Here is a 114,370-nt window from a genome sequence, read left to right on the forward strand (position 1 = left end):
GTTGTCGTGCGGTAAACGGTGCCACAACTGATAACGACTGACGCGATCACCGGTCAGCAGCAACACCACCACAAAGCCGATAAAGGTGTAAAAGCCGCTGTCCAGGTCAATCGCCGCCAGCCCGGATATTTTAATCAACGACACCAATGCTCCCAGCAGGAACACATCGGCCATCATCCATACCCGTAACTGCACCACCGTGCGAATAAAATAGAGCGTCACCGGCCCCAGCGCGCCCGGCAGCAACAATCGGCTAAAAATCCACAACACCGCGAGCAAATACAGCACCGGTATCACCCACACCGTGAACAACACCAGAATGGCGAGCAGGCGTTCGTGAAAATGCAGCAGTTCGGTGCTGGTGTCCAGCAATGTCATGGTTTGTGATACGCCGTTGGCTGAATAGCCGACAAACGGCAACAGCAGACTGACCAGCGCCAGGATCAGCGCCGTTAATGCCAGTGCTAAGGTAGTGGTTTCATCAACCGCTTTGCCACCGCCAAGACCATGACCACAACGGGGACAGGTATAAGGTTCGGCGGATGTTACCGGAACATCCGCCACGCGGTCACAGTCAGGACAGACGACCCGGTTATGCGTTGCTGCTCTTAGCGTCGCCATCTTTTTCCGGCGATATCATCGCAATAATCACCCAGCCCGGCATCGGTTTAAGCTCGCGCGAGGTACTGAAAATATGCACTTTCTTCTGATCATCCAGCGCAAACATCGGTACCGCCCGAGCGCCATACTGCTGCTGGTAATCCTCAAAGCTGAAGTTTTCGGTAATCGGTGTCGACTTCATCTTCGCGCCCTGAAAGTGCAGGCTCGCCAGTTTCGAATAGGTCACACTTTCACCGAACAGGTCGAGGGTATTTTTATAAGCCTCGGACAACTGGTGACTGGCACGAAAATCCGATTCGCCGCTGTTCAGGCCATGCACTTTATGGCCGCCGAACCAGTCCTGATAGTACACCGACACCAGTGGGTTCAGCTGTTTGTAAGGTGACATCACCAACAACTGTCCGATACCGGTCAAATCGATGTTATTCGAAGCGTGCTCAGAGGCCGGGTTACCAAAATACACCGGCAGGTTATCCATCCGTGCCATGCGGATGTTCTCCCAGTTGGTGTCAGCCAGGCGCACCGGAATGTCATGTTCCTGCAAACTTTTGGCCACCGCCCGCGCCATTTGGTTGGCTCCGAAGATCAAAAAGCCCCGTGCCGGTGGTTCAATCAGTCCGAGTAACCGCGCCAGCGGTTTGGCGGTAAGGCTCTGCAGCACCACCGTGGTCATGATCACCAGGAACACCAGCGGTACAATCGACTCGGCGCCATCCCAGCCTGACTGTTCCATTTTTAACGCAAACAGTGCCGACACAGCGGCCGCAACAATACCGCGCGGGGCAATCCACGACAGCAGCACCTTATCCTTAAAGCGCAACTCCGTGCCTATCGCCGACAGCCACACCGCCAACGGCCGCACCGCAAACAGAATAATCGCCAGTAACACCACCGCCGGCAGACCCAGCGCGTCGAACTGGGCAAAATCCAGTCGTGCCGCAAGGATAATAAACAGTGCCGAAATCAACAGTACGCTGAGGGTTTCCTTAAACTCAAGGATCTCATCCAGGTTTAGGTTTTTGGTATTGGCCATCGCCATCCCCATCACCGTAACCGTCAGCAGCCCCGATTCGTGCTGAATCGCATTCGACAGCGCAAACACACCCAGTACGATGGTCAGCGTGGCCACGTTCTGCAGATAATGCGGGAACCAACCGCGACCCAGCGCCAGCCCCAGTAATTTGGCCGCCACCCAGCCAAAGAAAAAGCCAATGCCGATGGTTTTGGCAAACGCCTGCATGGCGTGTAAAAACGCCACATCCTGGCTGGCAATGATAAACTCATACACCAATACCGCTAACAGCGCGCCGACAGGATCAATAATAATGCCTTCCCAGCGCAGGATATTGGCCAGTTTATTGATCGGCCGGATAGACCGTATCATCGGCTGAATCACCGTTGGCCCGGTCACCACCACCAGCGCCCCAAATAAGGCCGACAATTCCCATTCCCAGCCCATTAAAAAGTGCGTGGCAACGCCAATCGCAACCCAGGTCACCACCATACCGACACTGACCAGGTTGGTTACCATGCGGCCATGGCCACGAATTTCGTCAAACTTAAGCGTTAAGCTGCCTTCAAACAGGATCACCGCAACCGCCAGCGACACCAGCGGAAACAACAGTTGATCAAACAACTGGTCCGGGTTCAGCCAGCCCAACGTCGGGCCAATAATAAGGCCACACACCAATAGCGGTAAGATTGCCGGCGTCTTTAAACGCCACGCGAGCCACTGACACGAAATCGACAGCACCCCAATTAAGGCCAGCAGGGACAATTCAGACATACACGCTCCATGTAAAGCTCTTGACTTTCGTCAAAACACAAATGAGAATAGCTATCATTAAGTTGATAATGTGATAGCCTACTCGAACTATCAAATTCTATACGCTAATTATCAGTAAGAGGTTTCTCTATGGCAATAAAATTCAATAAGTTAACCACAGTACTGGCGCTGGCAAGCGTTGTCACGAGTTTATTGCCGGTCGCTGCCAGTGCCGCAGAGGTTAATGTTTACTCATCGCGCAAAGAAGCATTGATTAAACCATTACTCGATCAGTTTAGTGAAAAAACCGGTATTGAGGTCAATTTATTGACCGGTAATTCCGATGCGCTGTTGGCGCGTTTAAAGTCAGAGGGTGAATACACCGCCGCCGATTTGTTCCTGACCGTTGACGCCGGCGCCCTGCACCGTGCCGTATCCGCTGATGTCTTCCAGACCGTATCGTCGGCAAAAATTAACGCCATTGTACCTGAACATTTTCGTTCCAGTGACGACCATTGGGTCGGCCTGAGCCTGCGTGCTCGCCCGATCTTTTATTCGCCGGAGCGAGTCGATCCGGCCGAACTCAACGATTATCTGTCGTTGGCCGACGAAAAATGGAACGACCGCATCTGCATCCGTTCATCGAACAACCTTTATAATCAGTCACTGGTTGCTGCTCTGATTGAACACCACGGCGCGGAAAACGTCGAAGACTGGGCCGAAGGTCTGGTCAATAACTTTGCCCGTCAGCCGGTCGGCGGTGACCGTGACCAAATCAAAGGTGTAGCATTTGGCGTCTGCGATATCGCCGTAGCAAACACTTACTATTTTGGTCATATGCTGAACTCTGACGACGCCGAAGAAAAAGCCGCCGCCGAAAAGGTGAAGATTTTCTGGCCGGCACAGCAAAGCAACGGTACCCACGTAAACGTTTCTGGTATCGGCATCACCAAGCACGCGAAAAACATCGACGAAGCCAAGCAGTTGATCGAGTTTTTACTCTCAGAATCGTCACAAAAATGGTATGCTGAAGCCAACTATGAGTACCCCGTCCGGGAGGGTGTTGCCTGGAGCGAGACTCTGCAACAATGGGGTGACTTCAAGCAAGACGATATTTCCATGGACATACTGGGCGAGAACAACGCCGAAGCTGTGCGCTTAATGAACCGCGCCGGCTGGAGATAAGTCCTTAGAAATTGCACGTTCAAGGAGAATTGCGAATGACCCGCGGCCCGTTATTGTTGTTCGGCGTTGCGGCATTGATAGGGCTACCACTGATTGTGGTCGCCCTATCTTTGTTAAATCCCCAATGGGATATCCTCGCCCATCTGTGGCAAACGGTTATCCCCGAATACGTCAGCCATTCACTGATCCTATTGGTTTCGGTGGGCATTGGCGTGACCGTTTTAGGTGTCAGCACCGCCTGGTGCGTATCGCAATTCGACTTTCCCGGCTGGCGTTGGGTCAGTTGGGGGCTGTTGCTGCCGCTGGCCATGCCAGCCTACATTACCGCCTACACCTACACTGGCTTGCTGGACTACGCCGGCCCGGTGCAACAAGCACTGCGCTCGGTGTTTGACTGGCAGTTAGGCGAGTACTGGTTTCCCAACATTCGCAGCCTGCCCGGCGCCATCTTCGTGCTCTGTGTGGTGCTCTACCCCTACGTCTATTTGATCACCCGTGCGGCTTTTATGCAGCAGTCCACCGCCGCCTTTGAAAGCGCCCGAACCCTCGGTGCCGGCCCCTGGAAAAGCTTTTGGCGGGTGGCCATGCCCCTGGCGCGGCCGGCCATCGCCACCGGCGTCACCCTGGCGCTGATGGAAACCCTCGCCGACTACGGCACCATGGAATACTTTGGCGTCACCGTATTTACCACCGGCATATTCAGAACCTGGTACGGCATCGGTGACACCCAGGGTGCGCTGCAGTTGGCGGCTATTTTGTTGCTGTTTGTGGTGGCGCTGATCCTGGTTGAACGCTATTCCCGCCGCCGGGCGAAATTCTATCAACGCCGCAGCGACGGCGACTCGATGCGCAAACCGCTGCGCGGACGCCACGCCGTGATGGCCTCGGTGGTGTGCTGGTTGCCAATTGTCTTAGGCTTTATCATCCCTGCCATCGAGCTGGTCATCTGGTCTATTGAACGCGCCGAAGTCTGGACTCAGCCAAGCTTCTGGCAACTGACCTTTAATACCCTCTGGCTGGGGCTGATGGCCGCGGCTATTACCGTATTACTGGCGCTGTGGCTGGCTTACGGCCGCCGTCGCCACCCGACCCGGCCACTGCGCGCGGCGGTCAGTCTGGCCGGACTGGGTTATGCCATCCCCGGCATCGTGATTGCCGTTGGCCTGCTGTCACCGCTGACCTGGATGGATCACCGCATCATCGATTTCAGCCGCTGGGCCTTTGATGTCAATCCAGGACTGCTGCTGTCGGGCACCGTGGTGGCGCTGCTGTTCGCCTACAGCGTGCGTTTTTTATCAGTATCGTTGCAGACCGTCAGCTCGGGGCTGGAACAAATCACCCCGCAGATGGACGACACCGCCCGTACGCTGGGGGCGTCGCCGCGACGTATTTTATGGCGGGTACACCTGCCGCTGCTGCGCAGTTCGATTCTGGCGGCGCTGATCCTGGTGCTGGTGGACGTCATGAAAGAGCTGCCGGCGACGCTGGTGCTGCGGCCGTTCGACTTTAATACGCTGGCCGTAAGGGCGTTCGAAATGGCGTCCGACGAGCGTCTTGCCGACGCCGGACCGCCGGCACTGATGATCGTTGCCGTGGGCTTAATTCCGGTGATGATGTTATCGCGGGCGTTAAAAACCCAAAGCATAAAAACGGGAGAGTAAATGAGCGCGTTATTAAACCTGAACAATGTCTCCATCGAATTAGCCGGCCACCGCATTGTCGACCAGCTGAGCATTGCGCTGGAGCCCGGTGATATTGGCTGTCTGATGGGGCCGTCGGGCTGTGGTAAAACCACTGTACTGCGCGCCATCGCCGGTTTTAATCCGGTCAGTGCCGGCGAAATCTCACTGCACGGTGATGTGGTTTCGTCGCCGTCGTTGTCGTTACCGACCGAGCAGCGCAAAGTCGGCATGATGTTTCAGGATTTCTCATTGTTTCCGCATTTAAACGTCGCCGACAACATCCGTTTTGGTATCGAACACCTGAGCACCAGCGCGCAAGACGCCCGCATCAAGGAGTTGTTGCAGCGCATCGATTTAAGCGGTTATCAAAAACGCTACCCGCACGAATTATCCGGTGGCCAGCAACAGCGCGTGGCATTGGCCCGGGCACTGGCACCTAAACCGCAGTTGATGCTGCTGGACGAGCCTTTCTCCAGTCTTGATGCCGAATTACGCGAATTGCTGGCACAGGATGTCCGGCAGTTACTGAAAGAAGAAGGCATCACCGCATTGCTGGTGACTCACGATCAGCAGGAAGCCTTTGCCATGGCCGACAAGGCCGGTGTCATGTACGCTGGGCAGTTATTGCAGTGGAACACGCCGTACGAGCTCTATCACGAGCCGGAACATCAACTGGTGGCGGATTTTATCGGCCGTGGTGTGTTGTTGCAGGGGCAGATCCGCGAGCACCGCTTGCACTGTGCCTTCGGCGTGATTGACCATGAAATTCTGTGTGATCAGGGTGACCATGACGTGACGTTCTTGGTGCGCCCGGACGATGTGCTGATCACCGATAAAAAGGACAGCAAATTAACCGCGATCGTGACCGGCCGCGGTTTCCGTGGTTCGCACTATCTGTACACGCTGGAGTTGCCGGACACTTCGCAGGTGCTGGCCGTAGGGCCATCGCATCAGGCGCTTAAAAACGGTACTCAGGTCGGCATCGACGTCGATTTCGACCACCTGGTGGTGTTCGACTCCGACCTTTGCGAATTACCCGATTAAACACCACCCGAACCGTAGCTTGCGCCTTCGGCGCAAGTCCAACGCCGGTATTGTGTCGCGCATTACCAGAACCAGACGTAGCTTGCGCCTTTGGCGCAAGTCCAACGCCGATATTATGTCGCGCCAAAGGCGCGACCTACGGACCTTCGGCGCAAGTCCAACGCCGATATTGTGTCGCGCCAAAGGCGCGACCTACGGATCTTTGGCGCAAGTCCATCGCCGATGTTGTGTCGCGCCAGAGGCGCGACCTACGGACCTTCGGCGCAAGTCCAACGCCGGTATTGTGTCGCGCCAGAGGCGCGACCTACGTGCGTTTGCGATTACCAGAACCGGAGGCGGCGCAGCAGCAGGAATTCAATCACCGCGATGATGATCAAGGCGTAGGTGAAAATTTCGAACGCATCTTCATTTTCCACCCCCGGCATGCCACCGATGTTGATACCGAACACACCGGTCAGAAAACTCAAGGGTAAGAACACCCCCGCAATCACCGACAACCAGTAGGTATTGCGGTTCATCTTCTCCGCTACCGCCTGTTGCAGCAGTTCCCGTTGCATCCATAATTGTTCCAGCATCAAATCAATCTGCTCGAGCAAACGCTGGGTGGTATCCCGTTCATTCAGCAGCCACTGGTGCATCTCATTGTCCATCACCCGCTCACTTTCGGTGGTGAACTTATCCAGAGCCGCCAACTGTGGCCGTACAAAGCGGTTCAGCCGCAACAAACGTCGGTGCAGACGACTCAGTTCCTGTTGCTGACCAGCGGTGTTGTCATAGCCTTCCGCTTCCATGTCCTCAATCTTGATTTCAACCGCATCAATCACATCTTCGATGCGTAAATTCAGTTGCTCAACCAGGTGCACCAAAAAGTCATTTAAACTCTCCGGGCCATCCTGCTTTTCCAGACTGTGACGAATATGGGTAATGGCCTTAAACGGCCGCTTACGGAAGGTATAAACCACGCCTTTGTAGGACAGAATACGCAGACTCAGCATATCCTCCGGCGCCGCCCCCTCATTCAGGTTAACGCCCCGCAACAACAGCACAAAACCTTCTTTCAGGCGCTGAAAGCGTGGCCGGGTGTCCTCTTCGGTCATAGCGTCAATCAACGGCTCGGGGATTTCCGCCTGCCGTAACCAATCCTGCAGCCCTTCGGTATCGCGCTGCAGGTGGTACCAGCAACCCACCTGCGGTTTATGGGTTAAATCCTCAACCCGAACCGGCGGCTGCTGGTTAAAGTCCCAGGCATCAATAATAAAGGACATTATTTCATGCTCTGTAGGTAAATCTCCTCGCCCAGCTTGTCCATCAGGCCGAGCTGAATTTTCAACCAGTAAGCATGATCTTCTTCGGTATCACGCAAAATGCCAATCAGCATGTCGCGGGTTACGTAATCGCGCACTTCTTCGCAGTACTGGATAACTTCACGCAGCGTCCGCGCGTTGTTGTATTCCAGTTGCAGGTCGTTCTCCAGCATTTCGCGAACGTCTGAGCCAATGGTGTGCGGCTCGCGGTTGCTCATGTTGGGCTTGCCCTCTAAGAACAAAATGCGGCGGATCAGTAAATCGGCATGGCCACGTTCGTCGTCAATTTCATGGTTGATGCGCTCGTACAGCTTCATCAGACCCATGTCTTCGTACTGACGCGAATGCGAGGTGTACTGGTCAATGGAAGTCAGTTCGAAAGCCAGCAAACGGTTCAACTGCTCAACAACGTTATTATCAGCCTTCATACTACTCCCCTTTTTCTACTTGAGATTGTAAATACAGTTCGTTACCCAGACGCGACATCAGATCGATTTGCGTTTCTAACCAGTCCAGATGCTCTTCCTGACTGTCGAGAATGTGGTTCAGCATATCGCGGCTGACGTAATCCTGATGCTCTTCGCACACTTTTACCGCGTCGCGGATCGCATTAACGTCCTGAAACTGTACCTTGTGATCCAGCTCGATCATTTCGCGCGGATCTTCACCGATAAACAGCTTGCCTAGCTCTTGCAGGTTTGGCATGCCTTCCAGAAACAGAATCCGTTCAATGACCTCATCCGCATGCTTCATCTCGTTGATGGACGCTTTGTAGATCACTTTATTGAGATTTTCGAAGCCCCAGTTACGGTACATGCGGGCATGCAGGAAGTACTGGTTTATGGCGGTCAATTTGAGGGTCAGCACCTTATTCAGCTGCTGTATAACTTTTGCATCACCTTTCATAGAGTGTGCACTCCTTAAGTCATTCCATGGAAGAAATTAACTTAAGTGTAGCACACCGTTTGAGGATGTTTAGCGGGAAAAGCCAAGTCGGTTTGGGGTTTTTCTGTGCGTTCGCTCAATGCGTCGTTGAGCACATCTTTGGCGCACTGTTTACAACATCCGCACTGCGACGCCACACCGTACTGCTGACGCAGGTCACGCATGTTGTCGACGTCACCACAGGCGACGGCTTTTTTGATGGTTTTGTCGGTCACGCCTTTGCACAAACAAACATACATTCGCATTCACCTCTCTACGTTAAAAGCTAGAATAGCGTAAATGCGAATAGTTTGCAATAGTGCTTGGAAAAGCTATAGGTCGTGCCTTTGCCACGACCCGTTGCTGACCTTGCGCCAACGGCGCAAGCTACAGTGCCGGGGCGAAGCCCGTCGATACGAGGTAAATACAGTAAGCCACGTACATCGCCAGGAACGAAATACCGTGAATACGATTAATCCGGCCAATGCGATTGATGCGCAGTGAGAACAACAACAGCAACAGCGTCAGCGCCGCCATCGCCACCCAATCCCGGTACAGCACCAGCGGTTCCAGAGACACCGGATGAATAGCACCGGCGATACCCACTACCGCCAGCGTATTAAACATATTCGAGCCAATCACATTACCCAGCGCCAAATCGTGCTCGTTCTTGCGCACCGCCGCGATCGCCGACGCCAGCTCAGGTAACGACGTACCTATCGCCACCACCGTCAAACCAATCACCAAATCGCTCACACCCAGCGCCTGCGAAATATTCACCGCGCCCCAAACCAGCGCGCGCGAACTCAGCACCAATAGCACCAAACCGATAATCAGCCAAATGATGGCCGGCTTCATCGCCATCGGATGCGAATCGATTTCCTGAGTAAAATCAGCCGCCAGCGTATCTTCCTTGCCCTTAGCCCCCAGGTACACCGACCAGCCCATATAAACCGCAAAAATCGCCAGCAATAACCAGGCTTCCAGTTCACTGATGTTAAAGTCCCACAGCAATACCGCGCTGAACAGCGTGATCAAAATCAGCACCGGCATTTCGCGTTTGATCACCCCGGACTGCACCGTAATGGGCGCCAGCACCGCCGTCAGACCCAACACCAGCGCGATGTTAGTGATGTTAGAACCATAGGCATTACCGAGCGCCAGCGCAGGGCTGCCGTCCAATGACGCCAGTGCCGACACCACCATTTCCGGCGCCGAGGTACCAAACCCAATGATCACCATACCGATGATCAGCGGCGGCATCCCCAAATGACGAGCAACGGCGGCCGAACCATCAACAAAACGATCCGCACTCCAAACCAGTACCGCTAACCCAACGATAACTGCGACAATCGATAACGCCATTAATAACCCTTTGAATTCCGTTTAGTTAAAGGCGCATTTTACCCTGTTCCTGTTATCGATGGCTAGCCTTGCTTTGTTGCTCAATGCTCTGCTGAATGGCCGCAATGCTGTTGGGGTCATCGATGGTCGACGGAATCGCAACGTCCTCGCGCAGCAACAACTGCCGGATCAACCGGCGCAAAATCTTGCCGGAACGGGTTTTCGGCAGTTTCGGCACCACATACAGCGTTTTCAAACAGGCAATAGCACCGATTTTATCGCGAATGGTCTGTACCAGGTCGCTTTGCAGTTGCCCGGGGTCGATATCCGCTTCGTTCTTCAGGATCACCAGCCCAATCGGCAGCTCGCCCTTCAAGTCGTCCGGGGTACCGACCACCGCGCATTCCGCCACCTCCGGATGGGCCGCCAGAATTTCTTCCATTTCGCCGGTCGACAGGCGGTGCCCGGCGACATTAATGACGTCATCGGTGCGTCCCATAATAAACACATAGCCGTCCTTATCGATGTAACCACCGTCGCCGCTGCAATAATAGCCGGGGAAGGCTTTCAAATAGCTGTCGCGCAAGCGTTGCTCATCGCCCCAGACCGTTGGCAGGCAGCCCGGCGGCAGCGGCAAGCGCACACAAATCGACCCCTCTTCTCCGGCGGGCAATGGCTTACCGGCGGTATCCAGCACGGCAATTTCATAACCCGGCACCGGCAGACTCGATGAGCCCGGTTTAACCGGCGTTGCGCCCACCCCAACCGGATTGGCGCACATCGGCCAGCCCGATTCAGTCTGCCACCAATGGTCATACACCGGTCGCCCGGTAACCTCGGTGGTCCACTCGTAAGTAGCAGGGTCCAACCGCTCGCCGGCCATGTAAATGCGCTGCAACGAGCCGATATCGTATCGTTTCAGATAGTCCGCTTTCGGGTCTTCCTTTTTAATCGCACGGAATGCCGTTGGGGCTGAGAACACCGCGGTCACCTTGTGCTGCTCGATAACCCGCCAGAACGCACCGGCGTCGGGCGTATTCACCGGCTTGCCTTCATAAAGAATGCTGGTGCAGCCAAAAATCAGCGGCCCGTACACAATATAAGAATGGCCCACAACCCAGCCGACGTCGGAAGCAGTGAAAAAGACCTCGCCCGGCTGCAGACCGTAAACATAATTCATGGAGAAGTTGAGTGCCACCGCATAACCGCCGTGATCCCGCACCACACCTTTCGGTCGCCCGGTGGTGCCGGAGGTATACAGAATATAAAGCGGATGGGTCGATGCCACCGGCACCGCCGCGACAGGCTCAGCGTGCTGCATCAACTGCTGCCAGTCGTGGTCGCGGCCACTTTGCAATGTCGCGGTTTCCTGCTCACGCTGAAACACAATCACGTTCTGCGGTGGCTTTTCCGCCTCTTTTAAGGCTTTATCAACGATCGGTTTGTACGCCAGGGTTTTCTTACCCTCGATACCACAAGACGCGGTCAGCAACAGCGCCGGTTCCGCGTCGTCGATACGGATCGCCAGCTCGTGCGCGGCAAAACCGCCAAACACCACCGAGTGGATCGCACCAACCCGCGCACAAGCCAGCATCGCAATCGCCGCCTGCGGAATCATCGGCATATAAATGATCACCCGATCGCCCTTGCCGACCCCCATCGACTGAATAACCCCGGCAAACTTCGCCACCTCATCCAGCAATTCACGATAGCTGTAGGTTTGCACATTACCGGTAACCGGCGAATCATAAATCAATGCGGTCTGCTCGCCACGGCCGGCCTCAACCTGAGCATCCAGCGCCAGATAACTGACGTTCAGCTCACCGTCGGGGAACCAATCCGCCATGCCGTTTTTCTTTAACGTCGCCCCGACCGTTGGTTGCTTAAACCACGCCAGCCGCTGCGCCTGCTCCAGCCAAAAGCCTTCCGGATCCTGCTGCGCCTCCGCATAAATTTCATGATAAGCCTGCATACACCAACCTCAACTCTTTGTTAACAACTTGATAACAGCATAGGCGCCGGCAAATAAATTGGAATTCGACCTTGGTCGCAGGTTTGGGCGGGTGCAGAATTACCGGGCGATCGGAATTCGCCCGGTGTAAACCGCCGCACGGCGGATGCTGGGGATGGGCGCGATGCGAAATAGGTCGCCGTTGCGGCCGGTTAAGGTGCGTCGTACCCCAACCTCACGGGCGATCTCTGCGTGTTTTTGCAGGTGTGCTGCCTCGCCGTGGGTTGGTATCACCATCGCCGGCTGCAGCCAACTGTACATTTGCTTCAATTCTTCCTGATTTGGATGCCCCGAAGCGTGGATCGGCAGCTCGGTATCGTCTTTCTGAATCACCGCAATGCCGCGGCCATGAAACTTTTGCACCAGCGCCTGCACATAGGCTTCGTTACCCGGAATCACCATCGCACTCAGAATAACGGTATCGCCTTTATCCAGTGCCAATTGCGGGTGGCTGTCGTTCGCCAGCCGGCTGAGTGCCGCGCGCGGTTCACCCTGACAACCGGTTGCCACCACCATCACTTCTTCAGGCGGCAGATAACCCACGTCGCGGTGAGTGATCAGCTCTAACTCTTCCGGCCATAACCCAAAAGCCCGGGCTGTGGCTACATGCCGCTCCAGCGAGCGACCAAATACCGCCAGCCGGCGGCGGGTGCGCTGTGCCACACGCGCCAGCGTCACTAACCGTGCGATGTTACTGCTGAAACAGCCAACCACCACGCGCCCGGCGGCTTTTTGAGTTGCCGCCAGCAGGCCGTCAAAACACTCGGCTTCCGACACCGACCAACCCGGCTTGAGGGCATTGGTGGAATCGCCGACCAGCGCGTCGATAGGCTGTTCAGCCAGTCGTTGCAGCGCCCGCGCATCAATGGGCGCGCCAATCACCGGGTCACGATCGATTTTCCAGTCGCCGGTGTGCACAACCCGGGCTGCCGGCGTTTCAATCAATAAGCCGTATGGGTCGGGCAAAGAATGCGTCAGGCGTATCCAGGTGACCGCAAATTCACCAATGGTCAATTGCTCACCATCGCGGGCTTCGATGATGCGAACCTTATCGGCAAAATGCGTGTAACCAAGTTTGCGACGCAACACCGCGGCGGTGTAGGGCGTGGTGTAAATCGGGCATTTTAGTCGAGGCCAGAGGTCTTCCACCGCCCCGATGTGGTCTTCGTGCGCGTGGGTGATGATCAAACCCGCCAGTAAGTCGAGGTTATCAGTGATAAATTTCGGGTCCGGCGCCACCACTTCATGGTTAACCGCCCCCTCAACCCCCGGCGTCAGCGGTTCATCAAACGACAGTCCGCAATCCACCATCAACCACTGCCCGGCATGCCCATACAGGTTCATGTTCATACCGATTTCACCGGTACCGCCAAGCGGCAAAAACCAAAAATCACTGCTGCCCGGTAACATAAGTCGCGCCTAACATCGTCGAGTAAGGTGTTGAGTTTACAACAATAAAGAAGCGTTTTTTAGCAAAGACTGATAAAAATGCCCACGTCTCAGCGGGCATTTTTACGGTGCACACCGCAAGTGATCAGTGAAGAGCAACCAGCCCTTCTCGGAGTGGCGCGGGCACATCTTCGAGCAACACAACGGAAATGCCGTTTGCTGATTCGTCGTTGTTTGCGTTTTGACCAGCCAATTGACCATTGACGTTTTCAGGCGACAAATTGTACATCGCTCCGGTCAATGGATCGATCACCAGCCAGCCTAACAACCCACCAAAAACAAAGTTGCCGGCAAGGTACCAACCGTTGGGGCTGGAAGTTACCGTAATGGTTTGTGAGGAATACCCTGCTTTTTGAATTTGAACACTGTAGGTTTTGCCACCAAAATAACTGCCGTCACTTTTTTGTAGCGTAACCGTGGTTGGCGTTCTTCCCGAAAATACCGTGTTGCCCCGTTCATCAATGATAGTTACGTCCGCTTTTTCCGGGGTGCTGGAAATCGGAATCAACTGATTTCTATCACCAACTATCGTCGCGCAGCCAGCCAGTATCAACGCCGACGTTACGATCACCGCTTTTATCGATTTCATGATTTGATTCCTGTTTTATTATTTTTATTGGAAAGGAATCAAGGATGCGTGACGGGGGGAGAGTCAACCAAACCAACATGCTGGTGTGTGTTTCATCCTTGAAAAGACTTTCCGCTCATATCTCAATGACATGAACAACGAAATATTAACAAGCTGTCTTAACAATAACAATCAAAATGTATAACCGCGGTTCCCCGCGTATCAGACCGGATCGCCAGAGTTGTCATTGTCCGGTCAGGTATTTCCAGCGTTCAGGGTACTTGCCCTGTTTGATGTAAGATCGCAGCGTTGAATAAGGCCAATCCCAGGCGGTTGCGGTATAGCCATGTTTGACCGGGTTGTAGAGGCAGTATTTTACGCAACGTTCGTAATCCTGTTGGTCGGTAATGCGGTGGTCGTAAAACCGCAGATGCCAGAGCCTTCCCCGTTTCGCCCGCCGACGCCATTTGTAGCGGTTATTGAGGGTGTAGTTTTTATAAGAGAATTGCGAAAAGTCGCGCGTCATATGGCTTTTAAAACAACCAATAAAACGCCCCAGTTCAACGTGATGAGTGCGGATCACAAAATGCATATGATCCGGCATCACCACCCACGCATGATTTTCAAACGGATATTTCCCCTTAGCCAACGCCACCGCCCGCCGCAAAGACGCCAACATCTCCGGCTCAATCAACACCTTCTGCCACTCAAACGTATTCATGGTGATAAAATACAGACCGGCCGGATAATATTTTCGCAGTTTCCAAATCGTCATCCCGCCATTAAAGACCAACCCCACACCCCCCGCCGCCAAAAATAACCCAAAATCCCCGACGACATCGGCACATTGTTGGGGGGTTTGGGCGCGGCATTTTTATGGATCGAGGGCGCATGCGGCCGGCGATCGATGCGGCCCCCGGAGGCGGGAATGCCCTCCGCCCCGATCGGCACGCGAGGCTCCGCCTCGCTAAGCCGATGGCTACCTACGATTTGCAAAAGATTTGGGGATATTTTCGGTGCCATGTTTTGAATTCGTGCGAAGGACGTATTCAATGCGAAATCCCGGCAATGCCACAAAACCCATTCATATCGTGGGTACCCATCGGCTTAGCGGCGCAGCCGCGTGCCGATCGGGGCCAAAAATATTCCCGCCTCCGCAAGCCGCATCGATCGGGGCCAAAAAAATTCCCGCCTCCAAACGCCCCATGGATCGCCCGCCGCATGCGACCGCGGGAATTTTTCAATATCGGGAATGAATTCGGGCGTGGATTATTTCGATATCGGGGGCGGATTTGGGCGCGGATTTTATCGATATCGGGGGCAGATTCGGGCGCGGGAATTGATTGATATCGGGGATGAATTCGGGCGCGGGAATTGATTGATATCGAGGGCGCATGCGGCCGGCGATCGATGCGGCCCCCGCAGGCGGGAATGCCCTCCGCCCCGATCGGCACGCGAGGCTCCGCCTCGCTAAGCCGATGGCTACCTACGATCTGGGGGCGATTTTCGGGGGCGATGGGACCGCGGATTATTTCAATATCGGGGGCGAATGCGGGCGCGGATTTTATCGATATCGGGGGCGCATGCGGCCGGCGATCGGATGCGGCCCCCGGAGGCGGGAATGCCCTCCGCCCCGATCGGCACGCGAGGCTCCGCCTCGCTAAGCCGATGGCTACCCACGATTTGAGGGCGATTTTCGGCAGGCGATAGGACCGCGGATTTTTTCAATATCGGGGGCGGATTTGGGCGCGGATTTTATCGATATCGGGGGCGGATTTGCGCGCGGGATTTTTTCAATATCGGGGATGAAATCGGCCGCGGGAATTGATTAATATCGGGGGCGAATGCGGCCGGCGATCGATGCGGCCCCCGCAGACGGGAATGCCCTCCGCCCCGATCGGCACGCGAGGCTCCGCCTCGCTAAGCCGATGGCTACCTACGATTTGCAAAAGATTTGGGGATATTTTCGGTGCCATGTTTTGAATTCGTGCAAGGGCGTTTTCAATGCGGGGGGCCGGCAATGCCACAAAACCCATTCATATCGTGGGTAGCCATCGGCTTAGCGGCGCAGCCGCGTGCCGATCGGGGCCGAAAGAATTCCCGCCTCCGCAAGCCGCATCGATCGGGGCCGAAAACATTCCCGCCTCCAAAGGCCGCATCATCCGCCCGCCGAATGCGACCGCGATCCATAAAAATCCCACCGAATTCATGCGAAGGGCGTATTCAATGCGAAATCCCGGCAATGCCACAAAACCCATTCATATCGTGGGTACCCATCGGCTTAGCGGCGCAGCCGCGTGCCGATCGGGGCCGAAAGAATTCCCGCCTCCAAAAGCCGCATCATCCGCCCGCCGCATGCGACCGCGGGATTTTTTCAATATCGGGGATGAATTCGGCCGCGGGAATTGATTGATATCGAGGGCGAATTGTAACCCACCACCTATTATGAAACAGAAACCACTGTGAAAATGAAACCGGGAGAATGTGAAATCATGCGGGAACAAATGAGTGGGATTCCAATAGTGGCGCGGATTACAGAGTAATCGTAGCTAACGAGCGCGAGTTCTAATGGTAAATAAATCAAAAGCCAATTTATTTACCGGCGGGCGGCGCTGGTGAAAATCTAGCTAAGCCTTATTTTATGAGGGTTAAAAGGCCATTTAACGGTTATGTTGCATTCTTTTTGGAGCCTGAAAAGGCCGTTTTTCAGAATAGCAGTAAATAAACTTCACAGGCCGCGTCAGTATTGAGTTATTCAGTAAATAAATGACGTTAATTTATTTCATAAGTGGAAGTTATTAGCTGTAAGAGTCGATCCGAACCACCCTTCCTAAAACGCTCACCTTTTTAGCATCATCATCACTCAATACTTCGTTCGAGTAATGCTCGCTGTCAGTCATTATAACTAGGCCGCGGATTCTTTGTTCTACTCTGCGGATAACTATCTTATCCTGGAAGCTCAGTGCATATAGTCCGCTGCCACTCAATGCCGCGCGGTCATCAATAATAGCTATCTCGCCCTGGTTAATTGTCGGTGCCATTGCATCGTCGCTCGGAAATACCGCTTTGAGGTGTTCGGGGTTCAGTTTTTTATTAGCAACCCAGCTACGCCGTACCGGGTGAAACTCATATAAATTAAGATCCGAACCGAAACTATGAAATGCAGACTCGTCTTTAGGATTAATTACCGGCAACAAATAGAACGATTTAAAAGGTCTGGTTAGTTCGTGAATAAAAGTATAGAAGGCCGCATTGTTCTGCACTTCCATTTGTTCATAGAGCTCTTGAATTTCATCTACTCTAGATTGAGAGATATTCTGCTCAGTTAAGTTTGCAAAAATTAGGCTGAACGCCTCAACAATATCCCTACTTTCGATTTTTGATTCTTCAGTTCTTTTGTATATATCTTTGGTCTTCGAATTAAGAAGCATCTCACCATTACCAGTAAGTATCCAAAGAGGGCTAATTCCATAGTCAGCCAACGCCTTTAGTATTATTGCTGAAGGAGTACTCTCGCCTCGCTCGTTAGATTGATAACCTCTCAAAGACATATCTGCTGTTTTGGCTAATTCAGTTTGGCTCATCTTTAAGTGATTTCTTGCTTTTTTTAGCCGTTCTCCAAAACCAAGCTCCTTCAGCACGCTCACATTATGCATTATTTTTCTCTCATTAATTCAATATCTTAACCAAGATATAAGCAAAATATATCTTTACTTGTTGACGATAAGCGATTTTTAGCTCATTCTTTTAGTATGTTTAACCAAACAAGCCGAAAAAAAACCAGGGTGGCACCTGGTCCTGCTTCTGACATGCACCCTGCCGACATCAAGTGTGCATTGGAAAAAGCAGGCTGGTCATTACGCCAGTTAGCGTTAAAAAACGAGCTGTCCGCTGCGTCGGTTGCCGTTGCCCTAAAAAAGCGCTGGCCTCGTGTGGAGAGCATTATAGCAGAAGCCCTTGGGATAAAGCCTTGGGAAATCTGGCCCTCTCGTTACGACAGCAATCACAAGCCAATCAAAAAACATCGAGGCTGGCCAACGTCGAAATCGTTCAAACCGAAGCATAGTACAGAAGCTTCAGATAAGCGACAAGGAGACTCCCAATGAGCTCGTTTAAAACCATCTCTGTGACGGTGGATGAGCTTGTTGAAATTACCGGCTTGTCGAAACCGTCTTTGTCCAAAAAGAAAAAAGCCGAGAACTGGCTTACGGACACAAAAACTGTTCGGCGTGGTGATGTTGGTCGTGCCGCCCAGCTATACCTTATTGAGTCATTCCCCGAGGACTTAAAAGCCAAGGTTTATGATCACTTTGAGCGTAAGGCTGTCGAATCGAAACTGGAGTCGGTGCAAGAGGCTCAGGAATATACTGAAACACAAATCTTGAGAGCGCGGGCGCGTTACGCATACGTCCAGGCGTACCGAAAAGCGAACCTCGAAGACCAACGCAAAAGAGGAAACCAGAAAGATTTAAGTCTACGCCGATTCTGTAATGCTTTTGAGAGCGGTCAAATTGAAGTCGAACCTGAGTATTTGCCTGAAGCTCTTGAGGATAAAGGTATCAAGCTCGGTTTAAGTCCTGCGACGCTGTGTCGTTGGTTAAAAGCTGTTGAAAAAGACGGAATCGACGGGCTTTTAAATAAGCCACGCGCATTACAGAAAACCAAGATAGAAAAGCAACCTGAATTGGTAGAAGCCTTGCAAGCTATGTGGGGTGATCTGTCCCACCTTTTTGAAAAAAGAAACTTTACCAAAGTTAGAGAGCTTGTAGTGGCTTTTAAGGAAGGCCGAAACCTTGATTTTTCAGTTCCCTCAGTCAGTTCATTCCGTCGCTGGTATTACGGTCTTTCGGAAGAAGATTTACAGAAAATGACTTTCGTCACTAACCCGACAAAGTTCACCAGTAAATATGAAATTCAGATAGGTGTTCACTATGCCGGCAACGCCCCAAACAGCATCTGGGAGTTTGATGGGACACCAGCAGACGTAATGTGTGTTGATGGCCGCTACAAAATAACAGCGGGCATCGACACCTACACTCGCCGCGTTCGATTGTTGCTGGTACCGAGCCAAACAACCGATGCCAACCTGGCGCTGCTTCGCCGAATGATTATGGACTTCGGACTGCCGTCTGACGACAGCGTCATGGTCACCGACAACGGCAGAGACTACATATCTCACAAGTTTCAGGAAGTGCTGGAGCGCCTTGGTGTTAAACGAGTTCAAACCCGCCCCTATTCAGGCAAAGAAAAGCCGTTCATCGAGCGATTCTTTGGCTCTATGGCTCGCGGATTTATAGCGACGATGCCCGGCTTTATCGGACACAATGTGGCGGATCGTAAACGCATTGAGGAAAAGCGTACTTTCGCCCATAAAAGAGCTGTTCGTCGAGGCAAGGACGTTCTCGCTGCTGACATTGCTGAGTTTGGCGCTACGATGACAGCCCAAGAAATTCAACAGATACTTGATGAATATTTAACCGAATACTACGAGAAAAAACCTCACGCCGGGCTGGGCGACAAGACGCCCGAGCAAGTCTATATCGAGTCACGCTACCAACCTCGTGTCGTCAATTACGAGACCTTGGCTATTGCCACTAATCCAATTGGTCAACCAACGGTAAGAAACGGTTTTGTTCAACTGAACAAGGTGAGATACGTAGCGCCCGAGCTTCACGACCTCGTTGGCAAACGAATCGAAGTCTACCAGCACCCGGACGATCCTGAAGTGTTTGTCGGGAAGGACATTTCTAACGGCATCGCCAACGGCCAGGTGTTCCCTTTAACTGACATTACATCAACCACCCAAGAGCAGCGCGCCGTGTTGCGAAGCAGCAAAAAACGCAAAGAGAAAGAGCTCATGGCCTTTCGTAGGAACATCATCAAAAAAGGCAAAGAGCTGGGCCTTAAAGATGCGCCAAACCTGCTTATCGCCGCAGCAAAAAGAAGAAATGCAGCTGTAGCACCATTCAAACAACGTCCAATTGAAATCGATAAGCCTGAATTTGAGGGCTTTGAGAAAGCAATGAAGTACGGCAGCTCTGACGCTATCGCAGACACAGTCGAGGCTAAAAGCATCAGCGAAATGATTGCCGAGCAGCAGCGCGAGAAAGAGGAATTGAGGACTCAGGAAGCGCCTATCCGCGAGCGTCGCCAGAAAATCATCCGTACCGAGGCGGATCTGATCCAAATGCTCATTTACAAAGAGCTGGAGGAAGGTTTAACCGAAGAAGAGCAAATGAAAGTTGAGGATTACATGATGAGTGACGTTGGCGAAATGCAGGTTAAAGCATGGCGTCAAGTCGCAACCTACGAGCACGCTAAACGAGCCAAAAACGGTTAGCGCGCTCGTAAATTACCACCCCAAAAGAGGACTTAAATTATGAAACATAAAGTGGTTACAGTCAAAAACGTTAACAAATCAATGAATCTGTTACGTAACTTACAGAGTCGGTCATCAATTATCCCTGGTCTGGGATTGATTCACGGGCCCTCTGGCTTCGGTAAAACCACTACCGTTGTCTGGATGTTCAACCAAACCCGCAGCGTGTACGTGCGCTGCTACGCCACCGACACACCCAGCTCATTCTTAGGGCGTGTGTTGCAGGAAATGGGTGAGGTGCCACGTCCACCGCTTTCCAACATGGTAGGGCAAGTTATTGAGCGCATGGTTATGGACCACTGCTCGCTGTTTATTGATGAGGCCGACCACATCGTCAATAACACCCGAATCATGGAAACCATTCGCGACATTTACGACAGCGCCGAAGAGCCAATTGTACTGATTGGCATGGAGCAAATTGCCCGTCGCATCAGCCACCGCAAGCAAATGTTTAACCGCATATCTGAGTGGGTCGAGTTTCAACCGGCTGACCTGGACGACATGGAAATGCTGGTTAAAGAGCTGTTCGAAATCAACCTGGACATCAAAGAGGACATGCTCAGCTACATCTGTAACGAGAGCGGCGGCGAAATGCGTCAAATACTCGTTGCCCTGGAGAAGATTGAGCGTTTTGCCATGGCAAACAAGCTCGACACCGTGGACCGCCGCAGCTGGGGTAAAGAGCCGTTGTTCCTGTTGCAACGCCGTTAACAGCAACCGTGCGCTAAAAATAATAAGGATAATCCAATGGATCATAAAAAACTGTCAGTAACAGCAGAGTGTCAGTTAGCCGTTATGCGCGAGCTCGGCCAGTTCACCCGCTACGATGTGATGCGCAAGCTCGATGTGTCTCGCACTCATGCGCAAACCATGGTTAACCGTCTTCGCCGCAAGGGCTATGTCGAAGAAGTGGGCTTTACTGAAGGCCGGTTAAAAAAGCGTTTAAAGGTCTTTCAAGTGACCAGCAAACCCATCGACCTTGCCCTGCCGGCGCGGCAGAAAATCTGGAACACCCTGCGTATTTGCCGGGCTTTCACCAAGCCCGAAGTGTGCGCCGCGGCTGATGTCAGCATGGCGCTGGTTTCACGCTACGTGAACGAGCTTATTCGCTGGGGTTACGTGCGCAAAGTCAACAATGGCCGTCCTGGCGAAGTGGCTGGTTATGCCCGCTATCGTCTGCTACGCAATACGGGCCCTGACTACCCTCGCGTTGCCCCGCAAACCTGCTCTGACCCTAATACCGGTGAGGTACGCAAAGTGGAGGCTGAATCATGCAATGGATAGACGTGTTAAAGCGCGAAGTCAGCAAACAAGGCCTGGGCGCTGTGGCTGAAATGATGGAGACCAGCCGTGCGGCAGTCTCCCAGCTGGTGAACGGCAAATACCCCGGCAACCTTGAACGGATGAAAGCGCGCGTTGAAGGCGTGTTCTTTAACCGTACCGTGGAATGCCCCGTCGCCGGTGAAATACCGGCACAGCAATGCTTCAGCAATCAGCGCAAGAAGCCTGGTAGCAATCCGATGAATCTACGTTTCTTCAAAGCCTGTCGCAGCGGCTGCCCGCACAGCCAGCAAAAGCAACAGTTCGGCGGTGAGGTTATTCCCACGCTGTACGTCAGCACTGACGAACCACAGGAATACAACCCGCATCGCACGTTGCATCTGTTAAAGACCCAGGCAACCAGCCAGGAAGGCAGCAGCAAAGACGCGCAACTAACTTACATTCAGCTGCTTGAGAGCGAAGTACACAACCTCGCAGCACGCCTAAAAACAGCAAACAAAGGTGATTGATATGACCAAACAACAACAAAACTGGGCCGTCGCAATTCAGGCAGTGGAAAAGCTTCAGGCGCTCAACATTACCGTTTGCAATGTGTGTATCTCGGCCAGCAAGCCGGTGATCACCATTGAACCACCCAAGGGCGTGCGCTTTGCGCAGCGCCCTGCCGAAGTCTCAATCCGCCGTGGCGGCGGTGAGCTTGTAAGAATCCGTACCGGAATGTTCGAAGGCTGCGCTGTGCGCTGGCTGAACGAACGCATCATTGACCAAGTGCACTAGGGGAATACCAATGCAACAAGAGCAGTATAAAAAAGACGCCAAAGGCCGTCTGATTCCGATTGACCAGATCCACGAGTTGGACATTTTAAAAGACGACTTTGTGAACGAAATGGTCACCAAAGCCAAAGAGAAAAACGGCGATTTAAAAGCCTTTAAAAAGGCGTTATTCGACGACTTTGGAACCTTCATGGAAATGATAGCCGAGCGCTACCAAACCACAGTGGGCGGCAAAAAAGGCAACGTGACCATCTATTCATTTGATGGTCGTTACAAGCTGTCAGTTGCTGTCCAGGACCGCATCACCCTGGGCCCTGAATTACAGGTGGCGGAAAAACTCATTAAAGAGTGCGTCCGCGACTGGTCACAGGATGCCCGCTCCGAGCTTAAAACCTTGGTTGAACGTGTATTCGAGACCGACAAAGAAGGCAACATCAACACCCGCGAAGTGCTGGCACTGCGTCGTTATGAAATTGAGGACGAGCGCTGGCAAAAAGCCATGGACGCTATTTCTGACGCCATCAACGTGGTCGGCAGCAAAGAGTACATGCGCTTTTACGAGCGTGACAGCGCGGGTGATTACAAGCCTATTTCCGTCGATTTTACCAAGGTATAGCGAAACGCCCGTTCGCGGGCGTCTGTCAGGCGTGGCGGCCTGGCACTGATGAGCAGCTAATACGAAACACAAACAACGAGGCAGAACAATGAAACTCGATTTTTTAAAGACCTTGCAGGAGGTGCAACCCTGCGGCCTACGGGCAGTTATCGAGCCACTGGATGAAAGCTATCCGGTGATGGCGTATTCCGACTGGAAAGAGCTGGCAGCGCAACTGGTTGATGCTTGCTTTGTTAAGCGCCTGGGTAACGGCCAGTACACGGTTACGCCAGCAGGCAAAGAAGCTATTGCCCAGGGCGAAGAGTTCCTTGAGCAGGCGCTTGGCAGCGAGCAAGAGCCCGAAGACCCGGAGTCCAATGACATCCTGGCGGGAACAGTGCAAGCGGGAACAGTGCAAGCGGAGTCAGCATCATCGAAGCCTGCACCGGAGCACCCGTGGCGTAAGCCATTATTGGCCAGCAACCCCATCACAGAGGAAGTTCAGCGTAAAGAGCGAGAGCAAAAGCAGGCTGATTCGGCCAACGATTCCAGCATGAAATTTTACGCCTGGACGACCAAAGCTGATTTGGAAAAGGTTGGCACGGATGAACTGCTAAGCCGTCACCAGGTGCTTAAAGAGCACCTGAACGAAATCAAGGAAGTGGTTAACCGCCGTGTGACCACCTCGTTTTATGGTCCGGTAAAGCAGGAGAGTCTTTCATGAGAATTGCTGAAAAGGAGTTCCAGTCTAATTTTGGTGAGCGCCTGAAGTTGTTTAGAAAAAGCATGAAGCTGACGCAGGCTGAAATGGCAGAAAAAGTCGGTATGTCGCTTAAAGGGTACCAGGGCAATGAGCGAGGAGTTGCGTCCCCTTCCGCGATGCTAGTCGATTCGTGCGTAGACCTTGGCGTAAACAGTAATTGGCTTCTAACTGGCAAGGGCGACATGTTGCTAAAAGATGCTGGGGTAGAAAAACATCAGGGACCACGGAAAGCAGAGGCAGTCATGTCTGACCGTCAAAAATTCGTACCTAAAGATGATAACGGCATTGGCGCTCGCCTCTTCACAGCGCGTAATCATCTCAATTACACGCAAGGCGAAATCGCTGAACGGCTGGGAATGTCAACCAAAGGCTATCAACACAATGAAAAGTCATATTCGATCCCCAACGCGCTAACTTTGGTGTTTTTCGTACAAAGAGGGTTTTCAGCACGGTGGTTACTCACTGGCCAAGGCGAAATGCTTGCTAGTAGTGAGTCGAATGAGCTTTTAGCAGAGCCAAGCCCACTGGAAGCCCAGGTCAACGATAACAAAGAGAAAATAAAAACCCTTTGGGAGTGCGCCCGGGATATGAACATTGCCATTGACTGCTTGCGGAAGATGCACGAGCGCACTCGCCAGCCACTCATTAAGCGCGTGTGGGATTGGGTGTTCGGCAACAACATAAAAGCCTAAGCGAAACGCCCTACGGGGCGTCTGGCTGGCGTGGTTGCCAGTCACTGATGAGCAGCCGAGGTGAATAATGAATAGCAAGGCAAAACTGATACAGCTGATCCACGTGGCCAAGCGTGAATTGCGTCTCGATGACGAGACCTATCGCGCTGCATTGCAGGGTGTTTGCCAAAAAACATCCTGTAAAGACATGACTCTGGCCGAGCTGCAAAAGGTGCTCAATCACTTTGAAGACAAGGGGTTTAAAAAGCGCGCTAAAAAAAGCAAAAAGCGTCAATCGCCGTCATCCAGCAAGCCGGTTAAGTGGCCTGAAATTAGGGTCATTCGCGCTATCTGGATACAAGCGGCCAACGACAAACTGTTAAAAGACGGCTCGGAAGAAGCCCTGGATAAATGGGTGTTTCGCATGACCGGCGTTCGTCACGTTGGCTGGCTGAGCTACGACCGCGCCTTTAAAGTGCTTGAGTCATTAAAAAAATGGCATAAGCGTTTGATGATCAATTGGTTAGACACCAAATTCGGGTATAGTTATGCGCTCTTGGACAAGGACGAGCTATTGCCGTACTCACAGGTGACCGAGGTCTTTGAGGCGTGTCGTAAGGCTCACAAGGAGCGTAAAAATGCAGAATGAAATGTTCGAAGACGATAAAAACCTTGATGAATTGTTGAGCAAAGCGGAAGATATAGAGCTTGATTCAACAGCATGGCCGCACGCATTGGCCGAGCTGGTCAGTATTTTTAAAGACGAAATGACAAGCTCTGCTAAGCTGGATGAGAGCAAGGCGCTTAAGTTAGCAAAACGTCTGGTCGCACGTCAGGCGCACCACATGGGCGGTCGTCAGTACTACTTGCCGCGTGATGAGCGACTGAAAAAAGCCTTGCGCGATGTAGACATTTGGCAACGCTACAATGGCCGCAACATTGACGTTCTGCAACGTGAGTACGGCTTGACCAGTCAGCAGATATACGCGATTTTGCGCGAGCAACGGCAGTTAGAGCGCGACCGCCGTCAACATAAACTATTTGGGTAGGGAGACCTATGAGTGATAAATCAAAGTACTTAACTAAAGAAAACGTTTACATTACTGCGTTTCTTTTCGCCGTAGTCGCTCTAGTAATTCTGTTCGTATCATCAATACCAGAAGACCCAAAGGCAAAAGAAGTCAGAATGGTCAAAGATGGTGCATTCAGCGAGTGTCGTGGGCTGGTTATCGATGACACTAGAAAAGCCGGTCGAAAAGTCTGGAACTCGGATTTTTCAACAATGAAGGTGCACAAACTAGAAGAGCATAGATTCATTGTTTGGGGAAAATATCTAGCAACCAGAAGTAATGGTTCAGATGGACGACATTGGTACTATCTTTGCGACTTGAACCATAATCCTAGGTATAGCAAAGACGATCCGGGCGCATATGAGATCATTTATGGTTTCATTAACGGCCCATTCAACCCAATGCCTGAATACAAAAACAGCCCTTTCAAAAAGTAGCAAAACGCTTTAATCCCCACGTTTGACCAATAGCCGCCACTATGGCGGCTATGAACAAAAAAACACTTTTCTCAGACCAAGACGCCGAGCTCCAGAAAACCTTTGAACTGGGGCTGGCCTTTGTATTTGAGGTTGAAGGCATTGAGTCCGACGACCCCGACGACAAGGGTGGCTTAACGCGTTTCGGCATCGCGCAAAACTACAACCCGGACGTGGACGTGGCCCGTATCACTCGCGACCAGGCCGAACTGCGCTACCTGACCAATTACTTCTATCCGGCCAGCTGCGAGGATTTACCGCGCCCTATCGCCATAGCGGTGTTTGATGCGTCGGTTAATCATGGCTCGATAACCGCCGTTAAGCTGCTCCAGTCAGCACTGCGTGTCAAAGCCGATGGACTCATTGGTCCGGTAACTATTGCCGCGATTGAGTCACGCAACCAGCAGCAATTGCTCATTGATTTTCTGTCGCATCGCGCGCTGAGGTATCACGAAATTGCCGCAGAAACGCCGTCGCAAACCAAGTTTATACGCGGCTGGATGCGCCGCTTATTCAAGCTTCAGCAATACCTTAATAACCTTTCAAAAGGGGTTCGGCAATGAATGGGCGCAAGATCCAATTGCCTGCCCCGACCTTTCCGACTACGGGGTTTCATGGCTTTAAGAAACGCTTTGTGGAGGGCTGGAACGAGCGCTTGATTGCTGAGTTTAACCATCGTTTAAACGGCACTGAAATCATCTTTAAAAATCCGTTTGGGCCGGTTCACTTAGCCGGAAGCTATGAAGCCGGCTGGTTCGCTGTGAGCGACATTGATATTGACCAAATGATGGTCATGAATGAGCGCACCGTCAGTAATGATGACGCTGGCCGCCGCCTGTTTAACCAAACCCGCCAACGTTTGTTTGGCAAACGCTATGGAGCATCTCATGTGGGATAAAGTAAAAGAGTTTATCGGCGGTGCGGCTCCGGTCGTTGGCTCACTGTTAGGTGGACCGGCGGGCGGTGCGACCGGCTCATTAATCGCCAGTTGGCTGGGTGTAGAAGACAGCCCGGAAAAGGTCTTAGAGAAGCTACAGACTGACCCGAAAGCCATGGTTGAGCTGAAGCGAATGGAAAGCGAAGAGCGCAAACAGTTGCGTGAGCTGGAGCACCAGGCGGCGATGGCCAAGTTAAAGGACCGGCAGCACCAACACGAGCAACAACAAGAAACCATTCGAAGCGGTGACAACGCCGAAGATGAGTACGTGCGCCGCACTCGCCCGAAGATTGCACGGCGGGCGTTTTACTTCGGCTTTGCCTATATCGCGTTGTTTGAGTTGCTGGCGGTGTTCGATAAAGGCGACGGTGCCAGCTGGGAAATTGCCGGCATGTTCTTAGCTCCGACGCTGGCTTATATGGGCTTCCGCACGCTCGATGGCTTCGGTAACAAATTTAAGTTTTTGGGTAAGAAGAATGGATCAGTTTGACCGCGCCCAGAAGCTGGAGCAAATGCATCGCGACAAGGCCATCAAGGCCGCGAAAAGACGACCGTCCGAGCAACCGATGTTTGTCGAGGGCATTCAGGTCTGCATTGATTGCCTGGACGACATTGACCCAGCGCGCCTTAAGCATATTCCCGATGCGGTGCGCTGTATAAGTTGCCAACAGGATTACGAACGGAGGAAGGGGCAGTGATGCAGTGGTTAGTGGACTTTGCGCCTTACATTATCGCGGCGCTTCAGATATTGGCGTTTCTGGGGTTCTTGGTGCTGTCCAAGCATTTCGCCTCACGTACTGCCCAGGAGAAAAACGAACACGAGCTGCAAAAGGTTAACTTGCGCCTGACTCGCGTAGAAGACGCGGTAGAGAAAGCGCCGAGCCATGGCGAAATCAGGCAGCTGGAGCGACAGCTCGGGCAAGTTAGTTCGGATATTAAGCGGTTGGAGCCGTCCATAAAACAGCTTAGCAACCACGTCGATATGCTGTTCGAAAAGGAGCTTAACAAGAAATGAGTTTGCGCCAAATTCGGGCGGAGAGCTTCCGCCTATCGATCTTAATTGCGTTGGTCAATGAGCCCAGTTACCGGATGAATGATAGCGAAATTCGCACGGTGTGTGCGCACTTTGGTAACTCGATGAGTAGCGACGAATGTCGGGGCAATCTGCACTGGCTGGAGACTCAGGGGCTGGTCACGTTGGACTCTCATACCGGCTACACCATTGCCAAGTTGACAACCCAGGGGCAGGACGTGGCCGAGGGCATCATTACATGGCCGGGCGTAAAACGCCGGAGAGCCTGACATGAGTAAAAAAACACGCGGCAAACCCAGCAAAGTGGATCAGTTACCGGGGCAAATTAAAGAGCGCCTGGACAAACTGTTGCGCGACGGCCGGCTGACTCAGGCGGACATTCTTGAGCAGGTCAATCAGGCCATTGATGCGTCAGGCCTGCCGGATGAGCTCAAGCTGTCTCGCTCGGGCTTAAACCGCTACGCCACCTCGATGGAGACTGTGGGTCAACGCATTCGAGAAGCGCGCGCCGTTTCTGACCAGTGGATAGCCAAGCTCGGTACCGAGCCCTCCGGCGAAGTGTCACAACTGCTTATTGAGATGGTGCGAACGCTCGCCTTTGACCAGGTGTTGAAGATGAGCGACAGCGGTGAAGCGGTCGAACCGAAGATGTTAAAAGACCTTTCACACGCCATTGAACGGCTGGAAAAAGCCGCCGTTGAGTCAACTAAGCGCGAGCTTGAATTGCGCAAACGCATGGCTGAAGACGTTGAGAATGACTTGCGCGGTGTGGATGGCATGTCGGAAGAGCTGGAAGACCGAATTCGCGGCATTCTGCTGGGCCGGGAATAACCATGACAGGATATAGCGATGGCTAAAATGAAGGTGCGGCCAACGGCACCACCGCGCAAGATAGACTTGCGCGAAGAGTGCCAACTGGCCGGGGTGGATGCCCATGACAGCGACTTGCGACTTTCACCGGCCAAACAGCCGGTGTTACTGCCTTATCAGGCGCGCTGGATGGAAGATGACGCCAACATTAAGATTGCCGAAAAGTCGCGCCGGACAGGTATCACCTGGGCGGAGGCCAGCGATAACGTATTAACCGCGTCAAAGCCTAAGCACCGCGGCGGCGGCAATGCCTTCTATGTCGGCTCAAAAAAGGAAATGGCGCTGGAGTACATTGCCGCCTGTTCGTTGTTTGCCAAAGCTTACAACCAGCTCGCTCAAGCCGATGTGTATGAGCAGCCATTCTGGGATGAAGGCAAACAGGAAGAAATACTCAGTTATATGATCCGCTTCCCGAACAGCGGATTTAAGATCCAGGCACTCAGTTCGCGTCCCTCGAACCTTCGTGGTTTGCAGGGTGATGTGATCATTGATGAAGCCGCATTCCATGAGTCCCTGGACGAGCTGTTAAAAGCGGCCATGGCGTTAACTATGTGGGGCAACCGCATCCGCATCATATCGACCCATAACGGCGTTGATAACCTGTTTAACCAGTACATTAACGATGCCCGGGCGGGCAAAAAGGACTATTCGGTCCACACCATTACCCTGGATGATGCTATTGAGGAAGGGCTTTATAAACGCATCTGCTTTGTGACCGGCCAGGAATGGTCTTTAGAGAAGCAACAAAAGTGGCGCGATGACCTCTATAAGAACGCCCCGGATGAAGCCTCGGCCAATGAAGAGTATGGCTGCGTGCCCAAGCAGTCAGGCGGTCACTACATTAAGCGGGTACTGATAGAAAACGCCATGGTGCGCGACCGCTCCATCCCGATTGTGACGCTACAAGCCCCGAAAGACTTTGAGTTGCGCACCGAGGAAGCTCGCAATCTCTTTATTGATATGTGGTGCGAAACACACCTGCTGCCGCTGCTGGAGCAATTAAACCCACTAAACCAGCACGTCTTTGGTGAGGACTTTGCCCGTCGCGGCGATATGTCGGTATTTTTGCCGCTGGAAATAAAGCCGGACTTGTCCAAACGCACTCCGTTTGTTGTGGAGCTATCCAAGCTGACCTATGACGGCCAGCGCCAGATCATGTTTTACATTTTAGAGCGCCTGCCCCGCCTGCGCGCCATGGCGTTTGATGCAACCGGTAACGGCGGTTATCTGGCCGAGGCGGCGGCGCTGAAGTACGGCGTCGAAATGGTGGACCAGGTCATGCTAAACGACAACTGGTACCGCGAGTGGATGCCGAAGCTAAAAGCCTCATTTGAAGACGGCATGTATGAGTTGCCGCGTCATCAGAACGTCCTGGATGACTTTGCCAAGGTTCAGGTTAAAAACGGCGTTCCCAAAATTGATAAAGGCAGCGACAAACAGTCTGACGGCACTCAGCGCCACGGTGACTTTGCGGTTGCCTTGGCGATGGCCGAGCGCGCCAGTTGGATGGACGGCTCGCCGATTGAGTTCGAGGCGCTGCCGGCGAAACGCAGTGAGTGGGATGATGACGATGATGTCGATGTTTACGAGCCGTTCGACGGTGCATGGTAGGAGAGCCTTATGAAACCAAGAGTAAAAGTTTATAACGGCGATAAGATTGATTTAACCGCTCTTCAAGAGGCGCAAACAGAGCGCTCTGAAGTTGCGCACTTATTGCAGCACTTTAGCAACCACCCATCACGTGGACTGACCCCGACCAAGCTGGCCGCCATACTAAATGACGCCGAGCTGGGTAATATCGTGGCCCAGTGCGAATTGGCTGAAGACATGGAAGAAAAAGACGCCCACATCTTTAGTGAGCTGCAAAAACGTAAGCGCGCCATGCTGGGCGTAGACTGGACCATTGAACCACCCAAGGACGCCAGCAAAGCCGAAAAACGTGACGCCGAGATGATCACCGAATGGCTTGAAGACGGCGACTTCCTCGATGACCTGATCCTGAATATGGGTGATGCTATCACCAAAGGCTTCAGCGCCACTGAAATGAAGTGGCAATACGAGCAGAAGCTATGGACACCCGAACTTGAGTGGCGTGACCCAGCCTGGTTTAAAACCCATACGCTCTATCGCAATGAGCTGCGACTGCGTGATCACACGCCGGAAGGTGCGGCACTCGAACCGCTCAACTGGATAGTGCACCGCCACCAGGCTAAAAGCGGTTACGTTGCCCGTACCGGTCTGGTGCGTGTACTGGCCTGGCCGTTCCTGTTTAAGAACTACTCCGTGCGTGACTTGGCCGAGTTTCTTGAGATTTACGGTCTGCCGCTGCGCCTGGGCAAATACCCGACCGGAGCCACCCGCGATGAAAAAAGCACCCTGCTGCGGGCGGTGATGTCGATTGGCCATAATGCCGGCGGCATCATTCCCAAAGGCATGGAAATCGAATTTAAAGACGCGGCCAAAGGCTCATCCGATCCATACAAAACCATGATCACCTGGGCGGAGCAATCGCAGTCCAAAGCAATCCTTGGTGGTACACTGACCTCGCAGGCCGACGGCAAGACCTCGACCAATGCGCTCGGCAACGTGCACAACGAAGTGCGCCAGGAGCTGCGTGACTCGGATGTTAAGCAAATTGGCCGCACACTGACCTCACAGCTCATCATGCCGTTTTATATGCTGAACGGCACCAGCTTTACCAGTGAGCATCGCCGCCTGCGCTTTAAGTTCGACACCAAAGACGCCGAGGATTTAAAAAGCTTCAGCGAGTCGGTACCGAAACTGGTGGGCATGGGGATGCGTATTTCTAAGCAGTGGGCGCATGAGAAAACCAACATTCCCGAAGCCAAAGACGATGACGACTTGCTGGTTGTCTCCAATAGCAAATCATTGGTACCACCGGCAGAGCCCGAGCCAAAAGCCGCGAATCGGCGCATTGTATCATTGCGTCGTGAGAGCGATATTGACGATGACGCGACCGATGATTTTATCAGCCAGCTGCAACAGCGCATGGCTCCCATGCTGGAGAATATGACCGACGAAGTGCGTCAGCTCGTTGAGCAGGCCGAGTCCCTGGAAGAGCTTCAGGACGCACTGGCGGAGCTTGATATTGACAGCGAGCAAATGGGCAACCTGATAGCACAGTCAATGCTGGCCGCAGAGCTGGCCGGTCGCTCGGATGTGGAGGACGGTGAGTAATGCCGAGCGCTCAGTACGGCTCCCTGCCGTTTGAAGAGGCGATAAAGTACTTCCGGCAAAAGCTCAACGTGCCAACGGAGCGCTGGGCCGATGTCTGGGCTAAAGCGCACGACCGTGCCTTTATGGTCGCCGGCGCAATGAAAGATGATTTGCTCAATGACTTTCGCATGGCCGTGGATGATGCCATTGCAAACGGCCGGTCAATTAGCTGGTTTAAACGTGAGTTCAAAAGCATTGTGGCACGTCATGGCTGGTCGCATACCGGCAACGCGAACTGGCGCTCCCGGGTTATCTATGAGACCAACGTCCGGCAGAGTTACAACGCGGGCCGCTACGCTCAGTTGCAGCGCTTCCCTTTCTGGGAGTATCGCCACGGTGATTCCATTGTTCCGCGCCCGTTGCATTTGTCCTGGGACCGTTTGGTATTGCCAAAAGACGATCCCTGGTGGGCGAAGCACTTCCCGACCAACGGCTATGGTTGCAAGTGCAAAGTTTATGGCCGCTCTGAAAACGAAATGCAGCGCCGTGGCCTGACACCAGGCAACGCCCCCAATGACGGCACGTATGAGTGGACCGACACGGTCACGGGTGAGGTCTTTGAGATGCCGCGCGGCATTGACCCGGGCTTTGACTACGCGCCCGGCTCAGGTGTTGAAACCCGCTCATTGGCACAGGTGGCCGAGCGCAAAGCCAAAATCTATGAGCCGCCCGAGCGGGTGGTACCGGATTTATTTTCGACCGCCAGAGGCGTCACCAACGATACCTTTAACGCGATATGGCAGCGCGCTCCGGATGAGCTGAAACCCTCGGTTGATACGCTCAGCCGGTTTATGGCCGTGCACCCGACCAAGACACTCTTTATTAAGCAGACCGAAATTGGCACCAACAATAAAGCCTCGCGCAACATCCAGGAGGACGTGGCCGCTTATCTTGGCCTCGATGCCCGCGACCGCCAGTGGACGTATGGGCGCGCAACCCGTGCTGCTGGTTATACAGCAGTGCCCTGGGACTTCACTGTCGTAAAGGTGAAAGCCGATACGCGCTTCTCTAACGTCGATTTAACGCGCATTCAAACCGAGTTAAAAACGCTTTTGGACGAGCGGCGCGACGGCAAGCTCGAATGGTCAATGTCTCGCCGTTTGCGGCAGAAAGGCTATAATGATGAAGGCGTGTTAATTACCTGGCTGCATGAGCTTGGTCATCAAATTCACTTTTGGGGCGGCCAGGCTAACTGGAATCCGCGCATTCGTGGCACAGTCATTACTCGTTACGGCGGCACCAATGCTGAAGAGTTCTTTGCCGAGCACTTTGTGATGTGGTTTTTTGCCCGCGACGAGCTGCGCCGATGGTCGGTCGATTTGGCCGACTGGATAGAAGAGCAGATAGACAGTGCCATGACATCAACGCAAAAAGGAAACTGGAAACGATGAGTAAAGGTGTCGTAGAGACCGCACAAGAGATCGTTAATCAATCGCCGACCATTGAGAACGCGCGGCGGTTAAACCGGCTCATTCGTGCGGCCAAAGGTGAAGAGAAAGACTTTATTTATGACTTGGTCGAGTCGTTTCTGATGCAGGTGGAAGAGCCCGGCCAGCGCGACGCACTGCTCAAGGAGATAGACTAATGGCCGGTGCACGCGTTGTTGTCGATGGCAGTACCGCCATTATTAAACAGGCGCTTGATGCGCTGCGCAAGCAAGGGACCGACTTAACCGAGCCCAATGCCGAGATTGGCGAGTACCTGATTGAGTCGCACCAGGATCGTTTTGACCGTGCCGAATCGCCGGACGGTGATGCCTGGGCCCCGCTGTCTGATGATTACAAGAAACGTTCAAAGCGTCCCAGCGACATACTCATAGAAGACGGCACGTTAAAAGGGACACTCAACTACAACGCTTCCAAAGAGCAACTGCTGTTCGGTACGCCGATGGAATACGGTGCGGCCCACCACTTTGGTTACGAGAAACGAAATTTACCCGCCCGCCCCTGGCTCGGATTATCCGATGAGGATGAAAACGTCGTTATCGCGATTTTTCGGGCGCACCTCTCAGAAGCATTTTAAGCGCCTTAAATGATTTATCCGCTACGATGGTTCAAAGTCACCCCTGAAAATGCCGTGGCGGAAAATTTAAACGGGTTTTAAACGGGGTCATGGTGTTTTGCGCGGGTGTGATTTTCCACCCGCGCGTAATAACCCACAACTTTTGATTGAAAACTGACCCGTTGTTCAGGATAGTAATAGCGCCTGGTCAACCCCCGACCACCACAGCTACCCTCTCAAAAAGTAGCAAAACACTTTAATCCCAACCTCACCCCGAGTGTCGCCAATATGGGCGGCATGAAAACGAAAAAGCACCCAAACCCAATTGTCGCTCTGACGACCCGCCGCCCGGACAGTGATGTGTCTGGCATGGCCGTTATGAGCACCATCATTACGCTCGCCGGTTCCGGCAAGCGTCGCGTCCAGTTGTTGCCTGACGGTGAGTTCCGCGCTAAAGACGGCCGTCCGTTCGATGCCCCGCACTGGGTAATGAACCAGGACGTGGCCGACCGTTTGATTAGCAAGGTTTCTGCCCGCGCTAACGATCTGCATTTTGACTACGAGCACCAGACCCTGAACTCCGAAGCCAACGGCAAAGAAGCGCCGGCGGCGGGCTGGTTCCGTGAGCTCGAATACGTGCCTGGTGAAGGACTGTTCGCGCTGGAGCCGCGCTGGACAGCCAAAGCCAAAGCTTACATCGATAACGAAGAATACCGCTATGTGTCGGCTGTGTTCGCCTACGACAAAGAGACCGGCGAAGTCACCGACCTGTATCACGCTGCGCTGACCAACGACCCCGGTTTAGACGGCATGAAGTCGCTGGCGGCCATGAAGCACTTTACCCCTACGCCCGAGTCCTCGGGCATTCAACCACAACAGGAAGATAGTCCGATGAACGAAGCACTGAAACTGCTGCTGACGACGTTAGGCATCGACTTTGAGGATAAAGACCTCGAAGACAAAGCCGCCTGTAAAAAGCTCGCCGACAAGGCTGATGAGGCAATTGCTGCATTGAAGGCAAAAGCCGAGGCCTCGGATGAGCTGACGACAGAAGTCGCAGCACTGAAACAACAGCAGGCCGATCCGGCCAAGTACGTTCCGATTGAAGTGGCTAACGAGTTGCGCACGCAAATCGCTGCCCTCAAAAGCGGCGGTGATGAAGCAGCGATTGCTGCTTTGATTGACACGGCGCGCTCGGAAGGTCGTTTACTGGCCTCGGAAGAAGCCTGGGCGAAACAGCTGGCTGAAAAGCACGGCGTTGAAGCGCTCAAATCGAACCTTGAATCACGCCCGTCGGTTGCGGCGCTTACGCGTGACAACAAGGACAAGGCATCCGGCAAAGACGATAAGACGGTCACTAAGCCTGATGGAGAAGAAACCGAGTTAACAGCGGACGAGTTGGCGGTTTGTAAAGCCTGCAATATCGACCCTGAAGACTACAAGAAACAGCGAGGTGGTCAGTAATGCCATTAACGAATGACCGCGATACACATCGCTCAGACCTGACGCTGGTCACCGACCCGGTGGCAGCATCCACCCGCATTTTTGGCGGCTCGATTGTGATGCTGGACAGCTCCGGCAACGCCGTGCCGGGTGCGACAGCAACCGACCTCGTGGCTCGGGGCATTAGCCAGGAGCACGTGGACAACTCTGCCGGCAGTGCCGGCGAAAAGAACGTCCGCTCGCGCCGGGGTGTTTTCTGCCTGACGAATGACGGCAGCGTGACCCGCACGGATATTGGTGGCCAGGCATACGTAGTCGATGACGAAACTGTGGCAAACAGTGACGGCACCGGCACCCGCTCGGCCTTGGGCAAAATCATTGACGTGGACACCAAAGGTGTCTGGGTCGAAATCGCTTAAGGGGCGTTGTAATGATTGTTAATAAACAGAACCTGAGCACGCTTTACGTTGCGATTAAAACTGCGTTTAACAAGGGTTTAAAAAGCAACGAAGTGCTATGGAGCCGCGTGGCGACGGAAGTCCCATCGAGCACCAAAGAAGAAAGCTACAAGTGGCTGGGTCAGTTCCCGCGCCTGCAAAAGTGGATTGGTGACCGTGTCATCAAAAACTTAAAAGCGCACAGCTACTCAATCACTAACGAGAAATTCGAGTCAACCGTCGCTATTCCGCGCGACGACATCGAAGACGATACCTACGGCGTGTTCACCCCGTTGTTTGAAGAGATGGGTTATTCCGCACTGACACACCCAGATGAGCTGGTGTTTGGTCTGTTGGCCAAAGGCTTTGATGAGCTGTGTTACGACGGCCAGAACTTCTTCGACACGGATCACAAAGTCGGTGATACCTCAGTCAGTAACATGCAAGCCGGCAGCGGTGTGCCATGGTTCCTGCTCGACACCAACCGTCCGTTAAAACCGATCATCTTCCAGAAGCGTCGCGATTATGACTTGAAGGCGCGTCAGGATGATACCTCGGAAGCGGTCTGGTCGCGGGATGAGTTTGAGTACGGCGTCGATGCGCGGGTTAACGCAGGCTTTGGCTTGTGGCAGTTGGCCTTTGGCTCGAAAGCTGACCTCACTAGTGCCAACTTCGATACCGCCATGGAATCCATGATGGGCTTGAAGTCAGACGAAGGTCGTCCGCTGGGTGTCCGTCCTAACTTGTTAGTCGTTGGCCCGAAGAACCGCGCCAAGGCGAATCGGGTGATCGAAGTGATGAACGAAGAAGGCGGCGCGAGTAACCCGAACTACAAAGCCGTTGAAGTGTTAGTGGTTAGCTGGCTCGACTAGACGATTGAGCTGATGTTCTCCCTGGAGCCGCCTGTGCAGTAACGGCGGGCGGCTTTTTTCAACCGAGGAAAGACGATGTCTAAGAGTAAATTAATTACAGCCATTGCTATGGTCGCCGCCCATGACGGTTACCGCCGTGCCGGCATTGACCTGGTCAAAGGCGAAAACAAGCTGGAAGTGACCGAAGCACAGTTTGCGCAGCTCGATGCTGACCCGCGCATTTCCGTGCAGCGTGTGGCCGAAAGCAAATCATCAACCAGTCAAAGCACCGGAGGCGATAAAAAAGAGCCGACGAAAGTGACCTTTGATGCCGAAGCGCCGGACGAGCTGGACTTATCTAAGTTCGAGCCGGAAGGTTTGGCGCATTACGTGGCCGCTATTCACGCTCAACACAAAGCCGGCAAGCTGGAGCTTAATGCCGACGGTAAACCGAGCGTGGGTGACTTAGCGGTGGAAGTGGACGGTAAAACGGTCAAGCCAAGCGCAACCGACCGCGACACTGTTTGGGAAGGCTACAAAGCGTTAATTGGAGCCTAAGCGATGAGTTATTGCTTAGTGACTGACCTTGTGGCGCGTTTTGGTGAACGTGAGCTGATGGCGCTGACGGACCGCGACGGGACAGGCTCTGTCTCCGATGTGGTTGCTCAACATGCAGTCGATGACGCCTCGGCGCTCATTGATGGTTATTTGCATGGCCGTTATAACCTGCCCCTGAATCCGGTTCCCAGTGTGCTGACCTCGCTGTGTGCAGATATAGCCCGCTATAAGCTGTACGACAACGATGCGCCTGAGGTCGTCACTAAGCGATACGACACCGCGATTGCCTTTTTAAAATCGGTGGGTCGTGGCGAGGTGACGCTTGGCGTCAACACGGACAATAGCGCCCCAAGCTCGACCGACCTGCCGGATATTCAGTCAGGTGGCAATGTGTTTAACCGCGACAAATCAAAAGGCTTTATCTGATGATGCGCGAGTTGATTGAGCAGCGACTGAAAGCACTCACGCTGGATGGCCAGCCGGTGTTTCAGCATATCGAGTCCGCCACAAATCTCGACTCGGTCATCAAAAATAACCGTATTGCGGCGGACACAGCCTTCGTTATTCCGATGACGGACCGGGGCGCAGCTGACCAGCTGAACACTTATCAATTTCAGCAGCCCATTACGACCGGCGTCGGTGTAGTGATTGCCTGTCGCAGCATTAACGATCGCCTGGGCAGTGATGCCATTGAGCGCATGGAGTCGCTGAAAGTTCACGTTCGCCGGCATCTTTTAGGCTGGGAGCCAAGCGAAACTTATGAGGCCTTGCTGTTTGACCAGGGCCGCATTGTGTCATTTAGCAAAACAGCGGCCTTTTGGTTAGAGCAGTACCGCAGCCGCTTCACATTCAGAGGACAAGACCATGTCTCGTAAGACGAAAAAACGCCTGTTGCTGGCCGCGCTACAAGATGGCGGCGGTTACGGCGAAGATCACATTATCGACAATGCGGTGACACCCAAAGCCATGCAGACAATGGATTTGGAAGTCACGCCGATTGAAGCGACGGAAGTGGACCGTGAGTTCGACAACGGTCGCCCGGGCAATAACAAGTTTCTGGTCGTGGGTAAGCACTGCAAAGTGACGTTCTCAGTTGAGCTGACCGGCGGCAGCGACCCGATTACGCCGGCCAATTACACAACGGTGCTTCAGGCCTGCGGCTTTAGTGAGACCGTCGGTACCACCGAAGTGACGTACGAGCGTATTGACGACAACACCGAGAAAGACGTGACGCTTCACGCCTATATCGATGGTGTGAATCACAAAGTGTTGGGCGCGCAAGGCACCTATAAATACATCGCCAAAATTGGCGAAGTGCCCAAGATTGAGTTTGAGTTCACCGGTCTGTTTGGTGGCTTAGCGGGTGAAAGTATCCCGGAAGCTGACTTTAGCGGCTGGCAAATTCCGGCCACGGTCGGTGCTAAGCACACCACCATGACGCTGGACAGCACTGAGTTGTCAATGCACGAATTTGAGCTCGACGGTAAGAACGAAGTCATTTACAGCGAAAACACCAAGTCTGAGCAGGTATACATCACCGACTGGAAGCAAGACGGCAAGATTGTGTTTGAAGCGCCCGCACACGCCGACTTTGATCCAACCTCTATCTATGTTGCCGGGGCCACCATGCCACTGACACTGGTGCACGGTACAGTCGCTGGCAACATCGTCACCATCGCCAGTGCGGCCATCCAGTTAGGTAAGCCAACCTACGGCGATAAAGACGGTGTACTGACGTTCGACTGCCCGTTCCGGGTTATTCAAGATGAAACGCTGGTGACCGCGTAGTCACCGGCTAACAGGGAGAAATAGACATGGGTTTTAAGTTTAAACGCGTTAATGAAATTACCTGGCCGGTGACTGCCGACGTTCCTCAGGATGGCGGTAAAACCGAAAAGCACGACTTCTTTTGTCGGTTTCGCTACATCACCCGCTCTGAATTTAATCGCATTCAGGCGCTGGGTGAAGAAGCGCTGATGCGTCATGTGATTGTCGGTATCGGTGAGACCAAAGAAGACATCGATACCGCTGAAGAAACGATCCGCGAAGTGACCGAAGTGCCCTATTACACCTCGGCCATTTACCAGGCATTTCTAAAAGTACTGATAGGGGCTGAAGCAAAAAACTAGAGTCCGTGGCCCATCAGCTTGCTAAAGGAAACGCCGCCGACCCGAAAGAAGACGCGGCGTTTATCAAGCAGATGGAAGCTGCGGGAGCTCCGAAAGAGCTGATAGAAAAACAGCGCATGAGCGCCGCCAGCAGTGATGAGATTGAGGTGTTAAACGCCTGTTATCCGGCGGTTGAATGGTTCTTTCAGGTGTATGACCTGCTGCGCTGGAACCAGCATTTTTGTTTAGGGCTGGATGTGGTGGCCGTAGAAGCGGATGCACGAATGCGCGGTATCGAGATAAACCCAACCGATTATCAGAATCTGCGCACGCTAACCGCTTACTACAGCGATGCGATTAACGAGGAGAGCGCGTGAGTAACGATTTAAGCTTGATGATACGCCTTAAGGGTGAATCCTCAGACCTGGTCAATGCACTCAGTAAAGCCAGCGCCCAGAACCGGGTGTTAAATGGCGAACTGCGCGCATCCGGCGCAAGCTCTCAAGCCGCATCGCGTGGCTTTGACCAGGTAACACGGAAAAGCACGGCCATGGGCGGTGCACTTCGCACTGCCGGCATTGCCATTACGACGTACTTCGGTGTCACCCAACTCCAGAACATGGCCACCAACCTGACCAGCGCCGCCGGCAAAATGCAGGATGCGGAGGTTCGTCTTCGCAACCTGACCGGCTCATCTGAAGAGTTTGCCGAGGCGCAAAGCTTTATCAGCGAAACGGCTGAGCGCCAGAGCCGTGACATACTGGTTTTAACCGACTCTTATGCGCGCTTGTTGGCGCTTCAAAGCGGCGGCATTGTCACCGGTGCCGAGACCCGCGAAATCATGCTCGGCATTAACGATGCAGCGGCGGGCTTGGGGGCGACATCCTCGCAGGTGCAGCAAGTCATGTACGGCTTATCACAAGCACTGGCCTCGCCGGTTGTGCGTGCTGAAGAGCTAAACCAAACCGTTGAGTCGTTGCCATCATTGCTGCAAGCCATGGACAAGGCATCCGGTGCCGGTGAAGGTGGCTTCCGCCGGATGGTCAATGAGGGCCAAGTGACCTCGGAGTTTTTCAAAACGACGTTGATCCAGGCGCTGAAAAAGTGGGAAGGCGCTGCCGAGTCCACTTACGACAATATCAATTCAAAGATACAGCGTAACCGCAACAGCTATTACGCCATGGCTAACGCCTTCGAAGATCCGATTGATGATGCGTTGACCCCGCTGTTAAACGCACAATCTGCCGCGATGGAGTTTGCGGCCAATAATGCCCAGACCCTTGCCACCGCATTGCAAGGCACTCTGATTGCGGGCGTTGGCTCACTGACCGGTATGCTCGGTGCCTATATCGTGGCACGTGCACGTGCCACCCAGGAAGAAACCCGATCACTGGTGGCCAAACAGCGCTCGCTTCAGGCGGAATATCAGCAGGCGGTAGCGGCGCAGCGCACCGCACAATTTGAATTGAACAAGGCGGCAGCGTTTCGTACCTCAACCGCCGGACTGACGGCTGCAACCGCGGCAACCAACCGCTACACCGCCGCACAAACCGCGCTAACGGCAGCAAACGCGCGCGTCACGGCGGCGCAAACCGCCAATGCAGCCGCAACAGCAGCGCTTGCCGGTCGTATGAGTATGCTGGGTCGCATTGGCGGTGGTGTTTTACGTTTGTTGGGTGGTTGGCCGGGTCTACTTATTACTGGTGGCCTGGCATTGATGACCTTTGGCGGGCGTGCTAAAGAAGCCGCTGAAGACACGTTCGAATACTCTGACTCGCTTTACACCTTATCAGACGCCATTACCAAAACGGTGGACCAGCTCAAAGCAGACCAACAAGCGGCTGGTAACGAACTGGACAAGTTGAATGCGCACCTCGATGGACTGGTAAAGAAAAAAGAAGAGCTTGAGAAAAAGGTAACCAGTGGCGAACAAAATATCTACGCCGGTGCACGTGGCACTTCGCCGGAGCTTCGCAGCGGACAAATGCGCCGGGAGCTTGAAGAGTTAAAGCTGCTCATTGAGGAAGTCACGGAAAAACGCGACAAGCTGGTGGAAACCAATGACAAACGCACCGACACCATCGATGACAAGAAAAAGCAAAATAACCAGGCAGAGCAAGAGAAAGAAAAAATGCGCCTTAAGTCTGTCCAGGAGCAGGCGCAAAAAATGCTGGAAAGCCTTGAGAAACAAAAGCAACTTCAGGGGCAGGTGTCAGAAGCGGCTAAGGTTCGCTATGAAGTGGAGCACGGCGCATTAAAAGAAATCGAAGCCACTACCAAGCAGTTGCTGATTGAGAAAGCCAAAGAGCTGGATGCTGAAAAAGAGCGTCAGGAGCTTCAGTCGACCGCTAAAGACTATCTGGCCAACCTGCGCGAGCAGGCGAACGTGCACAACATTACCACCGAGCTTGCCCGGGTTCGTTACCAAATCGAGCACGGCGAGCTTCAGGGCATCAATGCTGAGCTGGAGAAGCGCTTATTAAACGAAGCGCGCCTGGCCGATGCCGCCCGCCAAAAAGAAGAGCAAAAACAGGCCGACAAGCAAACTGAGCAGCAGTTTAATTCGATGACCGGGTCAATGGAAAACGATCTGATGTCACCGGAGCAACGCATCCAGGCTGAGTATGACAAAAGACTGGAGCTGATAGATAAGTATGGCCAGCTTGAGATCGCCAAAACTGAAGAGGTAGAGCGGGCAAAAATCAATGCGAAGAAGTTATTCGACAAGCAAACCGAAGAGCTTCAGCGCAAGCAGTTGCAAACCCAGCTTTATGCCGGCCAGCAAATCTTCGACGGCATGGCGGGTCTGGCTAAGGCCTTCGGCGGTGAACAGTCATCCGCCTACAAAGCGATGTTTGCAGTGAGCAAAGGCTTTGCTATCGCGCAGGGCGTGCTGAACCTGTCAACGGCCATATCCAATGCGTTTGCCCTGCCGTTCCCAACCAACATACCGGCCATGGCTACTGCTGCGTCTGAGGGGGGCAAACTACTGACCACCATCAAAGGCACAACTTACCAGGGACAAGCGCACGACGGCATCGCGCGCGTGCCGGCATCCAATGAAGGCACCTGGATGCTGCGCCGTGACGAGATGGTGCTTAACCCGCGTCAGCGCGACAACTTCGAAAACCTCGTTAACCGTGTTGACAACATGGCCGGTGGCCGTGGTGGCGCTCAAGTGGTCGAGTTTAAACCACAAATCGCCATTGATGCCCGGGGTGCTGCCGAAGGTGTCGAGAGCCGTTTAGAAGGCGTTATGGACGAGATGATGGAGCAAATGAAACAAGAGCTGTACGACGACTTTGCTAACAACGGTCCGTTGTCGCAGCGGTTACGGAGTAACGCGGCATGAACCTATTCCCTGACATTGAGCCAACACGCAGCGGCTTTACCATAAGCTTCGCTACGAAACCCATGCTTTCGCCTTATAACCAGGTTGAGGAAATTTGGGAAGAGCCCGGCGATAAGTGGCACATATCCTTGCGCTGGGCGTTTCTGACTAAAGCGGAAGGCCGCCGGTTACGCGCTCACTTGCTGGCTCTGCGTGGCCATAGTGGCGTGACCTTTATCGAAGACACCGCACACAGCAACGAAGGCAGCTGGAACGGTACGCCGGTAGTGCACGGCTCAAACCAATACGGCGTTCAATTAACCGCGCGGGGCTTTGCAGCGTCACAAACGGTCGCTAAAGCCGGTGATCGTTTTCAGTTGGGCAACCGGCTGCACGAGTTAACCGAAGATGCGGTCAGCAACGCTAGTGGCATTGTCACGCTGAACTTCCAACCGGAAATTATCACCATACCACTGGATGGGGATTTTCTGAACCACAACCGGCCACGTGTGCGCGCCATGCTCAAAGACCCGGACAAGCTGCCCTCGTTCTCTGGCACCAAAGCGGGGTTCCGTAATATCCAGGTCGACTTTCAGGAGGCGTTGCGATGAGCCGTTTTACCGAGCCAAGCATTGAGCAGGTCCTGCTAGGCACCGACCCCAAGCGTCAGCTGGTATTCGCTGAGCTTGAGTTCCCCAGCGGCTGGGTGCGGGCGCATACCGGCGTCGGTGAACGAACCTACAACGGCCAGGTGTATTTGGGCGTGGGCGAGCTGGCCAAAATTGGAAAGTTTAAAGAGTCTGCCGGTAAGTCGCCCAACGGTTTTGAAGTGTCGATGCTGTTTGATGACCTGACGTTATTTTCCGACATCGTCAATGAAGACCCCACCGGCCTCACTGCCCGACTGCATTTAGTCGGCCTCGATGACAAGCGCCGCATCACCGGCGGTGCACTATTATTCGACGGTTTCAATGGCGGATTGTCGGTCAAAAAAGGCAAGCCGTTTACTGCCACGCTGCGGCTCACCGATTGGTATGAGCGCTGGAGTAACCCGGTGCAAAACGCCCGCATCACCAACGAGGCGCAGCAAGCCATCCATCCCGGCGACCGGATTTACGATCAAGTTGAGAAGCTGGCCAAAGGCATCGATAGCGACGTGCCAGGTCAACAAGTTGGCGGCGGCAGACCCGGCGGCGGTGCTTCGCCCAAACGAGTACGGAGACTGAGCGAGCGATGAAACGAAAAAATGACTGGCCGACCGAGTTGGCCAACTTCCTTTTAAAGACCCGTAAAACGCCGTTTAAATGGGGCGAAAACGACTGCTGTTTGTTTGCGGCCAACGCTATTTTGGCGATGGGCGGTGACGATGTTGCCAAGGACGTTCGTGGTCATTACACAACGGCTATTGGTGCACGTCGCATTATGAAGAGTTTAGGCGCAGCCAACGTGGTTGAGCTTTTGACCCAGCGCCTGGGTGAGCCGGACGGCAAATTGGTGCGCGGTGCTATCGTGGCGGTTGAGTCGGACGGCCAACAAGTTGCCGGCGTGTTTTATCACAAGCCTTGGGCGCTTACCGAAAGTGGTCTACAGGGTATGCCGCTAGAGTCTGTCATTGCAACGTGGAGTCTTAACTAATGCCTCCAGCTATTGCCGCCGTCGCGGCGGGCGTCGCTGCTGGCTTTGCGGCCAGCTCTGTTGTTGTCGGTATTGCTGTTGCTATCGGCACGGTCGCGCTGCAAAGTTCATTAAAGCCCGAAATGCCGGGCGTTGAAGAGTCAGTCAATGAAGCCCAGACGCTCACAACGCAGCCGTTGCAACCGCATCGGGGTGTTTACGGCGAAGGCGTTGTGTCGGGCTCTATCATAGGCTATGGCAAGCGCAAGATGGGCGACAAAGAAGCACACGTGGTCGCCGTTACGCTGGCCGGTCATCAAATTGAGTCCGCGGAGCTGTACGAAGTTAACGGTAAGCCTAAACCCTCCGGCACCACCTACACCATCATGCGCGGCGACCAGACGACCGCCAACCAGACCGCGCTTCAGTATTGCGATGGCTGGACAGAAAATCATGTCGGCTTTGGGCGTGCTTATGCGGTCGTGACCATCCCTATCGACCCGGAAGAAATGCCGTCAGGCCTTCAGAACATCACATTTAAAGTTAAGGGGAAGCGTGTTTACGACCCACGTAAAGACACCACGGTGGGCGGCGATGGCCCACACCGCGCCAATGATGAAGCGACGTGGGAATGGTCTGACAACAGCATTCTTTGTGCGTTTGACTACCAGCGCTTTCACGGCTTTCGCAAGCTCAGCCTGAACAAGTTCGACCTAGCTCACATTATGGAGCAGGCGAACATTTGTGATGAGATGGTCAGCTACACTGACAGCGATGGCCAGCAACAGACTGAAAAGCGTTTTACGTGCAATGGCTCGTGGACGTTTGACCAGTCACCACCGAAAGTGCTTGAGCGCATTATGAGCTCATGCGGCGGCAAGCCCTATCGCCGTGGCGGTAAAATTTATCTGCAAACCGCAAGTTACCACGGCATGGCTGAGCTGACTTTGACGGACAACGACGCAACCGGTGAAATCATCATCACCCCGCATCGTGAGTTGAAAGACCGCTGCAACCTCGTGCGAGCATCGCTCCAAGACCCTAAAAAAGGTTATCAGCCGACCGATGCGCCCGTCGTAAAAAATGAAATATACATTGAGCGCGACGGCATGGAGCTGGAAGACGAGTTGCAGCTCAACTTTACCAACTCAGCGACCATGGCGCAGCGCTTAATGAAATACCACCTGGAGCGCAACCGTGCTGGGATGCGTATTCAGTTTCCATGCAAAGCCAAAGGCTTGTTGGCCATGGCGGGAAAAACGGTGCACGTCGATCTGCCAAACGAAGGCATTGATAAAGAATTTATTGTGACCGACTGGGGTTTTGATGTTGGTTCAAAGAAAGTGTCCCTCGTACTGGAGGAAGAATCGCCGGCGCTTTACAGTGACAGTTTGGTGCCTTCTGAAGGCAACCTGACGCCCAACACGAATCTGCCAGACTTCACACGCCCGGACGCGCCTGAATCAGTGAGCTTTGTTGTTGACTCGGTATCAACGCACCGTCAGGGTTATGTTACCTGGTCGCACCCAACGCCACGCGCTGTGACTGAATATCGCGTGCTCGTGCGCAAAGACGGTGACGACATTGTCGAATACCCGGTTATTGCCCGCAGCAGCGTACAGCTCAAGCAAGACATTAACGGTCTCGATGCCGGGCAGTACAGCATCGAAGTCTACGCCCGCAACCGCTACGACCGCACGTCTGTACCAGCAACCATATCGCTGACATTGAACGAGCCGTCGCCACCGACGAGCCTGGGTGCGACTGCCGGCAACTGGGAAATCACCCTTGCACCAACGCTTGCCGGAATTGGCCTGGGCACCATGTTCGAGTTTGCGTACGGCACGCCGGACAACATTATTGGCCGTGGTGCGAGCATTGTAATTCCGGGATTAACACCTGATACCGAACACGACGTTTATGCCCGCACAGTTAATATACTAGGTCAGTCGGCAATGCGACATGAAACTATTAGAACAACGAAGGACACATCGCAGGTCGATCCGATTATTGAAACCTATACCAACCGGCTTGATGAGGTCGACAGCAATTTCCAGAGCTTCGTTGAAAACGAATTTACGGATTTGCAACAGTTGGTGAATGACAACGCCCAAGAAATCAATGTCCGTTTCAGTAACGAATTATTTGAGCGTGAACGCAACGATGCGACAGTTCTTAGAAGCATTATAGACGCTGCAGCTTCACGTAATGAGTTGCGCCGCCGTATCGAGCGAGGTGAAGAATTAATTGGTGCGGTTCTCGATGTTGACCCTGTTACCGGCACGATCACTAACAGAGCCTTTGAGTACACGGATAACCGCTTTTCTGAGGCACAGTTGCGACTCGATGGTGTTGCCGGCGAAATCAACGCCACGGTAGAGCGGCTTACCTTCAATGAACAGCGCGTAACACAGCTTGGCGCTGAAATTAATTTACTCCCCGGTGTTATCGATCAGCGAGCCACTGCAATTGTCGCGGATTCAATCGCCGCACTTGAGCCAGCGCATGCGTTTAACTTCTTCGACAGTGCCCAAGGGTGGACAGCTGTCACTGGGACTATAACGCCAGGCGTTAACCGTGTCTTACTTGAAATCGGCGACATTACAAACTCAGAGCTTGCTTATAGCGGTCAGGAGTACCCGGTTATTCGAATGAGTGTCAGACGGACCGCTGGTGAAAACTGGCTTGGTAATATCGTGGTCACTTTCACTGATGACTCAACAGAATCGTATCCGGGCATCATAGAGCCTATTGAGGTATTGGATACCGATGTCATTCGGATCGTTGATTTCACAGCACTAAATTCATACCACGGCGATATTAAAGCACTGCGAATCACGCTCGGCCAGGACAATACAGATACATTTGAACTCAAGTCATTAAGTATCGGCAAGCCAGATGCAGCGCTTCAGGATTTAACGAACATTCAGGCGCAAGTTGTTACCGCAAGCTCTCGCATTGATGCGTTATCAGGGGAAGTCGCAGACAAAGTTGACGTTGAAACCTGGACGCAAGAAGGCGTGACACGAACCAACGTCGAGAGTGTGCTGAACGGCATCGAAGCATACGCGACAATGAAAGTCACTTACCAGGCAATAGATGAGAATGGACTTATTGAGAAAGCCAATGATGCTGCATTATTCATCGATGGCTACGAGGGTACATTCACCAGTTATGTAGCGAGCCTGGATCAGCGTCTCAATGAAGATGGTGAAGCCATCAGTCAGCAGTTCACTACGGTAGAGAATAAGCTCGATGCGCAAGATGGGAGAATTCGTAGTCAGGCATTATCGACGTCCTCAACCCGCGAGGGATTGGATTCAAACATTCTTGAAGACCTACAGTCCGCTGTAGATTTTGGGCTGTATCGTTTTAACCAGCTCGACAAAGACGTTCGTTTCTCGCTGGCGATCGAGGAGCTACAAGCGATTACAGGGCCTTCGGGCTCGCTTGCCCGAAGCATTCAAAATTTAGAGTCGATCACTCAGCAAGACGGTAAGGCGATTGAAGCACAAGCTCAGCGACTTGCGCTGGCTGAAACGACTATTGATGGCAATGCTCGTGCACTACAGGTTCTTGGCGCTCGAGTCGGTGATCAGGAGGAATTTGCCAGGGCTCAGCTTGAGCTTAATGCAAGTTATAACGAGACACTTGAAGCCTACGAGGCTTATGCGTTTCTCGGAGTCGAACAGGTACAAAATGGCCGAGCGGTTCTAACCGGTGTGACCTTTGGCGGCTCACAGAATGCGATCAGCTTCCGCGGTGATGTATTTCAGTGGGAAGACACGCAAGGCAATATGCTGCTTCATTACGATACGGATGAGGGTGTTGCATACTTGAGAGCTAGGCTCGTACTTGGCGATGGCTTTACCGTCACGACTGAAGACGATATTCGGGGACTCGATGGTGAGCAAGGCCCACCCGGACCACAAGGACCTGAGGGGCCGGTTGGTCCGCAAGGCGTGCCCGGGGAGCCTGGAGCAGATGGGCAAGTTTATTACACCTGGATCCGTTATGCCGATGACATCAATGGAAATGGGATCAGCAATCAGCCTGATGGGAAGTTTTACATGGGCTTAGCCTATAACAAGACAAGCCCAACGGAATCGAACGACCCATCTGATTACACCTGGTCACGCTTCCGGGGTGAAGACGGCACCGACGGCGTTCAAGGACCGCCCGGCGAAGACGGCCAGACAACGTACACATGGATTGCGTACTCTGATAGCGCTGACGGCTCCGGCATGTACCAAGTTCCGAACAGCAACACGAAGTACATCGGTATCGCTACAAACAAGACCACAGCCACCGAATCGAACGACCCATCTGACTACACCTGGTCACGTTTTCGTGGCGAAGATGGAGCGCAGGGGCCGCAAGGCCCGCAGGGACCAGCCGGCAACGACGGTGCAACAGGACCAGGTTTTTTTGGTGCTCGCTACGACACGATTAACTGGAGCCAAGGTTACTCCCGCTTTCATGCGTTAACAGGTCGCAACCCGATTCCGGGCGATATCTTTGTCCAGACGCTCACTGACGGCTCAGATTCATCCGCTCGTCAGCGCAACCCCGAAAACAATGGTTGGGATCAGGTCGCTCTACAAATTAACGGTAGCATGGTTGCCACCGGGACCATTGCAGGTGACCGCTTTATTGCCGGCACCGAGCTAAACTCGCCTGTCATCAAATCGGGACGAGTCGAACTCGTTGGTAGCAACTACATGAGCATCCAAACTGCCACCCCTTTTGGCCCAAACAACTTGCTGGAATGGAAGGGGCCGCGCAACAGCTACACGTACGATGAAACGAATAAACTCGTGAAATTTGATGGACTCACAAAAGCGAACGCACTTCAGTACTTCAGTGACGCTGGTGACTCCTACTTTGGCGGCTCAATCACCGCGGGTACATTAAAAAACGCAGTGCAATCCACTCAACTCGGCAATACTGACGTGACTGTAGGTCCTTTCGGGTCTAACGGCGGTTTGATAGAGATTAAATGCTCAATTAGCGCTGCTAGAAGCACTGGGCTTGTTTCAGGTAATTGCCCTTATCCAGCGCCATCAGCGCCAACAGGAACAATGCGGCTTTATCGTGAAACAGCCGGCGGAGAAATACTAGTCGCTACTCAGAACGTGAGTGGATCTTATAACTGTTTGGATGAAGGGCCTGAGCATATCGAGAACTGGCAACTTAGCGGTTCATTCACCTACACAGATAACCTTCAGACGGCTTCAAATCGAACATACAGGCTCGAAGTCGAGCACAACTTACCTATTTATCCTAATGGCTCACAAAGCCTGTCACTCATTACGGAGGAAGCATGAGTACTCTTTGGACAGCAGCGTCGGTCACCGCGACCAACGGCTCTAATTTAATCACGGTTCAAAGCGGCGAAGACATCGCAGCAATTCGTGCGAACAGCTGGATCATGGTTGGCTCCGCACACATCATGGAAATAAAGCGAACCTTCGTGACCGACTCAGGTGTCAAGACAATCGAACTATTCGACAACTGGGAGTTTGGTCCGGCATCCGGGCAGCGTGCAACTGTGGCACCGTCTCTCGGCGAATTTAAAACTTTGGCCGATGATGTCCGCCGACTAATACAAATCGGGGAAGAGCAGATTAACACGGCCAGTGTTGCCCCAGAGCCGGGCTCGTCAGTGAAGCGTTCGGAAAACGGCACAGTTAAGACCGCAGAGCCTCAGGATGATGATGATGCCGTACGATTACAGGATTTTGCGCCGGTAAAACAAAAGGGTGAAAGCAACGAACAGGCGATTTCATCTAACTCATTGGCAATACTTCGCCGAAGAGCCATGGCCAAGTTAGAGCGTGACGCTGTATTTCTCGGCAAATTTACTGAAGACCGAGTAGTTAAGACGGTTGGCCTTTCAAAGATAGCCACCAGCGTTGCCGAAGGTATAACCTACACATCGCCCGACGGTATTACCGGCATCGCGGCGGACAGGACTATTCAAACCGCTGGCGTTAACCAGCCAGCGATTGTCTACGATCCAGAAACGGGCGAATGCTTAGGGCTACAAACTGCGCCGGGAACTACTAACCTAGTGGAGCATAGTGAGGATTTTACGCAGAGTGTTTACACACGGTCATCCCTTACGGTAACTCCTAGCGTGTTTGACTCCCCACTAGGAACATTACAGGCTAGCAAGCTTGTTGAGAATGATGCTGTTGATGCGAATCATTTTCTGTATCAAACAATAACAACTACCATTGGTGAGAGGTACTCTTTTACTGTTTTTATCGCACCGTCCGAAAGGACAGAGGCGAGACTGTTAGTAAACAACCTTGATAACCGCTTTAGCTGTTACTTGGATCTAACCACTGGTTATGTGGTATCTGGTGATATGCCATATAAAGTAAAAAAACTAGCCTCCGGCTTCTTGAGGGTCGATATTACTGGGATTGCTTCACAAAACAATGCAGCATTGGTGGTATACCCATCAGTAAACGGCGATAGCCAGTACACTGGCGATGGTATAAGTGGTATTTATTGCGCTGCACTACAGTGTAACCCTGGGTATCCGGCACCTTACCAGCCGACTGGAGCCACTCAGATGACTAGGGGGGCAATAGGAGCAATTCACTCATTATCCTTGAGCCCGCCTGCTTTAACATTACTCTTTGATTTTTTCTACGACTTTGCAGATTCTGCCATTTTAGGGGTTGGAGACACTTTTGATGATACAGCATACATCACTAGATCAACTATCGTAGTCAGAAGTGGCGGAGTTAGCCAGGGCAGCTATTCATTCCCGGAGTTTTCTAAGGGCAGGCATAAAGTCTTGATTACGATAGGGCCTGCGGGTGCTACTTACTTCATTGACGGCAAAAAAGTACATACTGTTACGGGTGCTCTACCCCCAAAGGTGCTCTCACGAATCTCGTTCTCAGGTGGTGGCTTTGGGGCTTCTCAACCTTCCAGTGGAGTATATAGCACATTAGATGCTTTTCTTGCTTGCCGAGAAACTTCTGACTCTGAGGGCATAGCCCTAACCACTTTGGAGGCATAACATGATCAAGCTAATTGGTGTTATTCCGACAGCGCGAGCGCGCTATGACGAGATGGGAAACGAGATAACGGCAGCGCAATATAATGATCTTAATTACTATGCGATCAGCCACGAACGTATTAAGGGATTGTCAGAGGTTAGCCCAGACCGCCCTTTGCCTGCTTTTGCTTCAAACACCCACTATTATGCGTTCCCTGGCGAAGCCGAGGCTAAGCAGGCTTTGAACTACAACGAGGAGGATGAAACCTTTGACGTTGAGTTCATGCCTACGACTGAGCAATTTAAGCAGTCACGGCAGGAGCAGCTAGATAATGCTGTCGTTACAACACAATCCGGGAAGGAGTTCGATGCCGACGAAGCGAGCATGAGTCGCATGGTTAACGCGCTCACAGCTGCTTCTGATGAGCCGGATACCGTGATTATTCCGTGGTCATTGGCTAACGACGGAACAGGCGTTATGACCGATTGCACCAAGGCGGAAATTAAAGAGGCTCATCGGCTGGCGGTCGAGAATATGGCGGCTATTTGGAGTGTTTAAAGCAGGAAGCGATGAGCTATTAGCAGTCATCGCTTCAATGTTATTTTCTTGAGGCCTTCATAAATAATGCGAGTTCGGGTTATTGCGAATTGCAGATGAGTGTTGGCCTCGTCTATTTGAGCTTCTTTTATAGCTAACATTGCATCGGCGAAAAGAGAGTGTCGTTCTAGTTGGCCTCTTGCTTGTCTGAGGTCAATGTCAACAATACCTCTCAAGTTCTCCTGAAAACTACTGAAGTTTCTTACAAGCTTTTCGGCTTCCGCAAGATGATCTTCGTCCATTACGGATAAGCTCGACAATAGCTCATTGCACGCAGCGTCGCATAGCTGAGTGTTATTGAAGAGCCTATCAATAAGATCCTCATCAGGTTGACTAAGACTCGCGAAGTCCGGCTGAACGGCTTCTAACAGGAGTTTGCACCTATAGGCACGTGGGATGGCATCTTTAGCTGTAGCAAGAGTTGATTGATAATGAGCCTGTTTCCGCCACGTATTTAAGCCCGCTATTGCCGTGACGGCTAAAACGACGGTAGCAAATGCTGATATAAAGCCATACCAATGTTCTGGGCTACTCTCCGACAATGCAATAGCGCTACCTAACGCAAAAATTACGATAAGAGCTATTAATGTATACAAACCATCCTTATTCATGGCACTAACCTTTAATATTTTGGTGACTTATTATACGGTTTAGAAGGCTAGCCAATCTATTAATAAAGGGAGATTAACATGGGTCAATATTTGGAACACATAAGAAACTTAAACCTTCGTTCTGACGACTTGCAGAAGACGCTTGATTTACTATTTGAGAGACTTTGTGAAACAAAAAACCAGCCTCAATTTTCAAAGGTTTTTAATAGTACCAGCATAACCAAGAACAGCTCTAACGGGCAAAGTTTTTCCATCGAGTTTCTCGGGTTAGAGATATTACTATCCCCCTCTTTCACATTTAATTCAGAGAATACCCCTATACTCCGTTTAAAAGCCATTAAACGATTTAGTAGTAACGAGATTGAGCTTGGCGAATTTATCGCGGAGAAAACCTTTTTAGCCGACTTTTGTGGTCGTGAAGAAGGCGTTGGTATGCAAGACATAGACCTTACAGAGGCGGACGCTTTTTCAAATACCTATGAGCGTCTGAGCGAGTGTATCAGCTACCTAATGTATGAAGCTGCTCGGTAGACTGTTTCAGTTTTTTCGGCGCGGCGTTGCAAAATGCGCGACGGGCTACACGAATGCGCCCGCGAAATTACCCCAATATGAGGACACAAAAAAACCGCCACGGGGGCGGTTTTTGGAATCTTGGCGGAGAGAGAGGGATTCGAACCCTCGATACCTTTCGGTATACACACTTTCCAGGCGTGCTCCTTCAGCCACTCGGACACCTCTCCGGAACGGCCGCTATACTAGGGGTTTTGGGCCGTTATATCAAGTGCTTTCAGATCATTCGCGTAAAACTTATGCAGATTTACGCGACCTTGAAGCGATGTACGCGTTCGCTTAGGCGTTTTGCCAGTTCGTGCAGTTCGCGGCTGGCTTCGCTGACTTGCTCGGAGCCGGCGGCGGACTGTTCGGTGGCTTGCGTGATCTTGTGGAAGTTTTCGTTAATTTCATCGGCGACGGAGCTTTGCTCTTCCGCTGCGGTGGCTATCTGGGCGTTCATATCGGTCATGCGCTGTACCGATTCATTAACCGTCTGCAGCGATTTGCCGGCGCGGCGTGCTTGTTCGACACTGTCGGCGGCTTGTTGCTGACCGCGGTCCATTACGGTGACGGCTTCGCCGGCGCTGCCTTTCATGGTTTCAATCAACGATTGAATACTGCGGGTCGATTCCTGCGTGCGGTTCGCCAGCGCGCGTACTTCGTCGGCAACCACCGAGAAGCCACGGCCGTGCTCTCCGGCGCGGGCGGCTTCGATGGCGGCGTTCAGTGCCAATAAGTTGGTCTGGTCGGCGATGCCTTCGATCACTTCCAACACTTTGGTAATTTCTTCGGTGTTGTCACTTAACTGGGTAATCACAACCGCGGCGTTTTCCACTTCGTGCGCCAGCGACTCAATCGAACGAATGGTCGATTCCACTTCACGGCTGCCGGCCTGGGTTTCACGGTCGGTTTCATCAGCCAGTTGCGCGGCTTCATTGGTGTGGCGTGCTACTTCGCTGACCGTCTGCGACATCTGATTAATCGCCGCGGCACCCTGGGTGGTTTCGTCCTGCTGGTTAATCACCAGTTCGGAGTTGTTGCGGGCCGTTTCCGACAGTTCATTTGACGAGCTGAGCAAGCGCTCCGACGACTCTGACACTTCTCTGACCAAGCGCTGCAACTGCTGAGCCATGCGATTTACCTGCGCCATCATCGAACCTTCGTACTTAGAGCGGGTCGACACCGTCAGGTCACCGTCGGCGATGCGCTCAAGGATCTCAACGGCGTCCTCAGGTTCACCACCAATAGTGTGGGTCAGCCGCTGCACGATAAAGAAACTTACCGCGGCGCCGGCAACAATAGCCAACACTGTGACAATCCACATCAAGGTAGTAAAGCTGTTACTGCGCTCCAGCACCGAGTCTACCCCGTCAGCAATGGCCGCTTCTTCATAATTAATAAAATCATTAATGCGATTCAGCCACTCCGCGTAGGCCGGTGATAAATCACTGAGCACATAGTCCTGCGCCTGTTGACGCTGACCATTGGCGAGCAACCGTTCAACTTCGACGGTGGTGGCCAGCGCCTGCTGCTGGATTTCCTCAATACGTTCTATCAGCTGTTTCTCCTGGCTGTTGACGTATTTGGGATTAGAAAATATCTCCGCCATGCCGCGCTCAGCGTCAGCGTAGTCGGCTTTCAGGTCATCCACCAGCGCCCGAAACTCATCGCGCTGGCTCTCGCGTTCGGTCAGCACCAAATCACGCAGCGCAATGGCACGGTCGTGCACCGAACCGCGAAAATTAATCGCATAACGTTGTTTTTCACTGCCAACATCGTTTACGCGCGTCAACGTCGTGTTTATCTCATCTACCTGGTACGTACCAATAATGGTGGTGGCCACTAACAGCAGGATAATAAAGGCAAAACCCGCGTACAGTCGGTTGGCAATGGTCATCAATAACTCCAGAACTTGATTGATTATTCTAAATTAACGAAGTGTTTTACCGAATTAGGTGCAGATTAGATCAAAAAAAGTTAAAAGAATTTGGTTTCCCCCACCGCCATCACCTGAAACTCCGACGGCGACAAGCCACTTTTTTCGCGGGCTGCCTCGATATCATCCAGCGTCTGCTGAATGCCCTCGGCGGCTAACTGAAACGCGCCCCAGTGCATGGTAACGCTTTGCCGGGCGCCGATATCGCGGTGGATAAGCGTAGCCTGATACGGGTCAACGTGCGGCATTTCCATAAACCAGCGCGGCAAATACGCACCAACCGGGTTTAACGCCAGATCGATCGGCCCAAAGCGTTCGCCAATGTCCTTAAACTGAAACTCGTTGTAGCCGGTGTCGCCGCCAAACCACAGCCGCCAGTCGCCGATGTCGATCACGTAGCTGGCCCACAGCGTTTCGAAGCGATCCCAAAGGCTGCGCCCGGACCAGTGCTGGCTGGGTGTGGAGTGCACGGCTAACGCGCCGTCACTGGCACTTTGCCACCAGTCCAGCTCGGTCACCCGCTCCGCCTCGATGCCCTGCTCTAAAAACCAGCCCTTAAGTTTCAGCGGCACATAGTAATGCACATCCGGCCCCAGCGCCTTAATGCTGGCCTCATCCAAATGGTCATAATGGTCATGGGAAATCACCACCGCATCCACTGGCGGCAACGCCTCCAGCGGCAACGGCAGCGGCGTTAACCGGGTCGGCCCGGCGAAGCTCACCGGCGACGCGCGGTCGCTGAAGATCGGGTCGGTCAGTACCGTCAGCCCCTGATATTGCAGCAAAAAGGTGGAATGCCCAATCCAGGTCACCTGACGCACGTCCGGGTCGGGCGCTTCAATCGCGTCCATGTTGGGTTCGGCGGTCGGGATCAAATGCGCTTGCTCGGCCTGATCCTGCCAGTCGACGTCGCTGAACCAGCGCATGTACCAATAATCAAAAAAGCCGTTTTCTTTTTCGGCGTGTAAGTTCTTAAAACCACGTTCGGTGTGCCAGGGTTTAGTGGGTTGATAGCCCGGCGTCGAGCAACTGACGAGCAGTAAACTAACGACAACCCAACAACCAGCGAAAAAGCCGTAACTGACTCGGGACATAAAACAAATACTCCGGATGCCACTGAACTCCGATTACGTCACGTTGCTTATGCTCGGACGCCTGAATAAAACCGTCGAGATCCCAGCCGACGGCGGTCATGCCTTCGCCGGTTTTGCTGACAATCTGCGAATGCAGGCTGTTAACCCGTAACCTTGGCTTGCGACAAATGGCCGCCAGCCGCGCGTCATCGGCCAGCCGCACCTGTTTGGTGGGTAACAGCCCCGGACGGTTATAGGTCAATTTACGTAACTGGCGGATATTTTGGTTCAATGCGCCGCCTAACACCACATTGATCAACTGCGAACCACGGCAGATGCCGAGCAGCGGTTTGTGTTCGGCCAGCGCCCAGTTAATCCAGCGTATCTCCAGCTCATCGCGCTCGGGGTCGTATTCACCGTCGTGCTCCGGCGGCTGGTCGTAATGGGAGGGACTGATGTCATCACCGCCGCCAATGATCACGGCATCAATGTCATCACTCGGGCTAAGACTATGGCGCACACTCACGCGCAGCGGTTGCGCGCCCAGTAGCCGCAAGGCCAACCAGGTGCACCACCAGGACGGCGACCAGCGCCGGGCGTTACCGGTTACCACCACCCGCGGTCGGTCAGCCATGCCTGCATCCTCCGCTTCCAGTCGGTTTCGGCCACCCCCATCAGCGGCCGGCTCAACGCCAAAAATTCATCGCGCCAATAAGCCAGCGCGCGTTCATCGTTGGCCAGTTGCTCAATCACCCACCAGCCTTTCCAGGAATCCGTCAGATTCCAGTCCGGCTGCTCGATATGGCAGTTCGGCAAGCGGTAATGAAAGGTCGGCCGGGAGTTGATTTTGTCGTCACCGACCACCTCAAACACGCGGTCCGGATCGATGTGCGCAAACAGCGGCAACATATCCAGTGCGCGGTTTCGTGAGGCGTTATGCTCCAGATAATCACTGATCAGCAGCGGCATGGTTACCGACTCATGTGCCATCAGCAAACGCAGGTAACGCTCCGGATACTTATCAATGTAAGGACTCACTTTGCGGGTGGTATCCACCTGCAGGGCATCAAACAGCCACCACTGCAACAGTCCGTAGGCCTGCAAATAGCGATGGATAACCTCAGGTTCAATATGCCCGTCGTCGTTCATCGGCACTGAGGCGTTTACGTGCACGCCATAAGCGGCAATCCAGCTCTCATCGGTACCGCGCGCGCCGGCCTGGCGCAAGGCGTCCACCAACGGCGGCAGATGTTCACACTGGCTCAGCGTTAACGGCGGACACACCACCTCCAGCGGCACCACTTTCTCCGCCAGTTGCTGCAAGTCCTGCAACCAGGCTTTTTCGCCGCTTTCGCTTTGCTCTTTTGCCAGTTTTTTCAGGTAGCTCCAGTCCAGCTCAATCTGAAATTCACCAAGCTCGGAATGGGTGATGGTGCGTTCGGCCAGCGATACGCGTTGGATTTGACCCTGCAACTGCTGTTGCAGGGTATCAAGTGTGCTTTGCACCGACAGCCCGGAAAATTCCAGTTCAAAGCCGACGGTGCACTCGCGTGATAGCGGTAGAAACGTGCTTTCAGTATTACTGATCGCCCTCTCCTTCAAAGTCAATCGAGAACTCACCGGCGGGTCCCGGGAACACCACCGGACTCTCAAAACCGTCCTTGCTGACGCTGGCCACTCCGAAAATGTAATTATCAATCACCACATTCTCCAGCGTAAACTCATTCACGTCTCCGACAAAGCGGCTCCACTGCCACTGCGGCTCCGAGGTCAGACGCCAGTAAATCTTGTAACCGGCCAGATTGTCCTGTCCGCGCACGTCGTCCCACTTCAGTGTGGTCGATGGCTGTACGGCGCCCTCGATATCCACATTCTGCGGTGGCTCCGGCGCCCAGGCCATGCCCGCCAGCGATACCGCATTTAAGGCAGTCAGCTTGGCGGCGTAATCAAAATCAACGCCGTCGATGGTGTCACCGTACTTAATGCCGTTCTCGGTACGTAAGTCCTGGTGCTGACGGTAGTAATTTTCGTTCGTCTCCATAATACGCACACCGGGATAGCCCAGATCATTAAACGGGCGATGGTGCCCACCACGGCCAAAACGGTCGAGGCGATAAACAATCATGGTGTCCAGGTTCGGAATGTAGCGATCCGCCATTAAATCGATGTAACGGGCCACATTACGCGACGGTGAATCAACTTCACCGCCGTAAAAGCGACGCATCGTCGCTTCACGATCGGTTTCATCCATCCGCGTACCTTCGGCAAAAATCCGTGCGGTGGTGTTGTTGATCACCCCGTTAATGCCCTCGATGTTGCCGATCATGTCGTTGTTCAGCACAGCGTGAATACGCCACTTCTGCTGTTTGGCTTTCTCGGCCAGGATCTTACCGCCGAACAGGCCCTGCTCTTCGCCGGCTAACGCCGCGTAAACGATAGAGCCGTCAAATTCGTACTGCGACAGAACCCGAGCCGCTTCCAGCGTGCCGGCCACGCCCGAGGCGTTGTCGTTAGCACCCGGAGCGTCGGAGGTGTAATCCATCACGTCACTGACGCGCGAATCAATGTCACCGGACATCAACACGTAACGACCCGGGTCGGTCTTGCCGCGCTGAATAGCAATGACGCTTTTCACTTCGGTAGCTTCGGGGATGCGCGTTTCGCCTTCGATGATGTCACTGACGTACATCACTTCCAGACAGCCACCGCAGTCGGCGGAAATGCGCTTAAACTCTTCGTAAATCCAACGCCGTGCCGCGCCAATGCCGCGGGTGTCGGATTCGGTTTCAGAAAGGGTATGGCGGGTACCAAAAGACACCAGCTTTTCGATGTCCTTCTCGATGCGGTCGGCCTGCACCGCCGCCGCGATATCATGGAGTTTTTGTTGGTCTTTATAGGTCAGCGCGTCCTGCGCCGATGCCGTCAACGGCAGGCTTAACGACAAGCTCGCCGCAATAGCCAGGTTCTTTAAATAACGCATAATTAACTGCCTTTTCTCTTATACAAGGTGCAATCGATTATGCGTAGCTTAAGCCCGCGGCGCAAGTTACCTCATCGCAGTAGCTTGCGCCTTAGGCGCAAGCCATAACTTGACTTTTGTTAACAACTGTATGAAGTTTAAGTAATCCAGATGAAATATGACGTCAGTCGACGTAAATAATCAGCAAGTCCAGACCCCAACGCACACAAGGCTTGTCGCGAAAAATCTGTTTTTAAACGTTCTAATTACTAGAATATTACAGTTGATTTAATCGAAAACAGGTGTAGCGTTTATTCAAGTATTCATCGTTTACCAGTACAAACTTGGAAGCCAACACTATGAATAACCACATCAATTGGGATGAGGATACGGTTTTTGTTTTTAGCCTTGATACGAATAATCAACTGACCTACTGCCCGGAAAACATACAGGGGTTAATGCAAACGGATAAAGCCTCCCTGCTGAAAAAACCCCTTAACAGCCTACTCGACACCGATCAACTGCCCGACTACGTCCTCGACGAACTAAAAACCTCGCTAAGCCGCGAAGTTCCGTGGCGTGCCATTATTCCCTTTCGAGTTCCCGGCCGCGGCACCGTCTGGTTTGATGTGCTGGTGCGCGCCATTTTCCGTGGCGGTAAAGTCACCGGTAGCCAATGGCTGATGTACAAAGCCGAGCAGGAACACGCGGAAAAGGCCAGTCAGGTCTATCGCAGTAAAGGCCAGGCCCTTTATAGCCGGCTGGAAACGCCCTTACTGCTGGCATTGGTAGCCGTCGTAGCAGTAGCCTCGTCACTGCTCATTCATCCGCTGACCTTTATACCGGTACTGATTGCGGCCTTGATACCGCTGCTGAAGCTGCGCAGTAATAAACACTGGGAAAAAGCCCTCGATCAGGCCGACGGCGCCACCGCCAAAAGCCAGCACCGAATATTCGGCAGCGAATCACCGCTGGGTAAAGCCATGTACGAACTCGCCCTGCGTGACTCGTCGCTATTAGCACTCACCTCGCGTCTGGACGAAGGCAACAAAGTGCTGGCGGAATCCGTCAACACCACCGCAGAAAACGCCGCGCAAACCGCCGATGCCACCGAAAAAACCGTTTCTGAAATCGACCAGATCGCCGCCTCGATGGAAGAAATGGGTCAGACCGTGGATGAAATCGCTCTGAACGCCAACGACTCATCCAACGCCTGCGGCGAAGTCAGCGAGCAAACCAAAAGCGCGGCGCGCTTTATCTCTGACAGCAGCAAGAAAATTTCCACCCTGGTTGAGGAAGTATCACGCAGCGCCGAACAAACCGAAGAGCTGTCGCGCAACGCCGATTCGGTCAAAGAGGTCAGCGAGCAGATTGACGCCATTGCCGAGCAAACCAACCTGCTGGCGTTAAATGCCGCCATCGAAAGTGCCCGCGCCGGTGAACATGGCCGCGGCTTCTCCGTGGTTGCCGACGAAGTCCGGTCGCTATCGCAGAAAACCCAGGAAGCGGTGGATAAAATCGAAGCAACGGTTAATCGCATGACCACCGCCATGGGTGCCTGGCGCGAGAAGATGTATCAACAGCGCGCACTGGCCGAAGAATGCGGAGAATTAGGCCGCAAGTCCGAACAACAGGTGTATGAAGTGTCCGAAGCCGTGACCGCCATCAACGACCGCATGACGCAAATCGCGGTAGCCGCCGAACAGCACACCAGCGCGGTATCGGAAGTGAAAGAAAGCATGATGTCGATAAACGACAACGTTCGCGGTGCCAACAAACTCAGCCGCGACACCGAAGGCGAAGTCAAAGCCATCAAAACCCGGCTGCGGGAGTTCCGCTCACTGGTCGAGGCGTTTGAGGAAGATTAAGCGTTGCCCTGTTGGATCAACGCCGTGGCATACGTCAGGTAGGCGTCAACGGCGTTGTAGGCACTGGCGTTTAACAACTTGGTGGTATTCACCCGGCTTTTGCCAAGCCGCGCGGCCAGCGACTTGTGCGGTTCATCAGGGTGGGACAAATAGCAGCAAAGTACCAGTGCCTCGGTTTTGGTTAACGACGACAGGTGCGCATCAAACAGCTTAATGGTCACGCTCAGATGCCGCTCTAACTCAGGTTGCGACGAGGAAAACTGAAACAACTCGGATTTCATTTGTTCCAACCGATTCCCAGAGCGGACAAAAGCATCGCCGGTTGAGCTTTTGACGTTGTCGCGGAGTTTATCGATGGCGCCCACAGCGATACTATGGCGGACACCCACCTGCTCGGCCAATAAGGTTAAGCGAATTAAAGCTGCGAACCGACAATATCGCCGGTAATCACCGCCGCAAGAGGCGTCGCCATAGCCAACCTACCGTTTAATGTTTAATCAACACTCTTAAAAGTAACTAAATAGAGTTACTGAAATCGGTTATGAGATTCAACCTGAATATGCTGAAGTATTAGATAAACGCAGGATTGGCGGATAATGGTATACCAACTCGCTTTATTCATACTGCAACTTGCCGGCTCGTTAAACAAGCAAAAATGCCAATGCGGTTAGCCGATATCCATTCAGGACTTCACGCCCTTGAATTGGCCAAAAGTACGTTTAATGATGCTAAGTTTTGTCCACACTGTTGTATCGATAATCAGAAAACCACCCAAAAGACCAGTAAACAAAAGCTTCTTACGCGCTCATGGCCAGTCGCAGCAACGGCGCTGTCACATCCTGCACGCCGATGACGGCGTCGATGGACTTGATCTGCCGCTCGAGGGTTTTGGCACGGTGCGGCAGATAGCTTTGCACGTAGTTTAGATCGTCGCGCAAAACTTTGATGGCCGGCCGGCTGCAGCGATACAGCTCGACGTTTACCGCCAACAGCTTTTTCTGCTGATAGAGTTTTTGCATGTACAGGCTGGCTTCGTTAAAGCTGACAAAATCACTTAACCAGCGACCGTTGACGGTCGGTTCCTCATCACCGTCGCTCTGACTGAGGCGCAGCAACAGGGTTTTGGTTTTGGCGCTGTCACTGGGTTTGAGATCGTTAAGGCGCTGCAGCAACTCCTGCTCGAACTTTTCACCGCCGAGGATCTTATGGCTTTTGCTCAGCCACAGCTCGGGGTTCTGGAACCAACTAGGTAACCCGTGTTTAAACGGCATCAGCGCCGCCAGCCCGATGTCGCGTTGCAGATGCTGGTCCTGATGCACAAACAGCGCATTGCATAGGCCGCACTGGGTATAGAGCTGGATCAAACGCTGGTGTTCGCTGACCACTTTGGTGGCTTTTACGCCCTGGGTAAAAATTTGGTAGTTGCGCAGTGGCGCCAGCTTAAGCTCGGCGCTTTTGACCGTTTTCCAGGCCGGCAGCTCCAACTCGGACAGTAGCCCGACAAAGAATTTGTCGATGTGGCTATAGGTAACACTTAACACCAGCGACAGCACCGGATAGCCGGCGCGGCTTAATCCGGCAAGGATGTTTTTTATCGCCGGCTGCTGACGCATGGCCGAGCCGGGGATGGCAAACTGCCGCAATACGCCTTTAACCGGAAGCTGCACAAAGTAAAACGGTATTTGCAGCCGCGTCTGCTCGCTCTGGCCTCTTAGCTTAGCCAGTTTAAGGCGTATCCAGCGTTCGTTGATGAGGCCATTAAACAGCAACGGCTGCTGGCGGCAAATCTGCTCGAGCAGATCCTGGTTGCTCTGGGTTTTTATCGCGTAGGCGGCTTTTTCGGGCATGCCGTTAAACACCAGCGGAATGCCCTGCTGCGCCTGCAGCCATTGCATTTCATGGCCTTTCGAGCGAACCGTGTGGATGACGTGATCAACGTTCACCTTGTAGCGGTATTTGTAGCCGTTGAGCAAGCCGCTGAGCAGTTTATCCAGGGCATCAGCACCGGCCAGCGCCCGCCGCCGCAGTCGTAAATAGTTGTGGTTATCCTTTTTGTGGGTACCGAGCACCTGGTATTCGTAGGCGCGGGTGCCGTTAAAGACAAACTCGGAGGCCAGCCCGGTGTGGTACACCGACACCCGTTGCTGCTGCAGCTTTTGCACCGGGATGGTGCCGGGCAGCTTCAATTGCATGCCCTGCAATGAGATATCAACGGTGACCGCTTTGAATTTAGCCGGCTTACCGTCGATGGTGGTTTTTACCACCACATCGGTGACGAAGTTCATGCGCTCTTCGCTGCGACGGTAATAGCGCCCCAGCACGAAACTGCCCAGTTTACTGCCGTCATGGTCGGCGCGCTGTTTGTTGATGCGTTTTTGCTGCTGTTCTCGCACGTACTGCGTTATGGTACGGTAAGTTTCGGTAGTATAAACACCAAAATTCTTCTTAATACCTCGGTCAAATAACTCTTTTGCTTTGTCGTCAAGAAAGTGAATACGTCCTTGGTATTCATAGGTTTCGATCGGACCCGGCACTTTGCGCCGTAGATCGATTGCCTGGCTTGCAGGCTTGGTCAAATCGTTAAGACGAAGCTTTAGCTGTAATTTTTGTGGACCACTGAGGTGTGATGTTTTCTCATTGAATACTTGTTCAAAACGCCTCGAGTGAACCAACGGTTTTAGTTCATTGATCAGCTTTTGCATGTTTAGCTTTTGACGACACTATAATTTAACAGAATAGTAACATAGTCAATTAGCGATTATATTGCAATACTCAACAAAGTGATGAAACATTACCCTAAATCTATCAATTTGACAGACATCAACTGCTGCTTCAAAGACTCAAGGTCGCAAGGCTTACTGAAGTAATACCCTTGCATCGCATCACAGCCTTTCTTGCTGAAAAAGGCTTTTTGCTCGGCGGTTTCGATGCCCTCGATGATGATGTGTTTGTTGACCGCCTTCAGCAGACTCAGGATCGACTCCAGCAGCGGATAATGACCATTGGCCGACGTTACTTCGCGGGTAAATATGCGATCCAGCTTTATGATGTCGACCGGCAGTTTGCTGATGTACGCCAGGCTCGAGTAACCGGTACCAAAGTCATCGATGGCAATTTTCACGCCGCGCTCGCGCAGCAGTGCCAGTTTGTCGCTGATCAGCCGCAAGTCGGTTAAGGCGATGCTTTCGGTCAGCTCCAGATGGAGCTTGTCGTATGGGAATTTCACGTGCTCGATTTGCGAGTTCAGTTCTGCCAGTACCGCTTTATGCTGAAACTGTTGCGATGACAGGTTGATGGCCAGCGATACGCCATAGGCTTCGCACAGCGGTTTGATCTCCCGCAGCGCCTGCTCCTGAATTTGCCGGCCCAACTGAATGATTTGCCCGGTTTGTTCGGCAATGGGAATAAACACCATCGGTGACACCCAATGGCCGTCACTGCGCTGCCAGCGCGCTAACGCCTCAACCGACTCGATACGGCCACTGGCGGCGTTAATGATCGGCTGATAATGCACGGTGATTTGCCGCTGATCGAGTGCGTCCTGTAACTGGTTACGCAACATCAGCGCTTGCTCGTAATGGCGTGCCATGTACTCACGATAGGTGCGATAGCTGTTGCCGCCACTGGCTTTGGCACTGCTCATGGCAACATCGGCGCGCTGGATGACCTCACTGGCGTCGAGCTCAGAGTTGTCGATTTTATAAATGCCGATACTGGCGGTCAGCGACAGCGAGAATTCTTCGATGACCAGCCGCTCGCGCACCCGCATCAGCAGGTTTTTGGCGTAAATCTGGCTGTCAAAGCGGGCGCGATATTCGACAAAAACAATAAATTCGTCGCTGCTGAAACGCCCGAACCACACCCCTTTACCGGCGTCACCGCTTAAGCGCAGGGCAACTTCCTTGAGCACCAGGTTACCGATTCGAAACCCAAGGCTGTCGTTGATGGGTTTAAAACCGTCCAGGTCGATAAAGAACACCCAACCCGGTTGCTCGTATTCCTGCATGCAACTGTTGATGCGCTTTTCGATAAACAGCCGTCGGTACAGCTGCGTTACGTCATCGCGTGTCGCAAGGTTGGTCAGCGTTTCGTCCTGCTCTTTAATGCGGCGGTTACTGGCCAGTGCAAAGCCCATGATGGTGGCAAAAATAGCGCCGGCTAACAGTACCAGTTGTTTTACCCGGATTGACTGTAGAAAGCTGCTGTAGTCAGTCAATACCGCATAAAGACTCAACGGGTAGCCGTTGCTGAGTTTGTACGCGTATTCCACCACCACGGTACTGTCGCTGATGATGCGTTCCAGTTCCTCACTGTTGTCCGGTAACGACCGGGTGGACAACAGGCTGTCATTACGTAACCGGATGACGTTACTGAATTCGTCGGCCATATCGCCGGACAGTTTACTGAGCACCAGCTCCATATCGAAGAAATACAGCGCTTGCAGCGGGTCGCCCGCGTCGTCCGCCCGGAACCCCAACACCACACTGCGATGCTGACGGTTGGAGCTGTTCTCGATGCTGATTTGGTCGCTGAGGTTTAACCGCCAGGTCTGAAATTCCGGCTGCATGATGTGCTCATAATTGGCACCGGCTTTACTGCCGCTGTGCCAACGAATGTCATCGCCTTGTAACAACATGACCGCATCCAGCAGCGGGAAGTCGTCGTACAAGCGCTGGCTTTCTTCGACCAGTGTGTTAAAACGCGGTTGTGGCGCTGCGATAACCCGCTCGGCCAACCGACTGAGGGTGCCGTAATGGTTCGTGAACGCGGTATTGATCGCGCGCCCGGTCTGCTCGGCCGACACCCGGCCGCGCTGCTCCAGCGACTGCAGTAATGAACCAGACTGATAAAACCACAGGCCGGCCACACAGGTACAGACCGCAATGATGGCTGCCGAACTGGCGCGCCAGGTTAGGCGGGCGTTTCTAACGTCGATTTTATGCCACAGTAGCGGCGTCACCCCAACGACCACCATCATCAGCCCGTACACCGACACCTCAAACAGGTTCGACTGCGCGGATACGATGTCATTGAAGGCCCACAGCTTGACCACGTAGTACACACCGAGCAGCGTACAGAATAAGGCGCTGGGCACGCAGATCATCCAGCAGTGTTTGAACGCCCGGTAACAGAGGAAACTTAATGACAGCACGCCCAAATTAAGCGCCATTAACGGCGGGATTTGATGGTAGCCGGGGTCGATATCGCGCAGCACACCGAACAGCATCATCAGCGAGTACAGTAGCAGGAGAGCACCGCACAGACGCAGTAAGGCACGCATGTTTAGGGTACCGGCAATCAGTGCGCCACCGACCAGCAAACCGGTAAACGCCGAAAAAAAGTCGAACAGCGGCAGTTGATTGAACAGTGGCGTAATAAAGGAAACAACAATGCCTATCACGCCAAGCAGTGTTGTGAGCACGCCCGCGGTCAGCGCATAAGAGGCTAAAAAGGTTTTATTCAGTCGCATGACCTACTGCTCCAGATTACCGCATTGCGGCCATCCTATTGGGCTGTAGGAAAAATCGCTATCCGTACTAATACGTATTTTTAATAAAAGTTATAGACGCAACAGTAGGCGGGATAAACGCTACAGTGAATCCTTGAGCATTGCCTGGTAGCCGCTTTTAAAGTCGGGATGTTTTAAGCTAAAACCGCTGGCCCGCAGTTTTTTGTTGTTGCAACGTTTGGACCCTCTGGGTCCCGGCCCCGGTTCAACCTCGGAGGACACTTCCAGTTGCAGTTGATGCGCCAGCCATTGGTACACTTCGTACTGTTTGGTTGGGGCGTCGTCGCTGAGCAGGTAGAGTGGCGCGCGTTTCTCGGGATTCTTAACGATGAACTCAATAAAGCGCGCGACATCGTCCTGATGAATGCGGTTGGTCCAGCTGTCGCGCAGAGTCACGTTGTGTTGTTGCAATTGCCGCAGCAGAAAGTCCCGCCCCTCGCCGTAAATACCGCTGCAGCGCAAAATGGTGCTGGTGACCGGTAAATCGGCGATCAGCCGCTCCGCCTGCAACAGCATCTTACCGGCGTCACTGTCGGGCTTGGTCGGCGAGTCTTCGTCCACCCATTCGCCCTTTTGCTGGCCATAAACGCCGGTGCTGGACAGATAAATGACATACGGTGAGTAGTCCAGCCCGTTGATGACGTGCTGCAAATGCCGGCACGGCACCACGTAACCCTGACGATAGCCTTCGGCGCTGTATTCCGACGGCGTCAGGGTCACCAGAATGGCACCGTATTCGCGCCGGTAGAGCAGTTTTTTCAGATCCTGCTCGTTACCGGCATCGGCGGCGATCAGCTCGACGCCGTTGATGTGCGGTTTATTGTCAGGGTGGCGACAAACGCCCACCACGTCATGCCCGTCTGCTGTCAGCAGCCGCGCCGCACGTTGTGCTATGTCGCCGTAACCAATCGCTAATATGTTCATGCCCCGAAAATAGCGCAAAGCCGGGGCAATAGCAATGACTTAGCGCGGTGCCTGATCGAGCCAGTCGAGGATGCCTTCGGCGGCGGTGCGCCCTTCAGCGATGGCGGTGACCACCAGGTCGGCGCCGCGCACCATATCACCGCCGGCAAAGATTTTCGGGTTACTGGTCTGCATACCGAATTCGCTGTCGCCGGTGGCAATGACGGTGCCCCAGTCGCTCAGCTTAACGCCGTGTTCGGCCAGCCACGCCGGCGGGTTGGGCTGATACCCAAAGGCAATGATGACGGCGCTGGCGGGCATCACAAATTCGGAACCGGAGACCGGCTGCGGCCGCCGCCGACCGTCTTCATCCGCCGGCCCCAGTTCGGTTTTTACCATGCGCACGCCGCTGACACGGCCATCATCGCCTTTGACGATTTCCAGCGGTTGCAGATTAAATTCAAACTGCACGCCTTCTTCACGGGCATTTTGCACTTCACGGCGCGAACCGGGCATGTTCTGCTCGTCGCGGCGGTAGGCACAGACCACCGAGCGGGCGCCCTGCCGAATGGAGGTGCGCACACAGTCCATGGCGGTATCACCACCGCCCAGCACCACCACCTGTTCGTTGTTGACGTCAATCAGCGGGTACTCACTCATTTGCTGTTGCAGTAAGCGTTGGGTGTTGCCGATCAAAAACGGTAAGGCCGGATAGACGCCGGGCGTATCCAGCCCCTGCAAACGGCCGTCCAGCGCTTTGTAGGTGCCGAGTGCGAGAAATACCGCGTCATGCTGCTGCAGCAGGTCCGCAAAATCAAGATCCCGACCGACGTCGACACCGAGCTTAAACTCGATGCCCATGTCGGTGAAAATTTCGCGGCGCAAGGTCATCACCGACTTATCCAGCTTAAACGGCGGAATGCCATAGGTCAGCAGGCCGCCGATTTCCGGGTAGCGGTCATACACCACCGGTTTGATGCCGTTACGTGCCAATACGTCGGCACAGGCCAGTCCGGCAGGGCCGGCACCGATGATGGCGACGTTTTCCGGACGCGGCTCAACCTCGGAGAGATCCGGCCGCCAGCCCTGGGCAAAGGCTTCGTCCACCATTTGCTTTTCGATGCTGCCGATGGTAACCGCACCAAAGCCGTCATTGAGTGTGCAGGCACCCTCGCAGAGGCGATCCTGCGGGCAGACGCGACCGCACACTTCCGGTAAAGAATTGGTTTTGTGCATCAGCTCGGCGGCTTCCAGCACCCGCCCTTCATTGGCCAGTTGCAGCCATTGCGGAATGTAATTGTGTACCGGGCACTGCCATTCACAATAGGGGTTGCCGCAGTCCAGACAGCGGTCGGCCTGACCCTGCAACTGGCGTTCGGACATTGGCTCGTAGATTTCCTTAAAGTCGATGCGCCGCTCGTCAACCGGGTGCTTGGGCGGATCGATTCGCTGTACGTCTAAAAACTGATAGATGTTCTTGTTCATTACATCACCTCGACCCGTAGTTCTGCGGTGGAGCGTGCACGATGGCCGAGTAACTCCTTAATGTTGGCACTTTTCGGTTTGACGATGTAAAACTCGCTGACCACGTGTTCGAAATCCTGCAGCAGTTGCTGCGAATAAGCGCTGCCGGTGGCTTCATGGTGTTCGTGGATCAAACCGCGTAAATGTTCTTTGATGATGGGGGCGTCAACAGCTACGGCTTCCACCAGTTCGTGGTTCAGACGGCGGTGCAGATCGCCGTCACTGTCGCGCAGATAGGCGAAACCACCGGTCATGCCGGCACCGAAGTTGATGCCGCAACTGCCGAGCACAACGACGATACCGCCGGTCATGTATTCGCAGCCGTTGTCACCAATGCCTTCCACGACCGCGGTGGCACCGGAGTTGCGCACCGCAAAGCGTTCTCCGGCACAGCCGGCGGCGTAGAGTTTACCCCCGGTGGCACCGTACAGGCAGGTGTTCCCCATGATGGTCGCCTGTTGGCTCGGGTAACGCACACCGGCCGCTGGCTTGATGACGATAAGCCCGCCGGCCATGCCTTTACCGACGTAATCGTTGGCGTCGCCGCTTAGCCGCAGCTTCAGGCCGCCGGCATTAAAGGCACCGAAGCTTTGCCCTGCGGTACCGGTAAAGTCCAGAGTGATGGGCGCCGCGGCCATGCCCTGGTTACCGTGCCGTGAGGCGATAAAGCCGGACACCCGCGCTCCGACGGAGCGGTCGTCATTGCGGATCGGCAATGACCAACTGCCGCCGCTGCGTTGCTCGATGGCATCCTGCGTCAGCGCCAGCAGCCGTTGGTTTAAAGCGCCGCTGTCGTACGGCGGATTACTCTCGCTGCAATACAGACTGTGCGCCGAGCTGCTGCCGGCCGCCGCCAGCAGCGGGCTGAGATCCAGCTGTTGCTGACGCAAGGTGTCGCCGGACAGGCGTTTGAGCAAGTCGGTACGGCCAATGGCGTCGGTCAGTTTGCTGAGGCCGAGTTCGGCGAGGATCTGACGCACTTCTTCTGCGACAAATTCGAACAAGGTAATCACCCGCTCCGGCAGCCCGCGGAAAAATTCTTTGCGCAGAGTTTCGTCCTGCGTCGCCACACCGGTGGCACAGTTATTCAGGTGGCAGATACGTAAGTACTTACACCCGAGCGCGATCATCGGCGCGGTACCAAAGCCAAAGCTCTCGGCACCCAGGATGGCTGCCTTGACAATATCGACACCGGTTTTTAAGCCGCCGTCCACCTGCAGGCGAATTTTGTGGCGCAGGTTATTGGTCACCAGTGCCTGATGCACTTCGGCCAGCCCCAGTTCCCACGGCGAACCGGCGTATTTTACCGAGGTCAGCGGACTGGCACCGGTGCCGCCGTCGTAGCCCGAGACAGTAATGAGATCGGCATAAGCTTTGGCCACACCGGTGGCGATGGTGCCAATACCCGGCGTTGAAACCAGCTTAACGCTGACCAGAGCGTCGGGATTGACTTGTTTGAGGTCGAAAATCAGCTGCGCTAAATCCTCGATGGAATAAATATCGTGATGCGGTGGCGGCGAAATCAGCGTGGTGCCCGGTACCGCGTAGCGCAGTTGCGCGATTTCCGCGGTGACCTTTTCGCCCGGCAACTGACCGCCTTCGCCCGGCTTGGCGCCCTGGGCGACTTTTATTTGAATTACGTCGGCATTGATCAGGTAATGCGGTGTAACGCCGAAACGACCCGAAGCAACCTGTTTGATGCGCGAGTTTTTCAGGCTGTTGAAGCGTTTTGGATCTTCACCGCCCTCGCCGGAGTTAGAATGGCCGCCGATTTTATTCATGGCAATGGCGAGCGCCTCGTGGGCTTCGGCACTGAGCGCGCCAATCGACATGGCGGCGGTGTCGAAACGCTGGAACAATTGTTCTTTCGGCTCTACCCGGTTTAGCTCAATCGGCTGGCAGGCGCTGCGATCAAGCGCCAGCAAATCGCGCAGGTGGGTGACCGGGCGCTCGTTCACCAGTTTGGCGTAGGTGTCGTAGTCCTGCTGATTGCCGCTGGCGACGGCTTTTTGCAGGCTCATCACCACATCCGGATTGTAGGCGTGGTATTCACCGCCGTGGACGTATTTGAGCAGGCCGCCCTGCGGCAGCGGTTTGCGATGCAGCCAGGCGCGCTGATACACCTGTTGCAGATCCTGCTGCAGATCGCTGAAGGTCGCACCACCGATGCGTGCCGGGGCGTTGGCAAAACACAGCTCACGCACCTGTTGATCAAGGCCGACCACCTCAAACAGCGAGGCGCCGCGATAACCGGCAATGGTGGAAATACCCATTTTTGAGAGAATTTTCAGCAAGCCTTTATTGAGGCCGTTGCGGTAATTGATCAGCGCCTGCTGCAGTTCCAGATCCAGCCGCCGCTGTTGCACCAGCTGCTCGACGGTTTCATAGGCCAGATACGGGTACACCGCGGTCGCGCCCAGCCCCAGCAACACTGCCATGTGGTGCGGATCGCGGGCACTGGCGGTTTCGATGATGATGTTGGAGTCACAGCGCAGGTTGTTATCCACCAGCGCCTGCTGAACCGCGCCCACCGCCATCGCCGCCGGGATCATTAACTGACCTTGCTGCAAATCGCGGTCGGAAAGAATCACGATGACCACCTGCTCGTCGCGAACCGCCGTGATAGCGCTTTCAATTAATTGCGTCACCGCACCTTGTAAGTCATCGGCGCACCCTTCCTGACCGGCACCGAACGCCAGCGACAGGGTTTTGTGTTTGTAATGGGTCGGGTCCATCTCGCGCAGTTGCTTGAGATCCGTGTACATCAGGATCGGCGATTCGAACGCCACCCGGTCGGCGTCACCGGAGGCTTCGTTAAACACATTGTGCTCGCGGCCGATGATGGTTGCCAGCGACATCACGTGACGTTCCCGAATCGGGTCGATGGCCGGGTTGGTCACCTGGGCAAACTGTTGACGGAAAAAGTCGTACAGCAGCCGCGGTTGCTGCGACAGCACCGCCGTGGGGGTATCATCGCCCATCGAACCCACCGCTTCCTGAGCGTCTTTGGCCAGTACCGCGACCACCTGCTGCAGCTCTTCCTCGGTATAGAGGTTGGCTTTGTGCAACACCTTCATCATTTTGTCGTCGTACAAGCGCTCACCGATTTTATCGGCACTGCAACGTTCAAACGGCAACAGCGTACGGCGGTGCTGATCCAGCCATTGGCGGTAGGGGTGGCGGTCCTTTAATTCGTCTTCGATGGCCTGGTTATACCAAATGCGACCGGTGTAGGTGTCCACCGCCATCATCTGGCCGGGACCAAGGCGCCCTTTTTCCTGCACGTTGCGCTCGTCGTAATCCCAAATGCCCACTTCCGAGGCGATGGTCAGTACCCCGTCGTTGGTCAGTACATAGCGCGCCGGGCGCAAACCGTTTCGGTCAAGACAGCAGGCGACGTGCCGGCCGTTGCTCATGACCACCCCGGCCGGACCGTCCCAGGGTTCCATGTGCAGCGCGTTAAATTGATAGAAGGCGCGCATTTCTTCGCTCATGGTGTTATCGCCCTGCCACGCCGGCGGGATCAGCAACCGCATGGCGCGGAACAGATCCATACCGCCGGCCAGCAGCAGTTCCAGCATGTTATCCAGTGACGCCGAGTCGGAGCCGCTCATGGCCACGATCGGGGCTGCGTCCTGTAAATCCGGCAACAACGGGGTCTGCAACTTGTAAGCACGGGCTTTGGCCCACTGGCGGTTACCGCGGATGGTGTTGATTTCGCCGTTGTGGGCAAGAAAGCGGAACGGCTGTGCTAAGTGCCAGCGCGGCTGGGTATTGGTGGAAAAGCGCTGATGAAACAGACAAATGCTGGTTTTTAACGCCGGATCGGCCAGATCCGGAAAGTAGCGCGGCAGATCACCGGCCATCATCAGCCCTTTGTAAACCAGCAACAAGCTGGACAGCGAAGCAATGTAGAGGGTATCCGGGTCGCTGATGTGCTTTTCGACGCGGCGACGGGCCATGTACAGCCGTCGTTCGATGTCTTTTTTACGCCACCCCGGCGGCGCCGACACCAGTACTTGTTCGATCACCGGTTCTGATTGTTTGGCGCCCTCACCGAGCACGTCGTTGTTGGTCGGCACCTTACGCCAGCCGGTTACTTCGAGGGTTTCTTTCTGCAATTCCTGTTGGATCAGGGTACGGGCGGCTTCGCGCTGGTCGCGGTTGCGGGCAAAAAACACCGTACCGACAGCAAACTTTTTACTCAATCCCCAACCCTGGGCTTTGGCGTAATCGCGGAAAAACTGCTCCGGCATCTGCAGCAACAGCCCACAGCCGTCGCCGGTTTTACCGTCGGCGCCAATACCGCCACGGTGTTGCATACGGTCCAGTCCGGTTACGGCGGTACTGATGAGGTCATGACGGGCAGCGCCGTTGATGTCGGCAATTAAGCCGAAGCCACAGTTATCGCGCACGTCGTCATGCTGATACAAACTCATACAAAGCTCCAATGAATGATTATTCATTTAAGCTAGATTATCATGCGAAAGCTGTTAAATGTAATAGATTTGTTGAATAATCGCCATTATCCCCTTGGGAGTAGCCCCGGAATACTCCTTCATTTCACTCGCCAAATGCGCATAACGGCGTCATTTTAATGACATCTTTTGAACAACCTTAAAGGTGTCATCATGAGTCAATCTCCGAAATTATTTCGCTTTCTTGCTGTTGCTTCTGTCTGCGCCATGGGCCTGCTTACGGTTCTGCCGGCACCGGCTGCCGCTGCCGACGGTAAAGCGCTGTTTGCCAAGCATTGTCAGGCCTGTCACCAGGCCGGCGGTAAAGGCTTGAGCGGTGTGTTCCCGCCGCTGGCCGGTAACCCCAACCTGGTCGATCAGCCACAACGCATCATCGACGCGGTGCTGAAAGGTAAATCCGGTGCGCTGGAGGTTAACGGTGTTACTTACAACGGCTTTATGCCGCCAATGAACTACCTCAGCAATGACGATGTGGCGGCCATTGCCAACTACATCAATCTGGACTTAGCCGGTGGCCAGGAAAAAACCGATGCCGGCGCGGTAGCGTCTTTGCGCTAAATCAACTTTTGGTTATTTTTTCAACGACGAAAGGAATGTCATCATGAAAACAATCGCTTTATCCGCTCTTACTGCTGCGTTACTGGCAGCCGTTGTTCCAGCCAGCTATGCCAATGACAGCAAGCCGACCTTAGTGCACGACAGCGAATACGTCATCGACGGCCGCGTGTACGGTTTACCGGAAGCCAAGGTTTACCGCGAAGACTACAATGGCCCGGCGGTGGTAGGTGAGTATTTAACCGCGGTACCTCATTTGGCGAAACTGGATTATGTCGGTAATAAGACCCATGACGTGCGCGTTGATGTGTTCTCACAACAGGTCGAAGTCGCACCGGGCGTGAGCTATTCCGCATGGACCTTCGGCGGTACCGTACCAGGGCCGGTGTTGCACGTCCGCGAGGGTGACCGCGTGGTGTTCAAAATGAAAAACCGCTCCGACAAAGAAGTGGTGATCACCGAGCCGGTGAAAGACGGCGCCCCGTTCTTCAGCCAATTGCAGGCCAACCTGTATCAGAACAACAAGCCGGTGGTTAACCCAATGCCGCACTCCATGGACTTCCACAGCGGTACGGTAGCGGCCGAAGACAAATGGCGGACCATTTCGCCGGGCGAAACCATCGAGTTTGAATGGATTGCCAACTACCCGGGCACTTATATGTATCACTGCGGAACCTCCAGCGTGTTAATGCACACGGCGATGGGTCAGTACGGCGCCGTTGTGGTGTCACCGAAAGACGGTTATCCGACCGATGACGATGTCGACCACGAGTACGTGCTGGTGCAGTCCGAGCATTATCTGGAAGAAACGAACGGTCAGTACATTTACAACCACAGTGCCGCACTGGCTCGTGACCCAAGCCATGTCACCTTTAACGGCCATGTCGGTGCGCTGAGCGATACCCCGCTGCGCGCTAACGAAGGTGACCGCGTGCGTCTGCATGTGTTGAATGCTGGCCCGTCAGGTACTTCCAGCTTCCACGTGATCGGTGCCATTTTTGACCGCGTCTGGTACGAAGGCGATCCGCGAAACGAATGGTACGGCATGCAAACCGTGCTGCTGGGTGCCAGCAACAGCGCCACCATGGACTTTATCGTGCCGGAAGAAGGCGTCTATAAGCTGGTTGACCATGAGTTTGCCGATGCGGAACGCGGTGCTGCCGGTGCGTTAATTGCCGGTCCGCGCAAAGACTAGGAGGTAACGATGATGAAGTGGCTGGGCATAGGGTTATGTGCCGTGGCGTTCGCAGCACCTTTAATGGGTGCTGCCGAACCGGTAAAGATACCCGGCGGTTTGTTTGACACGCCGGTATTGCTCGACAGCGATACCCCGTCGATTGCGGTGGAGACGTTCTGGCTGGATGCCACCCCGGTCACTAACCATCAGTTTTTAACGTTTGTGCAGGCACAGCCGGACTGGCAACGCGGGAACATCGCCGCGTTGTTTCACGACGGTTCGTACTTGTCGCACTGGCCGGCCGACACGGTGATAACCGAGCAACAGCACGATGCACCGGTGACCTATGTGTCCTGGTTTGCCGCGCGGGCTTACTGTGAGGCACAGGGCGGACGCCTGCCGACGTTAAACGAATGGGAATACGCCTCGGTGCTGTACCGCCAGCAACAGGGCTTAACGGATGAGGATTATGCGCGCCAGTTGTTTGCCTGGTATTCCAACCCGGGCGCGTCGCAACAGCAGCCGGTGGCTGCCGATGCTCAGCAGTTGGCGCATATGCATGGCCGCATTAACGAGTGGGTGGAAGATTTCCAACTGCTGATTCAAAGTGGCGACGAAGTGGATGTGCTGTCCGGCTCCTGTGGCGACAGCGCGCGCTTTCTGGCGAAGTTTAATCAGGCCAATTACGCCACCTTCTTTCGTTATCAATCACGCAGCGACTACGCCGCGCAGAACACCACCAGTACGCTCGGTTTTCGTTGCGCCTACGACCAGAGGAATGAACCATGAAAACCTTAATATGGGCCGCTGCGGCCTCACTGAGTCTGTTGGCGCCGGCGATGGCGCAGGATCATAGCCATCATCAGCATCACAGCCAGCCTCCGCAGGCGGCCGAGCCGATGGCGGAGCATTCGGTGTATCAGTTACAGGGTCAGTGGACGACGCAGTTGGGTCAGTCACTGGCGTTACGGGATTTACAGGGCCAGCCGGCCATCGTTACGTTGTTTTACGGCAGTTGCACCACCGCCTGCCCGGTGCTGGTGAATGACGTTAAGCGGCTGTATCAGTTACTGGACCCGCAACTGCAACAGCAGGTGCGGTTGGTGATGGTCAGTCTGGACAGTGAGCGGGATACGCCGGAGGTGATGCGCGCCTATACCGAGAACTATGGGCTGGACAACGACCGTTGGTTATTCCTGCACGGCAATGACGCCGACATTCGTGGTCTGGCGACGGTGCTGGGGGTGCGTTACCGCAAGCGTGACGACGGCAATTTTGACCACAGTAATCTGGTGACGGTACTGGACCGCGAAGGCCGCGTGTCGTTCCGTGTTGAAGGTCTGGCACAACCGATGGAAAAAGCCGCCGCGCATTTGAACGCCCTGTAGCGTGCGCCTCCGGCGCACGTTGTTAAAACGTTTCACCGCAGAGGCCGCTGAGAGCGCGGAGAAAACCTCTTAATATGGAAAACCTAATCGTTCCGGCTTTGGTTTTGAGGGCGGGCGATGTGTCCACCACCAGCACCGGTGGTGATATGGTCCGGGAAGCTATTCGTTTTAAAATTAAAAACCTCTGCGCTCTCCGTGCCCTCTGCAGTGAACATAAAAGATCTTTTCACCGCAGAGGCCGCTGAGAGCGCGGAGAAAACCTCTTAATATGGAAAACCCAATCGTTCCGGCTTTGGTTTTGAAGGCGGGCCAAGCGCCCACCACCAGCACCGGTGGTGATATGGTCCGGGAAGCTGTTCGTTTTAAAATTAAAAACCTCTGCGCTCTCCGTGCCCTCAGCGGTGAACATAAAAGATCTTTTCACCGCAGAGGCCGCCAAAGGCGCGACCTACTTCAGGGTGGCGCTGAAGGCGAGCATTCGGTCGAGTGGGATCATTGCCTGCTTACCCAGCTCTGCATCGACATGAATCTCGTGGCTTTCGCCACCGTGTTCCAACGCTTCGGCGATCGCAACCAGGCCGTTCATGGCCATCCAAGGGCAGTGTGCACAACTGCGGCACGTGGCACCGTTACCGGCTGTTGGCGCTTCCAGGAAGGTCTTGTGCGGCTGCAACTGCTGCATTTTATAGAAAATACCGCGGTCGGTGGCGACGATAAAGGTATCGTTCGGCAGTTCCTGGCTGGCTTTGATCAACTGCGACGTTGAACCCACCGCATCGGCCATATCAACGATGTTCTGTGGCGATTCCGGGTGTACCAGAATGGCCGCGTCCGGGTGGACTTTTTTCAGATCCAGCAGCGCTTTCGCTTTAAACTCGTCATGCACCACACACGCACCCTGCCACATCACCATATCGGCACCGGTTTGCTTCTGAATGTAGTTACCCAGATGACGGTCAGGCCCCCACAGGATCTTCTCGCCCTTACTGTCCAGGTGCTCAACCAGTTCCAGCGCCATGCTGGAGGTCACTACCCAGTCGGCACGGGCTTTTACCGCCGCCGAGGTATTGGCGTAAACCACCACGGTACGGTCCGGATGCTCATCACAGAACGCCGAGAACTTATCCGGCGGGCAACCCAGGTCCAGCGAACATTCGGCTTTCAGCGTTGGCATCAGCACGGTTTTCTGCGGCGTCAGAATTTTTGCGGTTTCACCCATAAAGCGAACGCCGGCAACGATCAGCGTCTGTGCTTCGTGATCACGGCCGAAACGCGCCATCTCCAGTGAGTCGGCAACACAACCGCCGGTTTCTTCAGCCAGTGACTGGATTTCCGGGTCGGTGTAATAGTGCGCGACCAGCACGGCGTTACGCTGCTGTAATAATTCTTTAATCTTGGCACGGTATTGTGCTTTTTGTTCATCGGATAATGGCTTCGGCTTGGCCGGAAAAGCGTAATCCAATGTATCTAGGGTCTGAATTGCTGACATACTACCTACATCGCTGTTTCGGGTGTTATCTATACGTTGGGTTCATTATAGCGGATTTCAATGGGGTTTACAGCTTGGCGCCGCCTGCGGCGGCTTGCTTAGCGGCACGTGCTTAGCTGTGCCTTGCTTGGCGTGTGCTTCACCCACTTGCCTGGCGGCGCGAAGCGCCTTGCATAAAGCCGTTACTTGCGCCTACGGCGCAAGAAGGCTTGTCGCGCTGCAAGCGCGACTCACCGGTGTTTGCAAGCGCCTTGGGCGCGCCAGGCAAGCGGGCGAAGACCGCGCCGAGCTAGCTGCGAGCGCAGCAAGCAGCTTCAGGCAAACCGCCAAAGGCGGTGCCAAGCGCTAAAGGCTTAAGCGGAATCTTGATAAAGGGAAATGGTGGGTTGTGCAGGATTCGAACCTGCGACCAATTGATTAAAAGTCAACTGCTCTACCAACTGAGCTAACAACCCATATTCAGATTTGTTCTTGTGCCAGCCGCACAAACTACACTTGAAGAGAACGTGGTGGGTTGTGCAGGATTCGAACCTGCGACCAATTGATTAAAAGTCAACTGCTCTACCAACTGAGCTAACAACCCACATTTAAAACGCCGCTGCCAATAACCTGGTTACAAGTACCGAAAAGACTGCGCTTTTCTCCTTGGCAACGGCGGCATAGTTTACTTAAATAACACTGTGATGCAACTGATAATTTCAGTTTTTTGTTCGACTGCTTATTTCGCCAGCAGTTGTTACCTAACTGTTACTGCTTAAGACGCTGTTTGGCTAAATTTGCCTCAGTACTATCCGGGTATTCTTCCACCACTTGCTGATAATACTGCTTAGCATCGGCTGACTTACCCTGCTCTGACGCAATCACACCCAGCTTCAGAATACAGTCCGCGCGTTTGTTGCTCTCAGGGAAGTCCTTAACCACCGTCTCAAAATGCTGTTTGGCGGCATCGTATTGCTGCTGCGCAAACTGCAACTGACCTAACCAATAATGCGCGTTAGGCAGATAACTGGAGTTAGGGAACTGTTCGACAAACTGCTCAAACGCCGGTATCGCCGCATCGTAGCGCTTGTCTTCCAGCACCAATGCAATGGCACGATCGTAGGCATCGTTTTCGCTAAGGTTTGACGAATAACCGTTAGACGACGAGCTACCGGAATCGGTATTGACCGGAACTTGCTGTGCCGTGCTGAAATTACTGCCTGAACTGTTGCCCTGGCTATTCAGCTGGCTGAAGCGGCGGTCGATTTCCTGATAGATCTCGCGCTGACGTTGCAGTAACTGCTCCAGACGGTATTCGTGTTCTTCGGTGATACCGCGCAGTTCAGCGACGTCCTGCTGCAGGTTATTGAGTTGATTCAGCATCTCGAGTTGCGCACCCTGGCGGGCTTCCATCATTCGTTCGATGGTAGCCAGGCGCTGTTCCAGCGAGCCTGCTGAGTCGGAAAGACTAGACACTGGTGCCTGTGCCAGTGAAACACCTGGCACCAGTATCGCTATCGCAATAAGCGTTTTTTTCAACATCGTTGAATACGGCTACTAACAGTGATTAGTAAACAAGAACGGCACGACGGTTTTTCGCGTATGCGCTCTCAGTAGAGGCATTAACCATCGGCTTTTCTTCACCGTAAGATACGGTTGAGATTTGTGAGTCCTGAACACCCAGGTTTTCCAGGTAGCTCTGAACCGCTTTGGCACGACGCTCGCCCAACGCGATGTTGTACTCAGGTGTACCGCGCTCGTCGGCGTGACCTTCGATAACGACGCTGACGTTCGGGTTTTTCACCAGGTAATCTGCGTGTGCAGCTAACAACTCAGCGTACTCAGACTGGATGTTTGATTTATCAAATGCGAAGTAGACGATGTGCTCTTTACGCAGCGCTTCCATCTGCTCTTCACGGATTTCTTCAGGTGTCTTCTGACGGTCCGCAGCACCAACCTGAACACCTGATCCTGAGTCCTGGTCAGACGCTTCGTTAGTCTGCTGACCTGAGCCTGCACCGGCGTCAGTAGACTGGTTAGAGCTACAAGCGGCCAAAGTTGCCATTGGTACAGCAATTGCCAGAGCTTTTAAGAGTTTGTTCAGCTGCATCCTTTTAATCCTTATATTTTCGAGTCAAACCAAGTGGTTTATTGTATTGCAAATTACTACATAAAGGGTGACCAGGACGGCGACTTAACTTCACCATCCGATGCCGGTAACCGGGCCTTAAAGCGACCATCCGTCGATACCAGCGCCAACACCTGCTTATCATTATGGGTCGTGCTGTAAATCACCATACTGCCGTTTGGCGCAATGCTTGGCGATTCGTCCAAAAACGTTTTGGTCAGCACTTGCATGGTACCCCGTGGAAACTCTTGGCGAGCGATGTGATAGTTGCCGCGGGTGCGATTGACCAAAATCATCGAATCACCGCTTGGCGCAACTGTACCACCTAAGTTTTGCTCACCTTCGAACGTTAACCGGCGTACCTGACCTGAATCTAAATTTACGCTATAAAGTTGTGGTCTGCCACCCCTTTCTGACGTAAATACCAGCGATTTACTGTCAGGCGTCCAACTAGGCTCGGTATCAATCGTACGATTCCGTGTCACACGTTGCAAGTTTTTAGTCGCCAGGTCCATCACGTACAGTTCCGGGTTGCCGTCTTTCGACAATACCATCGCCATTTTCTTACCGTCCGGCGAGAATACCGGGTTACCGTTGATGCCCGGGAACGAGGTTAATTTTTCCCGACGCGTCGTGTAAATGTCCTGAATGAAAATTTCTGCGGTTTCGTTCTCGAAACTGACATAAGCCAACTTATTGCCGTCCGGAGACCACGACGGTGACATCAATGGTTCCGGGCTACGCAGTAATATTTTTTCATTGGCGCCATCGTAGTCCGCGACCATCAGTTTGTAGGGATACTGGTCGTCATGATTGACGGTAACGTAGGCGATGCGGGTCATGAACGCGCCGCGTTCGCCCGTTAAGGCCTCGTAGACGACGTCCGAAATGCGGTGCGAGTACTGACGGAACTGATCACCGTCGATGACCGAGCTACGGGCATCAAGAATGTGGTCGTTACTTTTTACCAGTTGACCGTCGCGCAGCATTTGCGCGTTACCGCCGGTGATTTGTCCGCGCAGCACGTCCACCAACTGAAATTTGACCATGTAACGGTCGACCGAATAGGGTTCAATGGTGCCCATCAACACCGCTTCAACGCCCAGTTTCGCCCAGGCGGAATAATCCAGCTCGCCGTCGTTCGCCGGTTGCTGTGGCATTGCCGACTGCGGGATCGGATTAAATTTACCGCTGCGGGTTAGGTCGGCGGCGATGACATCGGTCAGATTTCCCGGAGCCGGGCCGTCACCCAGCCATTTAAAAGGTACAACCGCAATCGGTCTGGCGGTGTCCATACCTTCGGTAATGACGATCTCCAGGACGCCGGCTCGGGCGCTGGCAGTCAGCACGAAGAAAAACAACAATGTGTTGATTAACAGCTTTTTCATGGTTCACCTTAAGTTACAACTGCGGTTTAACAGTTAGTTTGATGGTACTCATTTGTTCATAAATCTCAGGATCTTCCGACACCGGTAAAGTGGTTGCCTTCAACACCGCATTTTCGGCTGAGCGACACACCGCCGGGTCACCGGCGCCGGTGGTCACGCTTTTCACAAAACCACTGGGCGCTACGCTGATGGTCAATTCGCACGACTTACCGCTCATTGACTCGTCGACGTTCCAGTTGCGCTGAATGGTCTGTCGGATCAGCGCCTGATATTTCTCGATTTCGCTGAGCATCTGCTGACGACGTGCGGCGGCACGGCGCTCACGCTCGGCTTCCATTTCTTTTTGCAGTTGCGCTTCTCGCTCAGCCGCTTTACGACGCTCCTCTTCCAGGCGTTTACGTTCTTCCTCGCGGCGTTTGCGCTCTTCTTCCGCCCGACGCTCGGCTTCTTCAGCGGCCTTACGGCGCTCTTCTGCTGCTTTCGCGGCTTCTTCCGCTTTACGTCGTTCTTCCGCCAGTTTTTCCGCTTCTTTACGGGCTTGTTCGGCGGCACGACGAGCTTCTGCGGCTTCCTGACGTTCGCGCTCCTGCTGCTGCTCGATTTCACGGCGACGCTGTTCTTCACGTTCACGCGCTTTACGAGCGGCTTCCGCTTTGCGTTCTAATTCGGCAATGCGTTGTTGTTCGGCACGGCGTTCGGCTTCTTTTTGCTCTTTGATGCGCTGGACCTGTTGTTCAACCGCGGCCTTATCCACCGATACCGCCTGCACCACCTCGTCGGGCTGCTGCTGGAACTCTGATTCACTCAGACTCACTTCCATCGGTGTTGGTTCCTTTGGTGTGAATTCAAAACTGAATAACAACACCGCACCAATGGCCAGGTGTATGCCGATGGAGTAAACCAGCGGTAAAGTAATACTGTCTGTGCCTGGTACTTTTTTCGCCACAACTAATTTTCCGAAGAGTCTGTCATAAGGCCAACCGAGGGCACGCCTGCTTTTTGCAGTAACACCATCAGTTGCACCACCTGGTTATAGGACACCGCCCCGTCACCGTTGACCATTACCGGTGTGTCCGGCTCGACCTGCAACTGTGCGGCCACCAACGTCGCCACTTCCTGCGCGCTGATCGGCTGATCCGGGTTGGTGTTCTGATTGAGATAATAATTCCCCTCGGCATCTACCGAGGCCACCAGCGGTGGCTTAGAGTCTTTTGCCAGCGGTTCCGAGGACGCTTTTGGCAGTTCTACCTTAACGCCCTGCGTGATCAGCGGCGCCGTTACCATAAAGATGATCAACAGCACCAACATCACGTCGATGTAGGGTACGACGTTAATTTCCGCGACCGGCTTACGGCGTTTGCGCGGCATCACCATCATAGCGCAGGGTCCTCGCTTTTGCTGTTACCGTTAGCACTTTGTGCCAGCGCCTGACGCTGCAAAATGGCAATGAACTCGTCGATGAAGTTCATGTAATGGTTATCGACCTTTTCTACCCGGTTAACATAGCGGTTATAGGCAATGACCGCCGGAATCGCGGCAAACAGACCCATGGCCGTAGCGATCAGAGCCTCGGCAATACCCGGTGCTACCATCGCCAGCGTGGCTTGTTCAACTGCACCAAGGGCGATAAAGGCGTTCATGATTCCCCACACGGTACCAAACAAGCCGATGTAAGGGCTGATCGAACCGATGGTGGCCAGAATACCCAGGTTGTTCTCGAGTTTTTCCAACTCCCGCGCGTGGGCAACACGCATCGCGCGGAACGCCCCTTCAACGGTCGCCTGCGGGTTAGAGCCCTGATAATTGCGCAAGCGCGCGAATTCTTTAAAGCCGGCGTGGAACAGCAGTTCCATGCCTTTGGCATTTTTTGCGCGGGCTGAAATTTCCTGATACAGACGTGCCAAATCGACACCGGACCAAAAACGATCTTCAAACTTCAGCGCGTCTTTGTTGGCGGTGGCAATCACCTTTTTACGCTGGAAAATCAGCACCCAACCCCATACTGACATGGCCAACAGCATGATCATGACCAACTTCACCAGCAGGCTTGCCTGCCAGAACAAATCAATAAAGGATAATTCTGTTTCCACGCTATGTAACCCTCTGTTGTGACCGTTGTGCGTGCTACTTAGGCACTTCGTTATTTCGTCCGGCTGGTTTAGCCCAGTGCCGCGCTGATCGCCGTATGAATCGGCTCTGGCATGGCAACCGCGCGCATCGCCTGCTTATCCACACAGGCTGCTTTTACCGTTGCCTGGCAGTGCAGCTGCCCCTGTTTGCCCAACACCCGCTGGGTAAAAATGATGGAGGCGCGCTTTAGCTGTTCGACCTTAACCGTGACCGTCAGTTCAGCGTTAAAACGAACCGCTTCGCGCAGGTCCAGTTCCACCTGTCTGACGACGAAGGCTCTATTGTGATCTAACCAGCTGTCCTGTTCAATCCCTAAAGACCTTAACCATTCGGTGCGGGCGCGCTCAAGGAATTTGAGATAATTCGCATAATAAACGATACCACCAGCATCTGTGTCTTCGTAATAAACCCGTATTGGCCACTCAAAGTGCTCGTTCATATTGGACAAAACCCCTAAAAATGACAACTTTGTCACATTTGCTCCCGGAGCCTTTAAAAGTTGGACTGAGCAATTTCTCAGCAGACTTTTTTTTATGACAAAATTGAAACAATTAAAATTCAGATAGTTGTTTTTTAACGAATTTTTTCGTTTGTTGAAAAAATGTTGGTCTTTTTTTCACCGTTTGTTACAACCGTCGGATTACTAAAACTAATTTGAAAGTGCAATTTTTCTTGTTTGATACAGCGCAATTTAGCCGTATAATAGCCATCAAATCGAAGAGACAGAGTTTGGTTGTCACTATTTCTGAGTTTTTTTGATTTGGTTCCCTGGATTTTTTTAACTTCCTTCTTGTTGTTCTGTTTGCCCGTACTTATGTGCGGGCTTTTTTTTTGGCTATTTTTTACAGAACATTTACCGAGTTTTGTCTTCCGGCTTTAAACCAAAGTGCTGATAAGCGCGCGGTGTTGCCATGCGACCCCGGGGCGTGCGCTGCAGAAAGCCCTGTTGGATCAAATACGGCTCGAGCACGTCTTCAATGGTGTCTTTCTCTTCGCCAATGGCTGCCGCCAGGTTATCCAGCCCCACCGGACCACCGAGGAATTTCTCCATGATCGCCAGCAGCAATTTGCGGTCCATGTAATCAAAACCAGCCTGGTCAACGTCGACCATGGTCAGCGCGGCGTTGGCGGTGGCTTCATCGACTTCACCGTTGCCTTTCACCTCGGCGTAGTCCCGAACCCGTCGCAACAACCGATTAGCAATACGCGGTGTGCCGCGTGAACGGCGGGCAATCTCACGGGCACCGCCCTGCTTCATTACCATGTTCATGTACTTGGCGGAGCGCTCAATGATGTCGGTCAATTCTTCGACGTTATAAAATTCCAGCCGTTGGACGATGCCAAAGCGATCCCGCAGTGGCGACGTCAGCGCACCGGCACGGGTGGTGGCACCAATCAGTGTAAACGGTGGCAAATCGAGTTTAATGGAGCGCGCCGCCGGCCCTTCACCGATCATGATGTCGAGCTGGTAATCCTCCATCGCCGGGTAAAGGATCTCCTCCACCACCGGACTGAGGCGATGAATTTCATCGATGAACAACACATCGTGCGGTTCCAGGTTGGTCAGCAGCGCGGCTAAGTCACCGGCTTTTTCCAGCACCGGCCCGGAGGTGGTTTTAATGTTGACGTTTAATTCATTGGCAACGATGTTGGCCAGTGTGGTTTTACCCAGCCCCGGCGGACCAAAAATGAGCAGATGATCGAGCGCTTCCTGTCGTTTGCGGGCGGCCTCGATAAAGATCTCCATTTGCTCAACGACGTGTTTCTGACCGGTGTAGTCGGTCAGCACCTTGGGGCGAATGGCGCGATCGATGGCTTCGTCGTCGCCCTGAGTCGCGGCTTCGACGATGCGATGGCTCGGTATTTGGTCGGCTTCTATCATGGTGTTCTCGTTATGCCAGTTGTTTTAGCGAGGCTTTGATCAGCTCTTCGCTGGTTAACTCCTGCTGATACACCGCAGAGAGCGCTTTTTCCGCCTGATTCGGTTTATAACCCAGCGCCAGCAAGGCACTCAAGGCGTCGGCGCGGGCATCGGCCGGGTGTACAAAGGTGGAATCGGCGGTGACTGCGTCAATGGCTGCGGCGTCGGTCGCCGGTGTACTGCTGCCCTGCCAGTCTTTCAGGCGGTCGCGCATTTCGATCACCAGCCGTTCGGCGGTTTTCTTGCCAACACCGGGCAGTTTTACCAGCCGACTGACGTCGTTTTGATTCACCGCCCAGACAAATTCGTCGGCGTTCATTCCGCTGAGGATGGCCAGCGCCAGTTTGGGGCCAACGCCCTGGGTTTTGATTAATAACCGGAACAGGCTGCGCTCGCTCTGGTTATTAAAACCGTACAATAACTGGGCGTCCTCGCGCACCACAAAGTGAGTCACCAGGGTAACGGCTTCGTTAAGTGCCGGCAGTGCGTAGAAGCAGGTCATTGGCAGTTGTATTTCGTAACCAACGCCGTTGACGTCGACCAGCACTTCAGGAGGCTGTTTGGCGATAAGCTTGCCGGAAATTTGTCCAATCATTGGTGTTCTTTTTTTATTGGTGATGGCGATATCATATCATTGGGTATTCGGGGGCGCTAGGCGGGGTTACGCCTCGGACCGTCGGTACGTTCGGCTACGCCTCACTAAACCGACGGCTACCGACGATCTGTTTAGGTTCCCAGGAAATGCTGGCGTTTCAGGTTTTAAAGGTTTTTGACGTTGAATTCTTTAAAACCTGTGATGGTTGATATCCCGAGGAATTAATTCGGACCGGCGGGAGGTATTGGCGTGACAAATAGCGACAGCCAGGGCATCGGCGGCGTCAGCCTGAGGCCGGCGGGACAGTTTCAGCAACGCCATCACCATATGCTGCACCTGCTCCTTTTCCGCCGCACCGGTGCCCACCACCGCCTGCTTAATCGAACGCGCGCTGTATTCCGCCACCGGCAGATCACAACACGCCGCTGCCACAATCGCCGCCCCCCGTGCCTGCCCCAGCTTTAACGCCGAATCCGGGTTACGAGCCATAAACACCTGCTCAATCGCAAATTCATCCGGCTGAAACTGCGTAATCAGCTCCGCCACCGAATTATGAATACGCTTCAGCTTTTCCGCCAGCGTCAGCGGCTGCGCTGCCGTTCCCGTAACCCGAATGCAGCCACTGGCGACATAATGCAAATGGCGGCCGTGGCGCTGAATAATACCGTAACCGGTTAGCCGGGAACCCGGGTCAATGCCCAGAATGATGCTCATGCGTCAGGTCGCTCAGTGAGAGGTTGTATTAACTGTCGTTTAGATTCGCCAACACCTCGTCCGAGATGTCCGCGTTATGATACGCATTCTGCACATCATCGAGGTCTTCCAGCGCATCCAGCAGTTTTAAGAAACTGCGCGCACTGTCCTCATCCAAATCCACTTTGGTGTCCGGTACCATGGTCACTTCGGCGTTGCTCGCGTGCAACTCGCGCGCATCCAACGCATCCTTAACCGCACCGAAGTTTTCCGGAGTGGTCATCACCTCAAGGCTGCCGTCGCTGTGTTTGACGATGTCTTCAGCGCCGGCTTCCAGCGCCGGTTCCATCAGCTGTTCCTCGGTCACCTGCTGAGCGGAATCGTCGTTACTAAAACTGATGACCCCCCTTTTATTAAACAGGTACGCCACCGAGCCGTCGGTGCCCAGGTTACCGCCGTGCTTGCTGAACGCGTAACGCACTTCCGACACCGTGCGGTTTTTATTGTCGGTCATGCACTCCAGCAAAATCGCCACACCATTGGGGCCGTAGCCTTCGTAGGTCAGCTCTTCAACGTTATCGCCTTCCATTTCACCGGTACCGCGTTTGATCGCGGTATCGATGGTGTCGCGTTTCATGTTATTGGAAAGCGCTTTATCAATGGCGGCGCGCAGGCGCGGATTGGTTTCCGGATCGCCACCGCCCTCGCGGGCGGCGACATTAATTTCGCGGATGAGTTTTGTGAAGATTTTGCCGCGCTTAGCGTCCTGCGCGGCTTTACGGTGTTTAATGTTGGACCATTTAGAATGACCTGCCATAGTTCACCCTTTGTGTTTACTCTTGGTTATCCTCAACCGTACTCTTAACACCCAGTTCTTGCAATGCATCCGGGTTCGCCAGCCCCGGTGCGTCGGTCAGCACACAGGCGGCGGTGGTGGTTTTCGGGAAGGCAATCACGTCACGGATGGAGCTTGCGCCGACCATCAGCATCACCAGGCGATCCAGACCAAAGGCCAGACCGGCGTGCGGTGGTGTACCGTACTTCAACGCTTCCAGCAGGAAGCCGAATTTTTCGGCCGCTTCTTCTTTGCCAATGCCGAGCACTTCGAACACCGCCTGTTGCATGGCGTTGTCAAAGATACGTACCGAACCGCCGCCGACTTCGACGCCGTTCAGCACCATGTCATACGCATTCGACAGTGCCTGTGCCGGGTTGGCTTTGAGCTCTTCCGGCGTGACATTAACCGGTGCGGTAAACGGATGGTGCAACGCCGCCAGCGAACCGTCGTCGTTTTCTTCGAACATCGGGAAGTCCACTACCCACAACGGTTTCCACTCGTCGCTGACCAGGCCAAATTCTTCACCCAGTTTCAACCGCAGTGCGCCCATCGATTCGGCCACCACATTGGCTTTGTCGGAACCGAAGAACAGCACGTCACCGGTTTGCGCGCCGGTGCGCTCAAGAATCGCGTTAAGGGCGTCATCCGGTAAGAATTTCAGGATCGGTGACTGCAGCCCGTCGCGGCCTTGCGACAGGTCATTAACCTTAACCCAGGCCAACCCTTTAGCGCCGTAGATACCGACAAACTTGGTGTATTCGTCGATCATCTTGCGCGATACGTTATCGGCCTGCTCCGGCAGACGGATAACCGCAACGCGACCTTTCTCGTCGTTGGCCGGGCCAGAGAATACTTTAAATTCAACGTCTTTGAGCAGATCGGCAACGTCAACCAGCTCCAGCGGGTTACGCAGATCCGGCTTGTCCGAACCGTAGCGTTGCATCGCTTCGTGCCAGCTCATGGTCGGGAATTGGCCAAGATCAACGCCCAGCAATGACTGGAACAGCTCGCGGGTCATGTTTTCGGTGACTTCCATCACCTGCTCCGCGGTCATGAACGAGGTTTCGATATCAATCTGGGTAAATTCCGGCTGACGATCGGCGCGTAAGTCTTCGTCGCGGAAGCATTTTACGATTTGATAGTAACGGTCGAAACCGGACATCATCAGCAACTGTTTAAACAACTGCGGACTTTGCGGCAACGCAAAGAAGCGGCCTTTGTGCGTGCGGCTCGGCACCAGATAGTCGCGCGCGCCTTCCGGTGTAGCGCGAGTCAGCATCGGCGTTTCGATGTCTAAAAAGCCACTGTCGTCGAGGAAGCGACGCACGGCACTGGTGACTTTCGCACGAAACTGCAGTTTTTCATTCATCTGCGGGCGACGCAGGTCGAGGTAGCGGTAGCGCAAACGCGCTTCTTCGCTGACCTGCGAGTTAAAATCGATCGGCAGCGGTTCAGAGCGGCTTAAAATGTTCAGCTCTGACGCCAGCAATTCAACCTCGCCGGTTTTCATGTTTTTATTAACCTGACTGTCAGGACGGCGGTTGACCTTGCCTTTGATCTGAACGCAGAACTCCTGACGCAATTTATTAGCCTGTTCGAACAGAGCCTGCTGATCCGGGTCGAACACCACCTGGATAAGCCCTTCGCGGTCACGCAAATCGATAAAGATCAATCCGCCTAAGTCGCGACGTTTGTTAACCCAGCCACACAGAGTGACCTGCTGTTCTGCTAATTCTGCGTTAATTTGTCCACAATAATGCGTTCGCATGTACGTTTCCTACTACCGGCGTTGGTTGGATGTTGTCAAAATGAAGCGCTACATTATAGCGAACTGGCACGGAATGTCATCCGGCCATGCGAACGTCGTTTTTGCCGGCGGCTTTTGCCGCGTACATGGCTTTGTCGGCGGAGCGCAGCAGGGTTTGCTCGTCGACGCCGTGTTTCGGGAACATTGCCACGCCGATGCTGACGCTGACATCGAGGGTCTGCGATTTGACTTTATAGGGGCGCGCCAGGTGCACTACCAATTTACGTGCGACCGCCAGTGCGGCGTTGACGTTATTGGTACTGGGTAATAACACCACAAACTCGTCGCCGCCGTAACGACATACCGTATCCGACTTGCGCAATAACCCGGTCAGACGCTGTGCGGCCTGCACCAGCAGCTCGTCGCCGTATTCGTGGCCGAAGTCGTCGTTAATGATTTTAAAACCGTCCAGATCGAGGAACATCATGGCAAAGGCTTTATTACTGCGCTGATGTTGCAGAATCGCCTGTTCGAGCCGATCCGACAACAGATTACGATTCGGCAGCCCGGTTAATTCGTCATGGGTCGCAACGTAACGTATGCGTCGCTCGGCGGCTTTACGCAATTTTACTTCGCGGCGCAGGCGGCTGTTCCAGAAAGCGACGCCGGCAATTAGCAACACCACCACCGAACCCACTTTTAACCCCAGACTCAGCAGCTCCTGGTCACTCCAGCCACGCTGTAACTCGTAGCCGTACCATTTGCGACGCAGGCGCTGTCGCTCCAGCGCGGTGAGGTTTTCGATACCTTCATTAAGAATCACCACCAACGGCTGATAGTCACTGCGCACTCCGATAAATAGGTCCTCGCCCGGCGCACCGCTTAACACGCTGAGCTGAGCGTTGGCGACTGGCCGCTGCTGCAATTCATCAACCACAATCGGCAGACTGTCGACATAGACATCTATCACCGATCGTTGCAGCGCTTCGATGCCGTCGGTCAGTGAACGGTATTCAACCACTTCGGTTTGCTCGATATTACGCAGCATGGGGATCACGCTGTAACCCTCGGTAACACCAATTTGCCGACCACGCAGTTGATTGACGTCGGTTTCACGCTCACTGGCACCGGTTTCCGTCGCCAGCGACAGGGTCGCCCAGGGCATGGTCCAGTAACGCTGGGTAAAACTGGTGTACGCCGCTCGTTCGGTAGAGTAAGACATACTGGTCAGTACATCGATTTCTTTGTTTTTTAATGCAACCAGACATTGCGACCAACTGCCGCAAGGGGTCCAGGCAAACTCGATCGGTACACCGGCGGTAATGGTGGTTAATACGTCGACGTCAAAGCCACGCGCCTGGTCATTACTGATGCTGATGAGTGGTGCCAAATCGTCCGGCACTCCGACCCGAACCTGCGGATGGTCAACCAGCCAGTCATTAGCCTCTTCCGTCGCTAACGCTGGGGTGGCTATTGCACTGGTCAGTATTAAGAGTAATAGAAACCATTGACGTTTCATTCGGTGTATTATCTCCAGCAGGTTCGGTAAACTACAACTATTGTAAGCAACCCGTTTATTATTCATCTTAAGTATCGGACAGTAACGCTATTTATGAACCATCGCGACACAATTTTTTCTAAACCGCTGCCGAGCGTTTCGGATTTTCGCTTTGACCAGCAGGTGGTCGAAGTTTTTCCCGATATGATCAACCGCTCGGTGCCCGGCTATTCCAGCATCTTGCAGACGTTGCCACAGTTGGCTGAGCGTTACGTCCAGCCGCAGTCCAACGTGTATGACCTTGGCTGCTCGCTCGGTGCGGCCACGCTTGCGCTGCGTAAAGGCTGTGAACAGGCGTCGCAGGTTCAGCTTATTGCCGTCGATAATTCCGACGCCATGATTGAGCGCGCGCAACTGCATTTGCAGGGCTTTAAAAGCCAACTGCCGGTAACGCTGCGGTGCGAGGACATTCGTGAAACCCACATCGAGGATGCCTCTATTGTGGTGCTGAATTTTACGTTGCAATTTGTGCCGCGTGAAGAGCGTCAGCAGATTATTCAGCGCATTTTTTCCGGATTAAAGCCCGGCGGTGTGCTGTTCATTGCCGAAAAAATCGTCGCCGAAGACCCACACATCGCCGATGTACTGGTTGATCTACATCATGATTTTAAACGTGCCAACGGTTACAGCGAACTAGAAATCAGCCAAAAACGGGCCGCCATTGAAAACGTCATGAAGATTGACTCCATGACGACCCATTTTGCGCGTTTTGAAGAGGCAGGTTTTGCCCACTACGGTTGTTGGTTTCAATGTTTTAATTTTGCCGCGATGATGGCGGTTAAGGGTACCGAATAATGGATTGGTTTAATGCTTCGTTGGCGCGTTTGATTGATAGCCCTCATGCAGCCTGGCTGGAGACGCTGCCGGCACAGCTGCGGCAATTTACCGATAAGCCGCACGGTGACTTTCGTAAGTGGCAGCGAGTATTGAAACAACTGCCGTCTCTGAGCATTGAGCGTGACGACGATGTCAGCCTTGGCGATACCGTCACCGTCGGCCGCGCGCAACAAGCGACTGATTCGCAGCGGGCGCAACTGCGCGGCTTGTTAATGCAACTGTGCCCCTGGCGCAAAGGCCCGTTTGAGCTGTTTGGCATGAACATCGATACCGAGTGGCGCTCGGACTGGAAGTGGCAACGGGTTGCACCACACATTGATTCACTGCAGGGCAAACAGGTGCTCGATGTCGGCTGTGGCAGTGGTTATCACCTGTGGCGGATGCTGGAAGCCGGTGCAGCGGATGTCTGGGGGGTTGATCCGGGCGAGTTGTTTTTAACCCAGTTTCAGGCGATTAAAAAATACATGCCGACGGCACTGGCCAAGCGCGCCCACTTTTTCCCGGTCGGGATTGAACAGATGCCGCAACTGAACAGCTTTGACACCGTGTTCAGCATGGGCGTGCTCTATCATCGCCGCTCGCCGTTGGAGTTTTTGCAGCAACTGAAAGGTCTGTTAAAGCCCGGCGGCCAGCTAGTGCTGGAGACCATCGTCGTCGAGGGCGATGAAACCACCGTAATGATGCCGGGTGAGCGCTACGCACAAATGCGCAACGTTTGGTTCCTGCCCAGTGCCAAAGCGCTGGCGGTATGGATGCAACGACTCGGTTTTACTGACATCGAGGTGGTCGATCACAACACCACCTCGCTGCAGGAGCAACGGGCAACGGATTGGATGCGAGGAGAATCTTTAGCCGACTTTCTTGATCCAAATGACCACAAAATGACTATTGAAGGGTACAAAGCACCGATCCGCGCCATTCTTACGGCGAGGACATAAGTTATTTCAGTAATTTCTTGATAAAAGGCGGCATCAATACCGATATGGCACATTACAGAGCAAAATCCACCTTAGAGCAGTGGCGGATTTTTCAGGCCGTAATCGACTGTGGCGGCTACGCTCACGCAGCCGAGCAACTCAATAAGAGTCAGTCTTCGTTAAACCACGCCGTAGCCAAACTGCAACAAGTTCTTGGCGTACAACTGCTCGAGGTGAAGGGCCGTAAAGCGGTGCTCACCAGCGTCGGCGAGGTGATGTTGCGACGCTCCCGGCAGTTGACCCAGACCGCGCAGGAACTGGAGCAATTGGCACACAATCTGGAACAGGGCTGGGAGCCGGAAGTGAAACTGGCGCTGGAAATGGTGTTTGACCGCTCCACGCTGATCCCGGCGCTGCGCAAATTTCAGGATTTTAGCCGCGGTAGCCGGTTATCCATTGAAGACACCGTGTTAACCGGTACGCTGGAGCACATTCGGGAAAAATCGGCGGATGTGGTCATTACTCACCATGTCCCTAAGGGCTTTATTGGCGAGCCGATTGATGATTATGTCATGGATCTGGTCTGCGACCCCTCTCACCCCCTGGCGCAACTGGAACAACCGATCAAGCAGGAAGAGCTGAGTCAGCATCTACAAATCGTTATTCGCGATACTGCGGTTAATCCTCAGGAAGATGAGGGCTGGTTAAAAGCGGAACAGCGCTGGACCGTCAGTCATTTTGACGAAGCCTTGCGTTTGGTGCGTTCCGGACTCGGGTTTTGCTGGTTGCCGCCGTACATTGCCGAACGGGAAATGAAGAAAGGCGCATTGCGCAAGCTGGAACTGGAAGGCAGTACCTGCCGCAAAGGCAGTCTGTACCTGGTGTTGCCCAAGGGCGAACAAACCGGCCCCTGCGCGCGGCAATTGGCGGATCTTATCATGGGTAAGGAAATCGAAACCGCCAAAGCCGCCGCCGGCTAGTCGGTCGCGCCTTTGGCGCGACGACAAGAACTAAGCTGTCAGACCGTTTTAAGGTAAGCTTTCATGTCAGCCGCAAGCTGCGGATGGCGTAAAGCGTGCTCAACAAACGCTTTCGCGTAGCCGAGCTTATTACCACAATCATGGCTGCGACCCTTCATGTAGTAAGCATTAACCGGTTTGTCTTCCAGCAACATCGCCATCGCATCGGTCAACTGAATTTCGTTACCCGCGCCGACCGGCGTCTTCTTCAGCAGCGGCCACAATTCTTTCGGGAACACATATCGCCCAACCACCGCCAAATCCGAGGGTGCTTCTTCAACGCCCGGCTTCTCGACCAGTTGTTTGATCGGTGCCTGTTCGCCCGGCTTTAAGTCCGCGCCGTTAATGTCGGCGATACCATAGCTGCTGACACTTTCCCGTGGCACTTTTTCCACCATAACCTGCGCGGCACCCGACGCTTCGAAGTTACGCTTCATTTCCGCCAGGTTGTCGCGTTTTAAATTACAGCTGGCTTCGTCAACCAATACGTCCGGTAACACCACCGCAAACGGTTCATCTCCAATCAATGGACGTGCGCACAGTACCGCATGACCAAGGCCCTTCGCTTCGCCCTGACGAACGTGCATGATGGTGGTGCCCTTAGGACAAATCGCCTGAACTTCTTCCAGTAACTGACGTTTTACCCGCCGCTCGAGCGTGGTTTCCAGTTCGAAACTGGTGTCAAAATGGTTCTCGATGGAGTTTTTACTGGAATGGGTTACCAAAATCACGTCGGTTAAACCGGCGTCGGCGCATTCTTCCACGATAAACTGAATCAAAGGTCTGTCAACTAACGGCAGCATCTCCTTTGGAATAGCCTTCGTTGCGGGCAGCATCCGTGTTCCAAGCCCCGCAACCGGGATAACGACTTTCTTGACCTGCTGTTTTTCCATGTTCTTTACCTGTATTTAAAATTCTAGAATTCGGCACGTTTATACCGCAAATAACTGTTATAATGCAAATCCGTTTAGACTATATACGTTGAATCTAAAGGCAATCAGGCGAAAGCAGGTCATCATGGCGTTTTATTTTTCTACTAAAAAAATCCCCCAGCTCAGCGGTTATTCCTTTGTCGAACGGGCGGCCATTATGGCGGCCGCGCAGGAAGCCATGCCGGTACCACGGCGGTTGATTTGTAATCTGGCCAAATTGGTTCCAATCTGTGTGGTGTTTTATGCCATTGTTGATGTGCCTGGCTGGTGGAAGCTACCGGCGTTACTCGCGGCGGGTATTGGTTATCCCCTCTTTACCCAGCCGATCAATATTAATATGAGCCTGCCCTACATCGATAAAGCTATTCGTCAGTTTGAGGCGTCTCGAGCTGAATCATAACCTCTGCCCCCTGCGGTAGCCGAGCGTGTATTTTTTGCCGCTCGGTGAGCTGGCTGCAGTGAAAGTTAGCATGCTGCCAAATGCCCAACGCCAGATCCGGACGGGCCTGCGGCTCGGAATGAATGCGATCGCCGGCCTGCGCCCACTGCCACTGACCGGAATGGGTATTTAACACGCCCACCCAGACATCAAACGCCGTGCGAATGCGCGAATGGCACAGCTCGGTGTTCAAATGCTGTAATAACTTTTCCGGGTGCAATAAGGTATCGTCATGACCGGACAAGTGTTGACGTAACAAAGGGTCCAACAAGGTTTTAAAAACCAGTAACGGGATCAGCGCCTGATCCGTGGCATTTTGCGGACTCGCCATCAACACCAGAACATTACCGTCGGTCAATGGCCGAAAATCGATCCAGGCGTTAGGCTCCTGCGACTGCAGGGTAAAATCGAGCCGATAGCCGCCAATTTGCAATGGCCCGGACGGCAGCAGCTCGTTGGTCAGCCGTTTAACCAACGCATCATCCTGATACAACACTTCGATGTGGTCATCCAGCTCCCAACGATCGTGCAGATAGGTTTCCTCCAACTGATAGCGCTTCAGGCAGTGTTGAATGGACTGATTTAAAATGGCCAGGCTGTCCAGCGGCTTCACCAGATAGTCCCAGGCTCCGAGGCGCACCGCATCACGAATGTCGTTCATCGACTCGCTGGCGGAAACCACAATAATGGGCAGATCGGCAGCGCTGCTTAACAGGTTTTCAATGACCTGCAAGCCGCTGACGTCGGGTAAATGTAAATCACAGAGGATAATATCGGGCAGCCGTCGGCGGCACAGAGCGATGCCTTCTTCGCCACGTGTCGCACACTGCACATCGTAATCTAATTGTTTTAGGTAGGTGCTGACGAGGCCCTGAAATACGACATCGTCTTCGATGACCAACACCTTTGCTTGCGACATTGACCGTTCACCTCATATCCGTAACCGCTCCTTAAGCATTGTTCAGGATGAGTGAACCGTCAATGTCACGAAATGATTAAAATTCTTCGAATTCTTCGAAATCGTCGAACGATTCGTTACCTTCGTCTTCTTCTGGTGGTGGGTTACCGTCGTACACCTGATAGCGCCAGTTTTGAAAATAGGCTTCTTTTACAAAGGTATAGGAGTCCAGTGAGTTCTCCAGCATTTGCTCCTGCTTACTCAAACTCAACCGCGCACGCAGACCTTTTACGGTGTAACGGGGGATATCCCAGTCCGTATCAATTTCGGTATACGGGAAGTAATTACCGTCTACCCAGTCGGTACCACGGTCGATCAGAACCGTCGGCCCCGCGATCGGCAGCATCAGGTAAGGACCATCGGGCACGCCCCACACCGCCAGCGTTTGCCCGAGCGACTCTTCGCGTTTGGTCAAGCCCATCTCAGTGGCCGGATCAAGCAGACCCAGCAGACCAATGGTGGTGTTAAAGAAAAACCGCCCGGCGCTTACCGCCGCATCGGTCGGCTTACCCTGTAGCAGGTTATTGGCCATTGACCAGGGTTCCTGCAGGTTCTCAAACATATTGTGCAACGAGGTGCGGATGGGTTCAGGGACTTTTTTATAAACTTCTGCCGCCGGTTTAATGACCGCTTCATCAACTTCCTGGTTGAAATCCCACATCACCCGGTTAACGTCCTCAAACGGGTCACGTTTGTCGGCGTAGGGATCGTCCGGCGTTGATGAGCAACCGCTCAACACCACCATCGCCAATACCGCGGTGAGTGCTTTTAACCAGCCGCTCGTTTGCAAATACGTCTTCTGCATGTGTTCTTTTGTTTCCCTTGTTGAATGAAGCCTGTATTACTTTTCCTGCACGGTCTGCTCGGACAGTTGCAGAGTAACCGTGGCGGACTCTTTAGCCTTAATAACCTTAGCTTCGGCATTCAGATCACCGGCGGCGGCATCGATTTTATCATCCGCCGATACCCGTGCCTGTACCTTCCACTGTGACAGCGAGCTCATGCGGTAGTCCGGCAACATCGAATCGCGGTTACTGAGGGTTACCGTAACCGGCAGCGAACTGGCCGGTACCCGTTTTACCGCTGCCGGCATTGGTGCGCCGTCAGCCGCGGTCACGTAAACAAACAAGGTTGCCCCTGCCGGGATCTGATCGCGCAGCGATTCACTGACCTCTACCGTTACCGTTAACTGCTGAGCGTCCTGCTGCATGCGCTGTTCGGCATCGGCAATGGCCTGTTCCACCGCCGAGCGGCGCGCAGCACCGTCCGGTGTTAACTGCAGCAACTGCTGCCAGGCATTAATGGCCTGCTGATAATTGCCATTTTCGAACGCGACAAAACCGCTGAGTGACAAGGCGTCGATATTCGACGGCTCTAGCCTTAACACCCGTGCCAGTAACTGTGCCGCTTTCTGATTCGCGTCAGCGCCGCCGTTCTGGAGCAGAAAACGGGCGTAGCTGATCAACGTGCCAACCCGATCCGGATCGAGCTTGAGTGAGCGTTCGAAGGCATTGTTGGCCTGATCGAACTGTTGCAAATCGGTCATTAGCCCGGCGTAAATCCACCAGGCAATGGGGTCATCGCCCTGGCGTTGGAGTTTCTGTCGCAGTCCCAGCGCAAATGTCGACAACGTCTCTGCGTCAACCTGCTGTTGTTCCTGCAGTACGGTTTTGCCCAACTCGGGTAATTGTTGCAACGCCTGATCTGCCTGACGCTGCAATGACCAGCTACCAAACCCGGCATAAAAACCCACTGAAATGACCACCAACAGCAACATCGGTAACCAGGGCTTGGCCGGTAACCAGCGTACTTCGTCTTCGATGTTACGGCTGTCGGTGACGTAGGTCTTATCGAGTTCGACTTTGGCCTGTTGATACTCTTCAGCGCTCAGTCGACCGTTGTCGTTATCGTCTTCCAGTTCGCGCAGACGTTGTTGATACCATTGCTGATTTTCGGCATCGCGGCGGATATCCTGCTTGCGCTGAAACAGCCGCGCCAATAACACCACGATGACGGCTAAAATCACTAACGCCGCCAGAGTCAGCACTAACTTAATCATGCTTTGACCTCTCTTTTAACTGCGCCAGTTCACGTTGTTCTTCGTCACTCAGCGCAACCGGCTGACTGCGTTTACGGGACAACCGCAGTGCAATGATGATACCGGCCAGAGCGATCACCAGCGGCGCCAGCCAGAGCACCGCAGTGAAGGCGTTAAACGGCGGTTTATAGTGGGCAAAATTACCGTAACGCGCCACCATATAGTCGATCACCTGCTGTTTTGACTGACCTGCCATCACCATCTGATAAGCCCGCTCGCGCATATCTTCCGCCAGCGGCGCGTTAGAATCGGCAATGTTCTGATTCTGACACTTAGGGCAGCGCAGTTCCTTAATCAAGGCTTCGTAGGTGCGCCGTTGCTGTTCGTTGTCGAACTCGTGCCCGTCGTAGGTCACCTGCTGCGCCAGCAATGCGGCACTGAAGCTCAGCAATAATGCACCCATACACAGTAACCAGCGGTTCATTGCGCAGCCTCCTGTTGCAGTTGCTGATAAATCTGCTGCAGTTTGTTGTTCCAGTTGCGTTCGTTGACGTCACCAACATGGCGGTAACGAATGGTGCCGTTGGCGTCGATAAAGTAGGTTTCCGGCGCACCATAGACACCAAATTCAAAGGCGACGTTGCCTTCCGGATCGTACAAATTAACGGTGTAAGGGTCACCCAGGGTGTTCAGCCAGTCGATGGCTTTGGCCCGTGAATCGTCTTTGTAATTCAGTCCGACAATCGGAATCCCCTGCGCCGACAATTGGTTTAAAAACTCGTGTTCAGCACGGCAGGTCGGACACCAGGTTGCCCAGACGTTCATCAGCAATGGTCCCTGTTTGAGCACCTCTTCGCTGTACACCTTGTCGGTATTGAACAGGTCAACGGCCTCAAATTTGGGTACCGGCTGATCAATCAGCACCGATTCCAGTCGGGTTGGGTCGCTGCCTAAGCCTTTTAACAGAAAGACCACTAGCCCGGCGAACACCACCAATGGCGCAAACAACACCCACCAGCGGCGTTTGTTTTGTGTTTCGCTCATGCTTGTTGCTCCTTAGCCGTTGACGCGTCCGCTTTCACTTTGCGTGAACGGTAGCGTTTATCAGCCATCGCAAACACACCGCCAATCGCCATGATGATGGCACCCAGCCAGATCCAGCGCACAAAAGGTTTTACGTAAAAACGTACCGCCCAGGGCTGATCGGCATCGGCAACATCGTCCAATGGCTCACCCATGGCAATGTAAAGATCGCGCAGCAGGCTGGCATCCAGACCGACTTCGGTCATGCTCATCCGCTGTACGGTATAAAAACGTTTCTCACTGACGACCTCTGTCACCAGCTCGCCGTCCTGATGCAACTGGAACACGCCCTGATCGGCCTGGTAATTCGGCCCTTCAAAATGGGTCAATTCTTTAAAGGTCAGATCGTAACCACTCACTTGCACCGTTTGTCCCGGTGCAATGGCGACGTCGCGCTCGGTTTCGTAATGAGATACCAGCGCCACGCCAATCAGCATCACCGCGAAACCAAGGTGACCTAAGACCATGCCCCAGTGACTGCCGGGAATGCGGGTGATACCGGCCAGCCCCTGTTTACGTTGTTTGAGCGTCTGTTGCACCTCAGTGAAGGTCGTGAGCGCGACCCAGAACGCCAAAAACAGGCCGATCGCCGCCCACAGCGGCAATTCGTCCGCCCAAATTTGCGGCAGCACCAAGGTCAGCGCCAAGGCCAAGACAAGACATAAACCCAGTGGTTTCAGCAGCGGTTGCAACGGCTGCCGGCGCCAGCGCATCAGCGGACCGACGCCCAACAGCAGCGCGAAAGGCACCACCAGATAGCTGTAGAGTTCGTTAAAGAAGGGTTCACCGATGGAAATACTGCCCATCCCCAGCTCTTTGTGCACCAACGGCAGCAACGTACCGAGCAACACCACCACCATGGCCGCCATCAGCAACACGTTGTTGCCCAGCAGCATCACTTCGCGGGAATTAACGTCGTAGCGGCTGTAACCCTGCATTTGTGCTGCGCGCATACCGTACAGCGCCAGTGAGCCGCCGATGACCACCGCCAGCAACACCAGAATAAACAAGCCACGGGTTGGATCTGAGGCGAACGCGTGTACCGACACCAGTACGCCGGAACGAACCAGGAAGGTACCCAGTAGGCTTAAACTGAACGCAGCAATCGCCAGTAACACGGTCCAGGATTTAAAACTACCCCGTTTTTCGGTAACCGCCAGTGAATGCAGCAGTGCGGTGCCGACCAGCCAGGGCATAAAGGACGCGTTTTCGACCGGATCCCAGAACCACCAGCCACCCCAGCCCAGTTCGTAATAGGCCCACCAACTGCCGATGGCAATACCCAGGGTGAGGAAAATCCAGGCGGCCAACGTCCACGGCCGCGACCAGCGCGCCCAGGCCGCATCCAGCTTACCGGAGATAAGTGCGGCAATAGCAAAAGCAAAGGCCACCGAGAAGCCGACATAGCCCATGTACAGCAACGGCGGATGAATGATCATGCCGGGGTCCTGCAACAAGGGATTCAGGTCGCGGCCATCCACCGGGATCATCGGCAGACTGCGATCAAACGGGTTAGACACCGTCAGCATAAACAGATAAAAGCCGATGCTGATAAGCCCTAAAATGCCCAGCACCCGCGCCACCATCGGCAACGGCATTGAGCGGGACAGCAGCGCCACTGCGGCGATCCAGCCCGACTGCATCAACATCCACAATAAAAACGAGCCTTCGTGCGAGCCCCATACGGCGGTTACCCGGTAATGCACCGGTAACGCGGTATTGGAGTTATTGGCCACGTAGGCAATTGAAAAGTCGTTTAACACAAAGGCGGCGACCAACAGCGCAAAAGCGATGGCGGTAAATAAAAACTGCCCTATCGCCAGCGGTCGCGCGTAACTCATCACGCCACCGTGGCTGCGCCAGGCACCGTACAGGGCGTAACCGGCCAACAAGACCGAAAACGCCAGCGCGATGGCGATGCTCAGATGTCCCGCTTCGGCAATCATTGCGACTCTCCGTCTGAGGTCTGTTTAAAGGCGTCCGGTGCATTCGGGTTAACGTGCTTGATGCCTTTCATTTTTTCAGCCAGTTCCGGCGGCATGTATTCTTCGTCGTGCTTAGCCAGCACTTCGCTGGCACGCAGTACCCGCGGTTCAATCAGTTCGCCCTGGGCAACAATGCCCTGCCCTTCGCGGAACAGATCCGGCAGGATGCCCTGATAAAGCACGGTGATTTCGGGGCCGGTATCAGTGATGTTAAAACGCACTTCGAGGGTGTCACGGTTGCGTTTAACCGAGCCTTCTACCACCATGCCGCCAACGCGCATGCGCTGGCCAACGGTCGGTGGTTGTTTGCCTTCCTCGACTTCGACGAAATCGGACGGCGTGTAAAATAAGTTAATGCTCTGGCTCATGGCAAACAGCATCAGCCCGATGGCCACAGATACCCCGACCACCAACAGCATCACCCAGGTTAAGCGTTTTTTTCTGCGTGGGTTCATCATCGCTTCGACTCCTCAACCGGCGACGATTGCCGTTGCTGACGTTTGGACAAACGCTGCCTGCGACGCTGCAATGTTCTGCTTTGTCGTTGCAGGCGGCGACGTCCGATCAGCGCATCCAGTGCGACACCGGCAATCACCAAAAAGGTCAGAAAGAACGACAACCAGACGTAAAAGCCATAGCCGCCCATCTGTACAAATTCCTGAAAACTGTCAAAAGCCATTAGTGTGACTCCTCCGCCGTGCCCAGTACGCGCTGCGCCCAGGGCCGGTGTAACTCATGGCGTAATAATTCGTTTTTAAAGCGCATCATCACCAGGCTGATGGTCAGCAGCATGAAGCCGAGCAGACTGATGAGCAACGGCCAGAGCATGCTGGTCGCTATCGACGGCCGCTCAAATTTAGTAATGGTCGCGCCCTGATGCAGGGTGTTCCACCACTCGACGGAATAATGAATGATGGGCAGGTTGACGACCCCGACGATGGCCAGAATGGCTGCCGCTTTCGCACCGGTGCGCTGGTCATCAAAGGCGTAATACAACGCCATTACACCGACGTACAGGAACAACAGGATCAGCTCCGACGTGAGCCGCGCGTCCCATACCCACCAGGTGCCCCACATCGGCTTGCCCCAGATGGCGCCGGTAAACAGGGCAATGGCGGTCATCGCGGCACCGACCGGCGCAATGGCGGGAATCGACCATTCTGCGGTTTTGATCTGCCAGACCAGAGCAATCACCCCCATCACGGCCATGCCAAAGTAGGCTCCCATGGAGAAAATCGCTGACGGCACATGAATGTAGATAATGCGGTAACTGTCACCCTGCTGATAATCCGACGGTGCGAACGCCAGCCCCCAGACCATACCGACCAGCAGTGACACCGCGGTTAACGCCGCGAACCAAGGCAGCAGTTTGTCGACCAAACGATAAGTTGCTTCAGGTTTTGCGTAAGGGTGTAACCATCGCCACATATTAATTCATACTCATTCTGACAGCGGCCGCCATCGCCAGCGGCGCCAGGGTTACCGTTAATACGGAGATTGCAGCCAAAATGGCCAATTGTCCTTGCACCGCCAGGCCCATGCCGGCGTTTTCCACCGCCGAGGTTGCAAAAATCAGCAACGGGATAAACAGCGGTAATAATATCAAGCTGACCAGCGAGCCGCCACGTTGCAACTGTAAGGTCAGCGCGGCGCCGATAGCACCCAGTGCACTCAGTGCCGGGGTGCCCAGCAGCAGCGTCAGTGCCAGTGCCCACCAGGCGTCCAGCGGTAAATTCAGTAATAACGCCAGCACCGGCGACAGGATCACCAGCGGCAGTCCGCTTAACAGCCAGTGCGCTGCCACTTTGGCGGTCAGCGTAAAAGCCAACGGTTGCGGCAACAGACACAACTGCTCCAGTGAGCCGTCGTTGTAGTCGTCCTTAAACAGCCGATCCAGACCGAGCAGGGTTGCCAACAGTGCCGCCACCCAGATGATACCCGGCGCAATGCGCGCAAGAATGTCCGGACCGGGGCCAATCCCCAGCGGGAACAAGGTCACCACCATTAACAAAAACAACAGCGGGTTGAGCGCGTCAGAGCGCCGTCGTGCGGCAATGCGCAAATCTTTCACTAATACCGACCGCCATAACTGCCAGGAGTTCATCATAACAACACCTCGGCCCGGGCGCTGTTGAGTGTCAGTTGCTGCAGTGGCAACTGGGTGTCGGTCAGCGGCTGATGAGAGGTCATGACGATACTGCCGCCGCGGCTGAGGTGCTGCAGAAAACGTTGTTGTAACAGCGCAATGCCATCCACGTCCAGTGAGGTAAAAGGCTCATCGAGGATCCACAAGCTGGCGGTGCTGCACCAGAGTCGGGTGAGTGCTACGCGGCGCTGCTGTCCGGCCGACAGCCGTCCGGTCATTTCTTCTTCCAGCCCCAACAAACCGAGTTGTTCCAGGACATCCCAGTCCTGCGCTTGCTCGGCGGTGGCGGTGGTGTCGCCCCCCAACCGGCGCTGCCAGAACACGTTCTCGAGCGCACTGAGTTCGGGTTTAACGGCCGCTTTATGGCCAATGTATAACAGCTGTTGATGATAGTCGTCGCGAACCCGGTGCAGCGGCTGGCCGTTAAAACGGACTTCGCCCTCGTTCGGCACCAGTAACCCCGCCAACATACGGAGTAAGGTTGACTTGCCGGCACCGTTGGCACCGCTGATCTGCCAGATCTCGCCGGCCTGAACGGCCAGTTGCAACTGCGAGAACAATACGCGTCCACTGCGAATTGAGCTTACACGGTCGGCGTGTAATAGTGGCATAGCCGTGTTCGTGGACTGTGTCATCGATGGTTAATCCAACACCCAAACATCAAAGTGTGAAAGAAATACGTAAATTGGCTCGAGTTTACCACAGTTATTGCCGAAAATACCATGTAAACCCACGCGAAAACGGTAACCTTTGTCACCGGGGGATGACGCTGAAATGGAACTGAATCAGTTACTGCAAAATCTGCTGAATACGTCGGGCAAAGCCGATACTCAGGCACTGCCTACGGGCGTTCTTAAGCAGTTGACCCGTGTCGTCGATGCCGACGCGGCCAAGGTGCTGATGCAGGTACTGCAACGGGCGGCCGGCAACGCGCCGGTGACTCAAATGCCGGCATCGACCACGACGGCTGATGTGCCAACCGCCGCGCGGCTGCCGGTATTGCCGGTGACCATCACACTGACGCCGGCTAACGCGGCACTGCAGCGTCCGCCACAGGTACTGCTGAACCTTGACCTTAACGGCAAGACCCTGACGCTGCCGATAGCCATTGACCGGCCGCAACAGCAGCAGTTGCAACAATTGCCGCCCGCGAATCAGAATCAACCACTGTTGCTGCTGGTAACAGCGGTATTGCCCGCTGCGCGGGGCGCAACGACGGGCCAGCCATCGGCACAGCCGGTCGTACAAAATCCGCTGCCAACCACTCCGCCCGCCGCAACCAGAGCGGGCGCGCAACCGCCGTCGCAGTCACAGGCGCTGTTGCAGGTACAACTGGTCAGCCCCAAAGCGCCGCAGCAACCCGTTACGCTGTCGCTACCGCTGACACAGTTACCGCGGCCGGTGGCGGCCGCGCTGTTGAACACGGCCAGCTCAGTGACCAGCCCGTCCAGTTCTCCAACCGCAGCAACGGCGCCGCCTGCGCCGGCTCCTATCAGCCAGGCTCCCGCACCGCAGGGGCTGATGCTGAAACAGGCGAGCCAGATCACCCCTCAGCAGTTTCAACAGGCCTTACAACAGTTGCTTCGCTCGCTACCGCCGCAGCCTCAGCCGTCAATGTCGACGGCCGCGCCAGCGCCGGCCAGCCCTGAGCAGGCATTGACGCGGTTACTGCGGGCCGTGGTACAGCAGTTGCCGCCGCCGGAGGCCATGCAGCAGCCGCAACAACTGAAACAATGGGTCAACGACTGGTTTGCCGCCAAACCGGTGGCCGCGCAAGCTCAGCAGCAACTCGGTGGGCTGGGTAAAATGCTGATGATGCTATTGGGTATGACCTTACAAAAGGCGCCGACACCGTCGGCAACAAGTTCCGCGGCGTCGGCGTTGCAACAGCACAACGCCAATCATTTGACGCAGGCATTGCTGGATGAAATTCTGCGCCCGGCGGCACGGCGCCCCAACGAACCGCAGTTTACCGGCGAAGTGCGCGATCGCATCAATCAGCTGTTACAGCAATTGCCACAAACGCAGTTGCAACGGTTGATGCAGTTGTTTACGGCGGTACTTAACGGCGCCCAGACCAGTCAGGCGCGGCTGGCCGAAACCAGTACCAGCAGCCCGGAGTACTTTGTGCTGCTACCGGCGTCCGCACAACAGCAGCAACAGCAACATGAGCTATTAATCCGCCGCGAGCAGCAGCCACCGAAAGACGGTGAACCGGGCCGCACACTGTGGCTATTTACCCTGCGTTTTGAATTGAAACAGTACGGACCGCTGCTGGTTAAAGGCCGCTATCACCCTGCTGGTACGCGGGTGGATTTTTACACTGAATCGGACCACGCGCAGCGATCAATGGAAAAACACATCGAAAAGCTGGCCGAGCGCTTTTCCAGTCTTGAGGTGCAGGGTATTCAGTTGGCGGTACAAAAAGGCAAAGTACCTGATACGCTGGCCACACAACAAAGCGGCATTATTCGGGTGACGGTATGAGCGATAAGCAATCGAAACAAGCGATCGGACTTTCTTATGACGGCGTCAATGCGCCGCAGGTTATCGCTAAGGGCTTTGATGAACTGGCGGAAGAAATCATCGCGGTGGCAAAAGAGCATGGCGTGATGGTGCACGAGGATCCGTTATTATCGGATTCGCTGACACGGCTGAACGTGGGTGAAGAAATTCCGCGCGATCTGTACATCATCATTGCTGAAATCATTGCCTTTGCCTATCTGCTGGACGGCAAGTTTCCCGCATCATGGGAGGCGTAACGGGATTATTTGCGCATCGCCACCAGCAACTCCGCTTCGGCACGGGGTAAGTCGCATTCCTGCATGATGTCTTCGACTGTGGCGCCATCGGCAATCAGTTTGGCCGCGCGTTGATAGAGTTTTGCGCCCGGATCCTGCTCCGCCAGTTGCTGCAGTTTTTGCTCTAACAACTGCTGTTCTTGCTGGAGCTGTGCCACTGTCTGCTGCAGTTGCTCGCTTTGCGCGTCCAGTTGTTGCTTGAGGCTTAATTCAAGACTCTGTTGCAGTTGTTCGGTTTGGGCATAGTCAACATGACTGGGTTGCTGTTCCAGTTGTTGCTCCAGTTGTTGCTTTAGGGCCAGCACGTCAGCCGCGGTTTCGGTTAGCATCATCAGCCGCTGTTGCTGACGTTCAATCAGCTCAGCCTGTTTGCGCGACGTGACAATCACCGCGGTCAGTGCCAGCAGCGCCAGCACTAACGCGATCACGGCGATGATCAACGGCGTCGAGAGCATCATTGGTTAACCCAAACGGGAAATCTCATCCCACTCATCGTCGGTCAGCATTTTGTCCAGATCGACCAGGATCAGCAACTCGTCATCGCGATTGCTGACGCCTTGAATAAAGCGCGAGCTTTCGTCGGTACCGACGTTCGGTGCGGTATCAATTTCTGATTTTTTCAGGTAAACCACTTCGGCTACACTGTCCACCAGGATGCCGATGACCTGTTTTTCCGATTCGATAATGACCACACGAGTGCTGTCGGTCACTTCCGTTTGGGGCAGACCAAAGCGCAGGCGGGTGTCGATGACGGTTACCACGTTGCCGCGCAGATTGATGATACCCAACACATAGTTTGGCGCGCCGGGGACCGGGGCGATTTCGCTGTAGCGCAAGACTTCCTGCACCTGCATTACGTTAATGCCGTAGGTTTCCTGATCGAGCTGAAAGGTTACCCATTGCAATACTTCGTCGTTTGCGTCTGTTTCGCTGTTTTTACGCGTGTTTTTTACGTTTCGAGTTTCCGTCGCCATGCTTTTGCTCCGATATTTTGTGGTCGCGCCAGGGCGCGGCCTCCGGGTTATTTTTGAATGTGTCCTGAACCGTTATTCAGCAGTGTAATCAATGCATTGACGTCGAGCAATGCACACATGCGTTCGCGTACCACACCGGCGAGCCATGGGCGCTTTTCATTGACACCTTTACGCCATTGGATGGCATCCGGGTGCAGCGGTTCGCTGTCAACCAATTCTTCGCACAATAGCCCCCAGGGGCTGTCGTTGAGCGTGATCAGATATTGATAGTCGATACTCTGTTCAAGCTCCGGGGTTAATTTTTCCGGCATCACCCATCTAGCTGTATCGACCACTTGCAGTTTTTCTTCACGTTCGGTCATGATGCCTCTGAACCATTTCGGTTTGCCAATCAGCGGGCTGATTTTACCGACCGTGTGAATACCACCGAGACTTTTTAACGGTACCGCCAGAGTGAGCCCGGCGACGCGGAAGAACAACGCCTGGAAGTCACCTTGCTGGTATTCCTGCATGGCATCGGGCTTAGGGCTTGCTTCGTTCGCCGGTTTAGGCGCTGCGCGCGGTGTGGGGCTTGCTTCGCTCGCCGGCTTGGGCGCTGCGCGCGGTGTAGGGCTTGCTTCGCTTGCCGGCTTGGGCGCTGCGCGCGGTGCGGGGCTTGCTTCGCTCGCCGGTTTGGGCGCTTCGCGCGTTAGTGTCGCTTTTTGCAGCAGTTGTTTGACCGGCTCGTGGTCGAACTCGGCGACGGGCTTTTTTTCTTCCTCAAGCAAGGCGTTGAGGTATTCCATCATGGCTTTATCGCTGCTGCCGCTCATTCTGTGTCCTGCTGTGCTAACTGTTGTAAATGGGTCAACAAACTTTGATAGGCTAACACACCGCGAGCCTTAGGCGCATACAACGACGGTGGCAGTTGTTCATTACTGGCGTCACGAAACTTGGTATCGATGGGTATCATGCCATTCCAGACCGAATTGCCATAGCGTTCCACCAGTTTTTTGTAGGTATCCAGTGACGCTCGTGTGCGCTTGTCGTAAAGCGTCGGGATGATGGTGTAGCGATAACCGTGGCCGCGGGATTTTTGGATCAAGGACAGTGTGCGCATCATCCGATCCAACCCTTTCAGAGCCAGAAACTCCGTCTGCATAGGGATCAACACCCGATGACAGCAGGCCAGCGCATTAACCATCAGTACGCCAAGCACCGGCGGCACGTCAATCAGTACGTAATCGTAGTCGTCGGCGACCAGCGCCAGCGCGCGTTTTAACACCAGCCCCATGCCGCCCTGCGTGCCGAGTTTACGATCCAGCGTGGCCAGGGCCATAGTGGCCGGCATCACGTCGAGGTGTTTTACTTCGCTGGGCAGAATTGCCTGTTTGACCTGTTCACGGGTAATGGCTTTTCCGGCCGAGAATACATCATAGGCGCTGGCGGGCAGCTCTTCGGAATCAAAGCCAAAATAGTAAGTCAGTGACGCATGCGGGTCGGTATCGATGCACAGTACGCGTTGTTGCCGCTCAGCCAGCAGTCCGGCCAGGGCAACCGTGGTGGTGGTTTTACCAACACCACCCTTTTGGTTCGCGACGGTCCATACGATCATGCTCAGTGGTATCCAACCTCTTTTAAGATGGCGCGGGCCATGTCATTTAAGCTGATACTGCGCGTCGAAATACCGGCACTGGCGACCGCTTGTGGCATACCGTAAACCACGCAGCTGGCTTCATCCTGCGCCCAGATGGTGGCCCCCTGCTGTTTCAGCATTCGTGAACCCTCGCGTCCATCGGCTCCCATGCCGGTCAGGATAACGCCCAGCACCTTGCCGCCGAACAATTTCGATAGGCTGGCAAAGGTAATGTCGACACTGGGTTTGTAGGTGATCCGGCCGCTGTTGTCCTCTTTGATACGAATGCGTGCGCTGCTGGCCGAGCCATCGACGATCATCTGTTTGCCGCCGGGCGCCAGATACGCGTGTCCGGGGCGCAGCACATCGCCCTCTTCCGCTTCTTTCACGCGCACTTTACAGAGCCCGTCGAGGCGCTGCGAAAAGGCTTTGGTGAAAGCCGCCGGCATATGTTGCACCATCAGGATCGGGTACGGGAAGTTCTCCGGCAATTGCGTCAGAATTTTTTGCAGCGCCACCGGGCCACCGGTTGAGGTACCAATCGCCAGCACCTGATAAGCGCGGTTAATGGTTAGATTGCCGGTCGACGCCGGCGTGCTTGGCGCGGTGGCCTGCTCACGCTGACGTTGACGCTCTTCACTGCGCTGGCGAATGCGGTCCAGCGCCGACGATGACGTGCTGCTGGTATCACGATGGCTGCTGACATCACGGCTTGAGGGACGTGGGTCGGTTGTCGGTCGCGTCGGCGTTGCTGCCCGGGTGGAACGCGCCGAGCTGTCCTGAGCAATGGCCAGTACGCGATCCTGCAGAGTTTTTACCGCTTCGTCGCGATTACGGGCGATGTCTTCAAACTTTTTCGGTAAGAAATCGGCGGCACCGGCTTCCAGCGCATTCAATGTTGCGGTGGCGCCTTCGTGAGTCAGTGAGCTGAACATCAGGATCGGGCACGGCGCCGAACGCATGATTTCTTTGACCGCATCAATGCCGTTCATAACCGGCATTTCGATATCCATGGTGATCACGTCGGGGCGGAGTGACTTGGCCTTGTCAACGGCTTCGCGGCCGTCGTTGGCTGAGCCGATCACTTCCAGTCGGCTGTTTTGTTCGAGGATCTCAGTGACTCGGCGGCGAAAAAACGCCGAGTCATCTACCACCAGAACTCGTACTGTCATCAGGAGGGTTATCCGTTAACGTTTGGCGTAATACTTGAGCATGCTCGGTACATCGATGATCAAGGCAATACCACCATCACTGGTGATGGTTGCTCCGGCCATCCCCGGCGTGCCCTGCAATAATTTATCCAGCGGCTTAATCACCACTTCTTCCTGGCCAATCAGTGCATCGACCACGAAGCCGACTTGCTGATTACCGATTTGTACCACCACCACATGACCGTTTTCGTTACGGCTTGAGCGGTCCGGGTTGCGCACCAGCCAGTGCTCGAGGAAGAACAGCGGTATCGCGCGGTTACGGACAATCAGCGTCAACTGACCATCGACGGTATTGGTACGCTTCATGTCGAGGTCGATGATTTCACTGACGACCGCTAATGGCAGCGCGAAGGTTTGATCTTTCACCGCCACCATTAAGGTTGGCAGAATGGCCAACGTCAGTGGCACTTTGATCAGCAGCTCGGTACCTTTACCCAGCTCTGAATTGATCTTAACACTACCGTTGAGCTGGGCAATTTTCGTTTTTACAACGTCCATGCCCACACCGCGACCGGATACTTCAGACACTTGCTCTTTGGTCGAGAAACCGGCCGCAAAAATGAGGTTATACGCGTCTTCATTGCTCATGCGGGCGGCACTGTCTTCGTCCAGTACGCCACGCTTAATGGCAATGCTTTTCAGTTTTTCAGCGTCCATACCCGCACCGTCGTCTTTGATCGACAGCATGATATGGTCGCCTTCCTGCGACGCCGACAAGGTTACTGTACCCTGGCGTGGCTTTCCTTTGGCAACCCGTTCATCCGGCATTTCAATACCGTGGTCGACCGAGTTGCGCACCAAATGCACCAAGGGATCGGCAAGCGCTTCAACCAGGTTTTTGTCGAGATCGGTTTCTTCACCATACATCTCGAGGTTGATTTCTTTTTTCAGGCTGCGCGCAAGGTCGCGAACCACTCGCGGGAAGCGGCCGAAGACTTTCTTAATCGGCTGCATACGCGTTTTCATCACCGCACCCTGCAAGTCACCGGTTACCACGTCCAGGTTAGAAATGGCTTTGCTCATTTCCTGGGCGTTTTGGTTATCGTCGTTGTTGCTGAGGCTCAGTAAACGGTTACGCACCAACACCAGTTCGCCGACCATGTTCATGATTTCGTCAAGACGTTTGGTATCAACGCGGACCGTGGTTTCTGCCGGTGGTGGCGGCGGTGTTTTTGCGCCGGCCGCGGGTTTAGCCGCTTCGCTTGGTTTAGAGGCTGCGCCTGGTTTAGAAGCTTCGCTTGGTTTAGCGCCTGCGGCGGGTTTGGAAGCTTCGCTTGGTTTAGCGCCTGCGGCTGGTTTAGCGGCTTCGCCTGGTTTGGCTGTTGGGGCTTTGCCCTGGCCATGGAGTTCGTCAAGTAAGGATTCGAACTCGTCGTCGGTGATTTCGTCGTCGTCTTTACCCGAGCCAGAGGCACGAGCTGTATCCGGGGCCGGCTTGTTGGCGTCTAGCTTGGTTGGGGCTTTGCCCTGACCATGCAGTTCGTCCAGTAAGGCTTCGAACTCGTCGTCGGTGATTTCGTCGTCGTTACTCGTGCCAGAGGCACGAGCTACATCAGAGGCACGAGCCGCATCAGAGGCGCCAGTTACATCAGAGTCACGAGCCGCATCAGAGGCGGCTTTGGTTGGCGCTTTGCCTTTGCCATGCAGTTCGTCGAGCAGGGCTTCGAATTCGTCTTCCTGAATTTCGTCGATGCCACCGTCGTTGGCTTCGCTTTCCGGTTGTTCCGGCTGTTCCGGCTCCGCGGGCGCTTGAGCTTCTTCAGTGGTGTCAGCGGCAGCAGCGTCCTGTTCGTCGGCCGATTCCGGTTCACTGAGTTTGTGCAAAGCCTGCAGCAGTTGGTCAGAGGCAGCTTCAACGTCTTCGCGCGCCTGCAACTGAGCAAACTGCGCGTTGATGGTGTCCAGCGCCTGCAAAATGACGTCCATGAGCTCTGAAGTGACACGGCGTTGATGATTACGCAAGGTGTCAAAAACGTTTTCGGCACCATGACAGGTGTCCACTAACGCGTGCACGTTCAAAAAGCCGGCACCACCTTTAACGGTATGGAAACCGCGGAAAATGGCGTTCAGCAAATCTGAATTCTCAGGATCGTTTTCAAGCTCTACCAATTGCTCTGACAGTTGCTCGAGGATTTCCCCGGCTTCTATCAAAAAATCCTGCAGAATGTCTTCGTCCATTTCAAAGCTCATGCAATCGCTGCTCCTAGAATCCTAAACTCGACAATAAATCGTCAACATCGTCCTGACCGGACACCACATCATCACGCTTATCGGCGTCGATAATGGGTCCTTCTGCCTGACTTTTATCGGCCGCTTGCGGCGCTTTCTTAGCACCTTTTTTCGCTTCGTCGCCAAACAGCTTCAGTAACTCAATCAGGTTCTTTTCGACGTCCTCAACCAACTGGATGACACGGCGGATGACCTGACCGGTAATGTCCTGGTAATCCTGAGCCATTAATACTTCCGTCATCAAGCCGTGGATCTGCGGCATGTTCTGCCCACACGACCTAAGTACGTCGTCAACGCCGTGGCACAACGACTTAAACTCAGACAACTCAATGTTATTGTCCATAAGTTGTTGCCATTTCGGCATTAATTGCTCGATTTTTTGATGCATGTCATCTGCCATCGGCAAACAAGCTTCCACGGCATCCATGGTGCGGTTGGCGGCATCTTCGGTTTTTTGAATGACGTATTGCAGACGATTCTGTGCGTCGGGCAGTTCGTCTTCAGTCAGTTGCACAATGCGGGGGTCCAACTGAAAATCCTGCAGCGCTTCGTGGAGGTCACGCGTTAACTGTCCTACCGAAGTAAACAGTTTGTCGTTGCGCCGATTGTACACTTCGTCGAGCATTTCGTTGGCTCGTTTCTGCTGACCGGCTTCCAGTAAGGCAACCAGTTCTTTGGCTTGCTCTAACGAAATGTCGTGGGCATGCTCTGTCATGATAGCTCGCCCTGTTAGCTAATGCGTTCGAAGATCTTATCGAGTTTTTCTTTTAGCGTCGCAGCGGTAAAAGGTTTCACGATGTATCCGTTGACGCCGGCCTGTGCGGCCTGGATGATCTGCTCGCGTTTGGCTTCTGCCGTTACCATCAACACTGGCAGGTGTGACAATTTATCGTCTTTGCGAATTTCTTTGAGCAAATCGATGCCTTGCATACCCGGCATATTCCAGTCTGTTACGACAAAGTCAAAGTCACCTTGTTGCAACATGGGCAGCGCGGTATTACCGTCGTCGGCTTCCTGAATGTTGGTGAAGCCCAAATCGCGCAGTAAGTTTTTGATGATTCGTCTCATTGTTGAAAAGTCATCAACAACAAGAATTTTCATATTTTTATCCAAAGCTCCCTCCACTGAGGCTCTCGATTACCACAAATTATTCAACCCAACTCTGCATACGCGATTTAAGGCGCAGCATGGCTTGACTATGAATTTGACTGACTCGCGATTCACTCACACTGAGTACTTCGCCAATCTCTTTTAAGTTCAGTTCTTCATCATAATACAACGAAAGCACCAAAGCTTCACGTTCAGGTAATGACGAAATGGTTTCGACTAACGCCCGATGAAAGGCATCGTTCTCGATATCCCGTTGCGGCTCGTAATGCGCGCCGCTTACCTGCTCGGGTATGATCGCATCTTCTGACACCCCGAGGTCTTCAATACCGATGATGCGTCCCGAGTTTACATCACGCAAGATAGCATGATACTCGTCCAGCGACAGCTCCAATTGTGCCGCTACTTCTACGTCTTTGGCATCACGGCCGGTTTCGTTCTCAACCTGCCGAATGGCTTCCAGTACCCGCCGGTGATTTCGGTGTACGGAGCGCGGCGCCCAGTCTCCCCGGCGGATTTCGTCAAGCATCGCACCGCGAATACGAATGCCGGCAAAGGTTTCAAAGCTGGCCCCTTTGCTGCCGTCAAAATTTCGTGCCGCTTCCAATAAACCAATCATGCCCGACTGGATCAGGTCGTCGATTTGCACACTGGCCGGCAATCGCGCCATCATGTGGTGCGCGATACGCTTAACCAGACCGGTATGCTTCTCGATAATGGCCTGACGGTTGTCGGCATGCGCACTGTACACAGCTGCTTTATTCATTGGCAACATCCTGCTTAGATCTGTTATCGGCAGAAGTTATTAATTGTTCAAGGAAAAATTCCATGTGCCCACCTGCTTGGGCAGGGATTGGCCAGTCCAGGGCCTTCTTCGCCAGCGCTTTTATCGCCAACGATGCGGGTGATTTCGGGTGCGCCACGACCATCGCCTTTTGCTTTCTGACCGCCTGACGCAGGTTTTCGTCAAACGGAATAATAGCGGACAATTCTAACGCGACATCCAAAAATCGATCGGTGACTTTTGTCAATTTATTAAACAGCACCTGGCCGTCACGGAGGTTGCGTACCATATTGGCAACCACCTTAAACTTAAACACACCCTGGTCGCGACTCAATACTTTCATCAACGCGTACG

General features: G+C 53.9%; 115 protein-coding genes, 3 tRNA genes and 2 other RNA genes (2 of these 120 running past the window's edge). 57 read left to right on the top strand and 63 right to left on the bottom strand.

Annotated elements, in window-relative coordinates; genetic code table 11:
• Window positions 1–621, bottom strand: partial view of a PqiA/YebS family transporter subunit gene (locus CWE23_RS02540; protein ID WP_126819296.1) — the start only. Its footprint begins 648 nt before the window's first position; 621 of the gene's 1,269 nt are visible here — the first part of the coding sequence; the start codon lies at window positions 619–621; the stop codon falls past the left edge of the window.
• The gene (locus CWE23_RS02545; RefSeq protein WP_126819297.1) at window positions 593–2,407 is read right to left on the bottom strand and encodes a cation:proton antiporter; all 1,815 of its coding nucleotides are present in this window, start codon (window positions 2,405–2,407) and stop codon (window positions 593–595) included. The genes CWE23_RS02540 and CWE23_RS02545 overlap by 29 nt, the downstream gene beginning before the upstream one ends.
• Before the next feature lie 129 nt (window positions 2,408–2,536).
• Between CWE23_RS02545 and CWE23_RS02550 the strand changes: the two genes are divergently transcribed.
• From CWE23_RS02550 to CWE23_RS02560, 3 genes are read left to right on the top strand one after another with little or no spacing between them, the layout of a single operon-like run.
• Window positions 2,537–3,571, top strand: coding sequence for a Fe(3+) ABC transporter substrate-binding protein (locus tag CWE23_RS02550; RefSeq protein WP_105305919.1), 1,035 nt, complete (start codon window positions 2,537–2,539; stop codon window positions 3,569–3,571).
• A 35-nt stretch (window positions 3,572–3,606) separates the two neighbouring features.
• A complete protein-coding gene (locus CWE23_RS02555) occupies window positions 3,607–5,232 on the top strand; it encodes an ABC transporter permease (protein ID WP_126819298.1) in 1,626 nt (541 codons plus the stop codon).
• Entirely contained in the window at window positions 5,233–6,297 is a 1,065-nt protein-coding gene (locus tag CWE23_RS02560) for an ABC transporter ATP-binding protein (RefSeq protein ID WP_126819300.1), read from the top strand.
• 320 nt (window positions 6,298–6,617) lie between these two features.
• On the opposite strand, the gene CWE23_RS02565 is transcribed toward CWE23_RS02560, so the two are convergent.
• From CWE23_RS02565 to CWE23_RS02610, 10 genes are all read right to left on the bottom strand, one after another.
• Window positions 6,618–7,562, bottom strand: a complete 945-nt coding sequence (locus CWE23_RS02565) for a CorA family divalent cation transporter (protein WP_105305916.1) — start codon at window positions 7,560–7,562, stop codon at window positions 6,618–6,620.
• A complete protein-coding gene (bfr, locus tag CWE23_RS02570) occupies window positions 7,562–8,029 on the bottom strand; it encodes a bacterioferritin (protein WP_105305915.1) in 468 nt (155 codons plus the stop codon). The genes CWE23_RS02565 and bfr (CWE23_RS02570) overlap by 1 nt, the downstream gene beginning before the upstream one ends.
• Window position 8,030: 1 nt before the next feature.
• The gene (bfr, locus tag CWE23_RS02575; protein ID WP_105305914.1) at window positions 8,031–8,507 is read right to left on the bottom strand and encodes a bacterioferritin; all 477 of its coding nucleotides are present in this window, start codon (window positions 8,505–8,507) and stop codon (window positions 8,031–8,033) included.
• A 41-nt stretch (window positions 8,508–8,548) separates the two neighbouring features.
• Window positions 8,549–8,791: a (2Fe-2S)-binding protein gene (locus CWE23_RS02580; RefSeq protein ID WP_241970511.1), complete on the bottom strand. Its 243-nt coding sequence runs from the start codon at window positions 8,789–8,791 to the stop codon at window positions 8,549–8,551.
• A 121-nt stretch (window positions 8,792–8,912) separates the two neighbouring features.
• The gene (locus tag CWE23_RS02585; protein WP_105305912.1) at window positions 8,913–9,890 is read right to left on the bottom strand and encodes a calcium/sodium antiporter; all 978 of its coding nucleotides are present in this window, start codon (window positions 9,888–9,890) and stop codon (window positions 8,913–8,915) included.
• A 52-nt stretch (window positions 9,891–9,942) separates the two neighbouring features.
• Complete coding sequence (locus CWE23_RS02590; protein ID WP_126819302.1) at window positions 9,943–11,841, bottom strand: acetate--CoA ligase; 1,899 nt, start codon at window positions 11,839–11,841, stop codon at window positions 9,943–9,945.
• Between the two features lie 99 nt (window positions 11,842–11,940).
• Entirely contained in the window at window positions 11,941–13,290 is a 1,350-nt protein-coding gene (locus tag CWE23_RS02595; RefSeq protein ID WP_198678793.1) for a ribonuclease J, read from the bottom strand.
• Between the two features lie 124 nt (window positions 13,291–13,414).
• Window positions 13,415–13,918 carry a hypothetical protein gene (locus CWE23_RS02600; RefSeq protein ID WP_105305910.1) on the bottom strand — a complete coding sequence of 168 codons (504 nt, stop codon included), beginning with the start codon at window positions 13,916–13,918 and terminating at the stop codon, window positions 13,415–13,417.
• Window positions 13,919–14,141: 223 nt separating this feature from the next.
• Window positions 14,142–14,672, bottom strand: a complete 531-nt coding sequence (locus CWE23_RS02605) for an REP-associated tyrosine transposase (RefSeq protein ID WP_126819304.1) — start codon at window positions 14,670–14,672, stop codon at window positions 14,142–14,144.
• A gap of 2,023 nt (window positions 14,673–16,695) precedes the next feature.
• On the bottom strand, window positions 16,696–17,553 hold the full coding sequence (locus tag CWE23_RS02610) for an XRE family transcriptional regulator (RefSeq protein ID WP_126819305.1): 858 nt from the start codon (window positions 17,551–17,553) through the stop codon (window positions 16,696–16,698).
• Between the two features lie 153 nt (window positions 17,554–17,706).
• Between CWE23_RS02610 and CWE23_RS13975 the strand changes: the two genes are divergently transcribed.
• From CWE23_RS13975 to CWE23_RS02820, 42 genes are all read left to right on the top strand, one after another.
• The gene (locus CWE23_RS13975; protein WP_420809955.1) at window positions 17,707–18,003 is read left to right on the top strand and encodes a helix-turn-helix domain-containing protein; all 297 of its coding nucleotides are present in this window, start codon (window positions 17,707–17,709) and stop codon (window positions 18,001–18,003) included.
• Window positions 18,000–20,237 (top strand): DDE-type integrase/transposase/recombinase, encoded by a 2,238-nt coding sequence (locus CWE23_RS02620; protein ID WP_126819309.1) that lies wholly within the window; start codon window positions 18,000–18,002, stop codon window positions 20,235–20,237. The genes CWE23_RS13975 and CWE23_RS02620 overlap by 4 nt, the downstream gene beginning before the upstream one ends.
• A 39-nt stretch (window positions 20,238–20,276) precedes the next feature.
• Window positions 20,277–20,987 (top strand): AAA family ATPase, encoded by a 711-nt coding sequence (locus tag CWE23_RS02625; RefSeq protein ID WP_126819310.1) that lies wholly within the window; start codon window positions 20,277–20,279, stop codon window positions 20,985–20,987.
• A 36-nt stretch (window positions 20,988–21,023) separates the two neighbouring features.
• On the top strand, window positions 21,024–21,560 hold the full coding sequence (locus CWE23_RS02630; protein ID WP_126819312.1) for a helix-turn-helix domain-containing protein: 537 nt from the start codon (window positions 21,024–21,026) through the stop codon (window positions 21,558–21,560).
• Entirely contained in the window at window positions 21,548–22,066 is a 519-nt protein-coding gene (locus CWE23_RS02635) for a hypothetical protein (RefSeq protein WP_126819314.1), read from the top strand. The genes CWE23_RS02630 and CWE23_RS02635 overlap by 13 nt, the downstream gene beginning before the upstream one ends.
• 1 nt (window position 22,067) lies before the next feature.
• Complete coding sequence (locus tag CWE23_RS02640; protein WP_110012683.1) at window positions 22,068–22,334, top strand: hypothetical protein; 267 nt, start codon at window positions 22,068–22,070, stop codon at window positions 22,332–22,334.
• A gap of 10 nt (window positions 22,335–22,344) precedes the next feature.
• On the top strand, window positions 22,345–22,947 hold the full coding sequence (locus tag CWE23_RS02645; RefSeq protein ID WP_110012684.1) for a DUF3164 family protein: 603 nt from the start codon (window positions 22,345–22,347) through the stop codon (window positions 22,945–22,947).
• Window positions 22,945–23,009, top strand: an RNA gene (locus CWE23_RS02650) — hammerhead ribozyme type II. The genes CWE23_RS02645 and CWE23_RS02650 overlap by 3 nt, the downstream gene beginning before the upstream one ends.
• A 26-nt stretch (window positions 23,010–23,035) precedes the next feature.
• Window positions 23,036–23,650: a hypothetical protein gene (locus CWE23_RS02655; protein ID WP_126819315.1), complete on the top strand. Its 615-nt coding sequence runs from the start codon at window positions 23,036–23,038 to the stop codon at window positions 23,648–23,650.
• Complete coding sequence (locus tag CWE23_RS02660) at window positions 23,647–24,381, top strand: helix-turn-helix domain-containing protein (protein WP_126819317.1); 735 nt, start codon at window positions 23,647–23,649, stop codon at window positions 24,379–24,381. Before CWE23_RS02655 ends, CWE23_RS02660 begins: the two co-directional genes overlap by 4 nt.
• Window positions 24,380–24,442: hammerhead ribozyme type II (locus CWE23_RS02665), an RNA gene on the top strand. The genes CWE23_RS02660 and CWE23_RS02665 overlap by 2 nt, the downstream gene beginning before the upstream one ends.
• A 6-nt stretch (window positions 24,443–24,448) precedes the next feature.
• Window positions 24,449–25,009, top strand: coding sequence for a gp16 family protein (locus CWE23_RS02670; RefSeq protein WP_126819319.1), 561 nt, complete (start codon window positions 24,449–24,451; stop codon window positions 25,007–25,009).
• Window positions 24,999–25,409, top strand: coding sequence for a Mor transcription activator family protein (locus CWE23_RS02675; protein ID WP_126819321.1), 411 nt, complete (start codon window positions 24,999–25,001; stop codon window positions 25,407–25,409). Before CWE23_RS02670 ends, CWE23_RS02675 begins: the two co-directional genes overlap by 11 nt.
• An 8-nt stretch (window positions 25,410–25,417) precedes the next feature.
• The gene (locus CWE23_RS02680) at window positions 25,418–25,867 is read left to right on the top strand and encodes a hypothetical protein (RefSeq protein ID WP_126819322.1); all 450 of its coding nucleotides are present in this window, start codon (window positions 25,418–25,420) and stop codon (window positions 25,865–25,867) included.
• A 50-nt stretch (window positions 25,868–25,917) separates the two neighbouring features.
• Window positions 25,918–26,469: a glycoside hydrolase family 108 protein gene (locus CWE23_RS02685; protein ID WP_198678795.1), complete on the top strand. Its 552-nt coding sequence runs from the start codon at window positions 25,918–25,920 to the stop codon at window positions 26,467–26,469.
• Window positions 26,466–26,804 carry a hypothetical protein gene (locus tag CWE23_RS02690; protein WP_126819325.1) on the top strand — a complete coding sequence of 113 codons (339 nt, stop codon included), beginning with the start codon at window positions 26,466–26,468 and terminating at the stop codon, window positions 26,802–26,804. Before CWE23_RS02685 ends, CWE23_RS02690 begins: the two co-directional genes overlap by 4 nt.
• Entirely contained in the window at window positions 26,794–27,333 is a 540-nt protein-coding gene (locus tag CWE23_RS02695) for a hypothetical protein (RefSeq protein WP_110012693.1), read from the top strand. The genes CWE23_RS02690 and CWE23_RS02695 overlap by 11 nt, the downstream gene beginning before the upstream one ends.
• Window positions 27,320–27,541 carry a TraR/DksA C4-type zinc finger protein gene (locus CWE23_RS02700; RefSeq protein WP_126819327.1) on the top strand — a complete coding sequence of 74 codons (222 nt, stop codon included), beginning with the start codon at window positions 27,320–27,322 and terminating at the stop codon, window positions 27,539–27,541. Before CWE23_RS02695 ends, CWE23_RS02700 begins: the two co-directional genes overlap by 14 nt.
• Complete coding sequence (locus CWE23_RS02705; protein ID WP_241970564.1) at window positions 27,541–27,858, top strand: DUF2730 family protein; 318 nt, start codon at window positions 27,541–27,543, stop codon at window positions 27,856–27,858. The genes CWE23_RS02700 and CWE23_RS02705 overlap by 1 nt, the downstream gene beginning before the upstream one ends.
• A complete protein-coding gene (locus CWE23_RS02710; RefSeq protein WP_110012696.1) occupies window positions 27,855–28,145 on the top strand; it encodes a VpaChn25_0724 family phage protein in 291 nt (96 codons plus the stop codon). The genes CWE23_RS02705 and CWE23_RS02710 overlap by 4 nt, the downstream gene beginning before the upstream one ends.
• A gap of 1 nt (window position 28,146) precedes the next feature.
• Window positions 28,147–28,707, top strand: a complete 561-nt coding sequence (locus CWE23_RS02715; protein ID WP_126819330.1) for a DUF3486 family protein — start codon at window positions 28,147–28,149, stop codon at window positions 28,705–28,707.
• 18 nt (window positions 28,708–28,725) lie between these two features.
• A complete protein-coding gene (locus CWE23_RS02720) occupies window positions 28,726–30,357 on the top strand; it encodes a terminase large subunit domain-containing protein (protein WP_126819332.1) in 1,632 nt (543 codons plus the stop codon).
• A 9-nt stretch (window positions 30,358–30,366) separates the two neighbouring features.
• On the top strand, window positions 30,367–31,944 hold the full coding sequence (locus CWE23_RS02725) for a DUF935 domain-containing protein (RefSeq protein ID WP_126819333.1): 1,578 nt from the start codon (window positions 30,367–30,369) through the stop codon (window positions 31,942–31,944).
• Window positions 31,944–33,374: a phage head morphogenesis protein gene (locus tag CWE23_RS02730; protein WP_126819335.1), complete on the top strand. Its 1,431-nt coding sequence runs from the start codon at window positions 31,944–31,946 to the stop codon at window positions 33,372–33,374. The genes CWE23_RS02725 and CWE23_RS02730 overlap by 1 nt, the downstream gene beginning before the upstream one ends.
• Window positions 33,371–33,568 carry a hypothetical protein gene (locus CWE23_RS02735; protein WP_126819337.1) on the top strand — a complete coding sequence of 66 codons (198 nt, stop codon included), beginning with the start codon at window positions 33,371–33,373 and terminating at the stop codon, window positions 33,566–33,568. The genes CWE23_RS02730 and CWE23_RS02735 overlap by 4 nt, the downstream gene beginning before the upstream one ends.
• Window positions 33,568–34,005, top strand: coding sequence for a phage virion morphogenesis protein (locus CWE23_RS02740; protein WP_126819339.1), 438 nt, complete (start codon window positions 33,568–33,570; stop codon window positions 34,003–34,005). Before CWE23_RS02735 ends, CWE23_RS02740 begins: the two co-directional genes overlap by 1 nt.
• Before the next feature lie 276 nt (window positions 34,006–34,281).
• Window positions 34,282–35,448 carry a phage protease gene (locus CWE23_RS02745; RefSeq protein ID WP_157982898.1) on the top strand — a complete coding sequence of 389 codons (1,167 nt, stop codon included), beginning with the start codon at window positions 34,282–34,284 and terminating at the stop codon, window positions 35,446–35,448.
• Window positions 35,448–35,846 (top strand): hypothetical protein, encoded by a 399-nt coding sequence (locus CWE23_RS02750; protein ID WP_126819342.1) that lies wholly within the window; start codon window positions 35,448–35,450, stop codon window positions 35,844–35,846. The genes CWE23_RS02745 and CWE23_RS02750 overlap by 1 nt, the downstream gene beginning before the upstream one ends.
• Window positions 35,847–35,857: 11 nt before the next feature.
• On the top strand, window positions 35,858–36,736 hold the full coding sequence (locus CWE23_RS02755; RefSeq protein WP_126819344.1) for a Mu-like prophage major head subunit gpT family protein: 879 nt from the start codon (window positions 35,858–35,860) through the stop codon (window positions 36,734–36,736).
• Between the two features lie 75 nt (window positions 36,737–36,811).
• The gene (locus tag CWE23_RS02760; RefSeq protein ID WP_126819345.1) at window positions 36,812–37,273 is read left to right on the top strand and encodes an HI1506-related protein; all 462 of its coding nucleotides are present in this window, start codon (window positions 36,812–36,814) and stop codon (window positions 37,271–37,273) included.
• 3 nt (window positions 37,274–37,276) lie between these two features.
• On the top strand, window positions 37,277–37,699 hold the full coding sequence (locus CWE23_RS02765) for a gp436 family protein (RefSeq protein WP_110012708.1): 423 nt from the start codon (window positions 37,277–37,279) through the stop codon (window positions 37,697–37,699).
• Complete coding sequence (locus CWE23_RS02770) at window positions 37,699–38,148, top strand: phage tail terminator protein (protein ID WP_126819347.1); 450 nt, start codon at window positions 37,699–37,701, stop codon at window positions 38,146–38,148. The genes CWE23_RS02765 and CWE23_RS02770 overlap by 1 nt, the downstream gene beginning before the upstream one ends.
• Window positions 38,138–39,061, top strand: a complete 924-nt coding sequence (locus CWE23_RS02775) for a hypothetical protein (RefSeq protein WP_126819349.1) — start codon at window positions 38,138–38,140, stop codon at window positions 39,059–39,061. Before CWE23_RS02770 ends, CWE23_RS02775 begins: the two co-directional genes overlap by 11 nt.
• Before the next feature lie 26 nt (window positions 39,062–39,087).
• The gene (locus CWE23_RS02780) at window positions 39,088–39,402 is read left to right on the top strand and encodes a hypothetical protein (RefSeq protein WP_126819350.1); all 315 of its coding nucleotides are present in this window, start codon (window positions 39,088–39,090) and stop codon (window positions 39,400–39,402) included.
• Window positions 39,403–39,407: 5 nt separating this feature from the next.
• The gene (locus CWE23_RS02785) at window positions 39,408–39,758 is read left to right on the top strand and encodes a hypothetical protein (RefSeq protein WP_126819352.1); all 351 of its coding nucleotides are present in this window, start codon (window positions 39,408–39,410) and stop codon (window positions 39,756–39,758) included.
• Window positions 39,755–42,733: a tape measure protein gene (locus tag CWE23_RS02790; RefSeq protein WP_126819354.1), complete on the top strand. Its 2,979-nt coding sequence runs from the start codon at window positions 39,755–39,757 to the stop codon at window positions 42,731–42,733. The genes CWE23_RS02785 and CWE23_RS02790 overlap by 4 nt, the downstream gene beginning before the upstream one ends.
• The gene (locus CWE23_RS02795; RefSeq protein WP_126819356.1) at window positions 42,730–43,323 is read left to right on the top strand and encodes a hypothetical protein; all 594 of its coding nucleotides are present in this window, start codon (window positions 42,730–42,732) and stop codon (window positions 43,321–43,323) included. The genes CWE23_RS02790 and CWE23_RS02795 overlap by 4 nt, the downstream gene beginning before the upstream one ends.
• Window positions 43,320–43,949: a hypothetical protein gene (locus tag CWE23_RS02800; RefSeq protein WP_126819357.1), complete on the top strand. Its 630-nt coding sequence runs from the start codon at window positions 43,320–43,322 to the stop codon at window positions 43,947–43,949. The genes CWE23_RS02795 and CWE23_RS02800 overlap by 4 nt, the downstream gene beginning before the upstream one ends.
• Window positions 43,946–44,347 (top strand): DUF6950 family protein, encoded by a 402-nt coding sequence (locus tag CWE23_RS02805; protein ID WP_126819359.1) that lies wholly within the window; start codon window positions 43,946–43,948, stop codon window positions 44,345–44,347. The genes CWE23_RS02800 and CWE23_RS02805 overlap by 4 nt, the downstream gene beginning before the upstream one ends.
• On the top strand, window positions 44,347–49,653 hold the full coding sequence (locus tag CWE23_RS02810) for a phage tail protein (protein ID WP_126819360.1): 5,307 nt from the start codon (window positions 44,347–44,349) through the stop codon (window positions 49,651–49,653). Before CWE23_RS02805 ends, CWE23_RS02810 begins: the two co-directional genes overlap by 1 nt.
• The gene (locus tag CWE23_RS02815; protein WP_126819362.1) at window positions 49,650–51,365 is read left to right on the top strand and encodes a phage head spike fiber domain-containing protein; all 1,716 of its coding nucleotides are present in this window, start codon (window positions 49,650–49,652) and stop codon (window positions 51,363–51,365) included. The genes CWE23_RS02810 and CWE23_RS02815 overlap by 4 nt, the downstream gene beginning before the upstream one ends.
• 1 nt (window position 51,366) lies before the next feature.
• On the top strand, window positions 51,367–51,903 hold the full coding sequence (locus CWE23_RS02820; protein WP_126819363.1) for a hypothetical protein: 537 nt from the start codon (window positions 51,367–51,369) through the stop codon (window positions 51,901–51,903).
• A 26-nt stretch (window positions 51,904–51,929) separates the two neighbouring features.
• Here CWE23_RS02820 and CWE23_RS02825 read toward each other — a convergent pair whose 3' ends face one another.
• Window positions 51,930–52,553 carry a hypothetical protein gene (locus CWE23_RS02825; RefSeq protein WP_126819364.1) on the bottom strand — a complete coding sequence of 208 codons (624 nt, stop codon included), beginning with the start codon at window positions 52,551–52,553 and terminating at the stop codon, window positions 51,930–51,932.
• Window positions 52,554–52,631: 78 nt separating this feature from the next.
• On the opposite strand from CWE23_RS02825, the gene CWE23_RS02830 reads away from it, so the two are divergent.
• Window positions 52,632–53,084 (top strand): hypothetical protein, encoded by a 453-nt coding sequence (locus tag CWE23_RS02830; protein ID WP_126819366.1) that lies wholly within the window; start codon window positions 52,632–52,634, stop codon window positions 53,082–53,084.
• Between the two features lie 121 nt (window positions 53,085–53,205).
• Here CWE23_RS02830 and CWE23_RS02835 read toward each other — a convergent pair.
• The 6 genes from CWE23_RS02835 to CWE23_RS02860 all read right to left on the bottom strand — a co-directional run bounded on the left by CWE23_RS02835 (window position 53,206) and on the right by CWE23_RS02860 (window position 59,094).
• Window positions 53,206–53,293 (bottom strand) — tRNA-Ser (locus CWE23_RS02835).
• A 77-nt stretch (window positions 53,294–53,370) separates the two neighbouring features.
• Window positions 53,371–55,002, bottom strand: coding sequence for a methyl-accepting chemotaxis protein (locus CWE23_RS02840; protein WP_105305907.1), 1,632 nt, complete (start codon window positions 55,000–55,002; stop codon window positions 53,371–53,373).
• Between the two features lie 80 nt (window positions 55,003–55,082).
• The gene (locus CWE23_RS02845; RefSeq protein ID WP_126819367.1) at window positions 55,083–56,135 is read right to left on the bottom strand and encodes an MBL fold metallo-hydrolase; all 1,053 of its coding nucleotides are present in this window, start codon (window positions 56,133–56,135) and stop codon (window positions 55,083–55,085) included.
• Window positions 56,086–56,748 carry a gamma-glutamyl-gamma-aminobutyrate hydrolase family protein gene (locus CWE23_RS02850; RefSeq protein WP_105305905.1) on the bottom strand — a complete coding sequence of 221 codons (663 nt, stop codon included), beginning with the start codon at window positions 56,746–56,748 and terminating at the stop codon, window positions 56,086–56,088. Before CWE23_RS02850 ends, CWE23_RS02845 begins: the two co-directional genes overlap by 50 nt.
• Window positions 56,721–57,734 carry an amidoligase family protein gene (locus CWE23_RS02855; protein ID WP_241970512.1) on the bottom strand — a complete coding sequence of 338 codons (1,014 nt, stop codon included), beginning with the start codon at window positions 57,732–57,734 and terminating at the stop codon, window positions 56,721–56,723. Before CWE23_RS02855 ends, CWE23_RS02850 begins: the two co-directional genes overlap by 28 nt.
• Window positions 57,694–59,094, bottom strand: a complete 1,401-nt coding sequence (locus CWE23_RS02860; RefSeq protein ID WP_126819369.1) for a M28 family metallopeptidase — start codon at window positions 59,092–59,094, stop codon at window positions 57,694–57,696. Before CWE23_RS02860 ends, CWE23_RS02855 begins: the two co-directional genes overlap by 41 nt.
• A gap of 338 nt (window positions 59,095–59,432) precedes the next feature.
• Here CWE23_RS02860 and CWE23_RS02865 point away from each other — a divergent pair, with 338 nt between their 5' ends.
• The gene (locus CWE23_RS02865; RefSeq protein WP_126819370.1) at window positions 59,433–60,941 is read left to right on the top strand and encodes a methyl-accepting chemotaxis protein; all 1,509 of its coding nucleotides are present in this window, start codon (window positions 59,433–59,435) and stop codon (window positions 60,939–60,941) included.
• Here the strand turns inward: CWE23_RS02865 and CWE23_RS02870 are convergent.
• From CWE23_RS02870 to gltB, 6 genes are all read right to left on the bottom strand, one after another.
• Complete coding sequence (locus CWE23_RS02870; protein ID WP_126819372.1) at window positions 60,938–61,342, bottom strand: hypothetical protein; 405 nt, start codon at window positions 61,340–61,342, stop codon at window positions 60,938–60,940. The two genes, CWE23_RS02865 and CWE23_RS02870, sit on opposite strands and share 4 nt — an antisense overlap.
• A 396-nt stretch (window positions 61,343–61,738) precedes the next feature.
• Window positions 61,739–63,643 (bottom strand): PilZ domain-containing protein, encoded by a 1,905-nt coding sequence (locus tag CWE23_RS02875; protein ID WP_126819374.1) that lies wholly within the window; start codon window positions 63,641–63,643, stop codon window positions 61,739–61,741.
• 89 nt (window positions 63,644–63,732) lie between these two features.
• Complete coding sequence (locus CWE23_RS02880; protein ID WP_126819376.1) at window positions 63,733–66,411, bottom strand: putative bifunctional diguanylate cyclase/phosphodiesterase; 2,679 nt, start codon at window positions 66,409–66,411, stop codon at window positions 63,733–63,735.
• Between the two features lie 120 nt (window positions 66,412–66,531).
• Window positions 66,532–67,374 (bottom strand): SDR family oxidoreductase, encoded by an 843-nt coding sequence (locus CWE23_RS02885; RefSeq protein WP_126819378.1) that lies wholly within the window; start codon window positions 67,372–67,374, stop codon window positions 66,532–66,534.
• Window positions 67,375–67,413: 39 nt separating this feature from the next.
• Window positions 67,414–68,838: an FAD-dependent oxidoreductase gene (locus tag CWE23_RS02890; protein WP_126819379.1), complete on the bottom strand. Its 1,425-nt coding sequence runs from the start codon at window positions 68,836–68,838 to the stop codon at window positions 67,414–67,416.
• The gene (gltB, locus tag CWE23_RS02895) at window positions 68,838–73,316 is read right to left on the bottom strand and encodes a glutamate synthase large subunit (RefSeq protein ID WP_126819381.1); all 4,479 of its coding nucleotides are present in this window, start codon (window positions 73,314–73,316) and stop codon (window positions 68,838–68,840) included. Before gltB ends, CWE23_RS02890 begins: the two co-directional genes overlap by 1 nt.
• Before the next feature lie 192 nt (window positions 73,317–73,508).
• On the opposite strand from gltB, the gene CWE23_RS02900 reads away from it, so the two are divergent.
• Genes CWE23_RS02900 through CWE23_RS02915 form a run of 4 tightly spaced genes read left to right on the top strand, consistent with a single transcriptional unit; the run spans window position 73,509 to window position 76,475 of the window.
• Entirely contained in the window at window positions 73,509–73,913 is a 405-nt protein-coding gene (locus CWE23_RS02900) for a c-type cytochrome (protein ID WP_241970513.1), read from the top strand.
• Window positions 73,914–73,956: 43 nt separating this feature from the next.
• Entirely contained in the window at window positions 73,957–75,105 is a 1,149-nt protein-coding gene (locus CWE23_RS02905; protein WP_126819382.1) for a multicopper oxidase domain-containing protein, read from the top strand.
• 9 nt (window positions 75,106–75,114) lie between these two features.
• Complete coding sequence (locus tag CWE23_RS02910) at window positions 75,115–75,876, top strand: formylglycine-generating enzyme family protein (RefSeq protein WP_126819384.1); 762 nt, start codon at window positions 75,115–75,117, stop codon at window positions 75,874–75,876.
• A complete protein-coding gene (locus tag CWE23_RS02915; RefSeq protein WP_126819386.1) occupies window positions 75,873–76,475 on the top strand; it encodes an SCO family protein in 603 nt (200 codons plus the stop codon). Before CWE23_RS02910 ends, CWE23_RS02915 begins: the two co-directional genes overlap by 4 nt.
• Window positions 76,476–76,923: 448 nt before the next feature.
• Here the strand turns inward: CWE23_RS02915 and nadA are convergent, their stop codons facing one another.
• The 16 genes from nadA to CWE23_RS02995 all read right to left on the bottom strand — a co-directional run bounded on the left by nadA (window position 76,924) and on the right by CWE23_RS02995 (window position 90,902).
• Window positions 76,924–77,964, bottom strand: a complete 1,041-nt coding sequence (gene nadA, locus CWE23_RS02920; protein ID WP_105305892.1) for a quinolinate synthase NadA — start codon at window positions 77,962–77,964, stop codon at window positions 76,924–76,926.
• 379 nt (window positions 77,965–78,343) lie between these two features.
• Window positions 78,344–78,419: transfer RNA gene (locus CWE23_RS02925), tRNA-Lys, on the bottom strand.
• Between the two features lie 52 nt (window positions 78,420–78,471).
• A tRNA-Lys gene (locus CWE23_RS02930) sits at window positions 78,472–78,547 on the bottom strand.
• 164 nt (window positions 78,548–78,711) lie between these two features.
• The gene (gene ybgF / locus CWE23_RS02935; protein ID WP_126819834.1) at window positions 78,712–79,482 is read right to left on the bottom strand and encodes a tol-pal system protein YbgF; all 771 of its coding nucleotides are present in this window, start codon (window positions 79,480–79,482) and stop codon (window positions 78,712–78,714) included.
• 28 nt (window positions 79,483–79,510) lie between these two features.
• Entirely contained in the window at window positions 79,511–80,053 is a 543-nt protein-coding gene (gene pal / locus CWE23_RS02940) for a peptidoglycan-associated lipoprotein Pal (protein ID WP_105305891.1), read from the bottom strand.
• Between the two features lie 56 nt (window positions 80,054–80,109).
• Window positions 80,110–81,459, bottom strand: coding sequence for a Tol-Pal system beta propeller repeat protein TolB (gene tolB, locus CWE23_RS02945; protein WP_105305890.1), 1,350 nt, complete (start codon window positions 81,457–81,459; stop codon window positions 80,110–80,112).
• A gap of 13 nt (window positions 81,460–81,472) precedes the next feature.
• Window positions 81,473–82,405 carry a cell envelope integrity protein TolA gene (gene tolA, locus CWE23_RS02950; protein WP_241970515.1) on the bottom strand — a complete coding sequence of 311 codons (933 nt, stop codon included), beginning with the start codon at window positions 82,403–82,405 and terminating at the stop codon, window positions 81,473–81,475.
• A gap of 2 nt (window positions 82,406–82,407) precedes the next feature.
• A complete protein-coding gene (tolR, locus tag CWE23_RS02955; protein WP_187346289.1) occupies window positions 82,408–82,830 on the bottom strand; it encodes a protein TolR in 423 nt (140 codons plus the stop codon).
• A gap of 2 nt (window positions 82,831–82,832) precedes the next feature.
• Complete coding sequence (gene tolQ / locus CWE23_RS02960; RefSeq protein WP_126819388.1) at window positions 82,833–83,549, bottom strand: protein TolQ; 717 nt, start codon at window positions 83,547–83,549, stop codon at window positions 82,833–82,835.
• Between the two features lie 68 nt (window positions 83,550–83,617).
• Entirely contained in the window at window positions 83,618–84,028 is a 411-nt protein-coding gene (gene ybgC, locus CWE23_RS02965; protein WP_126819389.1) for a tol-pal system-associated acyl-CoA thioesterase, read from the bottom strand.
• Between the two features lie 414 nt (window positions 84,029–84,442).
• Entirely contained in the window at window positions 84,443–85,471 is a 1,029-nt protein-coding gene (ruvB, locus tag CWE23_RS02970) for a Holliday junction branch migration DNA helicase RuvB (RefSeq protein ID WP_105305887.1), read from the bottom strand.
• A 10-nt stretch (window positions 85,472–85,481) separates the two neighbouring features.
• The gene (gene ruvA, locus CWE23_RS02975; protein WP_105305886.1) at window positions 85,482–86,105 is read right to left on the bottom strand and encodes a Holliday junction branch migration protein RuvA; all 624 of its coding nucleotides are present in this window, start codon (window positions 86,103–86,105) and stop codon (window positions 85,482–85,484) included.
• Between the two features lie 189 nt (window positions 86,106–86,294).
• Window positions 86,295–86,819 carry a crossover junction endodeoxyribonuclease RuvC gene (gene ruvC / locus CWE23_RS02980; RefSeq protein ID WP_105305885.1) on the bottom strand — a complete coding sequence of 175 codons (525 nt, stop codon included), beginning with the start codon at window positions 86,817–86,819 and terminating at the stop codon, window positions 86,295–86,297.
• Between the two features lie 28 nt (window positions 86,820–86,847).
• Window positions 86,848–87,615 carry a YebC/PmpR family DNA-binding transcriptional regulator gene (locus CWE23_RS02985; protein WP_105305884.1) on the bottom strand — a complete coding sequence of 256 codons (768 nt, stop codon included), beginning with the start codon at window positions 87,613–87,615 and terminating at the stop codon, window positions 86,848–86,850.
• Between the two features lie 16 nt (window positions 87,616–87,631).
• On the bottom strand, window positions 87,632–89,404 hold the full coding sequence (gene aspS, locus CWE23_RS02990; RefSeq protein ID WP_126819391.1) for an aspartate--tRNA ligase: 1,773 nt from the start codon (window positions 89,402–89,404) through the stop codon (window positions 87,632–87,634).
• Window positions 89,405–89,480: 76 nt separating this feature from the next.
• A complete protein-coding gene (locus CWE23_RS02995; protein ID WP_126819392.1) occupies window positions 89,481–90,902 on the bottom strand; it encodes a diguanylate cyclase domain-containing protein in 1,422 nt (473 codons plus the stop codon).
• A 93-nt stretch (window positions 90,903–90,995) separates the two neighbouring features.
• Between CWE23_RS02995 and cmoA the strand changes: the two genes are divergently transcribed.
• From cmoA to CWE23_RS03010, 3 genes are read left to right on the top strand one after another with little or no spacing between them, the layout of a single operon-like run.
• Window positions 90,996–91,736, top strand: a complete 741-nt coding sequence (cmoA, locus tag CWE23_RS03000) for a carboxy-S-adenosyl-L-methionine synthase CmoA (RefSeq protein WP_105305881.1) — start codon at window positions 90,996–90,998, stop codon at window positions 91,734–91,736.
• Window positions 91,736–92,716: a tRNA 5-methoxyuridine(34)/uridine 5-oxyacetic acid(34) synthase CmoB gene (gene cmoB, locus CWE23_RS03005; RefSeq protein WP_126819394.1), complete on the top strand. Its 981-nt coding sequence runs from the start codon at window positions 91,736–91,738 to the stop codon at window positions 92,714–92,716. Before cmoA ends, cmoB begins: the two co-directional genes overlap by 1 nt.
• Before the next feature lie 44 nt (window positions 92,717–92,760).
• Window positions 92,761–93,675 carry a LysR family transcriptional regulator gene (locus CWE23_RS03010; protein ID WP_105307690.1) on the top strand — a complete coding sequence of 305 codons (915 nt, stop codon included), beginning with the start codon at window positions 92,761–92,763 and terminating at the stop codon, window positions 93,673–93,675.
• Window positions 93,676–93,713: 38 nt separating this feature from the next.
• On the opposite strand, the gene galU is transcribed toward CWE23_RS03010, so the two are convergent.
• Window positions 93,714–94,607 carry a UTP--glucose-1-phosphate uridylyltransferase GalU gene (galU, locus tag CWE23_RS03015; RefSeq protein WP_126819395.1) on the bottom strand — a complete coding sequence of 298 codons (894 nt, stop codon included), beginning with the start codon at window positions 94,605–94,607 and terminating at the stop codon, window positions 93,714–93,716.
• 124 nt (window positions 94,608–94,731) lie between these two features.
• On the opposite strand from galU, the gene CWE23_RS03020 reads away from it, so the two are divergent.
• Window positions 94,732–95,046 (top strand): DUF6170 family protein, encoded by a 315-nt coding sequence (locus tag CWE23_RS03020; RefSeq protein ID WP_105305878.1) that lies wholly within the window; start codon window positions 94,732–94,734, stop codon window positions 95,044–95,046.
• Here the strand turns inward: CWE23_RS03020 and CWE23_RS03025 are convergent.
• From CWE23_RS03025 to ccmA, 11 genes are all read right to left on the bottom strand, one after another.
• The gene (locus CWE23_RS03025; RefSeq protein ID WP_105305877.1) at window positions 95,009–96,004 is read right to left on the bottom strand and encodes a response regulator; all 996 of its coding nucleotides are present in this window, start codon (window positions 96,002–96,004) and stop codon (window positions 95,009–95,011) included. The two genes, CWE23_RS03020 and CWE23_RS03025, sit on opposite strands and share 38 nt — an antisense overlap.
• A 76-nt stretch (window positions 96,005–96,080) precedes the next feature.
• Entirely contained in the window at window positions 96,081–96,848 is a 768-nt protein-coding gene (locus tag CWE23_RS03030; RefSeq protein WP_187346277.1) for an MlaA family lipoprotein, read from the bottom strand.
• 36 nt (window positions 96,849–96,884) lie between these two features.
• Window positions 96,885–98,102, bottom strand: a complete 1,218-nt coding sequence (gene ccmI, locus CWE23_RS03035) for a c-type cytochrome biogenesis protein CcmI (RefSeq protein WP_105305876.1) — start codon at window positions 98,100–98,102, stop codon at window positions 96,885–96,887.
• A complete protein-coding gene (locus CWE23_RS03040) occupies window positions 98,095–98,565 on the bottom strand; it encodes a cytochrome c-type biogenesis protein (RefSeq protein WP_126819397.1) in 471 nt (156 codons plus the stop codon). The genes ccmI and CWE23_RS03040 overlap by 8 nt, the downstream gene beginning before the upstream one ends.
• Window positions 98,562–99,125, bottom strand: a complete 564-nt coding sequence (locus CWE23_RS03045; protein ID WP_105305874.1) for a DsbE family thiol:disulfide interchange protein — start codon at window positions 99,123–99,125, stop codon at window positions 98,562–98,564. Before CWE23_RS03045 ends, CWE23_RS03040 begins: the two co-directional genes overlap by 4 nt.
• Window positions 99,122–101,110, bottom strand: coding sequence for a heme lyase CcmF/NrfE family subunit (locus CWE23_RS03050; RefSeq protein ID WP_126819398.1), 1,989 nt, complete (start codon window positions 101,108–101,110; stop codon window positions 99,122–99,124). The genes CWE23_RS03045 and CWE23_RS03050 overlap by 4 nt, the downstream gene beginning before the upstream one ends.
• The gene (gene ccmE, locus CWE23_RS03055) at window positions 101,107–101,604 is read right to left on the bottom strand and encodes a cytochrome c maturation protein CcmE (protein ID WP_105307688.1); all 498 of its coding nucleotides are present in this window, start codon (window positions 101,602–101,604) and stop codon (window positions 101,107–101,109) included. Before ccmE ends, CWE23_RS03050 begins: the two co-directional genes overlap by 4 nt.
• Complete coding sequence (gene ccmD, locus CWE23_RS03060; protein ID WP_105305872.1) at window positions 101,604–101,828, bottom strand: heme exporter protein CcmD; 225 nt, start codon at window positions 101,826–101,828, stop codon at window positions 101,604–101,606. The genes ccmE and ccmD overlap by 1 nt, the downstream gene beginning before the upstream one ends.
• Window positions 101,828–102,577 carry a heme ABC transporter permease gene (locus CWE23_RS03065; RefSeq protein ID WP_105305871.1) on the bottom strand — a complete coding sequence of 250 codons (750 nt, stop codon included), beginning with the start codon at window positions 102,575–102,577 and terminating at the stop codon, window positions 101,828–101,830. The genes ccmD and CWE23_RS03065 overlap by 1 nt, the downstream gene beginning before the upstream one ends.
• A gap of 1 nt (window position 102,578) precedes the next feature.
• Complete coding sequence (gene ccmB, locus CWE23_RS03070) at window positions 102,579–103,253, bottom strand: heme exporter protein CcmB (protein ID WP_105307687.1); 675 nt, start codon at window positions 103,251–103,253, stop codon at window positions 102,579–102,581.
• The gene (gene ccmA / locus CWE23_RS03075) at window positions 103,253–103,930 is read right to left on the bottom strand and encodes a cytochrome c biogenesis heme-transporting ATPase CcmA (protein ID WP_105305870.1); all 678 of its coding nucleotides are present in this window, start codon (window positions 103,928–103,930) and stop codon (window positions 103,253–103,255) included. The genes ccmB and ccmA overlap by 1 nt, the downstream gene beginning before the upstream one ends.
• A gap of 139 nt (window positions 103,931–104,069) precedes the next feature.
• On the opposite strand from ccmA, the gene CWE23_RS03080 reads away from it, so the two are divergent.
• Complete coding sequence (locus CWE23_RS03080) at window positions 104,070–105,782, top strand: flagellar hook-length control protein FliK (RefSeq protein WP_126819400.1); 1,713 nt, start codon at window positions 104,070–104,072, stop codon at window positions 105,780–105,782.
• Complete coding sequence (locus CWE23_RS03085; protein WP_126819402.1) at window positions 105,779–106,057, top strand: EscU/YscU/HrcU family type III secretion system export apparatus switch protein; 279 nt, start codon at window positions 105,779–105,781, stop codon at window positions 106,055–106,057. The genes CWE23_RS03080 and CWE23_RS03085 overlap by 4 nt, the downstream gene beginning before the upstream one ends.
• Window positions 106,058–106,062: 5 nt before the next feature.
• Here the strand turns inward: CWE23_RS03085 and CWE23_RS03090 are convergent, their stop codons facing one another.
• The 10 genes in view from CWE23_RS03090 to CWE23_RS03135 are tightly spaced (at most 47 nt apart) and all read right to left on the bottom strand, a layout consistent with a single transcriptional unit that may run on beyond the window.
• Window positions 106,063–106,554 carry a DUF2802 domain-containing protein gene (locus CWE23_RS03090; protein ID WP_241970516.1) on the bottom strand — a complete coding sequence of 164 codons (492 nt, stop codon included), beginning with the start codon at window positions 106,552–106,554 and terminating at the stop codon, window positions 106,063–106,065.
• A 3-nt stretch (window positions 106,555–106,557) separates the two neighbouring features.
• The gene (locus tag CWE23_RS03095; protein WP_105305866.1) at window positions 106,558–107,070 is read right to left on the bottom strand and encodes a chemotaxis protein CheW; all 513 of its coding nucleotides are present in this window, start codon (window positions 107,068–107,070) and stop codon (window positions 106,558–106,560) included.
• Between the two features lie 47 nt (window positions 107,071–107,117).
• Window positions 107,118–107,882 (bottom strand): chemotaxis protein CheW, encoded by a 765-nt coding sequence (locus CWE23_RS03100; RefSeq protein WP_126819404.1) that lies wholly within the window; start codon window positions 107,880–107,882, stop codon window positions 107,118–107,120.
• Entirely contained in the window at window positions 107,879–108,664 is a 786-nt protein-coding gene (locus CWE23_RS03105; RefSeq protein WP_105305864.1) for a ParA family protein, read from the bottom strand. Before CWE23_RS03105 ends, CWE23_RS03100 begins: the two co-directional genes overlap by 4 nt.
• Before the next feature lie 2 nt (window positions 108,665–108,666).
• A complete protein-coding gene (locus tag CWE23_RS03110) occupies window positions 108,667–109,857 on the bottom strand; it encodes a protein-glutamate methylesterase/protein-glutamine glutaminase (protein ID WP_126819405.1) in 1,191 nt (396 codons plus the stop codon).
• 15 nt (window positions 109,858–109,872) lie between these two features.
• Entirely contained in the window at window positions 109,873–112,086 is a 2,214-nt protein-coding gene (locus CWE23_RS03115) for a chemotaxis protein CheA (protein WP_126819407.1), read from the bottom strand.
• Between the two features lie 13 nt (window positions 112,087–112,099).
• On the bottom strand, window positions 112,100–112,840 hold the full coding sequence (locus CWE23_RS03120; RefSeq protein ID WP_105305861.1) for a protein phosphatase CheZ: 741 nt from the start codon (window positions 112,838–112,840) through the stop codon (window positions 112,100–112,102).
• Between the two features lie 14 nt (window positions 112,841–112,854).
• Window positions 112,855–113,238, bottom strand: a complete 384-nt coding sequence (cheY, locus tag CWE23_RS03125; RefSeq protein ID WP_105307686.1) for a chemotaxis response regulator CheY — start codon at window positions 113,236–113,238, stop codon at window positions 112,855–112,857.
• A gap of 34 nt (window positions 113,239–113,272) precedes the next feature.
• Complete coding sequence (locus tag CWE23_RS03130; protein ID WP_126819409.1) at window positions 113,273–113,998, bottom strand: RNA polymerase sigma factor FliA; 726 nt, start codon at window positions 113,996–113,998, stop codon at window positions 113,273–113,275.
• A protein-coding gene (locus CWE23_RS03135; protein WP_126819411.1) for a MinD/ParA family protein crosses the window boundary here: on the bottom strand, window positions 113,991–114,370 show its 3' end. Its footprint extends 493 nt past the window's final position; the window shows 380 of its 873 coding nt (coding positions 494–873); its start codon lies off the right edge, out of view; the stop codon is at window positions 113,991–113,993. The genes CWE23_RS03130 and CWE23_RS03135 overlap by 8 nt, the downstream gene beginning before the upstream one ends.

The sequence above is a fragment of the Idiomarina aquatica genome, from assembly GCF_003987185.1.
Classification (GTDB): domain Bacteria; phylum Pseudomonadota; class Gammaproteobacteria; order Enterobacterales; family Alteromonadaceae; genus Idiomarina; species Idiomarina aquatica.

Coding starts and splice junctions, on each gene's coding strand:
- CWE23_RS02545 (WP_126819297.1), bottom strand. CDS start 2,407: ATGTCTGAATTGTCCCTGCTGGCCTTAATTGGGGTGCTGTCGATTTCG.
- CWE23_RS02550 (WP_105305919.1), top strand. CDS start 2,537: ATGGCAATAAAATTCAATAAGTTAACCACAGTACTGGCGCTGGCAAGC.
- CWE23_RS02555 (WP_126819298.1), top strand. CDS start 3,607: ATGACCCGCGGCCCGTTATTGTTGTTCGGCGTTGCGGCATTGATAGGG.
- CWE23_RS02560 (WP_126819300.1), top strand. CDS start 5,233: ATGAGCGCGTTATTAAACCTGAACAATGTCTCCATCGAATTAGCCGGC.
- CWE23_RS02565 (WP_105305916.1), bottom strand. CDS start 7,562: ATGTCCTTTATTATTGATGCCTGGGACTTTAACCAGCAGCCGCCGGTT.
- bfr (WP_105305915.1), bottom strand. CDS start 8,029: ATGAAGGCTGATAATAACGTTGTTGAGCAGTTGAACCGTTTGCTGGCT.
- bfr (WP_105305914.1), bottom strand. CDS start 8,507: ATGAAAGGTGATGCAAAAGTTATACAGCAGCTGAATAAGGTGCTGACC.
- CWE23_RS02580 (WP_241970511.1), bottom strand. CDS start 8,791: ATGCGAATGTATGTTTGTTTGTGCAAAGGCGTGACCGACAAAACCATC.
- CWE23_RS02585 (WP_105305912.1), bottom strand. CDS start 9,890: ATGGCGTTATCGATTGTCGCAGTTATCGTTGGGTTAGCGGTACTGGTT.
- CWE23_RS02590 (WP_126819302.1), bottom strand. CDS start 11,841: ATGCAGGCTTATCATGAAATTTATGCGGAGGCGCAGCAGGATCCGGAA.
- CWE23_RS02595 (WP_198678793.1), bottom strand. CDS start 13,290: ATGTTACCGGGCAGCAGTGATTTTTGGTTTTTGCCGCTTGGCGGTACC.
- CWE23_RS02600 (WP_105305910.1), bottom strand. CDS start 13,918: ATGAAATCGATAAAAGCGGTGATCGTAACGTCGGCGTTGATACTGGCT.
- CWE23_RS02605 (WP_126819304.1), bottom strand. CDS start 14,672: ATGACGATTTGGAAACTGCGAAAATATTATCCGGCCGGTCTGTATTTT.
- CWE23_RS02610 (WP_126819305.1), bottom strand. CDS start 17,553: ATGCATAATGTGAGCGTGCTGAAGGAGCTTGGTTTTGGAGAACGGCTA.
- CWE23_RS13975 (WP_420809955.1), top strand. CDS start 17,707: ATGCACCCTGCCGACATCAAGTGTGCATTGGAAAAAGCAGGCTGGTCA.
- CWE23_RS02620 (WP_126819309.1), top strand. CDS start 18,000: ATGAGCTCGTTTAAAACCATCTCTGTGACGGTGGATGAGCTTGTTGAA.
- CWE23_RS02625 (WP_126819310.1), top strand. CDS start 20,277: ATGAAACATAAAGTGGTTACAGTCAAAAACGTTAACAAATCAATGAAT.
- CWE23_RS02630 (WP_126819312.1), top strand. CDS start 21,024: ATGGATCATAAAAAACTGTCAGTAACAGCAGAGTGTCAGTTAGCCGTT.
- CWE23_RS02635 (WP_126819314.1), top strand. CDS start 21,548: ATGCAATGGATAGACGTGTTAAAGCGCGAAGTCAGCAAACAAGGCCTG.
- CWE23_RS02640 (WP_110012683.1), top strand. CDS start 22,068: ATGACCAAACAACAACAAAACTGGGCCGTCGCAATTCAGGCAGTGGAA.
- CWE23_RS02645 (WP_110012684.1), top strand. CDS start 22,345: ATGCAACAAGAGCAGTATAAAAAAGACGCCAAAGGCCGTCTGATTCCG.
- CWE23_RS02655 (WP_126819315.1), top strand. CDS start 23,036: ATGAAACTCGATTTTTTAAAGACCTTGCAGGAGGTGCAACCCTGCGGC.
- CWE23_RS02660 (WP_126819317.1), top strand. CDS start 23,647: ATGAGAATTGCTGAAAAGGAGTTCCAGTCTAATTTTGGTGAGCGCCTG.
- CWE23_RS02670 (WP_126819319.1), top strand. CDS start 24,449: ATGAATAGCAAGGCAAAACTGATACAGCTGATCCACGTGGCCAAGCGT.
- CWE23_RS02675 (WP_126819321.1), top strand. CDS start 24,999: ATGCAGAATGAAATGTTCGAAGACGATAAAAACCTTGATGAATTGTTG.
- CWE23_RS02680 (WP_126819322.1), top strand. CDS start 25,418: ATGAGTGATAAATCAAAGTACTTAACTAAAGAAAACGTTTACATTACT.
- CWE23_RS02685 (WP_198678795.1), top strand. CDS start 25,918: ATGAACAAAAAAACACTTTTCTCAGACCAAGACGCCGAGCTCCAGAAA.
- CWE23_RS02690 (WP_126819325.1), top strand. CDS start 26,466: ATGAATGGGCGCAAGATCCAATTGCCTGCCCCGACCTTTCCGACTACG.
- CWE23_RS02695 (WP_110012693.1), top strand. CDS start 26,794: ATGTGGGATAAAGTAAAAGAGTTTATCGGCGGTGCGGCTCCGGTCGTT.
- CWE23_RS02700 (WP_126819327.1), top strand. CDS start 27,320: ATGGATCAGTTTGACCGCGCCCAGAAGCTGGAGCAAATGCATCGCGAC.
- CWE23_RS02705 (WP_241970564.1), top strand. CDS start 27,541: ATGCAGTGGTTAGTGGACTTTGCGCCTTACATTATCGCGGCGCTTCAG.
- CWE23_RS02710 (WP_110012696.1), top strand. CDS start 27,855: ATGAGTTTGCGCCAAATTCGGGCGGAGAGCTTCCGCCTATCGATCTTA.
- CWE23_RS02715 (WP_126819330.1), top strand. CDS start 28,147: ATGAGTAAAAAAACACGCGGCAAACCCAGCAAAGTGGATCAGTTACCG.
- CWE23_RS02720 (WP_126819332.1), top strand. CDS start 28,726: ATGGCTAAAATGAAGGTGCGGCCAACGGCACCACCGCGCAAGATAGAC.
- CWE23_RS02725 (WP_126819333.1), top strand. CDS start 30,367: ATGAAACCAAGAGTAAAAGTTTATAACGGCGATAAGATTGATTTAACC.
- CWE23_RS02730 (WP_126819335.1), top strand. CDS start 31,944: ATGCCGAGCGCTCAGTACGGCTCCCTGCCGTTTGAAGAGGCGATAAAG.
- CWE23_RS02735 (WP_126819337.1), top strand. CDS start 33,371: ATGAGTAAAGGTGTCGTAGAGACCGCACAAGAGATCGTTAATCAATCG.
- CWE23_RS02740 (WP_126819339.1), top strand. CDS start 33,568: ATGGCCGGTGCACGCGTTGTTGTCGATGGCAGTACCGCCATTATTAAA.
- CWE23_RS02745 (WP_157982898.1), top strand. CDS start 34,282: ATGAAAACGAAAAAGCACCCAAACCCAATTGTCGCTCTGACGACCCGC.
- CWE23_RS02750 (WP_126819342.1), top strand. CDS start 35,448: ATGCCATTAACGAATGACCGCGATACACATCGCTCAGACCTGACGCTG.
- CWE23_RS02755 (WP_126819344.1), top strand. CDS start 35,858: ATGATTGTTAATAAACAGAACCTGAGCACGCTTTACGTTGCGATTAAA.
- CWE23_RS02760 (WP_126819345.1), top strand. CDS start 36,812: ATGTCTAAGAGTAAATTAATTACAGCCATTGCTATGGTCGCCGCCCAT.
- CWE23_RS02765 (WP_110012708.1), top strand. CDS start 37,277: ATGAGTTATTGCTTAGTGACTGACCTTGTGGCGCGTTTTGGTGAACGT.
- CWE23_RS02770 (WP_126819347.1), top strand. CDS start 37,699: ATGATGCGCGAGTTGATTGAGCAGCGACTGAAAGCACTCACGCTGGAT.
- CWE23_RS02775 (WP_126819349.1), top strand. CDS start 38,138: ATGTCTCGTAAGACGAAAAAACGCCTGTTGCTGGCCGCGCTACAAGAT.
- CWE23_RS02780 (WP_126819350.1), top strand. CDS start 39,088: ATGGGTTTTAAGTTTAAACGCGTTAATGAAATTACCTGGCCGGTGACT.
- CWE23_RS02795 (WP_126819356.1), top strand. CDS start 42,730: ATGAACCTATTCCCTGACATTGAGCCAACACGCAGCGGCTTTACCATA.
- CWE23_RS02800 (WP_126819357.1), top strand. CDS start 43,320: ATGAGCCGTTTTACCGAGCCAAGCATTGAGCAGGTCCTGCTAGGCACC.
- CWE23_RS02805 (WP_126819359.1), top strand. CDS start 43,946: ATGAAACGAAAAAATGACTGGCCGACCGAGTTGGCCAACTTCCTTTTA.
- CWE23_RS02810 (WP_126819360.1), top strand. CDS start 44,347: ATGCCTCCAGCTATTGCCGCCGTCGCGGCGGGCGTCGCTGCTGGCTTT.
- CWE23_RS02815 (WP_126819362.1), top strand. CDS start 49,650: ATGAGTACTCTTTGGACAGCAGCGTCGGTCACCGCGACCAACGGCTCT.
- CWE23_RS02820 (WP_126819363.1), top strand. CDS start 51,367: ATGATCAAGCTAATTGGTGTTATTCCGACAGCGCGAGCGCGCTATGAC.
- CWE23_RS02825 (WP_126819364.1), bottom strand. CDS start 52,553: ATGAATAAGGATGGTTTGTATACATTAATAGCTCTTATCGTAATTTTT.
- CWE23_RS02830 (WP_126819366.1), top strand. CDS start 52,632: ATGGGTCAATATTTGGAACACATAAGAAACTTAAACCTTCGTTCTGAC.
- CWE23_RS02840 (WP_105305907.1), bottom strand. CDS start 55,002: ATGACCATTGCCAACCGACTGTACGCGGGTTTTGCCTTTATTATCCTG.
- CWE23_RS02845 (WP_126819367.1), bottom strand. CDS start 56,135: ATGTCCCGAGTCAGTTACGGCTTTTTCGCTGGTTGTTGGGTTGTCGTT.
- CWE23_RS02850 (WP_105305905.1), bottom strand. CDS start 56,748: ATGGCTGACCGACCGCGGGTGGTGGTAACCGGTAACGCCCGGCGCTGG.
- CWE23_RS02860 (WP_126819369.1), bottom strand. CDS start 59,094: ATGCGTTATTTAAAGAACCTGGCTATTGCGGCGAGCTTGTCGTTAAGC.
- CWE23_RS02865 (WP_126819370.1), top strand. CDS start 59,433: ATGAATAACCACATCAATTGGGATGAGGATACGGTTTTTGTTTTTAGC.
- CWE23_RS02875 (WP_126819374.1), bottom strand. CDS start 63,643: ATGCAAAAGCTGATCAATGAACTAAAACCGTTGGTTCACTCGAGGCGT.
- CWE23_RS02880 (WP_126819376.1), bottom strand. CDS start 66,411: ATGCGACTGAATAAAACCTTTTTAGCCTCTTATGCGCTGACCGCGGGC.
- CWE23_RS02885 (WP_126819378.1), bottom strand. CDS start 67,374: ATGAACATATTAGCGATTGGTTACGGCGACATAGCACAACGTGCGGCG.
- CWE23_RS02890 (WP_126819379.1), bottom strand. CDS start 68,838: ATGAACAAGAACATCTATCAGTTTTTAGACGTACAGCGAATCGATCCG.
- gltB (WP_126819381.1), bottom strand. CDS start 73,316: ATGAGTTTGTATCAGCATGACGACGTGCGCGATAACTGTGGCTTCGGC.
- CWE23_RS02900 (WP_241970513.1), top strand. CDS start 73,509: ATGAGTCAATCTCCGAAATTATTTCGCTTTCTTGCTGTTGCTTCTGTC.
- CWE23_RS02905 (WP_126819382.1), top strand. CDS start 73,957: ATGAAAACAATCGCTTTATCCGCTCTTACTGCTGCGTTACTGGCAGCC.
- CWE23_RS02910 (WP_126819384.1), top strand. CDS start 75,115: ATGATGAAGTGGCTGGGCATAGGGTTATGTGCCGTGGCGTTCGCAGCA.
- CWE23_RS02915 (WP_126819386.1), top strand. CDS start 75,873: ATGAAAACCTTAATATGGGCCGCTGCGGCCTCACTGAGTCTGTTGGCG.
- nadA (WP_105305892.1), bottom strand. CDS start 77,964: ATGTCAGCAATTCAGACCCTAGATACATTGGATTACGCTTTTCCGGCC.
- pal (WP_105305891.1), bottom strand. CDS start 80,053: ATGCAGCTGAACAAACTCTTAAAAGCTCTGGCAATTGCTGTACCAATG.
- tolB (WP_105305890.1), bottom strand. CDS start 81,459: ATGAAAAAGCTGTTAATCAACACATTGTTGTTTTTCTTCGTGCTGACT.
- ybgC (WP_126819389.1), bottom strand. CDS start 84,028: ATGAACGAGCACTTTGAGTGGCCAATACGGGTTTATTACGAAGACACA.
- ruvB (WP_105305887.1), bottom strand. CDS start 85,471: ATGATAGAAGCCGACCAAATACCGAGCCATCGCATCGTCGAAGCCGCG.
- ruvA (WP_105305886.1), bottom strand. CDS start 86,105: ATGATTGGACAAATTTCCGGCAAGCTTATCGCCAAACAGCCTCCTGAA.
- ruvC (WP_105305885.1), bottom strand. CDS start 86,819: ATGAGCATCATTCTGGGCATTGACCCGGGTTCCCGGCTAACCGGTTAC.
- CWE23_RS02985 (WP_105305884.1), bottom strand. CDS start 87,615: ATGGCAGGTCATTCTAAATGGTCCAACATTAAACACCGTAAAGCCGCG.
- aspS (WP_126819391.1), bottom strand. CDS start 89,404: ATGCGAACGCATTATTGTGGACAAATTAACGCAGAATTAGCAGAACAG.
- CWE23_RS02995 (WP_126819392.1), bottom strand. CDS start 90,902: ATGAAACGTCAATGGTTTCTATTACTCTTAATACTGACCAGTGCAATA.
- cmoA (WP_105305881.1), top strand. CDS start 90,996: ATGAACCATCGCGACACAATTTTTTCTAAACCGCTGCCGAGCGTTTCG.
- cmoB (WP_126819394.1), top strand. CDS start 91,736: ATGGATTGGTTTAATGCTTCGTTGGCGCGTTTGATTGATAGCCCTCAT.
- CWE23_RS03010 (WP_105307690.1), top strand. CDS start 92,761: ATGGCACATTACAGAGCAAAATCCACCTTAGAGCAGTGGCGGATTTTT.
- galU (WP_126819395.1), bottom strand. CDS start 94,607: ATGGAAAAACAGCAGGTCAAGAAAGTCGTTATCCCGGTTGCGGGGCTT.
- CWE23_RS03020 (WP_105305878.1), top strand. CDS start 94,732: ATGGCGTTTTATTTTTCTACTAAAAAAATCCCCCAGCTCAGCGGTTAT.
- CWE23_RS03025 (WP_105305877.1), bottom strand. CDS start 96,004: ATGTCGCAAGCAAAGGTGTTGGTCATCGAAGACGATGTCGTATTTCAG.
- CWE23_RS03030 (WP_187346277.1), bottom strand. CDS start 96,848: ATGCAGAAGACGTATTTGCAAACGAGCGGCTGGTTAAAAGCACTCACC.
- ccmI (WP_105305876.1), bottom strand. CDS start 98,102: ATGATTAAGTTAGTGCTGACTCTGGCGGCGTTAGTGATTTTAGCCGTC.
- CWE23_RS03040 (WP_126819397.1), bottom strand. CDS start 98,565: ATGAACCGCTGGTTACTGTGTATGGGTGCATTATTGCTGAGCTTCAGT.
- CWE23_RS03045 (WP_105305874.1), bottom strand. CDS start 99,125: ATGAGCGAAACACAAAACAAACGCCGCTGGTGGGTGTTGTTTGCGCCA.
- CWE23_RS03050 (WP_126819398.1), bottom strand. CDS start 101,110: ATGATTGCCGAAGCGGGACATCTGAGCATCGCCATCGCGCTGGCGTTT.
- ccmE (WP_105307688.1), bottom strand. CDS start 101,604: ATGAACCCACGCAGAAAAAAACGCTTAACCTGGGTGATGCTGTTGGTG.
- ccmD (WP_105305872.1), bottom strand. CDS start 101,828: ATGGCTTTTGACAGTTTTCAGGAATTTGTACAGATGGGCGGCTATGGC.
- CWE23_RS03065 (WP_105305871.1), bottom strand. CDS start 102,577: ATGTGGCGATGGTTACACCCTTACGCAAAACCTGAAGCAACTTATCGT.
- ccmB (WP_105307687.1), bottom strand. CDS start 103,253: ATGAACTCCTGGCAGTTATGGCGGTCGGTATTAGTGAAAGATTTGCGC.
- ccmA (WP_105305870.1), bottom strand. CDS start 103,930: ATGACACAGTCCACGAACACGGCTATGCCACTATTACACGCCGACCGT.
- CWE23_RS03080 (WP_126819400.1), top strand. CDS start 104,070: ATGGAACTGAATCAGTTACTGCAAAATCTGCTGAATACGTCGGGCAAA.
- CWE23_RS03085 (WP_126819402.1), top strand. CDS start 105,779: ATGAGCGATAAGCAATCGAAACAAGCGATCGGACTTTCTTATGACGGC.
- CWE23_RS03090 (WP_241970516.1), bottom strand. CDS start 106,554: ATGATGCTCTCGACGCCGTTGATCATCGCCGTGATCGCGTTAGTGCTG.
- CWE23_RS03095 (WP_105305866.1), bottom strand. CDS start 107,070: ATGGCGACGGAAACTCGAAACGTAAAAAACACGCGTAAAAACAGCGAA.
- CWE23_RS03100 (WP_126819404.1), bottom strand. CDS start 107,882: ATGAGCGGCAGCAGCGATAAAGCCATGATGGAATACCTCAACGCCTTG.
- CWE23_RS03105 (WP_105305864.1), bottom strand. CDS start 108,664: ATGATCGTATGGACCGTCGCGAACCAAAAGGGTGGTGTTGGTAAAACC.
- CWE23_RS03110 (WP_126819405.1), bottom strand. CDS start 109,857: ATGACAGTACGAGTTCTGGTGGTAGATGACTCGGCGTTTTTTCGCCGC.
- CWE23_RS03115 (WP_126819407.1), bottom strand. CDS start 112,086: ATGAGCTTTGAAATGGACGAAGACATTCTGCAGGATTTTTTGATAGAA.
- CWE23_RS03120 (WP_105305861.1), bottom strand. CDS start 112,840: ATGACAGAGCATGCCCACGACATTTCGTTAGAGCAAGCCAAAGAACTG.
- CWE23_RS03130 (WP_126819409.1), bottom strand. CDS start 113,998: ATGAATAAAGCAGCTGTGTACAGTGCGCATGCCGACAACCGTCAGGCC.